Below are 113,530 nucleotides of genomic sequence, written 5' to 3'. Positions count from 1 at the left end.
GCACGCGGCCGGCCGCGGCGTCGAGCAGCAGGGAGAGCTGGGCCAGGGCGGAATGGGCCGCCTCGGTGAAGCCGCCGCCGAGGCCGGGGAGCGGCGAGGCCCCCTCCGCGCCCAGGCTGACCGCCCCGTCGGTGCCGGCGGCCAGGGCGCGGCCGGGGCCGAGCGCCGCCAGGGCGTGCGGCCCGGGCCCGACCGGCAGGCGGGCCAGCACGGTGCCGGTGTCGAGCCCGAGCAGCGCCACCTCGGCGGTCGCCCCGGCCTCGCCATCCTGGCCGACCCAGAGCCTCTGCGTGGCGGCGTCCAGCGCCAGCCTCGCCGGCCGGCCCCCCACCGGGATGTGCCGCGCCACGACCCAGCGCAGGGTGTCGATCTCCACCACCTCCCCGAGGGACGGGACGCTGGCGAAGATCCGGTTGCCCGCCGCATCCGCCGCCCAGCCCCCAGCCTCGCCCCCGAGCGCCAGGGCCGCCAGCAGCCGCGTGCGGCTGGTGCCGCCGACAGGGTCGAGCACCTGCACGGCGCCGTTGTCGCCGAGATAGGCGAGGTGCCAGGCATTGAAGTTCACCTCGGCGCGGCGGCCGAGGCGGTTCTCCAGCAGGCCGCGCACGCGGTCGCGGCAGGCGATGCCGCCGCCGCCACGCTCGGCCCAGGCGGCGGGCCGGAGCCCGCGCAGCGGCCGGCCATCCTCGTCGGCCAGCTCCAGGCGCAGCAGCAGCGCCTGTCCCGCCTCCAGCGCCTCCCCCGGGGCGGGCCGGAGCTCCAGCCGGGCCACCGCGCCGCCCATGGCGTGGCGGAGGCTGACCACGGGCTGCCCGGCGGCCCCGGACCGGACCGGATCCGTCTGGGCCAGTTCCGCCAGGGTCGGTTCCGCCAGGGTCGGTTCCGCCAGGGTCGGTTCCGCCAGGGTCGGTTCCGCCAGGGCCGGGCCGGCCAGCAGCCCGAGCAGGGCCGCCCAGGGAAGCCGGCCCCGCATCAGCGGCTCACCCGCAGCAGGCCCCAGACGCCGCCGTCGAAGACATCCGGCATCTGGTTGCGGAAGAGGTAATCGCCCGGCACGCCGGCGGGACCGCCCGCCTGCTCCACCACGATGTTGTAGTGCAGCGTCGGCGCCAGCGCGTCGCGCGTGCCGGTCGCCGGCGAGGGCGCGTAGCCCGGCTTGCCGCGGACGCCCTCGATCCGCTGCGACGGCACCGTGCCGGCGGCATAGGGCAGCATCGACCAGTTGTGCCCGTGCAGGGTGAAGACACCCGACCGCTCATGCCCGCCGGGCTGCAGCAGGCGGAAGCGCACCTCCTGCCCGGTCCGGGCGGTGAAGACCGGCGTGTTGGGGTTGCCGCCCACCTGGGCGTTGGACAGGGCATTGGCGTAGTTCAGGCGCCGGGTGATGCCCGGATTCTCGCCGGGCGCATGACCGACGCGCAGCCACATCGGCTCGGTGCGGTAGTTCACCGCGACATTGCCGGCATCGATCGAGTCGCTGAGGCCCTTGCATCCCATCGAGGTGATGCTCTCCGGCACCTCGTCCTCATCCTCCGGCCCCTGCGGCTCGGCGGCACCCACGGGACAGACCGGCCGGCCGCTGGCGCGCAGGTTGAGGTCGTCCTGGAAGATCAGCGCGAAGTCGCGGAACTGCCGACCGCCCGGCACGGTGACCGTGGCGGCCAGGCGCGTCGTGCTGTCCACCACCCAGCTCGACCCCTGCGGCAGCACCACCATGCCGGCGACCAGCCCCTTGCTGCTGTGGCGCAGCTTGTCGGACGGCATCAGGTTCAGCGCGCCGAACTCGACGGGCGTCGCGATGATGTCGTTGGTGGCGGAGAGGGTCAGCAGGCCGGCATACCAGCGGTAGGTCGTGCTGTCCCCCGGCGCCACGGTCTGCTTGACGGGCCGCACCGCATTCGGGCGCGTCCGGTTGAGGCCGAGGTTCAGCCCGTCATTGCGGGTGACGTCGGTGGCCAGAAGCTGCGGGTTGAGGCCGACCTCCATCGAGGGCTTCAGCTGGTTGGCGTTGAAGCGCTCGACGACGAGGGGAAACATGTAGAAGCCCTGGTTGGCCGGGGCCACGACCTGGTCCGCCCAGTCGGCGGGCAGGCGGTTGGTCAGCGTCACCTCGACGCAGTCGCCGGCGGCGGCGCGCAGCAGCAGCGGCTCGACCGGCACGCCGGCCTTCAGCTTGCCGCCGCTGAGATCGCTGTCGAGCACATAGAAGGCGCCGGTCGGATCGGTGATCGGGCCGCGCTGCCCGGCATAGTTGCCGGCCCGGCTGTTGTAGACGATGCCCTGGCTGCCCATCGCCTGGCTGGCGGCGACGGCGGAGACCGCGTAGCGCCGCATCGGCGCGCCGACCGGGCAGACGCCGTTGAAGTTCGGCAGGTTGTTGACCTGGCCGCTGACGCCGAGCTGCACCGTCTCGCCGTTGTTGAGGCGCTGGTTGCGCGGATTGGTCGGCGGCGTGTTGTTCGGCAGCGGCCGCAGGTCGCCGCGCCGGTACTCATAAGCGCGCAGCAGGCCCCAGGCGCCGTGCCAGTAGCCCTCCGCGCTGGCGGAGGCGCTGTAGAGATGGTCGGTGAAGGGACCGATATCGCCCTCGGGCGCGACCACCGGCACATCGAACTCGAAATGCTCCGAGATCGCCTGCAGATGCGCCGCGCGCCAGCCGGAGTTCGGGTCGTTGCTGTTCAGCAGCCAGCGCAGGCCGCTGAAATGGATGGCATGCGGCTCCTCATGCGCGCCGGCCATCATCCGCACCTGCACGCGGTCGCGGCGATAGGCGCGCAGCAGCGGGGTGAAGGGATCGCCGGGCTGCACGTCGGCGGTGAGCGGCGGGATGCTGCCCGGCTGGCTGTTCATGTCCGGCATGGCGCGGACCACGTCCGAGCGGAAGGCATAGGAAGGGTCGCCGGCCCGGCCGCTGGCCTGCCCGCCACGCCCGCCATCGGCGCGCGGGGCATTGGGATCGTAGAGCCGGAGCGCCAGGGGTTCGTTGCGGTAGTTGACGGCGAAGGTGCCGGTGTCCTTGGCGGAGATCGCCTCCGGGCAGGGCGGCGCGCCGCCGCCGGGACAGACGCTGGGCCGCTCCTGGAGATAGGGCAGGCCGAGGCGCTGGCGATGCGGCGGATTGATGACGCGGCGCGGGTCGGCCACCGTGCGGCCCTGCAAGTCCAGACCGCCGTCCTTCTCGTAGGCGCTGACGAAGTCGGCGACCTGCAGAACGAACTCGCGATAGGAATCGGCCGGGTCCGGCGTGATGACATTCGCCATCCAGCTGGTCGGGCCGCCATCCTGGCGCTGCCGCGCGTTCAGCCGCGTGTTGGTCTCCGGATGGCGCCACTCCGTGCCCTGGGGCGCCACCACCAGCGCGGCGTAGAGGCCGTTCTGCTGATGCGTGGAGGGGCCGAAATGGTCGTGCGTGAAGACGGTGCGGAGCGTGTTGTCCTTGCCGGACTGGTTGGTGATCGGATCGGCGAACCAGCGCTGCACCGTGGTCTGCGCGCCGAGCCAGGCATTGTTCGGCCCGGCGCCGAGCACCGGATGCGCGCGCGCCTTCGGGCAGTTGCCGACCTCGTCGGCATCGGCGCAGGCATAGTGGTGCCGGATGGCATGGACCCGTTCGCGCACCTCCGCGGGGGCCATGGTGCCATCCTCGTAGTTCCAGCCGTTGCCGGACCCGTCCGAGCTGGTGACGTCGAACTTCACCAGATGGATGTGCTGGCCCACGATGTCGGTCGGGGTGCGGACCTGGAAATCGTCCAGCTCGTTGACCGAGGGGATCAGGTTGGTGTGGTGCACCTCGATGCATTCATTCGTCGTCGCGCGCATCACCAGCGGCTCCGGCGCGCGGGTGCCGTCGAGCGTGGCCTGCACGTCGTTCCAGAGCGCCAGCAGGCGGCCCTGCGGGAAGTGCCAGCCGGCGCGATTCAGGATCAGCCGCTTCTGCAGGGCGGCCACCTTGTAGACGCGCAGATCCGCGGCACCCGGGGCGGGGCGGCCATCGTCCAGCACGCAGGGATCGGCATAGGGCGCGCCGCGCACGGCGGGGCGGCCATTGGTGACGAAGGCGCGCGGCGTGCCTTCCGGGGTCACGCTGGCATGGGCGCGGCGGGCGTGGAAGGCCATCGCCGCCCGCTCCGGCGCCTCGCCCGCCTCGTTCAGCCAGCGGATCTCGAGCGCCTCGCTGACCTTGTCGAGATCGTGCCGGGTCAGCTGCGCGACCGCCTCGCCGCCGGTCACGATGTGGCGCCGCAGCCCACCATCGTCGATCACGTCCAGCGGCGGGCGCGGCGGGCGGTGCCCCGACTTGCCGGGGACGAAGAAGGGAAAGCCGGCATTGTCCGCCACCTCCGTGCCGGCCGGCAGCACCGCCTGACCGGCCGCGATGTGCACCGGCGCGGGCAACGGCGCCAGCGCCATGGTCGGCAGGGGAATGATCGCCGGGATGGCCGTGCCGGCGGCGACCTCGCCATCCGGCAGGGCGCGGGAGAGCGGCGCGGCGCGGCCCTCGGAATCCAGCTCGGTGCCGGCCTCGAAGACATCGTGCACGCGCCACAGGCCCCACATGCCCTGGGCGAAGTGCGGATAGAGATGGCAGTGGAAGATGCTGTCGCCCACCGTCTGGTTCCGGTTGCCCGAGCCATTGAAGGCGATCTCGTAGGTATAGCCGGAGCCGGGGGCGATCAGCTGGCTGTCGAGATAGGCCGAGCCCGGCTGGTCCGGGTTGTAGAGCCACTGATGCGCATGCAGGTGGAAGATATGCGCCTCCTTGCCGAAGTGCAGGTTGCGCATGACGACGCGGTCGCCGAGGTAGCTGCTGAAGGTATTCGACGGATCGTCGGGATAGAGCGCGCGCGTCGAGCTCGGCGCGGCGGGGTTGCGGCGGTTGTCGGGACCGAGCTGCGCGTTGGCCGGCACATCGACCAGCAGGGCAGGATCGCCGCCGGCCCAGGAGGAGAGGAAGAACTCCTCGTACTTGCATTCCGCGCATTGCGCCGTCGGGCCGACGCCGAACCGGTTGGCCAGGATCTGCGAGCCGGCGCCGGTGATGCCGTAGTTGATGCCGAACGAATCCCGGACGCTGTGCAGCGTGTGGCCCAGCTCGGCCTGCTCGAACTCGGCGAAGGCCTGGATTGACTTCACCTCGTCATGGAAGTTCAGCACGAACTCGCGATAGGGCTCCCGCCGGTCGCGCGTGCCGGAGGAGAGGCCCTCCTCGGTCTGGCCCTGGGCCAGCGTCCTGTTCGGCTCCAGCACGGGATTGGCGGCGTAGGTCCCGGCGGGGAAGCGGCCGCGGCCCGGGCCGGTGATGATGGCGTTGGTGTCGCCGTACACGATCTTGTTGTTCTGCAGCATCGCCAGGATCGGGCGTCCGGCGAGGCGGTGCCCCTGCGGGTAGACGGCGGCATAGTCGATATCCGGGTGGCCGGTGGAGAGCCGGCCGGGCGCGCCCGCCGCGTCGCGCCGCGTCGCCAGCTCCAGCTCCTGCCGGGTGGTCTGGCTGCGATACCATTCGGCGCCTCTCGGCTGCACCGCCACGGCACCGAACATGCCGAGCGCGAAGGCGCCGATATTGCTCTCGCCGCTGACCATCACGGCCGGGTTGTAGAATCCGAAGATACCCTCCCGCGATGCCTGCAGCCGATAGATGGTGGAGCCGCCGGGCGGCACCAGGCTGGAGACGTTGGCGCCGACATTGGCCCCGTCATCCGCCATGCTGCGCATGTAGTTCAGCCCGGCGACATGCAGGCCCGCGGCACGAGTGGCGGGCTGATCCACCGAGACGCCGGGCACGGAAAGCGGCGAGGCGTTCAGGAGGTTCTGGAAATTGATGGTCAGGCAATCGCCGAGATTGACGCGCAGCACCAGCGGACGGGGGCGCTTGTCCTCGCGCAGCATCACCCGGCCGGGGCTGAGGGACTGGCCGCCATCGCGGGCCTGCACGTCGCCCCGCAAGGCATAGATCATGTAGCCGGGATGATGTGCGCCGTAGCGGTTGAACTCGATGGCCTGGTCCAGCGCCACGACATCGGCGGTGATCTCCCGCTCGCAGGCGGCGGTCTGCGCCTGAACGCGGCCTGGCGACCAGGCCAGCAGTCCAAGCCCGGCCGCGAGAAGCCAGCGCGCATGGCCGAGGCCCCATCCCACATGGCAACCCATCCCACCCTCCATCGCAATTCGTTTCGAATAGTTATCTTTATCACCGGACCGTCTCGCCACGCACGCTGATCGCAAAATCGTGAGATTCCTGGGATATCATGCGGCTTGGTGGCCGGCTTCTAGGCCATCGATCCTATTTGCCTCTCGCCCTCATATCAAAAATGTTTCTTTCCCGCATTAGTTAAATTGCTCTTGCGGAACGATATCGTCGGCTTCATGCTGGGGCTGTTGATCGAATTCCGGCATCTTCCTCCCCAATGGGAATCGGTTGGCCGGCATTCCTGAACAGATTCCAGAATCCTGAGTAAAGATCCTGAAATTCCGTCCGACCGGCCCTTCGGCCAGAATAGAGTTTGCCGTCTCATCTATTCATGATGCGGGATTCTCTTCTGGCTCATGGCCGCCCCCGATTTCGAGCCCGGAGATTTGAGACATGCCCGCTCCGACCCCCTGGGGCAGTACCTCGGAACAGCTGGTTGTCGGCATCGACATCAATCCGCCGACCTTCGGCTTCGGCTTCACCCATTCGCGACCGAGCGTGGCGGACAATTCAGGCGAGAACTTCGGCGTCGCCTATCTGCAGACCACGACCGGGCCCAATCCGGTGACGCATGTCCGGCTGCAGGCCTTCGACCATGTGCTCGAGCCGCTGAACGAGATCCTGCCCGGCCCGGTCACGCTGGATGACGGCATCGGCACGATCCTCGGCGCCCCGGTCATCTCCGGCTGGGGCGATGGCTACGCCGTCGCCTGGCAGGAGCAGGCGGCGGGCGGCGGGCCGACGCTGCTGAAGGCCCGGGTCTCCGGTCCCGTGGGATTGCTGGGCGGCGAGTTCACCCTCGCCGCGCCGGCCGGCGCGGCGGCGGATCTCGTTCAGCACAGCCTGGTCCTGTCGCCCTACGCCAAGATCATCGGCGTCGACCCGACCGATCCCGACCGCCCGCTGGAGGCCGTCGGCTTCGCCGCCGCCTGGGTGGAGACCTCGGGCAACGTCTCGCGCATCCGGCTGCAGCGCTACGAGGTGGTCAACGACGCCGCGGGAGAGCCGGCGCATGTCGCCCCCGCCGGACAGGACGGCGAGGCCGGGATCGGCGCCGATCTCGCCCTGGATCTCGGGGAAGGGCGTTCCCCCGCCCTGGCCATGCTGCATGACGGCGAGCTGGCCGTGGCCTGGGTCGGTGAGGACGGGCGGCTGCACGGGCAGCTCCGCGACGCCGGCAATGGCGACGTCATCCCCCCTCCCGGCCTCGACCTCGACGCGGCGCTCGGAGCCTATGTCGTGGCTCCGGGGCAGGCCGTGCGCCTGGCGCCGCTGGGTGCCGGCAACTTCGGCGTCTTCTGGGTGGCGCCGGCCGACGACAACCCGGCCACCACCGATCTCGTCGTCAAGGGTGAGACCTTCCAGTTGCTGGACGGCGCGGCGACCTGGGTCGGGAGCGGGGTGCAGACCATCCTGGACCTGCCGGAAGGCGCCTTCAGCGGCGACTTCAACGTGGCCGGCCTCGGCGAGGCCAATGACGGCGGCGTCGTCACCTTCGGCACCCTCGATGGCCGGGTGATGGCGCAGAGCTTCGACGGCTTCGGTGTGCCGGCCGCCGGCCTGCCCTATGAGATGACGGACGGCGCCGGCGGAACGGGGGGCGGCGCCCACGGCGTGGCCGGTCTCGTCAGCGACCGCGCCGTGCTGGTGACGCAGGACGACTTCGGCGACATCGCCGCCCGGATCGTCGACACGCGGGAGCCCGGCCAGCTGATCTCGGGCGACCGGGTGCGCCTCGACGACAACGGCCAGATCGAGCGGGTGGACGAACGCCCCGACCTGATCGTCGGCACCATCGGCGACGACACCATCATCGCCGATCGCGGCGACACCCGCCGCGGCGAGAGCGATGACGACGTGGTCCATGCCGCGCTCGGCAACGACATCATCTATGGCGGCGGCGGCAACGACATCCTGAAGGGGAACGAGGGCGACGACCTCGCCGCCTATCGCGGCGGCCGGCAGTTCTACTCGATGACGCTGAACGGCGACGGCAGCCTCACCGTCAAGGACATGCGGCTGCAGAACCGGGGCCGCGATCCGGGGCCGGACGGGCAGGACATCGTCGACGGCGTGGAGCGGCTGGCCTTCGGCGCCACCATCGGCACCGCCCTCGGCACGGGGGACCGCCTGAGCCTGGACGGCACCACCACGGTCGGCACCGATCTCTTCGCCCTGGATCTGCCGGGCTCCGGGCCGGCCGGCACACCGATCCCCTGGGGCCTCTTCAGCGACACCTCCTTCACCGTCAACACCTCCGGCGGGGCGGCCGACCTCACCACCGGCGCGCAGACCGCGCCCGTGGCCGTGGCGCTGGAGAACGCCTTCGGCTTCGTCTGGCAGTCGGGCAACGACGTCTATCTCAAGGCCTATGACCCGCTGGGCCAGCCGGACGCCGCCTTCGGCGGAGGCGCCGTGCCGCAGGTGCTGCGCATCAGCCTCGATCCGGACGATGCCGTGACCGAGCAGGTCTCGGGGCTGACCGCCGGCATGGCGGGCGACCTCGGCATCGTCGCGGTGTGGCAGGAGACCGGCGCCGGCGCCTCCGTCATCAAGGGGCGGCACACCGCCTCGGTCAACGGCGTCACCGGCGCCGGCGAGTTCCAGGTGCAGGCCGCGGCCGGCGGCGCCGCGCAGCGCGACGCGGCGGTCAGCGGCTACGAGGTCGTCGACGCCAACAACGCCACGGTCGAGTTCGGCTTCCACGTGGCCTATACCGAAGCGGCCGGCGGCGGCGCGACCGGCCGCCTGCTCCTCAACCGCTTCGTCATCCCCTTCGCCGCCAACGGCAACGAGCAGGCGCCCGTCGCCACGCCGGTCCAGGCCGGCGGCCCGGCCACCTTCGTGATCAGCGAGAACGGCCGCAACGCCAGCCTGGCCTCGCTGCACGACAACGAGCTGGTCGTCACCTATGTCGAGGATGGGCAGATCCGCGTCACCATCCTGACGCCCAGCACGACCGGCGGCGTCACCACCTTCGGGCAGGTCGACGCCCTGCCGCCGCTGGCCGGCATTCCGCAGGGCGGCGTGCCGCAGGTGGCCGGGCTGATCACCAGCTTCGTCGTCGCCTGGACGGATGCCGCCGGCGATGTCCGGGCCAGCGTGGTCTCGGCCAGCGGCGAGAGCTGGGCGGCGGGGCCGGAACTCCTGCTGGCCGATCTCCCGGCCAATGCCACCGGCATCTTCCGCATCACGCCGACGGCGGAGGACGACCTGGGCAGCGGCTTCGCGCTCTTCTACGAGGTGAGCGGCGCGGCCGGTGCCAGCGGCGTCCGTGGCCAGGTCTACACGCATGCCGGCGCGCCGATCGGCGATGTCTTCGACGTGCTCTCCGACGGTGCCACCGGCACGCCCGGAGGCTTCAGCGCCGCCGGCATGGGCGATGGCCGCCTGGTCATTGCCACGTCCGGACAGGCGGTGGACGGGCTGGACAATGATGGCGGCATCGTCGCCCGTGTCTTCGACACCCGCCCCCCGGGCGAGCAGATCATCGGCCCCCGTGACGGCGCCCCGCCCGACCTGCTGGTCGGCACCACCGGCAATGACGTGCTGGACGGCCGCGAGGATGACGACGAGCTGCACGGCGCCGATGGCGACGACCTGGTGATCGGCGGCAGCGAGAACGACCTCCTCTTCGGCGAGGACGGCGACGACACACTGAGCGGCGGCAGCGAGAACGACACGCTGGATGGCGGCGCGGGCAATGATCTCCTGCTCGGCGGCTTCGGCGTCGACATCATCGCCGGCGGGGCGGGCACCGACACCCTGTCCTATCAGGGCGAGTTCGCCGATTTCATCATCGACATGGCCGCGGGTACGACGCGCAGCAACCGCGACCCTGCGACCGGCACCACCACCGGCTTCGCTGTCGAGGACACCTTCACCGGCATCGAGAACGTCACGGGCGGCGAGGCGAACGACCAGATCACCGGCGACGCCCTGGCCAATATCCTTGCTGGCGGCGGCGGCAATGACACGCTCAACGGCGGCGGCGGCAACGACACCCTCGATGGCGGCGCCGGCAACGACACGCTGGCCGGCGGCGAGGCCGACGACTCGCTGGCGGGCGACGGCGGCAACGACACCATCGACGGCGGCGCCGGCACGAATGACGAGATCCGCTTCGCCGGGACCCGGTCCAGCTACAATGTCACCTTCAACCGGCAGACCGGCGTCTTCACCGTCACGCACCTGCAGGGCGGGGAGGACGGCACCGACACCATCCGCGGCGTCGAGTGGTTCGCCTTCCAGGATCAGCGGATCTCGGCCACCCAGCTCGGCAACAACCCCAACCCCCCGCCGCCGGTCGGCGGCCAGGCGATCCGCGGCACCAACCAGGCCGATGTCCTGGTCGGCACGGCCGGGAATGACGACATCCAGGGCTTCGGCGGCAACGACACGTTGCGCGGCCTGGGCGGCAACGATCTGCTCGATGGCGGCGCGGGGGCGGACCTGCTGGACGGCGGCGCCGGGGACGACCAGCTCTTCGGCGGCGCCGGTGCCGACACGCTGATCGGCGCCGGCGGCATCGACCGGCTGGAGGGCGGCAATGGCGCGGACCTGCTGCAGGGCGGCGCGGGCAGCGACACGCTGCTCGGCGAGGCCGGCGCCGACACGCTCGACGGCGGCGCGGGGGCCGATCTGCTGGATGGCGGCGCCGGCGCCGACAGCATGATCGGCGGCGAGGGCAACGATACCTATGTGGTCGATGCGGCGGGCGATACCGTCACCGAGCAGGCCAATGGCGGCACCGACACCGTGCGCGCCTCGCTCAGCTACAGTCTCACCGCGCAGGTGGAGAACCTGGAGCTGATCGGCGAGGGGCTGAACCTCGACGGCACCGGCAACAACCTGGCCAACCGCATCACCGGCACCAGCGGCGACAACACCCTGCGCGGCGGCGCCGGCGATGACACGCTGATCGGCGGCGCCGGGGCCGACATGCTAATCGGCGGCACCGGCGCCGATCGCATGGAGGGTGGCCTGGGCGACGACATCTACGTGGTGGACAATGTGCTGGACCAGGTGGTGGAAGCCCTCAGCCAGGGGACCGACACCGTGCGGGTGCAGGTGACCACGAGCGGGACCCTCTTCACCCTCGCCAACACGCTGGAGAACCTGACCCTGTTGGGCACCGTCGCCCTGAACGGCACCGGCAACGCGGAGGCGAACGTCCTGATCGGCAATGCCGGCGCCAATTCCCTCCTGGGCCTGGGCGGCGACGACCGGCTGGAGGGCGGCGGCGGCAATGACACGCTGGATGGCGGCAACGGCGCCGATACCCTTCTCGGCGGCGGCGGCGCCGATACGCTGATCGGCGGCGCCGGGGCCGATGTGCTGATCGGCGGCGCGGGGAGCGACACGCTGACCGGCGGCGCCGGCGCCGACATCTTCCGCTACACCGCCCTCACCGACAGCCGCCCCGGCGCCGCCGCGCGCGACCATATCCAGGACCTCCAGGCGATCGACCGGATCGACCTCTCCGCGATCGACGCCACGGCGGACACCATCGACGGCGGGGACGGCGCCTTCGTGCTGCTCGCGGGCGGGACCTTCCTGGGCGGCGGGCGCGGTTCCATCCTCTACGCCCAGAACACCGGCCTGCTGAGCATCGATTCCGGGGATGGCGGGGCGGCGGACATGGTCATCCATCTCGCCACCAACCCGACCTTCAACCTGGTCAGCAATATCCTGATCGCCTGAATCCTGATCGACTGACGGGGGCGGGGCGACCTCACCGGCCGCCCCCAACCGTCGCGACAATCGCCCGGACGGTTTTTCATTGTGAAGCGATGCGTCTGAGATATCCTTCCTTTCAGAATCGTAGTGATCACGGCACGCCGCATGCCCGCGCCCGCCTTTCCCGCCCTGAAGAAGGCCCGCCCTCCCGGGGCGAAGCGGATGCCGACCGCGCGGCCCCTCCCGGACAGCGCATCCTGCCTCCTCTGCGGCGCCGCGCTGGCCCCCCTGGCGCTTCTGCTCCCCCCTCCCGCCTGGCCCGCCGCCCTGGGCTTCGGCGGCCTGCTGCTGGGCCTGGCCTGGATGGATCTGCGGCATGGCCTGGTGCATGCCGCCCTCGTCCTGCCCCTGCTGCTGCTGGGCCTCCTCGTCGCGTCGGGCGGGGGGAGCGCCACCCTCGCCGCGGCCCTGGCCGGGGCCGGGCTCGGCTACCTGGCCTTCCGCGCGCTTGAGGCCGCCTATCGCCGCCTGCGCGGGCAGGACGGGCTGGGGCGGGGCGATGCCTGGGTGCTCGGCGCGGCCGGCACCTGGACCGGGCCCGGCGGCCTGCCCCTGCTGGTGACGCTGGCCGCGGCCCTGGCCCTCCTCTGCGTCGTGCTGCGCGACCGCGGCCTCGCCGCCGGCGCCTCCTTCCGCTTCGTGCCGGCCCTGGCCGTGGCGGCCTGGCTGGTCTGGATCCTCGACGGGGGCCACCCGGCATGGATCCTGTCCTGAGCGACCCGCCGGCCGAGGAAGCCCGGCTGGTGGCGCATCTCGCCGAGGGTGGCCTGCTGGCCCCGGCCGCGCTGCGGCGCGCCGAGGAGGCGCGGCAGGCGGCGGGCGAGGCGCTGATCCCCGCCCTGCTGGCGCTTGGCCTGCTGGGCGAGGAGCCGCTGGCGGCGGCGGCGGCGGCGGCGCTCGGCCTGCCCCTGCTGCCGCGTGCCGCTCTGCCGCCGGACCCGCCCCTGGCCGAACGTCTGCCCCTGCGCTTCCTGCGCCGGATGCGGGCCTATCCGGTCCGGCTGGAGGAGGATGGCGCGCTGCTGCTCGCCATGGCCGATCCGCTGGACCCCTATGCGGTGCAGGCGGCCGCCCTGGCCACCGGCCGGACGGTGCGGCGGGCGGTCGCCGCGCCCTCCGTCATCCTGGCCGGCCTGGCCCAGCTTGAGGCGGCGGCGGCGCCGCCCGAGGTGGCGCTGGCCGAGACGCGGCCCGGCGCACCCGAGGACGCCACCCGCCTGCGCGACCAGGCCAGCGAGGCGCCGGTGATCCGGCATGTCAACGCGCTGCTGCAGCAGGCGGTGGAGAGCGGCGCCTCCGACATCCACCTCGAATCGACGGAGAGCGGCCTGCGCGCGCGGCTGCGCGTCGACGGCGTGCTGCGCGAGGCGGGCCTGATCGCGTCCGGTCTGGGCACCGGCGTGCTGTCGCGCATCAAGATCATGGCGCGGCTCGACGTGGCCGAGCGCCGCCTGCCGCAGGACGGGCGCATGCGTGTCGCCGTGCGCGGGCGCGATGTCGACCTCCGGGTCTCCATCATTCCGGCGCTCGAGGGCGAGGGCGCGGTGCTGCGCATCCTGGACCGCGGCGCCGTGGCCCTCGACTTCGCCGCCCTGGGCTTCACGGCCGGGGAGATCGCCGCCCTGCACGCCATGCTGGCGCAGACCAGCCGCATGGTGCTGGTGACCGGCCCGACCGGCAGCGGCAAGACCACGACGCTCTACGCCGCGCTGAACGCCGTCGACCGGCAGCGGCTGAAGGTCTGCACCATCGAGGACCCCGTGGAATACCGCCTGGAGGGCGTCAGCCAGGTCCAGGTGCGGCCGCAGATCGGGCTGACCTTTCCCCAGGCCCTGCGCGCCATGCTCCGGCACGACCCGGATGTCATGCTGGTGGGCGAGATCCGCGACCCGGAAACCGCCCAGGTGGCGGTGCAGGCGGCGCTGACCGGGCATCTCGTCCTGGCCACCCTGCACACCAACGATGCGCCCTCGGCGGTGACGCGGCTGATGGACCTGGGCGTGCCGGACTATCTCATCGCCTCGGTGCTGCACGGTGCCCTGGCGCAGCGGCTGGTGCGGACCCTCTGCGCCGACTGCCGCGAGGCCTTCACGCCGGCGCCGGACCTCTCCGCGCGGCTCGGCCTGGCCCGCCTGGCCGCCGGCGCCCCGATCCGGCTGCACCGGCCGCGTGGCTGCGGGCATTGCGGCGGCAGCGGCTATCGCGGCCGCACCACCATCCTGCAGATCATGCTCGTCGACGAGGCGGTGCGCGCCCTGGTGCTGCGCCGCGCCGATGCCGGCGCCCTGGCCGCCGCCGCCATGCAGGCCGGCATGCCGAGCCTGCGCGAGACCGGGCTGCGCAAGGCCCTGGCCGGCGAGACCTCGGTCGAGGAAGTGCTGCGCGTGGCGGGCGGGGATTGAAGGCCATGCCGCCCAGCTTCGACTATGTCGCCATCGCCGCCGACGGCCGCACCCTGCGGGGCCGGCTCGAGGCGGCGGACCGGCGCGCCGCCGCCCGCCGGCTGCAGGAAGGCGGCCACCTGCCGATGGAGCTGCGGCCGGCCGGCGAGGGCCAGGCGGCCGCGCGGCCTGCCGCCGGGGCGGGGCTGCGCCCGCGCGAGCAGGCGCGGCTGGCCCGCGGCCTCGGCCTGCTGCTCGCCGCCGGCCTGCCGATCGACATGGCGCTGGAGGCGCTGGCGGGCTCGGAGGGCTCGGCCCGGCCGCGCCGCCTGCTGCGCGGCCTGTTGCAGGCGGTGCGCGCCGGCACGCCCCTGTCCGCCGCGATGGCGGCGCAGCCCGGCGGCTTTCCTGGCTGGCAGGTCGCCGCCGTGGCCACCGCCGAGGGCACCGGGCAGTTGCCGTCGGTGCTGGAGCGGCTCGCCGCCGAGACGCTGCGTCTGGAGCGCGTGGCCGAGAGGCTGCGCGCCGGCATGGCCTATCCCATGGTGGTGCTGGCGCTCTCCCTGGCGGTGATCGCGGTGCTGGTCGCCGTGGTGCTGCCGGCCCTGGAGCCCCTGTTCTCGGCCGCCGGCGGGCGCCTGCCGGCCTCCACCCGCGCCATGCTGGCCGTGGCGGAATGGCTGCGGGCCTGGGGAGCGCTGCTGCTGGCGGGGCTGCTGGCCGCCGGCCTGCTGCTGCGCCGCGGCCTGGGCGGCGCCGCGCGGCACCGGAGCCATCTCCGGCTGCTGCGCCTCCCGCTGCTCGGCCCCCTGCTCTGGCGCAGCGCCACGGCGCGCTTCGCCCGGCTGCTCGCCACCCTGCTCGGTGCCGGCGTTCCCTTGCCCCAGGCCATGGGGCATGCCGCCGCCGCCTCCGGCAATGCCGCCATCGCCGCCGGGCTGCGCCGCGCCGCCGATCGGCTGTCCGGCGGCGCGCGGCTGGCGGCCGCCCTGGCGGCCGAGGCCGCGCTGCCGCCGCTGGCCACCACGCTGATCGGCATCGGCGAGGAGGGCGGCCGGCTGCGGGAGATGCTGGAGGAGGTCGCGATCATCCATGAGGAGGAGGCCGAGCGTGCCACCGAACGCCTTCTGGTCCTGCTGGTGCCGGGCGTGACCCTGCTGCTGGGCGGGCTGGTCGCCGCCATCGTGCTCACCACGCTGAACGCCATCCTGGGCGCCAATGCCGCCGTCATGGGGGGGATGTGAGGCCCCGCGCCCGGCCCGCCCTGGCCCTGCTGTCCCTGGCCTTGCTGTCCCCGCTGGCGGCCTGCGGCGAGCCCGAGCTGCGCGGCCAGGCCGCCTTCGACCAGGCCATGCTCAGGCTGCAGGCGGCCGGGCAGCGGCCCCTGCCCTACCAGCCCGTCGCGGCGCCCGGCTTCATCGCGCCGCCTTCCGCCGCCACCACGCGCCGCCCGACGGTGATCGACCCCGCGGCCGAGCCGCGCGGCCTGCAGCGCGCCGCGCCCTCGGGCCTCGCCCCCGCGGGAACCGGCATGGTGACGCTGAACTTCGTCGAGGCCGGGCTGCCGCAGGTGGTGCAGACGGTGCTGGGCGATCTGCTGGGCGCCGACTACACCATCGACCCCCGTGTCAGCGGCAGCGTGACGCTGCAGACCCAGCGACCGGTGCCGGAGGAGGCCGCGCTCTCGCTGCTGGAATCGGCGCTGGAGGCGAATGGCGCCGCCCTGCTGCGCGGCGCCGGCGGCTACCGCGTCGTGCCGCTCGACAGCGCGCTGCAATCCGGCCCTCCGGTGACGCTGCGGATGCCGGGGGTGCGCGCCGGGCCCGGCTTCGCCATCCTGGCCCTGCCGCTGACCCATGCCCGCGCCGCCGACCTCCAGCGCGTGCTGCAGCCGCTGGCGCCGCGCGGCGGCTCCGTCACCGCGGACGAGACGCGCAACATCCTGCTGCTTGCCGGCACGGGTCCGCAGCTCGCCACCCTGGCGGAGGCGGCGCAGAGCTTCGACGTCGGCTGGATCCGCAACCAGTCGCTCGCCCTGCTGCCGCTCGATTCCGCGCCCGCCGCGCTGGTGGCGCAGGAGCTGAACACCCTCTTCGCCAGCGAGGGCGGCGGGCGCGAGGGGCTGCGCGTGGTGCCCGTGGCGCGGCTGAACGCGGTGCTGGTCATGGCGACGCAGCCGCAGCAGCTCGAGCGCGTGCGCCGCTGGGTGCGCTCGCTCGACGCCGCCGGCATGGGCAACGCGCCGCAGCTTTTCGTGCATCCGGTCCAGTATGTCCGCGCCAGCGAGCTGGCGGCGACGCTGCGGCAGTTGCTGCAGGGCGGCGGCGGGCGCGGCGAGGCCGGCGCGCTGCTGGCACCGGGGCAGACCGCCGCCCAGGCCCTGGCGGGCGGCGTCGCGCCGATCACCGACGCGCCACTGGGCAGTCCGGGCGGTCCGGGCGGGCCCCAGGGAGGAGGCCAGGGGGGAAGCCAGGGGGCGGGGAGCGTCGCGGCGCCCGGGGCTGCCGGGAGCCCCCCCGCCGGGAACGTTGCCGGGCGGCGGGCCGGGGGCCGGCCTGCCCGCCTTCCCGCCCGGAGGGGGCGGCGGCGGCGATCTGGGCGGCCTCCCCGCCGCCCCGGTCCGCATCGTCGCCGACGAGGCGCAGAACGCGCTGATCGTCTATGCCAGCCAGACCGACTGGCGCCTGGTGGAGCGCGCCGTCATGGCGCTCGACCGCCCCCCGAGCCAGGTGGCGATCGATGCGGTGATCGCCGAGGTGACGCTGAACCAGGGGCTGGAATACGGCCTCTCCTGGTTCTTCCGAACCGGCCGCTTCAGCTTCGCCTTGGCGCAGACCGCGACCGGCGTGATCGCCCAGAGCTTCCCCGGCTTCAACCTGCTCTATTCCGGCGGCGCCGATGCCGGGGCGGTGCTGGAGGCGCTGGCCAGCGTCACCGAGGTGCGGGTGATCTCCTCGCCGCAGGTGATGGTGCTGTCGAACCAGACCGCGCGGCTGCGCGTGGGCGATTCGGTGCCGATCGTCACCCAGCAGGCCACCGGCGGCGGCGTCACCGACACGCGGATCGTCAACTCGGTCTCGCTGCGCGACACCGGCGTCTCCCTCGATGTCACGCCGCGGGTGAATTCCGCCGGCGGCGTGCTGCTCGATGTCGACCAGGATGTCTCGGACGCGGTGGCCACCACCACCAGCGGCATCGACAGCCCGACCATCCAGCAGCGGCGGCTGCGCACCGTCGTCTCCGTGCCCTCGGGCGAGACCGTGGCGCTGGGCGGGCTGATCCGCGAGGCCGACAGCAGCTCGCGCTCCGGCCTGCCCTACCTGCTCGACATCCCGATCATCCGCGACCTGACCGGCACCCGCAGCCGCGACCGGCGCCGGACGGAGCTGCTGGTGCTGCTGACGCCGCGCGTGGTGCAGAGCGCGGAGGAGCTGCGCCGCGCCACGGAGGAGCTGCGGCTGCGCATGCTGAACATGGCACCGCGCGAGCCGCCCCTGCGCCAGACCCGCGGCCATGCCCTGCCCCGGCCCTAGCCGCCCGGGCTCGGCGCTGGTCCTCGCGCTCTGGATGGCGCTGCTCATCGGCACCGCCGGCAGCGCCGCGCTGCTGCTGGCCGGCGCGGGGGCCGGGGCGGCGCGTGGCGAGGCCGACCTCGCCCGCGCCCGCGCCGCCGCCGAGGGCGGCCTCTGGTCCGCCGCGCACCGCCTCGCCGCCACGCCGCCCGCGGCCCGCCCGCCGGGCGAGACCTACGACCTCGCCCTGGGCGGCGCGGCGGTGAGGGTGCGGCTGGCCGACGAGGATGGGCGGATCGACCTCAATACCGTCGCCGAACCGCTGCTGGCGGCGCTCTTCGGCGAGGCCGGCCTGGCCGAGCCCCAGGCCCGCCAGGCCGCCGCGCGGCTGCTCGCCTGGCGCGAGCGGAGCAGCGATCCCGGCGGCGGGCGGCGGCGGCTGCGCAGCCTGGGCGAAGCCTTGCCCGCCGCCGGCCTGCCGTTGGCGCTCGTGGAACGGCTGCGCGGCGCGGCGACCGTGCACAGCGGGCTGAGCCGCCCGGCCGAGGAGGCCGCCCCGCCCGCCGCCCTGGCCGTCCTGCGGCGTGATGCCGCCGCCCTCGCCCTGCCCGTCCTGATGCCCGGCCGCTACCGCACGCCGCAGCCGGGCGGGACGCAGGGGGGGCGGCGGCGCATCTGGCGGATCGAGGCGGAGGGGCGGTTCGGCGCCACCACGGCGCGCATGGCCATGGTGCTGGCGGTGGCTCCCGCGGCGGGCATGCCGGGCCAGGTGCTGGAATGGCTGCCCGTGGCCGCCGCGTCCGGTCCCTGAGGGACGACGGACGAGGCAGGCTTCCAGAACGCGAGCAATCCGGGCAGGCTGGGCCTTTCGCCCCCTCCGGCCGGGTATCCGCGGGCCGGACCAGAAAGAGGACATCCCGCCCATGCTGATCGCCGCGGACCCGCTTCGGGATTTCCTCGCCGAGGCCCTGGCCGCCGCCGGCAGCGGGGTCGAGGAAGCGGCGATCGTCGCCGATCATCTGGTGGAAGCGGCGCTGCGCGGCCATGACAGCCACGGGCCGGGCATGTTGCCGGCCTATCTGCGCAGCCGCGCCGCCGGCCGACTCCTTCCCGACCGCCATGCCGAGCGGATGGGTGGCCACGGCGCGCTCGCCGCCTTCGACGGCGGCATGGGCTATGGCCAGGTGGTGGCGCGCGAGGTCACGGATTGGGCCATCGGCGCCGCCCGCCAGCACGGCCTCGCCCTGGCCACGCTGCGCAATGTGCATCACATCGCCCGCGTCGGGCAGTATGGCGAGCAGGCGGCGGCGGCCGGCATGATCGGGCTGTTCTTCGTCAATGGCCTGTCCGGCGTGCCGCGCGTGGCGCCCTTCGACGGCGCCGATGCCCGCACCTCGACCAACCCGATCTGTATCGCCGTACCCCAGGGGAAGACGCCGGTGGTGCTGGATTTCGCCACCAGCCGCATCGCCCTGGGGAAGGTGCGCGTCGCCTACAACGCCGGCAAGCCGGTGCCGGAGGGCGCGTTGATCGACGCCCACGGCCAGCCGACGCGCGATCCGGGCGTCATCTATGGCAAGGGGGGCGGCGCCATGCTGCCCTTCGGCGAGCACAAGGGCTCCGGCTTGGCGCTGATCTGCGAACTGCTGGGCGGCGTCCTGTCCGGGGGCCCCACCGCGCCAGGGACCGATGCCGCCGACCCGGCCATCATCAATGGCATGACCGCCATTCTGATCGAGCCCGGGCACCTGATCGACCCCGCCGTGTTCGACCAGGACGTGGTGGCGCTGCTGGACTACATACGCGCCTCACCCGCCGCCGATCCGTCGCATCCGGTGATGCTGGCCGGTGAGCCGGAACGCCGCAGCCGCGCGCGGCGCCTGGCGGAGGGCGTGCCGATCGATCCGGCGAGCTGGGCCGAGATCTGCCGGGCGGCGGAGAGTGTCGGCGTCATTCCGCCGCCGGGGTGAGGGCCTCCCGCGCGCCTTCCCGCTCCAGCAGCGCCCGCTTGCGCGGCGCCCCCCAGCGGTAGCCGGACAGGCCGCCATCACCGCGCACCACCCGGTGGCAGGGAATGGCCACCGCCAGGGCGTTGCCGGCGCAGGCGCGGGCCACGGCGCGGGCGGCGCCGGGCGCACCGATGCGCGCCGCCACCTCGGCATAGCTCTCGGTGCGGCCGGCCGGGATCTGCCGCAGGGCCTGCCAGACCCGCTGCTGGAAGGTGGTGCCGCGCAGGTCGAGCGGCAGGTCGTGCCCCAGGCCCGGCGCCTCGATCAGCGCCACCACCTGCGCGACCAGCGCGCCGAAGCCGGCCTCGCCCTCGCGCAGGGCGGCGCGCGGGAAGCGGCGGCCGAGATCCTCGCGCAGCGCCTCGGGCGCATCGCCCAGCAGGATGGCGCAGACGCCCCGGTCGCTGGCCGCGACCAGCAGGGCGCCGAGCGAACAGCGGGTCGTGGCGAAGCGGATCTCCGCCCCCGCCCCGCCGTCGCGGAAGGCGGCGGGCGTCATGCCCAGGGCGCCGTCCGCCGCGGCGTAGAAGTGCCCGCTGGAGCCGAAACCGGCGCCATAGAGCGCTCCGGTGACGCTCTCGCCCCCGGCCAGCTCGCGCCGCAGCCGCTCGGCCCGGCGCCCGGCGGCATAGCCGCGCGGCGTCAAGCCGGTGACGGACCGGAACAGGCGATGGAAATGATAGGGGCTCAGGCCGGCGGCGGCGGCCAGCTCCGCGAGGGGCGGCGCCGCCTCGGCCGCGTCGATCCGCCGGCAGCTCTCCGCGACGAGCCGGGCCTGGCGCTCCCGCAGCCCGGCCTCGTCCGGGCGGCAGCGCAGGCAGGGGCGGAAGCCGGCGGCGCGGGCGGCGGCGCCGTCCGGATGGAAGGCGACATTCTCCCGCCGTGGCCGGCGCGCCGGGCAGCTCGGGCGGCAATAGACGCCGGTGCTGCGAACGGCGAAGACGAAGCCGCCATCGGCCGCCGGGTCGCGGCGCAGCACGGCCTCCCAGCGCTCCTCCTCGGCTCGCTCTCCGGCCGGGAATACGGGGCTGATGGTCTGCGCGATCATGGTGCGGCCTCCTCCTGACACTGACGGATCTAGGCCTTGGGCCAGGATCGCGCACTCCGCGGCTTGCGGGCAAATCCAAAAGCCCGGAACCCCGCCCGGCCCCGGTGAGTCAGCAAATTCAAGGGGGTTTCAGCCGCCGCCCCATGCTGTATTGATGGGCGGCGATCCGCCCCGGCGGACCCCCCCTTCCAAGCGGAGACCCTTCATGAGCGAGACCTTGCAGTCCGGCACCGCCCCCTCGACGACGCCGAAGCTGCAGCCAGGCGTCGTCACCGGTCAGGACTACCTGACGCTGCTGGCCGCCTGCCGCGAGGGTGGCTACGCCCTTCCCGCCGTGAACGTGGTCGGCACCAACAGCATCAACGCGGTGCTGGAAGCGGCGGCGAAGAACAAGTCCGACGTCATCATCCAGCTCTCCAATGGCGGCGCCCGCTTCTTCGCCGGCGAGGGCTGCCCGGACGCGGCCGCGGCGCGCGTGCTCGGCGCCGTCTCCGCCGCCCAGCACGTCCATGCCGTGGCCAAGGCCTATGGCATCTGCGTCGTGCTGCACACCGACCATGCCGACCGCTCGCTGCTGCCCTGGGTCAACGCCATGATCGACCATGGCGAGGAGCACATGAAGCGGACCGGCCGGCCGCTCTTCTCCTCGCACATGATCGATCTCTCGGCCGAACCGCTCGACGTCAATATCGAGGAATGCGCCAAGGTGCTGAAGCGCATGGCGCCGCTCGGCATGAGCCTGGAGATCGAGCTCGGCGTCACCGGCGGCGAGGAGGACGGCATCGGGCACGATGTCGAGGAGAGCGCCGAGAACGCGCATCTCTACACCCAGCCCGAGGATGTGCTGAAGGCCTGGGAGATCCTGTCGCCCATCGGCCATGTCACCGTCGCCGCCTCCTTCGGCAATGTCCATGGCGTCTATGCGCCGGGCAACGTCAAGCTGCGGCCGGAGATCCTGAAGGCCTCGCAGGCGGCGGTGTCGGAGAAGTTCGGCGGCGGCGACAAGCCGATGGCGCTGGTCTTCCACGGCGGCTCCGGCTCGGAGAAGGACAAGATCACCGAGGCGGTCTCCTATGGCGTGTTCAAGATGAACATCGACACCGACACGCAGTTCGCCTTCGCCGAGCCGGTGGGGGCCTATGTCGAGGCCAATGCCGTCGCCTTCAAGCATCAGATCGACCCCTCGAACGGCAAGCCGACCAAGAAGCTCTACGATCCGCGCAAGTGGCTGCGCGCCGGCGAGAAGGGCATCGTCAAGCGGCTGGACGAGGCTTTCGCCGATCTCGGCTCCGCGGGCCGCAGCCTGGCCGGCTGACGCGCGGGAGGGGGGCCGCGGCCCCCCCTTTTCTTTCCTGTCCCGGCCATGCCTTGATGCGCGCATGCGCGCGCCGCCGGCGCGACCGCCGGATCGGGGAATGCCGTGGCAGGCTTCAACTGGGACGATTTGCGCTTCCTCCTGGCGCTTGACCGGACGGGCACCCTGCTGGGCGCGGCCCGGCTGCTCGGCGTCAGCCACAGCACCGTGGCGCGTCGTCTGGCCGCCGCCGAGGAGGCCCTGCAGACCCGCCTCTTCCACCGACGCGGCCAGATGCTGTTGCGCAGCGAGGCGGCGGAGGAGGTGCTGGCCCATGCCGGGCGCATCGAGGAGGAGATCGCCGGCCTCGCCCGATCGGCCACCGGCGCCGATGCGCGGCTGGAGGGCGAGGTGCGCGTCACCGCCCCGCTCGCCCTGCTGACGGATTTCCTCGTCCCGCACCTGCCGGCCTTTCAGCGCGCACATCCAGGCATCCGCATCACGCTGTTCGGCGACCTCTCGCTGGAATCGCTGGTGCATGGGGAGATCGATCTCGGCCTGCGCATCAGCCGCCCCGTCTCGGACCGGCTGGACATCCGCCGCCTCGCCGAGTGCCGCTTCGCGCTCTACGCCGCGCCGGAGCTGGCCGAACAGGCCTGCAAGGCGGCGGAGCGGGGCATGCTGGCCGAGCTGCCGCACCTGCAGACCACCGGCCAGGAAGTCACCATGCCGGAAGCCCAGTGGATGACTGCCCTGTTTCCGGGCCGCCCGCCGGTGATGAGCGCGGCCACCATGCCCTTGCTGCTGGCCGCCGCGCGGGCGGGCCTCGGCATCACCGCCCTGCCCTGCTTCCTGGGCGACCATGAGCCCGGCCTGCGGCGCATCCCGGTGCGGCACGAGGGGCCTTGCGAGAAGCTCTATCTGGTGACGAAGCGCGAGCAGCGGGGCATCGCGCGGGTCCGGGCGCTGGTCGGCTTCATCGACCGCATGGCGCGGTCCGAGCGGGCGCGCTTCGACGGCGCGCCGCGGCCGGATGATCAGGCCATCGAGTTCTGGCGGTAGAAGGGCTGGTGCGTCCCGGGGTCGAAGTAGCCCTCGTAGAACTGCCTCACATGCGGCAGCAGGGCCTTCGACAGGCCGCGCCGCTCCACCTCATCCGTCGTCAGCGCCTTCGACAGATCCTCGTGCAGGGCCTTCAGCGCCGCGTCCTGGTCAACACGGGTGAACCGGCCGTCCTGGTAGAGCACCTCGCCCGCCACCATGGTGGCGCGCACCCCGCCCATCTTGGCCCGCTGCAGCACGGCATCCAGCACGGGCGTCGCCTCGTCCAGGAAGGGCCAGGCGACCTGCTGCCAGTCCAGCATCACCAGATCGGCCGCCTTGCCGACCTCCAGAGTGCCGATGCGGCCCTCGAAGGCGGTGGTGCGGGCGCCGCCGGCCGTCGCCATGCGCAGAACCTGCTGCATGGTCGGCACCTCGTCGCCGACGCCCGGTGTGCGATGCGCGCGCAGCACCATGCGCATCTCCTGCAGCATGTCGCGGTCGTCGTTGATGCCCGCCTCGTCGGTGCCGATGGCGGTGGTGACGCCGCGCGCCTCCAGTCGGTTCAGCGGCGCGATGCCGCTGCGCAGGCGGAAGTTGGAGGAGCAGTTGTGGCAGACGCAGGCGCCGACCTCGGCCAGCCGGTCGATATCCTTCTCGCTCAGCCAGACGCCGTGGCCGAGCGTCAGGTTCTTCGTCACCAGGCCGAAGCGGTCGATATACTCCACCGCCGTGCAGCCGCCGCGCCGTGCCGCGTACTCCTTCTGGAAGGCGGTCTCCAGGAGGTGCATGTGCATCGGCACGTCCTCGCCGGCGCTGACCTCGGCGAGCTTCGTCAGCGCCGTGTCGGAGCACCAATGAAGATTGGCGGGCGCCAGCTGCACCCGGACGCGCTCCTTCCCCTCGTGCCGCGCCCGCAGGTGGCGGAACAGGTCGAAGTTGTCGTCGAGGCTCATGCGGAAGCGCGCGAAATGCCGCGCCATCGGACCCTGCAGCGCCTCCGGCAGGCTGGCGACGAAGTCCTGGTCCGCCTGATAGACGAGGCGGTTCTGATCACGCAGCGCGAAGCAGTAGGAGACCCGCATGCCGATCTCCTCGTAGGCGCCGATCACCGCGTTGGAGGCGGCCTCCACGTCGTTCAGCGTGCCGGGGATCCAGCCATGGATGTGCTGCACCGTGGTGACGCCGGAGGCCAGCATCTCGAAGGCGGAGTAGAGGGTGTCCAGCCGCAGATTGACGTTGCGGCAGAGCAGCCGGGTGATGAACCACAACTCGAGCGGCATGTCGGGGCTGCCGAGCTGCACCGGGGTGAGGCCGACGTGGTGATGGCCGTTGACGAAGCCCGGCAGCACCACCTCCTGCCCGCTGCCCAGCACGGTCATGTCCGGATAGCGGGCGCGGAGGTCATCCCAGGCGCCGATCGCGGTGACGATGCCGTCCTCCTGGATCAGCGCCGCGTCGTCGAACTGCTCGTGCGTGTGGCGGTCGAGCGTCCGGGTGATCAGGTGGCGGGCGCGCACCATCGTCGCGGTCATGGCGATTCTTCCTTGTCTCAGGCGATGTCGGTTCGGGGACAATGTCGGTTCGGGCGGCGTGATCAGGCCGGCGCCAGGGCTTCCTGCTCGGCAAAGGCGCGGTCCACCTCGTCGCGCAGCAGGCCGGTCAGCTCCTGGCGCAGCGCCTCGGCCTCGCGCGAGAAGGGGTCGCGCGGGCGGGGCAGGTTGATCGGAACGACGGCCTTGATGCGGCCCGGCCGGGCGGTGAAGACGACGACCCGGTCGGCCAGGGCCACGGCCTCATCGATGCCGTGCGTGACGAACAGCACGGAGGCGCCGGAGCTGCGCCAGACGTCGAGCAGGAAATCCTGCATCTTGGCGCGTGTCTGCACATCAAGCGCGGCGAAGGGCTCGTCCATCAGGAGCACGCGCGGCCGCATGGTCAGCGCACGGGCGACGGCGACGCGCTGCCGCATGCCGCCCGACAACTCGTCCGGCCGCTTCTCCATCGCGTCCGAGAGGCCGACGCGCGCCAGCGCCTCGCGCGCCGCCGCCCGCCGCGCCTCCGCCCCCTCGCCGCGCAGCGAGAGGCCGAAGGTCACGTTCTGCCAGACCGTCAGCCAGGGAAACAGCGAGGTCTGCTGGAAGATCAGGCTGCGGTCCGGCGAGGGTCCGGTGACCGGCGCACCGAAGGCGTCCAGGGTGCCGGAGGTGTGCTCCTCCAGCCCGGCGACCAGATAGAGCAGCGAGGACTTGCCGCAACCCGAGGGGCCGAGCAGGACGACGAACTCTCCCGGCTTCACCGCGAGGTCGATGTTGCGCAATGCCTCATGCGCGCGGATCGTGCCGGCGTTCCAGGTCTTGCCCAGGTTGCGGCACAGGACGGAATTCTCCTCAGACACCGGCGATTACCTTCGTCTCGGGCACCCAGTAGAGGATGCGGGCCTGGAGCTTGCGCAGAAGCCAGTCGAAGCCGAAGCCGAGCAGGCCGATCAACGCGATGGTGAAGAAGACAAGCGAGGGGTTGAAGGTATTGCGCGCCAGCATGATCACCTGCCCCAGCCCGTAGCCGACGCCGGTCGCCTCCGCCACCAGCACCACCATCCAGGCGCCGAACAGGTTGAGCCGCAGCACGACGAGGAGGCCAGGCAGGATCGCCGGAACCACGACGCGGGTATAGATCTGCCGCTTCGTCGCCCCCATGGTGCGCGCGACGTTGATGAAGTTGCGGTCCACGGCGTCGATCTGCGCGATGGTCGAGATGGTCATGGTGAAGAACAGCGCGATGAACACCATGAACACCGCCGGCCCGTTGCCGATGCCGAAGAGGAAGATGGCGACCGGCAGCCAGGCGATGGGCGAGACCGGTGCCAGCAGTGTCACCGTCGGCAGCACCAGCCGCTCCGCCCAGCGGGAGTAGCGGATGCCGACACCGACCAGGATGCTGGCCGCGCCCGCCAGCAGCAGGCCGGCGAAGACGCGCGCGGTGGAGGAGAGGATGGTGATGCCGACCGCCTCCCAGGGGGTCGGGCCGCCGCCGCCGGTGCCGATCTGCCAGCGCTGCGCCGTGTTGAAGTTGCGCGCCTGCTCGACGAAGTTGCCCATGAAGACGTGCGGCGGCGGCAGCAGCTTGGGGTCTGCCCAGCCGATCAGCCAGAGGAACTCCCAGAGCAGGGCGAAGCTCCCGACCGAGAGGAGCGACCAGCCGAGCCGCACGCCCCAGGCGCGCAGCGCCGCGCGGCGCTCGAGGGAGAGGGTCGGCACCGGCACCGCCGCGGCCCGGGCCAGCTGCGCGGTCATGCCGCCGACTTCCACTTCAGGCTCTCATAGAGCGGCTTGTTCTCGGCGATCACCTGCTCCAGCAGCGTCCAGTCCAGGATGGCGGGGTCGGGCTTCTTCTTGGCGTAGCCCATCTCGATCAGGCTCTGCACGCGGCCGAGGATGAACGCCGCCTGGCTTCGCGCATCGACCACGCTGGGCTGCTTGGTCGAGGCCATGCGGGCATTCTCCATCGAGGTCTTGTAGTAGGTGCCAACCAGCTTCGGCAGCACCGCCTCCGGGTCCTTCTCGAACATCGCCTGCGCCTGCATCATCGCCTTGATGACGGCCTTGACGCCCTGCGGGTTGTTCTGAATGACCTCGGTGCGGGCGGCGAGCACGCAATCGGTATAGCCGCGGCCATAGAGATCGGTGCCGTCGGACAGCTTCACCGCGCCCTTCACGTCGTTCAGCAGCGCCGTTCCATAGGGCTCGATGGTGGCGATCCAGTCGAGCGCGCCGGCACGGAAGGCCTCGGCCGCCTCGGGCGTCGAGCCCATGTAGCGCACCGTGACGTCCTTGAGCGCGACGCCCTTCGACTTCAGCCAGTCATAGGGCAGCACCTCCAGCGTATCGAGCTGGAAGGTGCCGAGTGTCTTGCCCTTCAGCTTCTCGGCGCTGTCGAGGCCCGGCTGCGCCACCAGCACGCATCCCTCGACGCCGCCGCCGCCGACGATCCTGACCGGCGCGCCGCCGTCGATAAGCGACAGCGCGCTGGTATAGGGGAGGACACCGATGTTCGACTGACCCATGCCCAGGAAAGTGACCTGCTCGGCGAAGGTCGGCGCGTTCACGAAGTCAAGCTGCACGCCATCCTGCTTCGAGAACTGCATGGCATGCGCCAGGAACAGGTTCAGGTTGCAGAACCCCGTGCCACGGCTCGAGATCATGCTCTTGCCCTGCGCGAGGGCCTGCTGCCCCGGGCCGAGGGCCATGGTCAGGCTCGTGGCCGCGGCGGCTTTCAGGAAGCCGCGCCGAGCCAGGCGCGGCCTGTGGAGGGAGGTGGTGCAGCCCCAGCGATCGCACATCGGCGAGAACCTCCTGTCGGATTGGGTGTGGAGGCCATCCTATCCGGGAGCCTTGCCCCTCCGCAGACCCATTTTTGTGCAATGCCGAGGCACCTCGTTCATATCCGAACAGAAGGCGGGCTATTTGCCTGCGAATCGATCATAAGCAGCCTTGCTCCTCCTCTTGTTCCGCCATTCAAGTTCACTATATGTTCTTTGCGCCGGAGCCGGTGAGGCGGCGCCTGACCCCGCCTGACAGGGTGTTCCCCCCTCGCCGCCCCGGATGACCCATGTCGGAGTATTTCCCTGATCTCGCCTCGCGCGCGCTCTGGTATGCCCGCCGCGCCACCTTTCTCGACCTTCTCCAGCAGGCGCTAGACCCTCTGCCGGACGAGGGTCTGGAGCGGACGGTGATCCGCGACTGGGCGCTCTGGGCCCGGCTCGGCCGGCAGACCGCCGATGTGACCACCAGCGTGCCCTATAGTGGCTCGGAGGTCCTGGCGGTCCTGATGCGGCTGGGCCGCGAGACCGGCTTCGGTCCCGGCCAGCCGATCCTGGCCGAGGCCCGGCTCCGCTACCGGCCCGGCGAGGCGGAGCTCACCGCCGAGGGCCGGGCCACCGCCGAGGCCCTGGCGGCCAGGCTCGCGGCCCATCTGTCGGGCGCGGCGTCTCCCCCCGGCCGGACGGGGCGGGGGCGACGCGTCCGCCAGCCCTCGCGCCGCAGCCTGGCATTGCGGGCGGCCATGTCCGGTCCCGGCTGACGGGAGGGCCGCGACGCTCTCCGCAAAGGCTGGCCCTTTGCGGCACCGTGCGGCACACTGGGCGAGGATGAGGTTTCAGAACCGGAGGGACCGGATGATCCTTCGACGGCCCGGCTTGCGTGCCCTTGCCCTCCTGGCGCTGGTCGGGCTCGGTGCCTGCGCCGGCGCGGGCGGCCGGGATATGGCCTCCTCGGTGCCGACGGATGAGGAGTATCGCCGCATCGGCGCGGACTACGCCGATGCGATCCTCTTCGGCATGGAGCGGACCCGCCTTCTGCGGGAGGGCCGCCTGCCCCACGCCGCGGCGGGGTGGCCCGACTAGGGGACCAGCCCGCGGTCAGGCCACCACGCCGGGGATGTCGAAGAAGTCCCGGAGCCCGTCCTGGTCCGTATCCCGCTGCAGGACATCCAGCACCCCATTGCGGTCCGCATCCTCGAGCGCCGTCAGGGCATGGGGGCGGACATTGGTGATGAGGAAGACCAGGTCGTTGTAGTCGTAGTTGGCGCCGCCAGGATAATCCTGCACGCCGATATAGCTGCCGGCGATGACCTGCCCGTCCCCGTCCCGCGCCTGGAAGAAGCGGATCAGATGGCCCTGATCCGCGCCCACCAGCGGGCTCAGGGCCGGGTCGAGCCGGTTGGCCTGCGGGTCCGACCAGGAGGCATAGGTCGGGCGCCCGTCCACCGTCACATGCAGGCCGAAGGGCGCGGCCGGGCTGAAGCTGGCGCGGGCCACCGAGGCGCCGGCCCCCGCCCCCGCGACCAGCGAATCCGGCAGCAGCGTCTGGCCCTGCTGGTCGTCATTGGCCAGCAGGTTCGTGGTCTGGCCGGAGGAGAGGGTGTGGGTGCCGAGCCGCGCCACGGCGCCCTGGTTCAGCATGGCGGCGAGCTGGACGACCTCCACCGGCCTGCCGCCATCGAGCCGCTCCAGGTAGGGCATCAGCACCTCGTCGCCGATCGTCTCGACCCAGCCGCCGCCCGCCAGCGCCGCCTGCGCCACGTTGGTGTCGTAGCCGAAGGCCTCGACGATCTGCGCGACATTCGGCTCGGAATTGTTCTCGGAGAACTCCTGTGCCAGCCCGCTGAGGGCGATGACCTTCTGGCCCTGGGTGAAGTCGGTCGAATGGATCGTCAGGCTGGATTCGTAGAGCTGGGCGCCCGCCGCCGTCCCGGCATGGGTGCCGGTGAAGCGCAGCGTCAGGCTGACGCTGGCGCCCGGCGCGAGCGTCGCCGGCGCGGTGCCGATGAGCTGGAAGCCGTTGGGATCGTCCAGGGTCACGCCGGAGATACCGAGCGCCGCCGAGCCGTCGTTGCGCAGCGTCAGCACGGCCTCGTCGCGGAAGGCCTGGCTGGCATTGGCCGGATTGTCGATGCGGGAGAAGACCAGGCGCTCATCCGCCGCGGCATCATCGAGCCCGGCGACGACGAGCTGCTGCCCGAAGCCCACCGGCGTGATGCCCTCGATGACGGTCATGTTGTCGTTGTAGTCGTAGTTGATGCCCGTGTAGTCCATGACGCCGAGATAGACGTTCGGGATGACATCCCCGTCCTGATCGACCGCCTGGAAGATCCGGTGCGTGTAGCCGCGCGGGATGCCGGAGGTGCCGGCGGGTGGCGTGCCGCCGCCCGCCGGGTTGAGCCGGGGGTCGGTGGAGAGGCTGTCGATCGACATGCCGAAGACGTCGTTGCCGGCCCAGGCATCCGGGATGTCGGCGGCGGTGAAGCTGCGGCTCGAGAAGCCGCCATTGCCGAGCAGCGGCAGCAGCGTCTGGTTGTCGTTCCCGTCATGGGTCCAGAGCGTGCTCTGCTGGAACTTGTTGCCGGGATTATGGATGGCGAAGCTGGCGCCGCCGTTGCCGTGATAGGCCGCGATATGCGTGGCCGTCGCCGCGGTATAGCCATCGGCGATGCGCCAGTAGGGCGAGAGCACCTCGGTGGCATCGGCGGAACGGTAGAGATCGAAGTCGTTCAGCACCGAGTTCTCGCCGCCGCCGCGCGTGCTCAGCCCCTCAATGACATTGCCGAAGCCGAAGACCTTCCAGACCTCGTTGACATTCGGCTCCTGCCCGCCCTCGTCACGCGCCTGCCAGAAGCCGGCGAGCTGCACCGTCGCCTGCGGCGCCGCGGGATCATTGGTGTTGATCCGGAGATGGCCCTCGAAGGTGGTCGAGGTGAGATCGACATTGCTGGTCGGCGGCATATAGAGCGCCCGGTTGAACAGCACCGTGACATCGACCGACTGGCCGGCCGCCAGGGACAGGTTGCTGAGCGCGGCCGGATTGGCCAGGCTGAAGGGGCCGTCCAGCGTCGCGCCGCTGATCGCCAGCGGCCCCTCGCCGGAATTGGTGACCCGCACCACGCCGCTGGACTTGAAGGCACGGTCGACCAGATCGGGCCGCTGGGCGTTGGGATCCTCCAGATAGCTGAACTGAAGCCGGTCGTCGAAGAAGGTGGCGTCGAGGGCCTGCACGGCGATCCGGCCGGCACCGGCCGGCGCCGGGCGCAGGTCGAGATAGTCCAGCGCATTCGCGCCCGGCGCGTCGGAGACGACGCGGAGATGGTAGGACTGGCCCGCCGTCAAGGAGAGGCCCGTGCTGACCTCGCCTGCCGTGCCGCTTCCGGGGAAGGCCAGATCGGCCAGCAGCGTGTCGTTCAGGTAGAGGGTCAGGCCCTGCCCGTTCGGCGCGCCGGCATTGGCGGCGAGGTCGAGCAGATAGGCGCCGCTCGCGGACGGGGTGAAGTAGAAGTCGACCGTCCGGGCATTGACGATGCGCGTCGCATGCGTCGCCGTCTGCTCCAGCTCGATCCGCGTCTCGCCCGAGATGGCGGCATAGTCCGGCTGGAAGGCGGGCTGCGCCGGGCTCGTCGCCACCCGCAGCTGGTCGACATTCGGGCCGACGGCGTTCGGCGCGGTCAGGCGGATCGTGTTGTCGCCCTGCTGCAGCTCGACGGTCGTGGTCTGGAACCGCCATTCGCTCTCGGCGGCATTGCTGAAGCCCGGGAAGCTGAGCGCGCCGAGCGGCGCCTCGTTCACCGCCAGGGCCAGCGGGCGGTCGCCCTTGCCGGCGGCCAGGGCATAGCGGACACCGATCTCGTAGATCCCGGCCTGCGGCGCCTCCACCGTCCAGGTGATCGACTGGTCGGCGGTGCCGTCGTAATCGACGAAGGCGCCCGACTGGTTGCGGTTCTCGGTGACGACCCTGGCACCGACCAGCGCCGCCGCCTCCGCCTCCAGGAAGACGTAGGGCTCCTGCGGCTGCGGCGGCGCGGCGGGCGCCAGCACCTCGATCTGGTCGATGTTCGGGCCCGTGTTGGCGGTCGCGCGGAAGCTGACGGTGTTGGTCCCGGAGACCAGGTTGGCGGGCACCTCCAGGATCTGCCACGTGGCCCAGGCGGCGTCGCCGCTCTGGCCTGCGGGCGGGCCGAAGCCGCGCACTCCGGTGCTGACGCCGTTCACCAGCACGTCCAGCGGCCGGTCCGTCGCTCCGCCATTGCCGTAGCGGACGCGGATCAGCCCACTGCCTGCCTGCGCCGCCGGCACGGCGAAGGTGAAGGTGACGAAATCCCCGGCGAGGGCGCCGAAATCGGCATAGCCGCCCGGGACGCCATCGGTGTTGACGGTGTTCCCGTCGAGGCCGAAGGCGCCCGGCCGCAGGCCATTGACCAGCCCGCTTCCGCTCTCGGGATTGGCCGCCGTGCGGATCTGGATCTGCGCGCCGGCACCGGAGGAGAGGCCGACCGCCGTGCCGTCGCCGGGCGTGTTGTCCTCGGCCTGGATGGTGACCAGGGAGACAAGCTGCGCGGGCTGCTGGGGCGGGGTGTAGAGCGTGCTGGCCGTCGCCCGGTTGCCGGCACCGTCGGTCACCTCCAGCTGGGCGGTGACCGCCGTGCCGGCAGCGACCGCCAGGCTGAACCGTCCCTGCGCGTCGGGCGTGACGCTCCGCGCGGCGCCGCCGCCGAGGCTGACGGTGAAGCCGACGAGATCGGCATCGGCGCCGCCGATCTGGAACAGGACCGACGCGGGATTGCCGCCATCGACCACGCTGAGCGTCAGGTCGCCGCCCTCGTCGGCGGTGACGTCGGAGACGACGGCACCCGGCACCGGGCTGAGCAGGACGAGCTGGCTGGCCCCGGTGCCGCGGTTCAGCGTCATCAGGTAGAGCTGCCCGGTCGCGGGGTCCTCGACGATGTCGAGCGGATCGATGTAGTCGTCGATCACCGAGCCGTCGGGCCGGCGCAGCACGTCGTCGCCGATGACGGCGCCCCCGGCGTCGAGGCGGACCATACGGACATTGTCGCCGATCGAGAACTGGGCGACGAGGATGGCGCCCTTGAGGCTCTCGCCGAAGACATTGCTGCGGTACTCGATGGCGCCGTTGGGCGACTGGTTGTAGCCGAGGTCGTAGGTGCCGGCGAGGTCGTAGGCCGGATCGGGCAGCACGCCCACGTCATAGCCATCCGTGCCGGGCGTCCCGTCCTTCTCGGCGACGACCTCGTTCGGATCCTCCCCGGCGGTGGGATTGCCGCCGTTCAGGATGTACTGGTCCCGCAGCACGTTCGGATGGCCGTAGTACTTCCCTTCCGAGATCGTGAAGAGATAGTCCTTCTGCTTCGGCCCGTAGTCGATCACTTGGTCGCCGGGCTGGGTCGGATCCTCCGGCGTGTGCGGCCCGACCGCGCTGCCGTTCGTCGGCGCGTAGAGATGGCCGTTGCTGTGCCAGACGAGATCGTAGGCGTTGCGGACGCCGCTGGCGTAGATGCTCAGCACCGCATCCGCCGCGTAGGGGTTGTAGAAGCCGGGATAGGTTCCGTCGGCATTGAAGCTGGAGGGCGGGTTGCTGGTCGTCGGGTCCGTCACCGGCTCGGTGCGGACGTCGAAGCCGCCGGCGGGGGCGTCGCGGCTGGGGTCGATCTCCAGCACGGCGGCGTTGAGCAGGCGCTCGGGCCGGTTGCCCCAGGCATTGTCGGCGCTGCCGCCGGAGGAATTGGAGCCCTGGGTAACATAGAGCAGGTGGGCCGGCTCGCCCGCCTGCCCGGCATCGGGATTGGCGCGGAAGGCCAGGCTGTTGGTGACATGGTCGCCGCCGGAGCGCGGCAGGCCGGTGATATAGGCCTCCGCCGTCGCGCCGCTGAAGGAGCCGCCGGCACCGAGCTCGATCTTGCTGATCCTGCCGGAGAACTCCGGCGTGCTGAAGGCCTTGTTCTCGCGCGGGATCGGGTAGTTGTCCGACACCCAGATGACATCGGGGTTCGTCGGGTCGAAGACCATGCCGATGATGCCGCGCCGCCCCGCCGCGCCCTGGTCGAAGTGGCCGAGCGACAGCGTCTCCTGCGAGGCCTTGTCGAGGCTGCCATCGCCCAGCACCGACCAGCGGTGGATCTCGCCGGTGATGGTGGCGACGTAGAGCTTGCCGTCCGGCCCGAAGGTGATGGAGGTGAAGCCCGCCGCGCCGTCGATGAAGCCGTTGAGCAGCACCTGGGTGTTGAAGCCGACCTCGCGCGCCACGTTGACCGGCGTGGCGCCGGTGACGAAGCTGGTGGTGAGATCCTGCATCTGCCGCAGCGGCGCCGCGCCATCGGTGATGCTGCCGAGATCCAGGACATCCCTCACCATCAGCGTGTAGCCGGTGAAGGGCTTGAGGTCCTGGAGCGGGCGCAGCGTCAGCGAATCCGCCCCGCCGCTGATCTGGACATCCAGCGGCACCTCCAGGCCGGTCAGCGTCTCGACCAGGGTAACGCCGTCCGTGCGGGTCACGTTCGGTCCGCGGTGGCCAGGCGCCTGCAGGTTGACGCCGACGACGAAGCTGGAGAGCGGATTGATGCCGATCGGCAGGGCGCCGCCGGCGCCGATGGAGATCGGCACCTGCTCGTTCAGGTAGGCGGCGACGGGACCAACGAAGTACGAGTAGTCGCGATCGGCGCTGCGCCCGTCACTCGGCGTCAGGTCCGGCACGCGCTCGATCTCGAGATACTGCAGCTCGGTGTTGGTGCCACCGATGGAATCGATGGTGAGGCGGCCATCGGTCACCTGGACGATGCCGGTCTGCAGCGTCGAGCGGAAGCCGCCGCCGTCCTGCGCGCCATTGCCGCCGGGATTGGCGGGAACCCAGCTGCGGCCGAAGGCGAGCCCCTCGACATTGACGGCGTAGGTGCTGTCGAAGGGGCCGCCGCTGTCGCCGATGGACAGGCTGAGCTGATAGGTGCCGTTCTCCAGCGCGATCTCCCAGGCCCGCGCGCCCGCGGCGCCGGCCGCCGGCTGTTCCATCTGCGCCAGGGTCTTCTGCAGCGCGGTGGCGCCGGGCACGGTGTTGCGGTAGCTCAGCGCGCCCGTCGGCAGCGCGGCGGCGATGGTGCCGTTGGCGGTGCCGTCCGCGACGCTCGCCTCCGTCACCCAGCCATAGCTGAAGCCGCCGCCCCGGCTGCCGAAGGCTGCGCCGGTGTCGGCCTCGTAGCCGGCCGGCGTGGCATAGCCGGCCGGCAGGCCGCCCGCGCCCGCCGCCGGCTCGAAGTTGACGCGGACGACCTCGCCGAAGACCTGCGGCAGGCCGGGCCCGCCGGGCTCGTCCTGAAGCTGGAGCGTCACCTGGTCGATGTTCGGACCCGAGTTGGCGCCCGCCGGAATGCTGAGGCGCAGCACATGGTCGCCCGCCCCCAGCGTGACCGGAAGCGTGACCTCGCCCCAGGCATTCCAGCCGGTCGCGCCGGTGCCGCTGCCGGCCGTGCCGGCGGGCGGAAAGTTCACCGTGATCGCGTTGCCGCCATCGACGGCGAGCAGCAGCGGCCGGTTGCCGGCGCCGCCATTGCCGTAGCGGAAGGTGACATCGTAGACGCCGGTCTGCGCCACACTGACGGCGACGCTGATGGCATCTCCCGCATTGCCACCGAAATCCATATAGGCGCCGCCGGCGGCGCCGGCGCGGACATTACCGCCGGAATCGGGATGCGCCGCGTCCACCGCGCGGGTGAAATCGGCGCTCGCCGGGGAGCCGGTGTCCTGCACGGTGACGCGCGACGTGTCCTCCGCCTGGATGACGATGGCGGCCGCCGGATCGACCGCCGCGGCAATCTGCAGGCCGGCGGTGGCCGAGGCGACGTTGCCGACCTGATCGGTGACATAGACCGTGGCGGTCACGGCCCCGGGGGACAGATGGCTGGCGTCGAAGACGAAGTCGCCATCCGCATCCGGCCGGCCGGTGATGTCGGTGCGGGTGACGCCGCCATCGAAGCTGATCGCCAGAGCGACGATATCGGCATCGACGCCGCTGATGGTGAAGTTGACCGAGGCCAGGGCAGCCCCGGAGAGCGGCGCGTCCGGCGCGTCGAGGAAGAGGTTGCCATCGGCGTCGGCGCTGCTGTCGGCCGGGATCGGTCCGGTGCCGGCGGGGGTCAGCTCGATCCGATCGACATTCGGCCCGGTGGAGGCGCCCGCCGGAATGGCGAGGGTGACGGTATTGGTCCCCGCCGCCAGCGTCACGGTGCGGGTCAGGAAGCCCCAGACGTTGAAACCCTGCTGCGCCGCCGCGCCACCCGCCGGGCCGGTGTCGGGGAAGGCCACGACACCAGGGCCGCCGGCATTCACCCCGATGTCAAGGCTGCGGGGCCCCGAGCCGAAGATCTGCGACGCATAGCGGATGTTGAGATCGTATGATCCGGCCTCCGCCACATCCAGGTTGAAGCTGACCCGGTCGCCCGGCGTGTCGCCGAAGTCGAGATAGCCGGTGCCGGTGAAGCCCGGGCGCAGCGTGCCGCCACCCGGCACCGGTGAGGTTTCCGGGTGGGCGGCATCGCGGATGAGGGTGTCGTTGGTGTTGGCGTCCTGATCCAGGACCGTCAGATCGCCGCTTTCCACCTGGATGGAGAGTCGCGTGCTTCGCGAGGGAAGGGAGAATGTCGCCATGGGTTGTATCCGCCCGCCGGTGCACGGCCCAAAAGATTCAATTTCGATACAAGCTGAAGTTTTGTAAGCGGCCCGCACAAGAGACAATCTCTTTCCGCGACTTGAACTTGGTGTGACCAATCTTATTGAGACACGTTGCGTTGCGGGATACGCCTTGGTGCGCGAGAATTTCGACGACTCCCTGCATCGGCGCAGTGACCGGGGTCACATCGCGAAAAGGGCCGGATCCCTGCGGACCCGGCCCTTCCTCTCCCGATATGTCAGGACGATCAGACGCGCCGCATGTTCCACATGATGGCGAAGCCGGGAACACGGCCCTGGAGGTTCTTGTTGATCGCCGTCATCGACTTGTAGGCGCCGACCGGGATGTAGGGCAGCTCATCCATCGCCACGCGCTGCATCTCCTCGCCGATCCGCTTCTGCGCCGGGAGGTCGGTCGCGAGGAACCACTCGTCGCGGAGCTGCTCCAGGCGCGGCATGTCCGGCCAGCCGACCCAGGCGGCGGCACCGTTGCCGCGCAGCGGGAAATGCGCCGAGGGATCGGCGAAGTCGAAGGAGGAGAAGGAGGTGAGCAGCATGCTCCAGCCGCCCTTGTCCACCGGCTCGCGCGAGGTGCGGCGCTGCACCACCGTGCCCCAGTCGCCGAGTGCGATGTCGGCATTGAACTCGAGGCGCCGCACCAGATCCGCCGCCACCTGGGTCATGGCCGACGGCGCCAGGATGTCGGTGGGCCCGATCAGCCGCATGGGCTGGTTGCCGTAGCCGGCCTCGCGCAGCAGCGCCTTGGCGCGGTCGAGGCTGCGCTCGCCCTTCAGCGGCTCCAGCGCCACCTCGCTCGCCATCGGCGTGCCGGGCGTGAAGACGCCCACATTGTCGAAGTAGAGCGACGGCTCGGGCCCGACCACGGCGCTCATGAAATCGGACTGGCTGATGGCGGGCAGCAGCGCCTGGCGGATCTTCTTGTCGTTGAACGGCGCGTGCAGGTGGTTGAAGCGCAGCACACCGACCAGCGGCAGCGGGTCGATCGCCTCGATCGAGATCTGCCGGTTGCGTGCCAGCAGCATCTGGATCTCCGGCGGCGGCTGCTCGAACCAGTCGATCTCGCCGGTCTGCAGCGCCGCCGCGGCGGTCGAGGCATCGGTGATGATGTGCCATTCGACGCGGTCGAAATGCGGCACCTTCGGCCCGGCCGTCAGGCTCGGCTGACCGTCCGGCGTCGGGCTGTACTCGGCGTTGCGCTCATAGACGACGAGGCTGCCCGAGTTGAACTCGTCCGCCTTGAAGCGGAACGGGCCGCAGCCCGTGGTGTCGCGGATCTGGGTGAAGGCGTCGGTCTGCGCCAGCCGGGCGGGGACGATGAAGGGCGGGCTGTTGCTCACCTGCGCCAGTGCCGCCTTCAGCATCGGGAAGCGCTGCTTCAGGCGGAAGCGGAAGCGGCGGTCATCCACGACCACCATCTCCTCGACGAACATGGCGAGCTTCTGCCCCATCGGGCTGCGCTTCATCCAGCGCTGCAGGCTCGGCACCGCATCCTGCGCGCGCACCTTCTCGCCGTCATGGAAGCGGGGCCCGTCGCGGAGCGTGACGGTGACGCTGCGGCCCTCATCCTCCTCGACCATCCCTTCCGCCAGCTGTGGCCGGGGGGTGAAGCTGCTGTCCATGCCGTAGAGCGTGTCATGGATCATGTAGGCATGGTTGCGGGTGATGTTCGCCGTCGTCCAGACCGGATCAAGGCTGGTCAGGTTGGCCTGCGGCACGAGCTTCAGCAGGCGCTGCCGGGCCGGCTGGGCGATCGCGAAGCGGCCGGGCGCGGCGGCCACGCCGGCGGCGCCGGCGGCCGCCAGAAGAGTGCGGCGACTGAGCATATCCATCTCCGTTCAGGATCGACCGGCATGGAACAGGAGCGGGGCGGCCTCCGCAACCCCGCTCAGGCCAGCGGCAGCCCGGCCAGGGCCAGCAGCGGCGGCAGGGCCAGCAACCGCGGCGCATAGGGCATCAACAGGACCAGAAGGCCGGCGGCCAGGGTCAGCAGGCCACACCAGAGCACGCTGCCGATACCCCAGCCTGCCGCCAGGACGCAGGGCGGCAGGGACAGGCCGAGCAGCAGCCAACCCGCCCAGCGCAGGCCGGCCGAGCGGCCCGCCGCCAAGCGGCGGCCGAAGAGGTCGCGCTGGTGGCGGTCCATGGCCAGGCAGAGGCCGGCGAAGCCGGCATAGGCCAGGGCGAAGCTCAGCGGAATCATTCCGCCGGCCTCGCCGCCGGCTTCGCCGCGCCCCGCGCCGCCCGGGGCAGCGGCGCCTTCCGCCGCGCCAGATAGACTGCGCCTCCGAGCATCAGGGCGCCCAGCGCGGCCACGGTCAGCTCCACCGCCGCGACCGTGGCCGGCCCCCGCGTCAGGCTGGCGCCCAGATGGCTCGGCACCGTCAGCGCGCTGGCCACCGGCAGCAGGAGGCCGAGCGCCCCGGCCAGGCTGAGCTGCTCGATCCAGCCGCGCAGACCGGGGCGGCAGAGAGCGTGCAGCAGGCAGAGGCCCCAGAGGATGAAGAACCCGTCCGTTTCCCAGCCTGAGCGTCCCGGCATTTCCGCCGGCAGCAGGCGGTTGAGCCAGAAGAAGCCGGCCATGGCCACCGGCAGCCCCGCCAGGGTGGCGAGGTTCAGCACCTCCACCAGCCGCAGGCCGGGGCCGACGCGGCCCGCCTTGCGGTGCTCCTGCCGCTCCTTGACGGCCCAGAGCAGCACGCCGGTGCCAACCATGGCGGTGCCGGCTAGGCCGGAGAGGAAGAACAGCCAGCGCAGCGCCCCCTCGGCGAAGCGCCCGACATGCAGGCTGTAGAAGGCTCCATGCGTCAGGGCCGTGCCGCTGTCGCGGTCATCCCGATCCAGCAACGCGCCGCTCACGCCATGGAAGACCAGGCTCTGGCGGCTGGCGGCCAGGCGGTCGTCATCGCCGCGATTGATGTCGATGCGCGCTTCCGCATCACCCGGGTTGCGGATGGTGACCCGCGCGACGCGCCCTCCCTCCCAGAGCCGCGCCGCCTCGGCCAGGATGGGGTCGATCGCCACCAGCGGCGCGGCCTGGCCGGAGCGGCGGACCGGCGGCTGGCTGCCGAAGACCTCGGCGGTGAAGGTGCGGGGATCGTCGCGATAGGCGGCCTGCACGCCCCAGGGCATGTAGAGCAGCATCAGCGTGATCAGCCCGGTATAGGTGATCATCAGGTGGTAGGGCAGCGCCAGCACGGCGGTCACGGCATGCGCGTCGAGCCAGGAGCGCTGGCCCTTGCGCGGGCGGAAGGTGAAGAAGTCCGAGAAGATGCGCCGGTGCGTGATGATGCCGCTGACGATGGCGACCAGCATGAACATGGAGCAGAGGCCGACGATCCAGCGCGCCCAGATCGGCGACATGTAGTGCAGGTCGAAATGCAGCCGGAAGAAGAAGTCGCCGCCGCGGGTCTCGCGCGCCTTCAGGGCCTCGCCGCTGACAGGGTCGAGCAGGGCGGTGCGGAAGCCCCGGCCGCTGGCCGTGGGGTCGCGCCAGAAGGCGGAGGCCAGGGACAGGCGGGGATTGGGCAGCGTCAACGTCAGGTCATTGCCGCCGCTCATCCGCAGGGCGGCGTCCAGCACGGGCTGCAGCGAGGCCACTTCGGCCTGCGGCCGATGCAACTCCGGCCGCGCCCAGAACGAGATCTCGGGGCGGAAGTAGCTGGCGGTTCCGGTCAAGAAGATCAGGAACAGCACCCAGCCGACCAGCAGGCCGGACCAGGTGTGCAACCAGGCCATGGATTGCCGGAAGCCGGTCTTCATGGCGCCACCCAGCCTTGCGCCAGGAAGGCGATGCCGGCCAGCAGCGCCGCGGGCAGCAGGATGCCGAGCCAGGCCCGCAGCGCGTCACGCGCCGCGAAGACCCAGACCACGGCGCCGCAATAGACAGCGAAGCTGGCCAGCATTCCGGTCAGCACCGCATCGGCCCGCTGCATCGGCAGGGCGAGGGCCGCCGCCGTGGCGGCGAGCGCGGCCAGCGCATAGCCGCCGCCGATGGCGGCGACCACGCGCAGCAGGATACCGAGCTTCCTGCGCCATTCGGCGGCGGGCGGCGCGGCGCGGCGCGCCGCCGTGCTGCCGGATGCGGCCATCAGAAGCGGTAGCGCAGCGAGCCGGTGACGGTGCGGCCGTAGCCATACCAGCACCAGGCATAGGACAGGCAGCTCGCCACGTAGCGCGTATCCGCGACGTTCTGGATGTTGACCGCGAGCTGCATGCCGTTCAGGTCGCGGCTGACCTGGCCGAGATCATAGCGCAGCGCGGCGTCGAAGAGGGTCGCGGAATCCACCTTGAAGGTGTTCGCCGGATCGCCCCAGGAGGAGCCGAGGTAGCGCACGCCGCCCGCCACGCCGAGCCCGCCGAAGCGGCCCTCCGGCGCGGTATAGTCCAGCCAGGCCGAGGCATTGTGGCGCGGGATGCCGGTCGGCACCTTGCCCTCCTGCCGCACCGTGCCGCCGCTCGCCCGCCCCTCGATGCCGTAGTCGATGCCGACGCTGTTGTTGCTCTTGGTGTATTCCATGTCGAGATAGGAATAGGCGGCGGTCAGGCTCAGGCCCTGCGCCAGCGTCGCCTTGGCCTCCAGCTCGAAGCCCCGCGTGCGCACCTCGCCGTTCTGCACGCTGAACTGCGGATTGACCGGATCGGTGCTCAGCACGTTCTCCCGCAGCAGGTCGAAGGCGGCGACGGCGATCGAGAGATTGGTGCCCGGCGGCTGGTAGCGCAGGCCGATCTCGTACTGCCGCCCCGTGGTCGGGTCGAAGGGGTTCAGGTTGCGGTCGGTGCCGGTCTGCGGCTCGAAGCTCTCGGAGTAGCTCACATAGGGCGCGAGGCCGTTCTCGAAGAGATAGACGGCGCCGGCGCGGCCGGTGAAGGCGCTGTCGGTCTGCCGCGAGGTACCGGTCAGGGCGAAGCTGCCGGCGCGCCGGTTCTCCGTCGTGCTGTCCGACCAGTCGATGCGGCCGCCGGCCATCAGCACCAGCTGGCCGATCCGCACCTGATCCTGCAGATAGACGCCGAGCTGGTTCTGCCGCTGGCTGCTGTAGGTGGCGAAGCCGGGCCAGCGGGTGTTCTGGTTGGCATAGACCGGATTGAACAGGCTCTGCCGCAGGACGCCGTTCGGGGTGCGGCCGTTATAGACGTTCGAGCCGGTATAGACGTCGTTGAGCACGCGGAAGTAGTCGAGCCCGGCCAGCAGGGTGTGCCGCGCCGGTCCGGTGTCGAACTTGGCCTGCACCTGGTTGTCCAGGTTGAAGACATCGAGGTCGGCATCCGTGCCGAAGACCGAGCGGATCAGCTGCGTCATGTCGCTGCTGATCGCCGATCCGTAGAGGCTGCGATACTCGCCCTGCGTGTGCATGTAACGGAAGTTCTGCCGCACCGTCAGGGTGTCGTTGAAGCGGTGCTCGGCGAGATAGCCGATCTGGTAGTGCTCGCGGTTGCTGCGCTCGAAGTCCCAGTCACCGTCATAGAAGCGCGTGGCGATGCGGCCGTTCGGATTGGGCAGCGCCGAGCCCCAGCCCGGCACGCCGCCATAGGAGCCGGATTCCGGGTCGCGCTGGTAGTGGCCGAGGACGGTGATGGTGGTGTTGCTGGTCGGCCGCCAGGTCAGCGAGGGCGAGAAGAAGTAGCGCCGCTCGCGCACCTCATCGAGTTCGCCGTTGCCCTCGGCGTAGGAGCCGATGAAGCGGCCGAGCCATTCGCCGTTCTCGTCCAGCTTGCCGCCGTAGTCGCCGGCGACGCGCCAGTGCTCGCGCGTGCCGGCCTGCAGCAGCACCTCGCGGATGCGCTCCTCGGTCGGGCGCTTGCTGACGGCGTTGATGATGCCGCCCGGCGGCGTGGTGCCGTAGAGCACCGAGGCCGGGCCGCGCAGCACCTCCAGCCGCTCCAGCCGATAGGCGTCGAGGCTCGGATTGGCGTCGCGGCCGCCGGCGAGGCGCATGCCGTCGAGATACTGGCTCGGCGAGTAGCCGCGGATGGTCATCTGATCGAGGCGCACCGCGGCCGAGCCGCGCGTCTCGGTGACGGCGCCGACCGAGTAGCGCATGATCTGGTTGATGTTCTGCGCGTCGCGCGCGCGGATCTCGTCCGCGGTGATGACCGAGATGGATTGCGGCGTCTCGATCAGCGGCGTGTCGGTCTTGGTCGCGGTCGCGCTGACGCCAGCGACGAAGCCCTGCACCGGGCTGTATCCGCGTTCCACGCCGGCCTGCACGTTCACCTCGGGCAGCTGCACGGCATTGGGCGCCGGCGCGGCGGGAGATTGCGCGGAAGCCGTGAGCGGGCCGCCTGCCAGGCCGGTGGCCAGGGCGAGGAGGGAGACGCTTCGTCGGAGAGAGGCTGCGCGACCGCAGGTCATGATGGAGGGCGTGCCTTGATCTGATATTGAGAGTCGCTCGCATATACAGGACGCAAGCATCTCTCAAGGCCGCCTGGCGACGAAAGGTGCGAATTTGTCGCATTCCGAAACACAGCGTGGCGTCACGGGCACAGTTGGCCCGCTGTCACGCGCGGAAGGCTGCCGCCCTTGTGGTAGCGGGCGGTGTCAGGAATAGGCGCGGGCGGTGCGCGGGCGGATCACGCAGGGCCGGCCGGGCTCATACCCGGCGCCGCCCTCGACCTCGATCTCGATCGTCAGCCCCGCCAGATCGACCTCCAGGTGGCGCCGCCCGCCGGCGGGCCGGCTGGCGCGGATGACGGCATTCCTCCCACCCTCCCCTGGCCCCTCCCCGGCGCACCGCACCTCCCACTCATGCGGCCGCACGAAGGCCAGGGCCGCGCCCTCGCGCCGCGGCGCGACCGCCAGGGCCGCGCCCGGCAACGTGCCCAGGCCAGGGTCCTCGAAGCGCAGCGTGCCGCCCTGGAAGCGGGCCGGCAGGCGGGCGGCATGGCCGAGGAAGCCGGCAACGAAGGCATTGGCCGGCCGCTCCAGCAACACATCGGGCGGGTCGAACTGCGACACCTCCCCGGCCTGCATGACGGCCACCTTGTCGGCCAGCTCCATGGCCTCGTCCTGGTCGTGGGTGACGAAGACGATGGTGATGCCGAGCTGCGCGTGCAGCTCGCGCAGCCAGCGGCGCAACCCCTTGCGCACCTCGGCATCGAGCGCGCCGAAGGGCTCGTCGAGCAGCAGCAGCGGCGGCTCGATGGCCAGGGCGCGGGCCAGCGCCACGCGCTGCCGCTGCCCGCCCGAGATCTGGTCGGGATAGCGCCGCTCCAGCTCCGGGATCTGCACCATCTCCAGCAGGCGCCGCACCCGGCGGCCGATCTCCGCCTCCGGCGGGCGGGCGCGGCGCGGCCGGACGCGCAGGCCGAAGGCGACGTTCTCGAACACCGTCATGTGGCGGAACAGCGCGTAGTTCTGGAACACGAAGCCGATGCCGCGCTCGCGCGCCGGCACCTCCGCCATGTCCCGCCCCTCGATCCGCACCGTGCCCGAATCGGCGAAGTCGAGGCCGGCCAGGATGCGCAGCAGGGTGGTCTTGCCGGAGCCGGAGGGGCCGAGGAGGGCCACGAAGGCCCGCGCCGCGATGGAGAGAGACACGTCCCGGAGCGCCTGCGCCTCGCCGAACCGGCGCGACAGGCCGAGGATCTCGACACTCATGCGGGCGGTCGGCGGAGGCGGGCCAGGTCGCCGGAACGCTCGAGCAGCGCCTTGGCCGCCAGGGTCACGAGCGCCAGCAGGGCCAGCAGCCCGGCCACGGCGAAGGCCCCCACGAACTGGTACTCGTTGTAGAGGATCTCGATATGCAGCGGCATGGTGTTGGTCTCCCCGCGGATATGCCCCGATACCACGGACACCGCGCCGAACTCCCCCATGGCGCGGGCGTTGCAGAGCAGGACGCCGGAGAGCAGGGCCCAGCGGATGTCGGGCAGGGTGACACGCCGGAAGGTCTGCCAGCCCGAGGCGCCGAGCGTCGCCGCCGCCTCCTCCGCCGAGCGCCCCTGCTCCTGCATCAGCGGCACCAGGGTGCGCGCCACGAAGGGGAAGGTGACGAAGATCGTCGCCAGCACCAGCCCCGGCAGGGCGAAGACGATCTGGATGTCGCGCTCCTGCAGCCAGGGGCCGAGCCAGCCCTGCGCGCCGAAGAGCAGCACCCAGACCAGCCCCGAGATCACCGGCGAGACGGAGAAGGGCAGCTCGATCAGCGCCAGCAGCAGGGCACGGCCGGGGAAGTCGAACTTGGCGATGCACCAGGCGGCCGCCAGCCCGCCCAGGGTGTTGACCGGCACGGAGATCGCCGCGATCAGCAGCGTCAGGCGGATCGCGGCGAGGGCGTCGGGGTCGGTGATCGCGGCGACCACCGGCGTCCAGCCGCGGCGCAGCGCCTCCGTCGCCACGGCGAGCAGCGGCAGCAGCAGCAGCAGGCCGAGCACCAGCACGGCCAGCAGGATGGCCAGGCGGCGGACCCAGGGTGCCTCGGCCGCCACCTCGACACGGGGCTCGCCGCCGCGCCGCCTCATGCCGGCCGCCAGAAGCGGCTGGCCAGGTTGAGCACCAGCAGCAGAAGGAAGGACAGGAACAGCATGGCCAGGCCCACCGCCGCCGCGCCGGCGTAATCGAACTGCTCGAGCCGCACCACGATGAGCAGGGGCGCGATCTCGCTGACCATCGGCATGTTGCCGGCGATGAAGATGACGCTGCCATACTCCCCGATCGCCCGCGCCGCGGCCATGGTGAAGCCCGCCAGGAGCGCCGGGGCCAGGGCCGGCAGGATGACGCGCCGAAAGGTCTGCCCGCGGCCGGCGCCGAGGGTCGCCGCCGCCTCCTCCGCCTCGCGCGGCAGGTCGCGCAGCACCGGCTCCACGGTGCGGACCACGAAGGGGAGCCCGACGAAGGCCATGGCCAGCATCACGCCGAGCGGAGTGTAGGCGACCTTCACGCCCAGCGCCGCCAGCGGCGCGCCGAGCCAGCCGTTCGGCGCGTAGAGCGCCGTCAGCGCCAGGCCGGCGACGGCGGTCGGCAGGGCGAAGGGCAGGTCCACCATGCCATCCAGCAGGCGGCGGCCCGGAAAGCGGTAGCGCACCAGAACCCAGGCCGCCAGCAGGCCGATCGGCAGGTTCAGCGCCGCCGCCGCCAGCGCCGCCAGGAAGGAGAGCCGCAGCGCCGCCCAGACACGCGGCTCCGCCAGCGAGGCCCAGATCCCCGCCGGGCCCAGCTCCAGGGGCCGCAGCACCAGCGCCAGGAGCGGGATCAGCACGATCGTCGAGAGCCAGGCGAGGGTCAGGCCGAGACTGAGTCCGAAGCCGGGCAACACCCGGCGCCGCAGGCCGGAGGCGCCCCCGCCCCTCATCGTCCTGGTCGGTAGAGGCGGTCGAACAGGCCGCCATCCTCGAAGTGGTCCGCCTGGGCCTTGCGCCAGCCGCCGAAGAGCGGGTCGTCGATGGTGATCATCTCCAGCTGCGGGAAGCGGTCGCCGGCGGCGGCCAGGGCGGCGGGGTCGCGGGGGCGATAGAAATGCTGCGCCGCCAGGCTCTGGGCCTCGGGCTCGTAGAGCCCCTTCAGGAAGGCCTCGGCCGCGGCGCGGGTACCGCGCCGGTCCACGTTCCGGTCCACCACCGCGACCGGCGGCTCGGCCAGGATGGAGAAGCCGGGATAGACGATGTCGAACTGCCCGCGGCCGAATTCGGCGAAGGCCAGATGCGCCTCGTTCTCCCAGGCCAGCAGCACATCGCCCTGGCCGCGCTGCACGAAGGTCGTGGTGGAGCCCCGCGCGCCGGTATCGAGCACCGGCACGTTGCGGAACAGGGCGGCGATATAGGTCTCGGCCGCCTGGGGCGAGCCGCCCGGCTGGCGCTGCGCCCAGGCCCAGCCGGCCAGGTAGTTCCAGCGCGCCCCGCCCGAGGTCTTGGGATTGGGGGTGATGACGGCGACGCCCGGCTTCGCCAGATCGCCCCAGTCGCGCAGCCCCTTCGGATTGCCCTTCCGCACCAGGAAGACGATGGTGCTCGTATAGGGGGCGCTGTTCTGCGGCAGGCGGCTCTGCCAGTTGGCGTCGATCAGCCCGCGCTCGGCGATGGCGTCGATGTCATAGGCCAGCGCCAGGGTCACGACATCGGCCTGCAGCCCGTCGATCACCGAGCGGGCCTGCCGGCCCGAGCCGCCGTGCGAGGTGCTGGCGCGGATGGTCTGTCCCGTCCTGCGCTTCCAGTCCTCGACGAAGAGCGCGTTGTAGGCGCGGTAGAATTCGCGTGTCGGGTCATAGGAGACATTGAGCAGCTGCGTCGCGCCCTGGGCGCGCGCGCCGCCGGCCAGGGCCGTGCCGAGCGCCAGGCCGGCTCCGGCGACGCTGCGGCGGGAGACGGGAAATCCCTGCATGATGCTTCTCCTCCGGCGACGGCGGACCAGGCCCAGGGCGGGACCCTGGCCGCACAGGATAACAGAGACAGCACCCGAAGCTGCAAGCGCCTGTCGGAGCTTTGTCCCAAGCGGGGCGTCCGGACTGAATTCCGCTTCCCTGAAGCGCCAATTCCCCGCCTGCGGCTGTATCTTGACGTTTTCAGAACGCTATTCGCGCGTCAACACAATTCAATGTGGTGAATTTGACGGCAGGCCCTATGGCGCGGGGGCGGCGTGCCGCAGGAAAGCGGCCAGTTCCCGATAGCTCTCCCGCCGCGGGTCCGTGCGCCGCCAGACCAGGCCGATGCTGCGCCCCACCCGAGCATCGGCCAGCGGCCGCATGGCGATCAGCCCGCCCAGGTCGGCGCCCTCCTGCACCGCCAGTTTCGGCAGCAGGGAGAAGCCCTCCCCGGCCGCGATCATGTGGCGCAGCATCTCCAGGCTGCTGGCGAAGCGCTCCTCCCCGTCCGCGCGCGGCAGGCCGCAGAGGGAGAGCGCCTGGTCCCGCAGGCAATGCCCCTCCTCCAGCAGCAGCAGGCCACCGCCCTCGAGATCGGCGAGCGTCACCTCCGGGCGGGACTGCAGGGGATGGCCCTGGGGACAGGCCAGCAGGAAGGGCTCGAAGAACAGCGCCTCGCTGGCCAGGCCGGCGGAGGCCACCGGCAGGGCCACCAGGGCGGCGTCCAGCTCCCCCTGTTCCAGCGCCCGCACCAGGGCGGCGGTGCGCCCTTCCTGCAGCCGCAGCACCAGTTGCGGAAAGCGGTCGCGCACGGCGCGCAGCACCATCGGCAGGTAGTAGGGGCCGAGGGTGGCGATAGCGCCCAGGCGCAGCGGCCCCGCCAGGGGGGAGGCCTGCTCCTGCGCCAGGTCGAGCAGGCGCCGCGCCTCGCGCATCACCGCGCGCGCCTGGGCCAGCAGCACCGCCCCCTGCGGCGTGACGCCGACGCGGCGGGCCTGCCGCTCGAAGAGCGTGACGCCCAGCATGGCTTCCAGCTTGCGGATCTGTTCGCTGAGGGTAGGCTGACTGACGCCGCAACGATCGGCGGCCTGGCCGAAGTGACGCAGTTCCTCGACGACCACGGCGTATTCCAGGTCGCGCAGGGACAGGCCGGCCAGGGTCTGTGCTGCCATGATCACCCCTTTCGATAGGTTAGGCCTATCGCAACAGAATAGAGGATCGATTTAACCGATCAAGCGGCGACTGGTAGAAGATCCTCACCCCTGCCGAGAGGAAATTCCGGAATGTCCGAAAACCGTAAGCCTCCCACCCTGACCACCACCGCCGGCGCCCCCGTCGCCGACAACCAGAACAGCCTCTCCGCCGGCCCGCGCGGCCCGCTGCTCCTGCAGGACTACCAGCTGATCGAGAAGCTGGCGCACCAGAACCGCGAGCGCATCCCCGAGCGGGTGGTGCATGCCAAGGGCTCCGGCGCCTATGGCACCCTGACCATCACCGGCGACATCAGCCGCTACACCCGCGCCAAGGCGCTGCAGCCCGGCGCGCGGACCGAGGCGCTGCTGCGCTTCTCCACTGTCGCCGGCGAGCGCGGCGCGGCGGACGCCGAGCGCGACGTGCGCGGCTTCGCCCTGAAGTTCTACACCGAGGACGGCAACTGGGACCTGGTGGGCAACAACACCCCGGTCTTCTTCGTCCGCGATCCGCTGAAGTTCCCCGACTTCATCCGCACGCAGAAGCGCCACCCGGCGACCAACCTGCGCTCGCCCACCGCGATGTGGGACTTCTGGTCACTCTCGCCGGAGAGCCTGCACCAAGTCACGATCCTGTTCAGCGACCGCGGCCTGCCGCAGAGCTACCGGCACGTGAACGGCTATGGCAGCCACACCTACTCGCTCTGGAACGATGCCGGCGAGCGCCACTGGGTGAAGTTCCATTTCAAGACCCAGCAGGGCATCCGGACCTGGACCAACCGGGAGGCCAACGAGGTTATCGCCGAGGACCGCGAGAGCGCCCAGCGCGATCTCTACGAGGCCATCGAGCGCGGCGACTTCCCGCGCTGGACGGTGCAGGTGCAGATCATGCCGGAGCTGGACGCCGAGAAGACGCCCTACAATCCCTTCGACGTGACCAAGGTCTGGCCGCATGCCGACTATCCGCCGATCGACATCGGCGTGCTGGAGCTGAACCGCAACGCCAGGCACTATTTCGCGGAGATCGAGCAGTCCTCCTTCTCGCCCTCCAACATCGTGCCCGGCATCGGCTTTTCGCCGGACAAGATGCTGCAGGGCCGCATCTTCGCCTATGCCGACGCGCACCGCTACCGCGTCGGCACGCATTACGAGGCGCTGCCGGTCAACAAGCCGAAGGCGCAGGTCAACAGCTACCATGCCGATGGCGCCATGCGCTTCGACGCGCCGGTGGGCACGGACCACTACTACGAGCCCAACTCCTTCGACGGCCCGGTGCAGGACCCCGGCGTGAAGGAGCCGCCGCTGCGGATCTCGGGCGACGCCGACCACTACGACCACCGCGCCGGCAATGACGACTACACCCAGGCCGGCAACCTGTTCCGGCTGATGACCGCCGAGCAGAAGCGGCAGCTCTTCGAGAACATCGCCGGCGCGATGCAGGGCGTGCCCCGCTTCATCATCGACCGCCAGCTCGAGCATTTCCGCCGGGCGGACCCCGCCTATGCCGCCGGTGTCGAGGAGGCCATCAAGCGGGTCCATACCGCCCCGGCCTCGGCGCCGACCACCGCGGCCGACGTCGCCGCCGGATAAGGCTCCGGCCATCAGGAGGCCGGGCGCCGCGCCCGGCCTCCCCCTTCCCTCCCCGAGAGACTTCTCCGATGTCCGCCGTCCTCGACACCGCGCCGCCCCCGCTGGCGCGCCCGCGCCCGGCCGCCCTGCTGGCCGGGACGCGACAGAGCCCCCTCGCCCTGGCCCAGACCCGGCTCGTCCTGGAGGCGCTGGCGGCGGCCGGCGGCGCGGAGCCTGCCCTGGCCGTCCCGCTCGGCACCACCGGCGACCGTGAGGCCCGCCGCCTGGCGGATCTCGGTGGCAAGGGCCTCTTCGCCAAGGAGATCCACGAGGCGCTGCTCGACCGGCGGATCGACTTCGCCGTGCACAGCCTGAAGGACCTGGAGACCGAGCTGCCGCCCGGCATCGCCATCGCCGCCGTGCTGCCGCGCGCCGATGCGCGCGACGCGCTGGTGCTGGCCCCCTCCTGCCCGCCCGAGGAACACCGCCTGCCGCTGCCTTTCCTGCCCGTCGGCGCCCGCATCGGCACCGCCTCGGCGCGCCGCGCGGCGCAGCTGCGCGCCCTGCGCCCCGACCTGCGCTTCGGGCTGCTGCGCGGCAATGTGCAGACGCGGCTGGCGCGGCTGGAACAGGGCGACTTCGCCGCCGCGCCCCTGGCGCTGGCCGGCCTGGACCGGCTGCGCCTGCGGCACCGCGCCAGCCTGGTGCTCGAGCCGGAGGTGATGCTGCCCGCCGCCGGCCAGGGCATCGTGGCCATCACCGCGCGGGTCGGCGACCATGCCACCCGGCTGCGGCTGGCCGCCATCGACGATGCCGCGGCGCGGCTCGCGATGACCGCGGAACGGGCCCTGCTGACCGGGCTCGAGGGCTCCTGCCGCACGCCGATCGGCGCCCATGCCCGCCTGCTGCCGGGCGGCAGGCTGCGGCTGGACGGGCTGGTGGCGCGGGAGGATGGTGGCTTCCTGCTGCGCCGCCATATCGAAGGCGCGCCGGCCGAGGCCGCCCGCATGGGCGCCGCCCTGGCCGCCGAGCTGCGGCGCCTGAGCCCGGGAGACCTTCTCGCATGACCCGCCAGCCCCCCGGCGGCGCCTCCTTCTCCGCCCCCGGCATCGGCGTGCTGCTGGTCAATCTCGGCACGCCCGATTCCACGGGCTACCGGGACATGCGCCGCTACCTGTCCGAGTTCCTGTCGGACCGGAGGGTGATCGAGAACAACCCCCTCCTCTGGCAGCCCTTGCTGCAGGGGGTCATCCTGACCACCCGCCCCTTCCGCAGCGGCGCCGCCTACCGCCGCATCTGGAACACGGCGCGCGACGAATCCCCCCTGCGCACCCATACCCGTGCCCAGGCGGCCCTGCTGCAATCGGCGCTACTGCGGGATTGCGGGCAGGCGCCCGTCATCGACTGGGCCATGCGCTACGGCCGCCCCTCCATCGCCGAGCGGCTGTCGGCGCTGCGGGACCTGGGCTGCGACCGCATCCTGGTCGTGCCGCTCTATCCGCAGTACAGCGCCACCACGACGGCGACGGTGAACGACGACGTCTTCCGCGCCCTGATGCGGATGCGGCACCAGCCGGCGCTGCGCATCGCCCCCTCCTTCCCCGACCACCCGCTCTACATCGCGGCGCTGGCGGAGAGCCTGCGCGGGACCCTGGCCGGCCTGCCGCGGCAGCCGGAGCGCATCCTCGCCTCCTTCCACGGCCTGCCGGAACGCTACGTCGCCGCCGGCGACCCCTATCGCGCCGAATGCGAACGAACCATGGCGGCGCTGCGCGCGGCGCTCGGCCTCTCCGAGGCGGAGATGCCGCTCACCTTCCAGTCGCGCTTCGGGCGCGAACCGTGGCTGCAACCCTATACCGCCGAGACGGTGGTCGGCATGGCAAGGCAGGGGCTGCGTCACCTCGCCGTCATCACGCCCGGCTTCCTGTCCGACTGCATCGAGACGCTGGACGAGATCGGCCATGAGCTGCGCGACGAGTTCCTCGCCGCCGGCGGCGAAAGCCTGACGCTGATCCCCTGCCTGAATGACGGGCCGGGCGCCATCCGCCTGCTCGCGGCCATCGTCGCGCGGGAGACCTCCGGCTGGGGAGAAGTCCAGCCCCGCTGAGGGCGGCCTCCGGCGGAATTCATCCCGCCGGGCTTGCCGGGCGGCCGGACCGGGCGCAATTCTCCATCATGGAGTTCCATGCCCTCTACCGCCACGGCTTCGCCCGGGTGGCCGCCTGCACCACCCGCTGCCACCTGGCCGATCCGGCCCGCAATGCCGAGGCCATCCTGGCGGCGGCGCGGCGCTGCGATGCCGAGGGCGTGGCGCTCGCCGTCTTTCCCGAGCTGAGCCTGTCGGGCTACGCCATCGACGACCTGCTGCTGCAGGACACGCTGCTCGACGCGGTGGAGGCGGCGGTCGCGGAGCTGCTGGCGGCGACGGCGGCGATGCGCCCGCTGCTGCTGGTGGGCGCGCCGCTGCGCCATCGGGGCCGGCTGTACAATTGCGCCCTGGCCCTGCAGCGCGGCCGCCTGCTGGGTGTGGTGCCGAAGGTGCATCTGCCGAACTACCGCGAGTTCTACGAGCGCCGCCACTTCGCCGCCGGCGAGGGCACCGAGGGCGGGCACATCCGGCTCGCCGGGCAGGAAGCGCCCTTCGGCCCCGACCAGATCTTCCGCGCCGACGACCTGCCGGACCTCGCCATCCATGCCGAGATCTGCGAGGACGTCTGGGTGCCGGTGCCGCCCTCCAGCCAGGCGGCCCTGGCCGGCGCGCTGGTGCTCGCCAACCTCTCGGCCAGCAACATCACCGTGGGCAAGGCCGACACCCGCCGGCTGCTGGCGCAGGCGCAGTCGGCGCGCTGTCTCGCCGCCTATCTCTACGCCGCCGCCGGGGCGGGGGAATCCACCACCGACCTCGCCTGGGACGGGCAGGTCTCGATCTTCGAGAATGGCGCCATCCTGGCCGAGAGCGACCGCTTCCCCGAGGCCGACCAGATCGTCACCGCCGACATCGACCTCGACCTGCTGCGCCAGGAGCGCGCCCGCCAGGGCAGCTTCGACGACAACCGCCGCCGCCTGGCTCCCGCCTTCCGCGAGATCGGCTTCCGCCTCGACCCGCCCACCGGCGACATCGGCTTCCGCCGCGCGCTGGAGCGCTTCCCCTTCGTGCCCGCCAATCCGGAGCGGCTGCACCAGGACTGCTACGAGGCCTACAACATCCAGGTCTCCGGCCTGGTGCAGCGGCTGCGCGCCACAGGCAACGGCAAGCTCGTCATCGGCGTCTCCGGCGGGCTCGATTCGACCCAGGCGCTGATCGTCGCCGCGCGGGCCATGGACCTGATGCAGCGGCCGCGCACGGAGATCATCGGTTATACCCTGCCTGGTTTCGGCACCTCGGCCGGTACCAAGACCAACGCGCACCGGTTGATGGCGGCGCTCGGCATCGATGCCCGCGAGCTCGACATCCGCCCGGCGGCGCGGCAGATGCTGAGCGACCTCGGCCATCCCTTCGCCGCCGGCGAGCCGGTCTATGACGTCACCTTCGAGAACGTCCAGGCCGGGCTGCGCACCGACTACCTGTTCCGCGCCGCCAACCACGCCGGCGGCATGGTGCTCGGCACCGGCGATCTCTCCGAGCTGGCGCTCGGCTGGTGCACCTATGGCGTCGGCGACCAGATGTCGCACTACAATGTCAATGCCGGCGTGCCGAAGACGCTGATCCAGCACCTGATCCGCTGGGTGGCCGCCTCGGGGCAGTTCGAGGCGGAGGTGAACGAGACGCTGCTCTCGGTGCTGGACACCGAGATCTCGCCCGAGCTGATCCCGGCCGATGCCGAGACCCAGGCGCTGCAGAGCACCGAGGCCAGGATCGGCCCCTATGCGCTGCAGGACTTCAACCTGTTCTACACGCTGCGCTACGGGTTCCGCCCTTCCAAGATCGCCTTCCTGGCGTTGCAGGCCTGGGGCGATGCCGCCGCCGGCCGCTGGCCGCCCGGCTTTCCCGAGGCGCGGCGGCAGCATTACGACCTGCCGACCATCCGCCGCTGGTTGGAGGTCTTCCTGCAACGCTTCTTCGGCTTCAGCCAGTTCAAGCGCTCGGCCATGCCGAACGGGCCGAAGGTGGTGGCCGGCGGCTCGCTTTCGCCGCGCGGCGACTGGCGCGCGCCCTCCGACGGCAATGCCCGCGCCTGGCTGGAGGAGCTGCGCCGCAACGTGCCCGGCGACTGACACCGGCGACTGACACCGGCGGCTGGACACCGGCGGCTGACCGGCGCGCCGCCCTGCATCCCTCGCGCTCCTGGCTCATTCTTCACTCCGGGACAACGGGAGAAGGACGCCATGAGCAAGAAACCAGGTCTGCGCCAGGGCCCGCTCTCGGAGCGGTGCCTGCATCTCTGCATCGACATGCAGCGCCTCTTCGGACTGGGCTCGCCCTGGCACACGCCCTGGATGGAAAGGGTCCTGCCGGTGGTCGAGCGGCTGGTGGCGGCACATCCGGACCGCACGGTCTTCACCCGCTTCATCCCGGCCCGGCGCCCGGGCGAGGGGCACGGCACCTGGAAGCGCTATTACGAGAGCTGGTCGGAGATGACGCTGGAGGCACTGCCGCCTGGCCAGACCGAGTTGCTGCCCGAGCTGGCGCGCTTCGCACCGCCGGCGCGGGTGCTGGACAAGACCGTCTACTCGCCCTGGCTGGATGGCGCGCTCGACCGGCTGCTGCAGGAGCGCGAGGCGGACACGCTGATCATCAGCGGCGCCGAGACGGATGTCTGCGTGCTGGCGGCCGTGCTCGGCGCGGTCGATCGCGGCTACCGGGTGGTGGTGCCGATGGACGCCATCTGCTCCTCCTCCGACCGCACGCATGACGCGCTGCTGACCCTCTACAACGAGCGCTACGGCCAGCAGATCGAGACGGCAGACAGCGAGGAGATCCTGCGCGCCTGGGCCTGAGGGACGGGCGGCCTCACGCCTCCGGCGCGCCGCCGGGGGGATGGCGGGGGGGCGGGCTGGGCGCGAGGCGGTTGCGGGTCTCGCGCAGCGCGCGGTCCGCATAGCTGCCGCGCACCGCCTCCCGGCCCCCGGCCTCGTAGAGATCCAGCACCAGGGCGCTGTGGATCAGGCCGAGATGGCTGAAGGCCTGCGGGAAGTTGCCGAGGAACTCGCCCGCCTCGCCGATTTCCTCGGCATAGAGGCCGACATCGTTGGCCATCGCTACCAGGGCGGCGAAGCGCTCCCGCGCCTCCCGCTCGCGGCCGAGCGCCAGCAGCGCGTCGACCAGCCAGAAGGCGCAAAGGAGGAAGGTTCCCTCGTGCCCCGGCAGCCCGTCCTCGGTCTTGTAGCGATAGACCAGCGGGCCGTGCCCCAGCCGCGCGATCACGGCATCGACGGTGCGCTCCAGCACCGCGTCATCCAGCGGGAAGCCGAGCATCGGCGCCAGCAGCAGCGCCGCGTCCACGTCCTCGCCGCCCATGACCTGCGTGAGATGGCCGCGCACCGGATGCACGCCCTCGCGCCGGATCGCCTCCTCGATCGCCTGCCGCTCGTGCAGCCAGTGCTCGCGCGCTCCTAAGCAGCGGATGGCGCGGTCCAGTGCCACCCAGTTCATCAGCGCGGCATGGACGTAGTGCTGTTCCGGCTGGCGCGGCTCCCACAGCCCCGCATCCGGCTCGCGCCACTCCCGGGCCACGAGGTCGGCCAGGGCGATGGCGGTGTCGCGCAGCGGGCCTTCCACCGCGCCGCCGATGCTGTGGTGGAAATGGATCAGGTCCAGCACCTGGCCATAGACGTCGAGCTGGTGCTGCTCCGCCGCCTCGTTGCCGTTGCGCACCGGGCGGCTGCCGCGATAGCCCTCGAAATGCGCCACCTCCTCCTCTGCCATCCCCCGGCTGCCGGTGATGTCGAAGAGCGGCGGCAGGCGCCCGTTCTCGCCGCGGCAAAGGCCGAGGACGAAGTCGAGGAAGGCCTGCGCCTCCCGCACCTGGCCGTGCTTCTTCAGGGCATAGAAGGCCAGGCAGGAATCGCGCAGCCAGCAGAAGCGGTAGTCCCAGTTGCGAATGCCGCCGACCTCCTCCGGCAGCGAGGTGGTGGCGGCGGCCACCATGGCGCCGGTCGGGGTGTAGGTCAGGCCCTTCAGCACCAGGGCACTGCGCTCCACCATCTCGCGCCAGGGGCCGGCATAGGTGGCGCCGCGCGACCACTCGCCCCAGCGCCGGGCCGCCTCATCCAGCAGGGCCTGGAAGCCGGGCAGCTCCTGCGCCGCGCTGGCGGCATCGCCCAACAGGAAGTGGCGCGCCGCCCCGGCGGCCAGGGTGAAGCGCGCCAGGGCGGCCTCGCCGGCCGGGGAAAACTCCACATCCGTCGCCAGGGAAGGACCCTCCGCCATATCGACCAGGCCGGGCGTCAGGCGCAGCGCCGGGAAGGCCGTGGCGAAGCCCGCCAGGGGCTGATGGCGCGCCACCATCACGACCTCGCCGACGAGGCCCTCGACGCGGCGCAGCAGCCGGTCCGGTCCCTGCCCGGAGGGCGGGCCGGCGACCAGGGCATCGGTCAGCAGCACCTCGCCCCGCGCCGTCCGGAAGCGGGTCTCCAGGATCATGGTGCCGGGGCGGTAGGCGCGCGTGACCGTGCAGGCCTCGGCCGGCCGGACCTGGAAGAAGCCGCCGCGGCGGCGGTCGAGCAGGCGCGAGAAGACCGGCTCGGCATCGAAGCGCGGCAGCGCCGCCCAGTCGATCGAGCCATCGCGCGCGACCAGCGCGCTGCCATGGCCGTCGCCTAGGAAGGCGTAATCCGCAATCGGCCGGTAGTCGCGCCCCGCCGGCTCGGCCTCGCCCTCCAGCGCCGGCAAAGCCAGCGGCTCGGAAGGCCGCATCAGCCGCGCCTCCGGCCCAGCGCGAGACCGACGCCGCAGGCCAGGGCCAGGGCCGCGCCGCCGGCGAGCGCCCGCGCCGCCCCGCCCGAGAGCCGCAGCGCCCGGTCCGTGGCCTCGGCGGCATAGGGGCCGTCCAGCCGGTCGAAGACGGCGCGCGGCTCGAAGAGATTCCCCGCCGCCTGGGCCGGGCGCGGCGGCGCGGCCGGATCCATCTGCCCGGAGGGCGCGGCGCGGGCCAGGTAGCGGTCGGCGAGGCCCGGCATCAGGGGCCCGAGCAGCGCCATCAGCCCCGCGCCGCCGAGCCAGTGCTCACGGCCGCCATGGATCAGCGCCGCCTCGATGGCGCGGGCCGCCGCCTCGGGCGTCACCGCGCGGCCCATCGGACGGGGGCGGTGCGGCAGGCGCGCCCGGGCCCAGGCGAATTGCGGGGTGTTGACCGCCGGCAGGTGCACCTCGGTCACGCTGATCCGGCTGCCTTCCTGCCGCAGCTCGGCGCGGAGCGAATCCGTGAAGCCCTGGATGGCATGCTTGGCGCCGCTATAGGCGCCCTGCAGCGGAATGCCGTGATAGGCCAGCGCCGAGCCGACCTGGAGGATGCGGCCGGGCCGGTTCCGCCCCCGCATCCGCCGCAGGGCCGCCATGGTGCCGTGGACATAGCCCAGGTAGCAGACCTCGGTGACGCGGCGGAACTCCTCCGGGCTGACGTCATGGATCGGGGCGTAGAGCGTGACCATGGCGTTGTTGATCCAGGCGTCGATCGGGCCGAGCACGCGCTCGGCCTCGCCCGCCGCCACCTCGACCGCCGCGGCATCGGCCACGTCGCAGGGCAGCGGCAGGGCCTCGGCGCCCAGGGCCCGGACCTCGCGGGCCAGCGCCTCCAGGGGCTCGGCGCCGCGCGCGATCAGGCCGATATGCCAGCCGGCCCGCGCCAGGCGCAGCACCGTGGCCCGGCCCACCCCGGCCGAAGCCCCCGTGACCACCGCCACCCGGTCCCTGTTGCGCATGCCGGCTCCTTCCTCGAATGCCAGGGAAGAAGAGGCGGCCGGCCGGAAAGTTGCCGTTTTGTCATACGGTGCCGCTCTCGCTCCCCGCCTCGGCTTGCCGCATTGTGGAACCGGGGAGATGCCCGACGCGGACAAGGACCCGACGCGGACAAGGAAAGGTCATGCACGCCCGACGCTACAAGGGTCCGATCATCGACGCCCACCATCACCTGTGGGACCTGTCGATGCGCCGCCATCCCTGGATCTCGGGCCGGCATGTCGGCGTGCTGGGCGACGTCAGCCATCTGCAGCAGGACTACCTGATCGACGACCTGCTGGCGGACATGGCGGGCCAGGGCGTCGTCGGCTCGGTGCATGTCGAGGCGCTGTGGGACCGGATCCACGATCCCTCGGAGGAGACGCTCTGGCTGGAGGGGCTGGCGCGCCCGGCGGGAATCGCCGGACGCTATGTCGGCTATGTGCCGCTCGCGGCCGGCGGCGCGGCCGAGATGCTGGAGCGCCAGCTCGCCGCCTCCCCCCGCCTCGCCGGCCTGCGCGAGACCATCCGCTGGCATCCCGATCCGGCGCGGAGCTGGACCCTGCGCGGCCTGACGGAGCACGCCGCCTGGCGCCAGGGGCTCGCGCTGCTGCGCGCGCACGGCCTGGTCATGGAGCTGCTCATGAACCCCTACCAGGCCGAGGAGGTGGCGGCGCTGGCGGCGGCCCTGCCGGACCAGGTCTTCATCGTCGACCACTGCGCCTCGCCGCTCGACCGCGACGCGGCGGGGCTGGAGCGCTGGCGCCGCGGGCTGGCGATCTTGGCGGCGCGGCCCAATGTCGCCATCAAGCTCTCGCACCCGAGCGCCTACAGCGAGGGCACGGAGACGGAGGCGCTGGCGGCCGTGGTACTGCCCTGCCTCGAGGCCTTCGGACCCGGGCGGGCGATGTTCGGCAGCGATTATCCCATGGCCCGCCGCAGCATGTCCTACGCCGCCATCTGCGACGGCCTGCGGGAGATCCTGGCCCCCTTCAGCCCGTCGGAGCAGCGCGCCGTCTTTCACGACAACGCGGCGCGCTACTACCGCTTCCCACCCACGGAACCGCCGCGCCTCAGCCCGCCAGATGGCCCGTGGACGGTGGCCCGGGCGGCCGGGACCCGGCGGAGGCGGGAGCGGTCGGGGGAGAGGCCAGCGGATCCGCCGCCAGGGTGATCGGCCGGCCATGGGGTGTCGCCGCGGCCGCCCGTGCCCAGGCCTGGCGGCGCGCCTCCAGCGCCTCCGGCGCGACGATCCCCTTCTCCGCCAGCAAGGCCTCCAGCGCATCCAGCCACTGCGCGTAGTAGGAGCCGCCGCCGGAGGCGATGCGGCGGCCGAGCGCCTCCGCCCATTCGCCCCAGCCGAAGCATCCCGCCTCGTGCAGGGCCACGGCCATGGCGAAGGCCTGGGCTTCCCAGGGCTCGGCGAAGACCGGACCCTCCGCGTCGCGCGGCAGGCTCAGCGCCTCGGCCGTCGCATCGTCACACCGGCTCAAGATAGGACTCCCAGGCATCCAAGATGACGGTGACGGCCGGATCGGCGCCCTCGCCCCAGAGCTCGCCGGCGGTGAAGCGGACGGCGTAGAGCCATTGCGGCGCCTCGTCGCCGCCCAGCGCCAGCGTGTCCGGAAAGACGAAGACACCCTGCACCCGCTCGATGACGCCCCGCCGCCCGCGCGCGTAGCGTGGCAGGCGGGTGTGGCCGCTGGTCTGGAAGTTGCGCGCCCGCACGGCCTCCCCCTCGGCGAAGCGCGCCGGCGCCCCCGCCGGGCGGGAATAGGGCGAGCCGCGCGCCAGCATCGGCGCGACCTCGGCGGCGGCGAGCGGCTTCAGCGGCCTGCCGGGCCCGTATGCCTTGCCGTCGCGCAGTTCGGCCTCGGTCACCAGCCCCTTCTGCAGCAGCAGCTTCTCCAGACCCTTGATCCAGATCTCGTAGTAGCTGGAGGTCAGGTACTCGCCCGGCGGCAGGGTCTCCCGCGCATGCCGCGCGGCATCGATGCTCCATTGCCCGAGCGCCCCGGCCGCGAGCGTCACCGCCAGGGCGCGCTTCTCCCAGCCGGCATGGAAGCGGACCTCCTCCGGCTCCGGCCGCACCGGGCCGAAGCCCTGCATGCCGCCCAGGTCCTGCGCGCCGTTCATGCCGCCGGCTCGCGCGCCAGGGCGGTGCCGATCATGGAATCGCGGCTGACGAGATCGGCCAGCCGCGATTCCTCCCAGCCCTCGGTGCCGGCGGGCCGGCGGGGGATGACGAGGTAGCGCGTCTCGGCCGTGGAATCCCAGACGCGGATGCGCGTCGTCTCCGGCAGGGTGACGCCGAAATCGGCCAGCACGCCCCGCGGATCGAGCACGGCGCGGGAGCGGTAGGCGGGCGACTTGTACCAGGCGGGCGGCAGGCCCAGCACCGGCCAGGGGTAGCAGGAGCACAGGGTGCAGACGACCATGTTGTGCTCCGCCTCGGTGTTCTCCACCGCCACCATGTGCTCGCCCTGGCGTCCGGTATAGCCGAGGGAATGGATGGCGGCCGAGGCGTCGCGCCGCAGCCAGTCGCGGAAGTCGGGATCGGCCCAGGCCTTCGCCACGACGCGGGCGCCGTTGCGCGGGCCGATGCGCGTCTCGTAGGTCTCGATCAGCGCGTCCAGCGCGGCCGGATCGGCGTAGCCCTTCTCGACCAGCAGGGATTCCAGCGCGCGCACGCGCAGCGCCATCCCCGAGAGCTCGCTACCCTCGTCATGATGGTCATGGTCATGGTGGTGATGGTGATCGGGCCCGCTCATCGCCGCTCTCCCTGCCTGGGGACACGACACCATTCCGCCGGGCGCCGAAGGGGTCAAGACCGGAGGGGGCGGGGCCGGAAATGTCAGGGGCGGCGGAGCACCCGGAGGCCTCCGCCGCGCGCCGTCAGCCGGCCTCGCCGAGGCGGCTCTTGAGATCCTTGGCCGGCTTGAACTTCACGGTGCGGCTGGCGGCGATCTCCACCACCTCGCCGGTGGCCGGGTTGCGGCCCTGGCGGGCGGCGCGCTCGCTCACCGCGAAGGAGCCGAACCCGGCCAGGCGAACCTCGCGCCCGGCCCCGAGGGTGTCGCCCAGGGTCGACAGCACGGCCTTCAGCACCGCATCGGCCTGGGTCTTGGGCAGGCCCGTGGCGGCGGCGGCGGAATCGATCAGATCCTGGCGGCTCAGCGGGCGGGTATCTTCGGTCAAGGCGTCACTCCGACTTGGTGGTAATGCCCGAGGAGAGACACAACCGCCCGTGGCCGGTCAAGCGCGCGCCCGGCCCGGAAGGCCCGCGAAGCCCCGCCTTCCACAGGTTTTTTGGCGGGACGGCCCGAAAATGACGCTCCTGTCATCCCCGGGCGGGCCGGGACCCGCAGCGGCGGGCTGGGCGGCGCGGCGGGCCCGGCCTAGAAGACGGGGAGAGACAGGGAGACAGAGAATGCCGGTTCACCCCCTTCATCGTCGCCAGGGCTCCGCCCGCTGATGCGGATCCTCGTCGCCGGCCGCACCGGCCAGCTCGCCCTGGCGCTCTCCCGCCGCCTGCCGCGGGACGGGCACCAGGTCACCGCCCTGGAGGCGCCCGAGCTGGACCTGACGGACGCGGCCTCGATCGCCCGCGCCGTGGCCGACACGGCGCCGGAGGTCGTCATCAACGCCGCCGCCTACACGGCGGTGGACCGCGCCGAGGACGAGCGCGACCTGGCCTATGCCATCAACGCGACCGGCGCGGCCCTGCTGGCCGAGGCCGCGGCCCGGCGCGGCCTGCCCTTCGTGCATGTCTCCACCGACTATGTCTTCGACGGGCTGAAGGGCAGCCCCTATGTCGAGACCGACGCCGCCAGCCCGGCCGGTGTCTATGGCGCCTCCAAGCGCGCCGGGGAGGAGGCCGTGCTGGCCGCCAATCCCCGCTCCGCCATCCTGCGCACCGCCTGGGTCTGCAGCGCCGACGGCAACAACTTCCTCAAGACCATGCTGCGCCTCGGCGCCGAGCGGGAGACGCTCAGCGTCGTCGCCGACCAGCACGGCGCGCCCACCTTCGCCGCCGACCTGGCGGAGGCCATCGCCCGGATGCTGCCGCGCCTGGCCGCCGCCGGGGCCGGCGACGAGGCCTTCGGCCTGTTCCACCTGACCGGCGCGCCCTGGACCACCTGGCACGGTTTCGCCGCCGAGATCTTCGCCCAGGCGGCGGAACGCGGCGCCAGGGTGCCGGCGCTGAAGGCCATCACCACCGCCGAGTATCCGACCAAGGCGCGGCGCCCGGCCGATGGCCGGCTGGATTGCGGGCGGATCGGCCGGGTGCACGGCATCGAGCCGGCGGACTGGCGCCGCTCGCTGGCCGCCGCGCTGGAGGTGCTGCTGCCCCGCTGAGGCGGGAGGGCCGATTGTGCTTGACGGCGCCGGCGCGGCTTTGCCACCCTGCGCCGCGTCCGCCGAAGCCAGGCAGGAGAGCGCGGCAGGCCCTCGTCAGAGGCGCCATGCCGCCGCCGACGGAGCAACCCCCCAGGAAACTCTCAGGCACCCGGACTGCAGGGCGAGGACGATCTGGAGAGAGGCGGACCGGGCATGGCCCCGGCACCGCCCGCCGAAGGGGATATCCCGGCGCGCCGGGTTAAGCTCTCAGGCACCGTGACAGATGGGGGCAGACGGGCGCGGCCGAGGACCGCACCGCGCTGCCGCGCCATCCTCACGGAGACGGCTCGACCCATGAGCAAGATCGCCATCATCGGCGCCGGGATCACCGGCGTGACCACCGCCTATGCCCTGCTGCAACGCGGCCACCAGGTGGTGCTGCTCGACCGGCACCGCTATGCCGCGATGGAGACCTCCTTCGCCAATGGCGGCCAGCTCTCGGCCAGCAATGCCGAGGTCTGGAACAGCTGGGCGACGGTGCTGAAGGGCATGAAGTGGATGCTGCGGCAGGATGCGCCGCTGCTGCTGAACCCCCGCCCCGGCTGGCACAAGTACAGCTGGATGGGCGAGTTCCTGGGACAGATCCGCCACTACCGCGCCCATACGATCGAGACCACGCGCCTGGCCATCGCGGCGCGCAGGCACCTTTTCGACATCGCCGCGCTGGAGGGCATCGACTTCGACCTGGAGCGGCGCGGCATCCTGCACATCTACCGCGACCGGCCGGGCTTCGAGGCGGCGCAGCGCACCAACGCGCTGCTGACCGAGGGCGGGCTCGACCGCCGCGCCGTGACGCCGGAGGAGATGCGCGCCATCGAGCCGGCGCTGCAGGGCACCTATTACGGCGGATTCTTCACGCCCTCGGATTCCACCGGCGACATCCACAAGTTCACCCGCGGCCTGGCCGAGGCCTGCCAGCGCCATGGCGCCCGCTTCGTCGCCGAGGCCGAGGTCAGCCGCATCACCCACACCGCGCGCGGCATCGAGATCGCCTGGGACAAGGCCGGGCGGGGCGTGCCGGGCGGCGTGGAGGTGGTGGACCGCCTCGTGGTCTGCGCCGGCATCGCCAGCCGCCGCTTCGCCGCGCTGCTGGGCGACCGCGTCAACGTCTATCCGGTGAAGGGCTATTCCATCACCGTGCACCTGGACGATGCGCGGAGCCAGGACGCCGCGCCCCAGGTCAGCCTGCTGGACGACGCCACCAAGATCGTCACCAGCCGGCTGGGCCGCGACCGCTTCCGCGTCGCCGGCACGGCCGAGTTCAACGGCGAGAACCGCGACATCCGCGCCGACCGCGTCCGGCCCCTGGTCGATTGGGTGCGCGACCTCTTCCCCGAGGTCAGCACGGCGCGCAGCGTCCCCTGGGCGGGGCTGCGCCCGATGACGCCGGGCATGATGCCGCGCATCGGCCGCGGCAGTCGTCCGGGCGTCTTCTACAACACCGGCCATGGCCATCTCGGCTGGACCCTCTCCGCCGCGACGGCGCAGATGGTGGCCGAGGCGATCGGCGAGGAGGCGCGGCGCAACATCGCCGCCTGAGGCGGCCGGGCCGCGTCTCGCGGGATTGTGAGGCACGCCGGACTCCTCCGCGACTCCTGAGGCGAATCAATCGCTTGACGCATCTCGTGACCGTCCCGCTAGCCTGCGGCGCATGAGCCTTCCTGTCCTCGCGGCGGCGCCCGACCCCACCACGCCGCTCTACTACGCGCATGGCTATGCGCTGCATCTCCTCTGCGCCTGCGGCCAGGAGGCCTGGCCGACGGTGGAGGAGATCGCGCTCTCGCGGCGTTTCGCCCGCGACACCCGCTTGGCCGACCTGCCGCGCCGCCTGCCCTGCGCGGATTGCGGCGCGACGCCGGAGCTTCGGGCGGTCCTGCCGGCCCCTCGGGCGGGGCGGGGCGGGCGCTAGCACCGGCGGCGGCTTCACGCCCGGCGCCCTTCGGCGCACTCTGCCGCCTCGCGGGGAAGGAGCACGGCGATGCGGGGCATGGTGGTGGCGGCGCAGCCGGAAGCGGTGGAGGCCGGGGTCGAGGTGCTGCGGCGCGGCGGCAACGCCGTGGATGCCGCGATCGCCTGCGCCTTCAGCCAGGGCGTCGTCGATCCGCAGATGTGCGGCATCGGCGGCTTCGGCGCCATGCAGCTCTGCCTGCCGCGCCAGGGCGTGCACACGGTGCTGGAATTCTTCTGCCGCGCTCCGCTCGCCGCCACGCCCACGATGTGGACGGAGAAGTTCATCGGCCAGTCGCGCGACGGCTTCGTCTTCCTGCTCTCCGACCAGGGCAACGATCTCGGCCACGGCGCCATCGGAACGCCGGGCAATGTCGCGGGCTATTGCGAGGCGCTGTCGCGCTTCGGGACGATGCCGCTGGCCGAGGTGATGGCGCCGGCCATCGCCCAGGCGCATCGCGGCGTGCTGGTGCGGCCCTACATGCACTACTACTGGACCATCGACCACGGCGGCGACGGCCAGGTGAATGTCGAGGACAAGCTGCGCTTCAGCACGGAGGGGCGGCAGGTCTATTTTCGGCCGGACGGGCGGCTGAAGCGCCCCGGCGAGACGCTGCGCAACCCCGGGATGGCGCGCACGCTGGAGCGCATCGCCGCCGGCGGCGCGGAAGAGTTCTATCGCGGCGCCCTGGCGCGCGAGATGGTCTCGGACATCCAGGCGGGCGGCGGGCTGATCACCCTGGAGGATCTGGCCGCCTATCGCGTGCGGGAGAAGGCGCCCGTCTGGGGTCGTTACCGCGGCCTGCGCATCGCCTCCAACCCGCCGCCCGCCGGCGGCGCCTCGCTGATCGAGCTGCTGCAGATCCTCGGGCATTTCGAGCTCGGCGCGCTCGGCCATGGCAGCACGGAGCACCTGCGCATCCTCGCCGAGGCGATGAAGTGGATGACCATCGACAGGGACGCCCATATGGGCGACCCCGACTTCGTCGACGTGCCGCTCGGCCGGCTGCTCTCGCCGGAGCACGCCGCCCTGCTCGCCGGCCGCATCCGCGCCGGCGAGGTGGCGCATGTCGAGCGCGCCGGGGAGCCCCTGGACCCGCCGGACACCACCGTGGTTTGCGTCGTCGATGCCGAGGGCAACGCCGTCTCGCTGACGCACACGCTGGGCATCCCCTCGGGCGTCATCACGCCGGGGCTGGGCTTCATGTACAATGGCTGCATGAGCGGCTTCGACCCGCGCCCCGGCCGCGCCGCCTCCATCGCGCCGGGCAAGAGCCGCGGCAGCGCCATGGCGCCGACGATCCTCTTCGAGGGCGAGGCCCCGGTCATGGTGCTGGCCGCGCCGGGCGGCACCTACATCGTCCCGGCCCTGGCCCAGGCGATCATGAACGTGGTGGATTTCGGCATGGGCATGGCCGAGGCCGTGGCGGCGCCGCGCATCGTCGCGCTGTCCGACACCATCGACCTCTGCAATCGCATCCCGCACGGCACCGAGGCGGCGTTGCGGGCCATGGGCTATCCCACGGCGCGCTCCTACCAGAGCCACGCCTTCGGCGCGCCGCATGGCCTGCTGCTGCGCGACGGCCGCTGGGAAGGCGGCGCCGACCCGCAGCGGGACGGGATGGCGATGGCGGCCTGAGCCGGACGGAAGCGCCGCCTCAGCCGCGGCGCGGCCCATCCTGGGCCGGATCGGTGCTCACCCAGTAGGTGCCCTCGAACGGCACGGCCGAGAAGCGGCGGTTGATCTCCTCCAGCGTCGCGGCGGGATCGAGATCGGCGAAGAGGTCCGGCCGCCCCCAGCGGGCCACCGCCTCGGCGGCGACCATGCCGATCGGGCTGCCGGTGAAGAAGTTCCACAGCCCGTGCAGCCGCCCGTCGCGCACCGCGCCGAGGCTGCGCCATTCCGCCTCGCGCGTCAGCCGGGCCAGGCTCTCCCGCGCCACGGCCGCCGGCACGCCGCTGCCCAGGGCCAGGGCGCCGTCCCGGCCATCGCCGGACAGCGCCAGGCCGGTGCCGATCACCAGATCCGGCCGCATCGCCAGCACCTGCTCCAGCCCGGTCAGGCCGCCATCCGCCAGCCCGGCCTGGCCCTCGGTCGCGTTGCGCAGCCCGGCGGGCGCCAGGTACTCGCCGCCGCCCGAGGCGCCGGCCACCCAGCAGCAGGGCCAGCGGCCGGGGAAGGCGGTCAGCAGGGCCAGGGGCCCCGGCGGGCGGCCGGCAACGCGCTCGCGGAGACGGGCCAGCCGCGCCTCGTGCAGGGCGACGAACTCCGCCGCGGCCTCGCGCCGGTCCAGCACCTCGCCCAGCAGGCGGATGCTGGGGCCGACATTCTCCAGCGGCCTGCGGAAGACATCGATGAACAGCACCGGGATGCCGGCGGCCTCCAGCAGCGCCAGCTCCTGCGCCGAATCGTCGCGCCGCCTCTGCCACGCGCCGAGGATGACGAGATCCGGCCGCAGCGAGAGCACGCGCTCCAGCGAGAAGGCCTGCCCCACCCCGCCCGTCACCTCCGGCACCGCGGCCAGCGCCGGGAAGCGGCGCATCCAGGCCTCGTGGCTCCGCGGGTCGGCCTGGCGCAGATCACCGCCCATGCCGGCCAGCAGCGAGACCGGATCGGGGTGCAGAAGCCCCATGGCCAGGAGCTGGAAGCTCTCGCCCAGCAGGATGGCCCGTGGCGGCGCCTTCAGCGTCACGGTCCTCCCCGCCATGTCGGTGACGCGCCGCGGCCAGGCGGGCTGCGCCGCGGCGCGGATCGCCGGCAGCACCAACGGCGTGGCCAGGAGCGAAAGGAAGCCGGCGCGGGTGAGGCGCACGGATCAGCCCAGCCCGTTCCTGACGAAGCGGCCACCGCGCAGGATGGCGCGCAACGCCGCCTCCCGCTGCAGCAGCGCCGGGTCGCGGTAGGGATCGCCCTCGACCACCAGCAGGTCGGCATGGGCGCCGGGGGCGATGACGCCGATCTCCCCCTCCATTCGCAACAGCCGCGCCGCGACGGTGGTGGCCGAGGCGATGATCTCGGCCGCCGGAAGCACCCGGGCGCGGATCTCGAACTCCATCGACTGGTGCCGGTGCAGCCCGCCCAGCAGGTCGGTGCCGAAGGCCATGGGCAGGCCGGCGCGGCGCATGATGTCGAGCGATTCGAGGCCCGAGCGCCGCACCGTCTCGATCTTGGCGACCGATTCCGGCTTCAGCCCCATGGCCGCGCCCTCCATCGCCAGGGCCTCGTAGGTGACCAGCGTCGGCACCGCGATCGCCCCGGCCGCCGCCGCCTGCGCCGCCGTCTCGGCGGTGATCAGGTTGCAGTGCTCCAGGGAATGGACCCCGCATTCCACCGCCCGGCGGATCGCCGCGTCGGTGTAGAGATGCGCCGAGACATAGGTTCCGAAGTTCTCCGCCTCCTCGACCACCGCGCGGATCTCCTCGCGCGAGAAGCCGAGGGCGTGGATCGGGTCGCTCGGCGAGGCGACGCCGCCATTGGCCATGATCTTGATGAAGCGGGCCCCCGCCTTCAGCTCCTCGCGCGCGGCGCGACGCACGGCGTCCACGCCGTCGCAGAGGCGGCCGAGCGCGCCGACCCGCTCGGAGAAGATGCCGGGCCGGTCGTCGAAGGGGCTACGCAGGTCGGAATGCCCGCCGGTCTGGCTCAGCGCCTTGCCGCAGACGACGAGGCGCGGGCCCTCCACCAGCCCCTCCTCGACCGCGATGGCCAGGCCGGCATCGGCGCCACCCACGTCGCGCACCGTGGTGAAGCCGCGCATCAGCATGCCGCGCATCACCGCCCCGGCGCGGAAGGCCGCCAGCGAGGAGGGCTGCATGGCATTGGCGCCCAGATCGACCATGGCGGCGATGACGTGGACATGCGCGTCGATCAGGCCGGGCATCAGCGTGAGGCCATCGAGGTCCAGGCGCGTCGCCGAGGCGCTGTGGATCGGGCGGTCCGACACCTCGCGCACCCGGCCGCCCTCGACCAGCACGGAGAAGCCGTCCAGCAGCCGGTCCCGCGCCGGGTCCAGCAGGCGTCCGCCGGTGAAGAGGAAGGATTCCATCGCGCTGCTCCATGCTCGCCGGCGTGGCCGGCGGCCCGCCTCTTGCTTCCTCCTCTAGGCACTTCAGCAGGGAGCGTGAAGATGGCTTTGTCACGTCGCGGACTCATGGCCGCCGGGGCCAGCGGATTGATCGGCGGCGGGTTGGGCCTGCCCATCCCGGGCGCAGTCCGCGCCGCGCATGCCCAGGCGCCGGGCACGGGTGGCGGCACCATCCGCTACGGCATCTCGATGGCCGACATCCCGCAGACCACCGGCCAGCCGGACCGCGGCGCCGGCGCCTACCAGTTCACCGGTCACACGATCTACGATCCGCTGGTGGCCTGGGAGATGGATGTCGCCGAGCGCCCCGGCAAGCTGGTGCCCGGCCTCGCCACCTCCTGGGAGACCGATCCCGCCGACCGGACGAAGTGGATCTTCCGGCTGCGCCCGGGCGTCACCTTCCATGACGGCAGCGCCTTCGACGCCGATGCGGTGATCTGGAACTTCGAGAAGGTGATGAACAGCCAGGCGCCGCACTTCGACAACCGCCAGGCGGCGCAGGTGCGGCCGCGCCTGCCCTCCGTCGCGGCGTGGCGGAAGCTGGACGCCATGACGGTCGAGGTCACCACCAAGGCGGTGGACAGCCTCTTCCCCTACCAGCTGCTGTGGTTCCTGATCTCCTCCCCCGCGCAGTACGAGAAGCTCGGGCGGAGCTGGGAGAAATTCGCCTTCGAGCCCTCCGGCACCGGCCCCTTCCGGCTGGCGAGGCTGGTGCCCCGCGCCAGCGCCGAGCTGGTGCGGCATGACGGATACTGGAACCCGGCCCGCCGGGCCAGGGCGGAGCGCATCATCCTGCTCTGCGCGCCGGATGCCGTCTCGCGCACCAACGCGCTGATCGGCGGGCAGTTCGACATGATCGAGACCCCCGCGCCCGACATGGTGCCGCAGCTGCGCGCCTCCGGCTCGCGCATCGTCGAGAACGTCACGCCGCATGTCTGGAACTACCATCTCTCGCTGCTGGAGGGCTCGCCCTGGCGCGACATCCGCCTTCGCAAGGCGGCCAACCTCGCCATCAACCGCGAGGAGGTGGTGGCGCTGATGAACGGCCTGGCCAAGCCGGCGGTGGGCGTGGTGGACCCCTCCTCCCCCTGGTTCGGCAAGCCGGGATTCGAGGTGAAGTACGACCCCGACGCCGCGCGCAAGCTAGTGGCCGAGGCCGGCTACGGCCCCCGCAACCCGCTGAGGACAAAGTTCCTGGTGGCGACCGGCGGCTCGGGGCAGATGCTCTCCATGCCGATCAACGAATACTGCCAGCAGTCGCTGCGCGAGGTCGGGCTGGAGATCGAGCTGGTGCCGGTGGAGCTGGAGGTGCTCTACACCTGCTGGCGCCAGGGCGCCGCGGGGGAGCTGGCGAAGCGCAACGCCGTCACCGCCAACAATGTCGCCTATGTCACCTCCGACCCGCTCTACGCGCTGATCCGCTTCTTCCATTCGAAGCAGGTCGCGCCGACGGGGGTGAACTGGAGCCACTTCAGCGACGCGGAGGTGGACCGGCTGATCGACCAGGCGGTGACCAGCTTCGACACCGCCGAGCAGGACCGGCTGATGGCCGAGGTGCACCAGCGCGTGGTGGACGAGGCGTTGCTGGTCTTCGTCGTGCACGACACCAACCCGCACGCGATGACCCGCAAGGTCGCCGGCTACACCCAGGCCCAGCACTGGTTCCAGGACCTGACGACGCTGGCCTGAGGCGCCGCCGGGAGGGCCGCGCCCCTCCCGGCCCCGCCGCTCACAGCGGTGGGCGCCGCTCCATCCAGCCCGCCGCCTGCTCATAGGCCTGGGCAACGCGCAGCAGCATCGCCTCGTCATGGTTGCGCCCGACGAGCTGCACCGAGAGGGGCAGGCCATTGGCCGCGAAGCCGGCCGGCACGGCGAGGGCCGGATGACCCGTCGCGTTGAACGGGCCGGTCAGGGGATGCTGCCGGCGGAACGGGCCCTCATCCACCGCATCGACCCGCGGCGCGGCCGCGGCGATGTCGGGGCAGAGGATGGCGTCGCAGCCGGCGAGCACGGCATCGACCTCCGCCGCGATCATCCGCCGCAGCCGCTGCGCCTGCACGTAATGCGGCCCGGTCACGAAGGCGCCGACCATCAGCCGCTCCCGCGTCACGCGGCCATAATCCTGCGGCCGCTCGCGCAGGTCCCGCTGGTGGATGGCGAAGCCCTCGGCCAGCAGGATGACCTGCAGGCAGGCATCCATCACCCGCCGCGGCGGCAGCCTCACCTCGACGATCTCGGCGCCGAGCAGGGCGAGCAGCTCGGCGGCGGCGGATAGCGCCGCCGAGGTCTCGGCATCCAGCAGCGCCTCCTCGTTGAAGCGCGGGGCGATGCCGATGCGCAGGCCGGCGACACCGGCCCGCAGCTCGCGCAGATAGTCGCCGGGCGGCACCGGGGCCGAGGCCGGGTCGCGCGGATCGTGCCCGGCCAGCACCTGCATGGCCAGGGCGCAGTCCTCCACCGTCCGGGTCAGCGGGCCGGTATGGTCCATGCCGAAGCTCAGTGGCACGACGCCGTGGCGGCTGAGCCGGCCATAGGTCGGCTTCAGGCCGACCACGCCGCAATAGGCGGCGGGCAGGCGGATCGACCCGCCGGTGTCGCTGCCCATGGCCAGCCCCACCATGCCCGAGGCGACGGCCACGCCGGAGCCGGAGCTGGACCCGCCGGCGAAGTGCTCGACATTCCAGGGGTTGCGCGCGTTCGGCCAGGGCAGTTCGTCGGTCGGGCCGCCGCGGGCGAACTCATGCGTGGACAGCTTGCCGAGCAGGACCATGCCGGCCGCCTCGAGCCGCTCGGTCGCGTCGCTGTCGGCCTCGGCCACATGGCCGAGGCGCAGCCGGGAATGCGCCGTGGTGGGCAGGCCGGCGGCGTCGTAGATGTCCTTCAGCGCGAAGGGGACGCCGTGCAGCGGCCCGCGCCGGCGGCCGGCACGGATCTCGGCCTCGGCGCGGCGGGCGGCGGCCAGGGCGCGGTCCGCGGCCAGGGTGACGAAGGCATGCAGCCTGCCGTCGAGCGCGGCGATGCGCGCCAGCGCCGCCTCGGTCAGGGCGGTCGGGGATTCACCGGCGGCGATGCGCGCCGAGGCCTCGGCGAGGCCCGGGACCGGCGGCGGAAGGGCGGCGCTCACGACCGCCCCGCCGCCCGCCCGGCGCCCGGCGCCGCCGGCGTGAAGACGGCCGCCGGCTCGGCCGCGTAGGGGTAGGGCTCGTCCAGCACCGAGGCCAGCTCGGCATAGGCCAGATAGGCTTCGTACATGGCCGGCTCACGTTCGGGCGGGACGCTGATCCCGGCCCGCGCGAGGCAGGCCCTGAACTCGGCACGCAGATCCTGAGGCATCGTTCGTTCTCTCCAGTCGGGCGCCGCGGCGATCAGCCCATGCGGATCGGCGTCAGGTCCTGGAACCAGGACTGCGCCTGCACGAAGCCCTGCACCCTGGGGCTGATCGCCCGGGGATTGAGGTCGTGCGCGGCGAAGAGGAACAGCGCCTCGTCGACGATCTTCTCATGGACCCTGGCCAGCAGCGCGTCCTGCTTCGCCGCGTCGAAGGTGTTGTAGACCTCGGTGAACAGGGCATCGAAGGCGGGATCGTTGAACCAGCCCCAGTTGACGCCGCGCGGCGCGTGCAGATCCGATTTCAGCAGGCGGATGAAGGCGCTGTAGGGGTCGAAGGCGGCGTAGGAGAAGTTGATGCCGGTGCAGCCGCGCACATTGGGGCCCTTGGCGCCGCCCTGCCAGATGGTGATCAGCGTGTTCCAGTCGAAGACCTCGAAGCTGATGTCGAAATAGGCCTCCTTCAGCGCCTGCTGGATGTACTCGTTCATGGGCAGCGGCTGCATCTGGCCGGAGCCCGAGGAGGAGATGCCGATCCGGGTGCGCAGCGGGTTGGCGGCGCTGAAGCCGGCCTCGCCCATCAGCTTGCGCGCCTGCGGGAGGTCATGGACCAGCTTGAAGGACGGGTTGCCGGCCCAGGGGTTGCCCGGCGGCACCAGCCCGTTGCCCTCGATCATCAGCCCGCCCAGCAGTTCCTTCAGCTCCGCGCGGTTCAGCGCCAGGTTGGCCGCCTTGCGCACGCGGATGTCGCGCCACGGCGAGCCCTCGACCATCGAGAGGTGCCAGGTCCAGTTGTGCGGATAGGCATTGGTGATGATCCGGAAGTTGGCCGCCCTGAGGCTGTCCAGCGCATCCGGCGGCGGCGCCTCGATGAAGTCGACCTGTCCGGAGCGCAGCGCGGCGACGCGGGTATTGGCCTCGGGCAGCGGCAGCAGGGTCAGCCGCGCCGACTTCGCCACGCGCGCCTTGTCCCAGTACTCGTCGAAGCGGGCCAGCTCCGCCCGCTCACGCACGCTGAAGCTGGTGAGCTTCCACGGGCCGGTGCCCACCGCCTTCAGCAGGTAGTTGTCCCAGTTGCTGCCGGCCGCCTCCCAGGCGCCCTTGTGCACCACGCCGAGCCAGGTCAGCGCGTAGGGGATGGTGCTGTCGGGGATCGAGGTCTCCAGCCAGAAGCGGCCATCCTCCCCGGCGCCCCAGCGCGCGAGCGTCGGGAAGCGGGGCGTCACCTGGGCGGAGGCGCGGGCGTCGAACCAGGGCGCGTCGCGCTTGAAGGCGCGGTCGAAGGTGAAGATCAGATCCTCGACCGTCAGCACATGGCCGTCATGGAACGGCACGCCCTGCCGCAGGGTGAAGAGCCAGCGCTTCGGGTCGCCGGGATCGACGGCCCATTCCGTCGCGAGGCCGGGCTTCAGCGTGGCCGCCTTGTCGGACTGCGAGAGATCCCACATCACGAGCTGGTCGTAGAGGGTGATGCCCATGAAGCGCTGCCCCTCGCCGCCCTGGTCGGGGCAGCCGTTGGAGAGCGGCACGGCCGAGGCCGTCATGCCGACGCGCAGATGGCCGCCCGGCGCCTGGGCCAGGGCCGGGTCCCAGCCGATGGCGGCGGGACCTATCCAGGCCGGCAGGGCGGCGGCGGCAGCGGCGGCGGAAGCGCGGAACAGGCCGCGGCGGTCGAGGGAGAAGGTCATGTCCGGCTCCGGGAGGCGGGGTTCAGGAACGCACGTCCATGGCCGAGCGAAGCCCGTCGCTGACCAGGTTGAAGCAGATGCTGGTGGCGAAGATGCAGAGGCCCGGCAGCATGGCGATCAGCGGCTGGCTGTAGATCGCGGTCCGCAGCGTGTTCAGCATCAGCCCCCATTCGGCCTCCGGCGGGCGGGTGCCGAGGCCGAGGAAGGAGAGGCCCGAGGCCAGGATCATCGAGACGCTGATCAGGCTCGTGGCATAGACGAAGATCGGGCCCAGGACGTTGGGCAGGACATGCACCCGCACCACCGTCAGCGCGCCGGCGCCGCTGGCCCGCGCCGATTCCACGTAGTCGAGGTTGCGCACGGCGGTGGTGGTGGTCTCGGAGACGCGGATGATCTGCGGGATGAAGACCAGCGTCAGCGACAGCATGGCGTTGGAGATGCCCGGCCCCAGCGCGCCGCTGATGGCGACGGCCAGCAGCACCGAGGGGAAGGCGTAGAACACGTCGGTCGTGCGCATGATCAGCATGTTCACCCAGCCCCCGGCGAAGCCCGCGACGATGCCGAGCAGGCCGCCGATGCCGAAGGCGATGATCACCGGGGTGATGCCGAGGAACCAGGAGAGCCGGCCGCCATAGAGCAGGCGTGTCAGCATGTCGCGGCCCAGCTCGTCGGTGCCGAGGGGGTAGCGCCCGTCCTGGAACCAGACCGGCTTCAGGCGGCGGATCATGCTGGTCTGGTAGGGGTCGTGCGGCGCGATCCAGGGGGCGAGCAGGATCGCCGCCAGCATCAGCAGCAGGATGGCGCCGCAGACCAGCGTCACCGGATCGCGCGAGAGGCGCTTCATCACCCCGGCCCAGTAGCCCTTGCTGCGGGCCGGCGCGGCGGGCGTTGCGAGAAGGGTGGGGTTGTTGGCCACGGCGCTGTTCATGTGCGGCGGATCCGGGGATCGAGCGCGGTCTGCAGCAGATCGACCGCGAGGTTGAGCACCACGAAGAAGAGGGCGAGCACCAGGATCGTGCCCTGCAGCACGGGGATGTCGCGCTGGAAGATGGCGCTGTTCAGCAGGAAGCCGGTGCCGGGCCAGGAGAAGACGGTCTCGACCAGGATGGAGCCGCCCATCAGGTAGCCGAGCTGGAGGCCCATGATGGCCAGCACGCTGGGCGCCGCGTTCTTCACCACGTGGCGCACGACGCCGCCCCGGCGCAGCCCCTTGCCGCGCAGCGTGGTGATGAAGTCCTGGTTCAGGATCTCGACCACCGTGCCACGCACGGCGCGGGTGACGATGCCCATCGGGATGACGCTCAGCGTCAGCGCCGGCAGCACCAGGAACTGGATGTGCTGCCAGTCCCAGGCCCAGGAGGCCGAACCGCCCGGCCCCGCCCCCATCGCCGGCAGCGCGTTCAGTATGACGCTGAACACCACCACCATGACCATGCCGAGCCAGTAGTGCGGCACCGAGACGCCGGCCGAGGCGAAGGCCACCGCCAGCTTGTCCACCCAGGTGCCGCGGAAGGCGGCGGCGAGCGTGCCGAAGGCGGTGCCGGCGAGGAAGCCGATGCCGGCCGCGGCCAGCGCCAGCATCAGCGTGTTGCCGACGGCGGCGTAGAGATCCTCCGAGACGCTGCGGCCGGTGGCCAGCGAGCGGCCGAGATCGCCCTGCAGCACATGCCAGAGCCAGAGCACGAACTGCACCGGCAGCGGCTTGTCGAGCCCGTATTCGCGGCGGATCTGCTCGACCACGGCGGCCGGGGCGTCGGCGGGGACGATGGCGTTGACCGGGTCGCCCGGCGCGATATGCACCAACAGGAAGCAGACCAGGCTGACCGAGAGGGCAATCGGCACCGCGTAGAGCAGGCGGCGGAGCAGGTAGAAGAACATGGCCTTCTCCTCAGGCGGCGGCGTGCAGGGCGAGGTCGGGCACCCGCACGCAGCGGGCGGCGCGGCCGGGCTCGGGGCTGCGCCGGGACGGCACCGCGGCCAGGCATTCCTCGGCGGCGAAGGCGCAGCGCGGCGCGAAGGCGCAGCCCTGCGGCAACCGCTCCAGGTTGGGCGGCGCGCCGGGGATGGTGGTCAGCCGCTGGCCGCGCAGCCCGGCATGCACCGTGGCGCCGAGCAGCCCCTGGGCATAGGGATGCAGCGGCCCGCGCATCAGCGCCTCGGTCGGCCCCTCCTCGATGAAGCGGCCGGCATACATGACGGCGATGCGGTCGGCGATCTCGCCCGCCACGCCGAGGTCGTGGGTGACGAAGATCACCCCCATGCCCAGCTCCTGCTGCAGCTGGCGCAGCAGCAGCAGGATCTGGATCTGCACCGTGGCGTCGAGCGCGGTGGTCGGCTCGTCGGCCAGCAGCAGCTTCGGCCGGCAGGAGAGCGCGATGGCGATCATGGCGCGCTGCCTGAGCCCGCCCGAGAGCTCGTGCGGATAGGCGGCGAGGCGGCGCTTGGCCGAGGGGATCTGCACCAGTTCCAGCAGTTCCAGCGCCCGTGCCTCGGCGGCCGCCCGGCCGACGCCCTCGTGCCGGATCACGGTCTCGGTGATCTGCCGGCCGATGGTGAAGACCGGGTCGAGCGCCGTCATCGGCTCCTGGAAGATCATGGCGACGCTGCTGCCGCGCAGATCGGCCATCGCCGCCTCGGAGGCGCCGATCACATCCCGTCCGGCGACCCTCAGCGTGCCCTTCAGCACGGTGCGGCGCGGCGGGTTCAGGCGCATCAGCGCGCGCAGCGTCACCGACTTGCCGGAACCGCTCTCGCCCAGGATGCACAGGCTCTCGCCCTGGGCCAGGTCGAAGTCGACGCCGTTGACGGCATGCACCGTGGCATCGCGTGAGACGAAGCGGACCTCGAGGTCGCGCACATGGACGAGCGGTGCGGGGGACGCGCTCATGCCGCCGCCTCCAGGGCGGGCGCGCGCGAGTGGCCGCTGCCGGGGACCAGCATCAGGCAGGCCGCCTCCTGGCCGGAGGGCGCCGGGCTGAGCGCCGGCACGCGGCCGGCGCAGAGGTCCTCGGCATATGCGCAGCGGGTGCGGAAGCGGCAGCCGGAGGGCGGGTTGATCGGGTTCGGCGGGTCGCCCGAGAGCGGTGGCTCGGTGCGGCGGCGGCCGGGGATCATCGAGGGCCGGCTGGCCAGCAGCGCGGCGGTGTAGGGATGCGCCGGCGTGTCGTAGATCGCGTCCACGGCGCCGATCTCGGCGACCTGCCCGAGATACATGACCAGCAGCCGGTCCGACATGTACTGCACGACGTTGAGGTCGTGGCTGATGAAGAGATAGGTCAGGCCGAACTGCGCCTTGAGGTCGGTCAGCAGGTTCAGCACCTGCGCCTCGACCGACTTGTCGAGCGCCGAGACGGGCTCGTCGAGGATGATCAGCCGTGGCCGCAGCGCCAGGGCGCGGGCGATGTTCACCCGCTGCCGCTGCCCGCCCGAGAGCTCGTGCGGATAGCGGCGGGCGAAGTTGGCCGGATCGAGCCCGACGGCGGCGAGCAGCTCGCCCGCGCGCGCCAGCGCGTCGCGTCCGGCCAGGCCGTGCACCTTCGGCGCGAAGGCGATGCTCTCCTCGATGGTCAGGCGCGGGTTCAGCGAGGCGTAGCTGTCCTGGAACACCATCTGCACCTGGCGGCGGTATTCCTTCAGCGTCATGCCGCCGGGCCCGACCGTCTGGCCGTCGAAGATCACCTCGCCCGCCGTGGGCCGCATCAGCGCCATGATGAGGCGGGAGGTGGTGGACTTGCCGCAGCCCGATTCTCCCACGATGCCGAGCGTCTCGCCCTTGCGGAGGGAGAAGCTGACGCCGTCCACCGCCTGGACGACGCCGGCACTGCGGCCGAAGAATCCCGATGAGAGGGGGAAATGCTTGGTCAATCCCCGCACCGTCAGCAGCGGCTGGGCGGGGCCGCCGAGATCGGGCATGGGATGCAGGATGGACGGGGTCGTCAGCGGACAGGCCCTCCGGGGCTGCTGGAAGGAGACGGCAATCACCAAGCAGGTTTCGTGCCAGCAGAGGCCATGCCGCCGGAGGAGGACCGCGCCCGGCCGCCCTCGGCTTGCGGCCGGGCAGGACCGGCCATAGCCTGGACCGCCCGCAACGGAGAGACGCCCATGCCTGTCGGATTCCGCATCCTGCCACGCCGTCGCAAAGCGGAATCCCGCTGGATCGAGGCCTTCCGCCCGCTGCCCGTCGCCAATGTCAGCGACGTCATGGCGCGGATGACGGCGGGCGGCCCGCGCCTCCGTCCGATGCATCGCGCCGGTGCCACCGTGCTGGCCGGGCCGGCGCTCACCGTGCGCACGCGGCCGGGCGACAATCTGATGATCCACAAGGCGATCGGCCTGGCGGAGCCGGGTGATGTCATCGTCGTCGATGGCGGCGGCGACCTGACCAACGCGCTGATCGGCGAGCTGATGCTGGGCCAGATGATCTTCCGCAAGCTCGGCGGCATCGTCATCAACGGCGCCATCCGCGACAGCGCCGCCATCGCCGGGCAGGACTTCCCGGTCTATGCCGCCGGCGTCACCCATCGCGGCCCCTACAAGGACGGGCCGGGCGAGATCAACGTGCCGGTCGCGCTGGACGGCATGGTGATCGAGCCGGGCGACCTGATCCTCGGCGATGCCGACGGCCTGCTCTGCGTGCCCTATGCCGAGCTGGAGACGGTGCAGGCGGCGGCGGCGGCCAAGCAGGCGGCCGAGGCGAAGCAGATCGCCGAGATCGAGGCCGGCACCAACGACACGGGCTGGGTGGACGCGGCGCTGCGCCGCCTCGGCTGCGAGGGGCTGGACTGATCACGGCGGCCGGCCCCTCCCGCCGCGCGGCCTGAGGCGGAGCGGCGGCGATGCGCTGGCGCTGGCTGCGCCGGGGCCTGTCGGCCCTGCTGCTGCTGCTGTTGCTCGGCGCCGCCTGGCGCGGCACCGACTGGTATCGCGTGCGCGATCTCGTGCTGTCGGAGGAGCCGCCGCGCCGGGCCGCGCGCCTGGCCCTGCCCGCGCGGGACAGCAGCCTTTCCGTCGACCTGCGCGTGTCCTTCGATCTGCTCCGCCAGGCGGTGGAGCAGCGGCTTCCCGCCTCCTTCAGCCATGCCGGCGAAGGGGAGGACACGCGCTACGACTTCACCCTCCGCCGCACCACGCCGGTCGCCTTCTCCGAGGCCGGCGGGCGGCTGCGCGCCAGCTTCGGCGTCGATGCGCGAGGCACGGCGGGGCTGCGCGGCTGGCTCGCCGACACTGTCGGGCTGGGGCGGAAGAACTTCCAGGCCGCCGCCAGGGTGCAGGCGGATCTCGGCCTGCGCCTGGACCAGGGCTGGTGCCCGCATGTCGCCATGGACATCGCCTATGACTGGACCGAGGCGCCGCGGCTGGAGGTGATCGGCGGTGTCTGGATGGGGGTCGAGGGGCAGTTGCGCACCGCCGTCGATGCCGCCCTGCGCGAGCTTCCCGCGCAGCTGCACGGGCTGATCCCCTGCGAGCGGGTCCGCGCCGAGGTGGCGCAGCTCTGGCGGCGCCAGGAGATTCCGCTGCAGCTGCCCGCCGCGCCGCCGCTTTTCGTGCAGATCGAGCCGGTCTCCCTCGGCACGCCCGGTCTCGTCATCGCGGCGGACCATCTGCGGCTGCCGCTGTCGCTCCGTGCCCGCACCGCCGTCACCGACACGGCGCAGAAGGCCGCCCCCGCCCCGCCGTTGCCGCCGCTGCGCGACCTGCCGCCGGAGGCGAGCCGCCTGCGCCTCGCCATCCCCGTGCGCGCCGGCTACGATATGGTGCGCGACTGGATGATGCGGGAGTTCGGCGGGCGCGATTACCCGCTGGATGTCGCCGGATGGACCGTCCGGCTGCAGATCCGCGACATCTTCCTCTACCCCAGCGATCCCGGGCTGGCGCTGGCCGTCCGCTTCTCGGCCAGGACGCCCGGCGGCTGGCTCGACACCTCGGGCCGGGTGATCTTCTGGGCCCGCCCGGTGCTGGAGCAGGGCGGCACGCGGCTGCGCCTGACCGAGCTGCGCTTCGCCCGCGAGCTGGACAACCTCGTCTGGTCCATCGCCAGCGCCGCCTTCGAGGAGCGGATCCGCGCCCGGCTGAGCGAACTGGCGGTCTACGACTTCGCGCCGCTGATGGCCGAGGGTCTGGCCCGGCTGCGCCGGAGCCTGGACGATCCGGCGCTGACCGCCGGCCTGCGCCTGGAGGTCGCGAGGCCCCGGCTGCGGCTGGAGCGAATCGTGGCGGAGGAGGACGCCCTGGCGGTGCTGGGGGCGGCGGAGGCGGAGGTGGCGGCGGAGCTGGCCATCCTGCCGGAGGGGGGCTAGGCCGGCCCGCCGGACCGCGGCGGGAGGCCGGACACCGCCCTGGAATGTTCTGTTTTCAAGGCTCTTCCTCCGGCCGGCTGGCAAGGTTCACAGGGACGCCGCCGCCCGGCCCGCTTGCCCCTACCCACCGGCCGGGCCTAATCACACGCCCCTGCCCCGCCGCCGCAGGAGGATCCATGCGCAACGACCCGATGTCCCTCGCCACCCTGTCGGCCGAGGTCGAAGCCAGGAGCCCCGCCTTCGCCGCCATGGCCGACCGGATCTGGGGCCATGCCGAGCTGCGCTTCCAAGAGCACCGCTCGATCGAGGAGCAGATCGCCCTGCTGGAGGCGGAGGGCTTCCGCGTCACCCGCAATCTCGGCGGCATCCCGACCGCCTTCATGGCCGAGGCCGGCTCCGGCGGCCCGGTCCTGGGCTTTCTCGGCGAGTTCGACGCCCTGGCCGGGCTGAGCCAGGAGGCCGGCATCGCCGAGCAGAAGACGGTGACGCCCGGCGCCACAGGCCATGGCTGCGGCCACAACCTGCTCGGCGCCGGGGCCATGCTGGCCGCCGTCGCGGCGCGCGATGCCCTGGCGGCGCAGGGCCTGCCGGGCACGGTGCGCTACTACGGCTGCCCCGGCGAGGAGGGCGGCTCGGGCAAGACCTTCATGGCCCGCGCCGGCGCCTTCGACGACCTCGACGCCGCCGTCTCCTGGCATCCGGGCGTGGTCAGCAGCGTCATGTCCTCCCGCTCGCTGGCCAACTTCCAGGTCTACTTCCGCTTCCACGGCCGCGCCTCGCACGCCGCCGGCTCGCCCTGGCTGGGCCGCTCGGCGCTCGATGCCGTGGAGATCATGAATGTCGGCGTGAACTATCTGCGCGAGCACATGCCGCTCGACTGCCGCGTGCACTACGCCATCACCAACAGCGGCGGCAATTCGCCCAATGTGGTGCAGGCCGAGGCGGAGGTGCTCTACCTGATCCGCGGGCCGCGCGTGAAGGAGGCGCAGGCGCTGTTCGAGCGGGTGAAGGCCTGCGCCGAGGGCGCCGCCATCATGACGGGCACCCGCATGAGCCTGGAGATCGACAAGGCCTGCTCCGACACCATCCCCAACACGGCGCTGGAGATGCGGATGTTCGAGAATCTCGCCGCCCTCGGCGCCCCCGCCTTCGACGAGGCCGACCTCGCCTATGCCCGCGACATCCGCCGCACGCTGAGCGAGGAGGACATCGCCGACAGCATCGGCGCCGTCGGCGCGCCGGAGGCGGTGGGCGGACAGCCGCTGCACCAGGGCGTGCTGCATTTCGACGGCCAGTCGCGGCCCGGAAACGGCTCGACCGATGTCGGCGACGTCAGCCAGATCGTGCCGACGGTCCAGTGCTGGGGCGCCACCTGGGCGGTCGGCACGCCCTTCCACACCTGGCAGGCCGTGGCCCAGGGCAAGAGCCCGCATGCGCACAAGGGCATGGTGCAGGCGGCCAAGGCCATGGCGGCGACGGCGCTCGACGCCTTCCGCGACCCGGAGCTGCTGGCCCGCGCCAAGGCCGAGCTGCGCGAGCGCACCGGCGGCAGGCCCTATGCCTGCCCGATCCCGGCCGAGGTGCTGCCGCCGCCGCTGCGCGCGCCGCGGGCGTGACGGCCTGACCTATCCCGCCTTGGCCTATCCCGCATCGGCCTATCCCGCATCGGCCTATCCCGCATCGGCCTATCCCGCGCAGGCCGCGAGATAGATCCGGGCCAGGGCCTCGATCCCCGCCTGGTCCTCCGGCGTGAAGCGGGCGGGGCGCGGGCTGTCGAGGTCGATCACGCCCAGCACGGCGCCGTCCCGCAGCAGCGGCACCACCAGCTCGGAGCGCGAGGCCGCGTCGCAGGCGATGTGGCCGGGAAAAGCGTGCACATCCTCGACCAGCACGCTCTCCCGCCGCAGCACGGCGGCGCCGCAGACGCCGCGCCCGACCGGGATGCGGACGCAGGCGGGCTTGCCCTGGAAGGGGCCAAGCACCAGCATCCCGTCCCGCATGAGGTAGAAGCCGGCCCAGTTGAGGTCGGGCAGGCTGTGGAACAGCAGGGCGGACATGTTGGCGGCATTGGCCACCGGGTCCCGCTCGCCCCGCAACAGGGCCTCCAGCTGCACCGCCAGCTCGCGGTAGAGCCCGGGCTTGTCGGTGCTGGTCAGGGTCGCGGCCTCGAACATGTCTGTCGCCTCCTCGTTTCCGGCTGATGCGGCGGCCGCGATATAGGCGGCCCGCCCGCCGCGGCCAATGTTCCCCGCTCAGCCGGGGCGGAGGCCGGACAGCTCGCCCAGCCGCCCCGCGGCCACGCGGTTGCTCTCCGCCTCGATGGCCCGGTAGTGACGGATCACCGTCTCGCCCGCCGGTGTCAGCCGCGCGCCGCCGCCCCGGGCGCCGCCCGTCGCGGTCTCCACCACCGGCCGGCCAACGGCCTGGTTCAGCGCCTCCACCAGCTCCCAGGCGCGGCGATAGGACATGCGCAGGGCGCGCCCGGCCCCCGAGATCGAGCCGTTGCGGCCGATCTCTTCCAGCAGACGCACCTTGCCCGGGCCGATCCGCCTGCCGCCGCCCAGATCCAGGCGGATGCTCAGGCGCGGCGCTTCCTCGGCGCCGTCGGCGGCGGCAGGGCGGAGACGGGGCATGGCGGCAACTCCATCACGCCCTCGCGGCGGGCGCAATCGTAGCTCTCCGCCGTCTCGGCCACGCTGCCGAAGCCGTGCCGGCGCAACAGCTCCTGCCCCTCCGGCGAGAGAATGAAGAAGGAGAGCCACGCCGCCTCGGGCCGGCCGGAGAGCAGGGCCAGCGCGAAGTCGGTGGTGGCGGCGAGATCGGCCGGCAGGTCCAGCACCCTGGCGCCCGGGCAGGCGGCCAGCGTGACGGCGGCACCGCAGCGCAGGCCGAGGACCAGATCGAAGCGGCCGGTGCGCAGGCCCCGACCCAGGCCGCGCCCGGTGCCGGCGAGATGCGGCAGCGGCAGCGCCCGCGCCTCGGTCGCCGCCCGGGCGCCGGGTGCGAGCAACTCCGCCCGGTCCAGGACGCCGCCGGCCAGGGCGGCGCCATCGGCGGCGACGGCGAGACCGAGCCGCAGCCCCGGGTCCAGCAGCAGATCCAGCGCGGGGCGCGGCCGGTCCAGCAGGCCGGGCCGCAGATAGAGGCAGGGCAGGCCGCGGGCGAAGACCACGGCGGGCGCCGTCGATCCCGGCCGCGTCGCCGCCCGCGCCCGGGCCAGGCCGGCCACGGCGATGAGATCCGGTGCCGGGTAGATGTCGAGGCGATGGCGCATATCCTGCGGCGGGGTCGAAACGACCCGCGCCGGCGCGCGATGCGTCGTGGTGAAGGCCCCGGCGATCTCGCCCAGGACGGTCTCCAGCCCCTCCTGCGCCAGCAGCGTAACCTCGTTCCCCATGCGGGCGCCCTCACTCCGATGCCGGGCCGCCTGCCTCCGGGGTGGTGGCGCTGAAGGCGACGGACTTGACCAGCGCCCAGACGGGCATCCCCGGCACAAGCGCGAGTCTTACGATAGCATCTCTCGTTATGCGGGAAAGTATCCGCGTGTCACCGACCTTCAGTCGCAGCATGATTTCCGCCGGGCGAGGGCTCTCGATGGCCTCGATCTCCGCCGGAAGGATGTTCTGCACGGAGAGGCCGGCCGGCCTTTGCGTGGCGATCGAGACGTCCCGCGCCCGCATGCGGAGCCGCAGGGCGGAACCGGGCGCGGCGGCCAGCAGCGACACCAGCAGCGTGCCCCCGGCGAAGGACAGGCGGCTCAGCCCCCGGTCCGGCAGGTGCTCCAGCACCGTGCAGGCCAGCACCGCCCCGGCATCGCGGCGCAGGGCGAGCAACGGCAGGTCGGTCCGGAGGGAAAGCGCCTCCGGCGTGTCCTCGGCCAGGACGCGGCCGGCCTGCATCAGCACCATGCGGTCCGCCAGGTGGTCCACCTCCTCCAGCGCGTGGGTGACGTAGAGGAGGGGGATGCGCAGCCGCTGCCGCAGGCGGGCGAGGAAGGGGAGCAACTCCGCCTTGCGGCCGGCGTCCAGCGCCGCCATCGGCTCGTCCATCAGCAGCAGCCGGGGCCGCGCCAGCAGGGCCCGGCCCAGCGCCACCCGTTGCCGCTCGCCGCCCGAGAGCGCCGCGGGGCGGCGGCCCAGCAGGGGCTCGATGCCGAGCAGGGCCACCACCTCCCCGAAGCCCGGCTCCTCCCCCTCCGCCTCGCGCGGCGCCCGGCGCTGGCCGTAGCGCAGGTTGCCCTCCACCGAGAGATGCGGGAACAGCCGGGCATCCTGGAACACCACGCCGCAGCGCCGCTTCTCCGGCGGCAGCACCCGGCGCGCGGCGCTGTCGAGCAGCACCGTCGCGCCCAGCCGGATGCGGCCGGCATCGGGGCGCAGCAGGCCGGCGACGGCGGCCAGCACGGTCGACTTGCCGCAGCCCGAGGGGCCGAACAGCGCCGTCACCCGGCCGGCGGGCGCGGTGAAGGCGGCGTCCAGCGCGAAGCCCGCGCTCCCCCCGCCGTCTGGAAAACGATGCCGCAGGGCCACCTCCAGCGGCGGGCGGAGCGGGTCCGGGCCGTGCGGCATCAGCGCGGGCCCTGGCCCAGCAGCACCCGCATGCGGCGCCCCAGCATCTCGGCCAGCAGCAGCCCGGCCACCGCCAGCACCAGGGAGAAGCCGGCCAGGCGGGCGGCCGTCGCCTCGCCCCCCGGCGTCTGGGTGGCGGCATAGATGGCCAGCGGCAGGGTCTGGGTCTCGCCGGGAATGTTCGAGGCGAAGGTGATGACGGCCCCGAACTCACCGAGCCCGGCGGCGAAGGCGGTCACGGCGCCGGAGAGGATGCCCGGCAGGGCGAGCGGCAGGGTGACGGTCAGGAAGCGGTCCAGCGGGCCGGCGCCAAGGCTGCGGGCCGCCGCCTCCAGGCCGGGATCGACGGCATCGAGGCTGAGCCGCACGGCCCGCACGATGAGCGGGAAGGACATCACCGCCGTGGCCAGGGAGGCGCCGGCGGTGGTGAAGACCAGCCGTAGGCCGAACCAGTCGTTCAGCAGCGCGCCCACCGGCCCGCGCACGCCGAAGGTGACGAGCAGCAGCCAGCCCACCACGACCGGCGGCATGACCAGCGGCAGGTGCACCAGGGCATCCAGCAGCGCCCGGCCCGGGAAGCGGCCGCGCGCGAGCAGCCAGGCCGCCAGCACCGCCGGCGGCAGGCCGAAGGCCACCGAGCGCAGCGCCACGGCCAGGCTGAGGCGGACCGCCTGCCACTCCTCCGGGCTCAACCCCAGCGCCCCGCCCTCCATGCGCCCTCCATCCCCCTGGCCTAGGGCGCGCGCAGGCCGAAGCCGAAGCGGCGCCAGGTGTCGGCGGCCCGCGGACCGGACAGGAAGTCCAGCAGGGCGCGGGCCTCGGCATTCCCCTCGGCGCGGCGGGTCAGCGCGAAGGGGTAGGTCACCGGCGGATGGCTGCCCGCCGGGAAGGTGCCGACCACCTTGACGGCCGGCGCGGCGGCCGCGTCCGTGGCATAGACGATGCCGAGCGGCGCCTCGCCGCGCTCGACCAGCAGCAGGGCGGAGCGGACATTGTCGGCGCGGGCCAGGCGCGGCGAGACCGTCTCCCACTGCCCCATCCAGCGCAGCGCCGCCTCGGCGTACCTGCCGGCCGGAACATGGGCGGGATCGCCGGTCGCGATGCGGCCGGCGGGCCCGGCCATGGCCAGCAGGTCGCTCTCCCGCTCCAGGGTGACAGCGGCCTGCGGCGAGGCGGCAGGCGCGATCAGCACCAGCGTATTGGCCAGCGGGCTGGTGCGGCTGGCGTCGAGGATCAGGCCGCGCTGCTGCACGTAATCCATCCAGGGCTCGTCGGCCGAGAGGAAGAGATCGGCCGGCGCGCCCTGCTCGATCTGCCGCGCCAGGGCGGAGGAGGCGGCGAAGGACAGGCGTGGCGCCGGGTGGCCCTGGGCGCGCCACTGCTCGGCCAGGGCGCGCAGCGCATCGGTCAGGCTGGCGGCGGCGAAGACGGTGGGGCCTTCCTGGGCCCGGGCCACCGGCGCGGCGGCGAGGCCGGCCAGCAGCAGCAGGGTCGCGAGGCTTCCACGGAGGACGGAACGGCGCGTCATGGCGGGGCTCCCATCGTTGTTCCCGATTGAATATATCGTGGGGCGCCGGCTGCCAATCTCCACCTTCGCCTCAGCCCCTCACACGCCGGCCTCTCCCCCGGGCGGCCGCAGCCGGCGGGGCCGCCGGGTGGCGGGGGCCTCCGCCAGGCCGGCCTCGCTCATGGTGGCCAGGTCGAAGTAGTCGCGCGTGCCGGCATAGCCCTGGCCGCCCATCCGCCCCACCAGGTCCAGCACGGCGGGATCGACGTGGAAGCGCGCATCCACCGCGTCGGCGCGGATATGCGCCTGCACCACCGTGCCCAGCACCACCTCGCGCGAGCCGCCGAGATCCAGGAAGGAATGCAGCCGGCACTCCAGCGCCGCCGGGGCGAGCGCGATGCGCGGGCTGGCCACCGCGACGCCCGGCCGGGTCTCCAGCCCCGCGCGGGCCAGCTCGTCGACCTCCGGCCCGAAGGGCACGGCGGTGACGTTCATCGCCTCCATCAGCGCGTCCGACACCAGGTTGACGGTGAAGACGCCGGTCTCGTGGATGTTGCGGCCGGTGTCCTTGGGGGTGCCGTCGGGGCGGAACTCGATGCCGAGGGCGACCACCGGCGGATCGGCCGACAGGCAGTTGAAGAAGCTGAACGGCGCCGCATTGGCCCGTCCCGTGCCATCCACCGTCGTCACCCAGGCGATCGGCCGCGGCATCACCGTGCCGATCAGCAGCTTGTAGCGCTCGCGCGGGCCGAGGGCGGTGAAGTCGAAGGCGGCGGTCTCCATCGGCGGGCGGTCTCCGGAAGGTCGGTTCGGGGGCCGGATTGCTCCGGCGCGGCGGCTCCCATAGGCTGCGGCGGCGGTCCGGTCGATGCCGCGACGCGAAGCGAGGGGGGAAAAGTGCCATGACCGCCGATCTGCTGCTGAGGAATGTGCGCCCGATGGGCGGCGCGGCCACGGATGTCCTGCTGCGCGACGGCCGCATCGCCCGCATCGCGCCGGATCAGCGGGTGGAGAGCGGCGGGATGGAGAACGTGGTCGTGGAGGACGGCGGCGGCGCCATTCTCCTGCCCGGCCTGGTCGAGGCCCACACCCATCTGGACAAGACGCTCTGGGGCATGGGCTGGGTGCCGAACAGCGCCGGCCCCTCGCTGCAGGACAAGATCGACAACGAGCGGGAGAAGCGCCGGGCCCTCGGCATCGATCCGGCGCGGCAATCGGCCCGGCAGGTGGTGCAGTCGGTGGCCAAGGGCACCACGGCGATCCGCAGCCATGTCGATGTGGATACGGTGGTCGGCCTCGCCGGCGTGGAAGGGGTGCTGGCGACGCGCGAGCGCCTGGGCGGGATCTGCGCCATCGAGCTGGTGGCCTTCCCGCAATCCGGCCTGCTGGTGCGCCCCGGCACGCTGGCGCTGATGGAGGAGGCCATGCGCCTCGGCTGCGAGGTGGTGGGCGGCCTCGACCCCTGCGGCATCGACCGCGACCCGAAGGGGCATCTCGACGCCGTCTTCGAGCTGGCGCAGCGCTTCGGCCGGCCGGTCGACATCCATCTGCACGAGGCCGGCCTGCTCGGCGCCTTCAGCATGGAGCTGATCTTCGAGCGGGTGCGGGCGCTCGGGATGCGGGGACAGGCGACGATCAGCCACGCCTTCTGCCTCGGCGACCCGGACACCGCCCTGGTCGAGCGCCTACTGGCCGAGATCGCCGCGCTCGACATCGCCATCATGACCACCGGCAGCGCCAGCCGCCCGGTGCCCGCCGTGGCGCGGCTGGCCGCGCTCGGCATCCGCACCTGCGCCGGCTCCGACGGCATCCGCGACTGCTGGAACCCCTATGGCGATGGCGACATGCTGGAGCGCGCCATGCTGATCGGCCTGCGCAACAACTTCCGCCGGGACGAGGAGATCGCCCTCGCCCTCGATGTCTGCACCCGCGGCGGCGCCTCGGTGATGCGGCTGCCGGATTACGGGCTGGCGGAGGGCTGCGTGGCCGATCTCGTTCTCGTCGCGGGGGAGAGCCTGGCCGAGGCGGTGGTCGCGCATCGCGAGCGGAAGCTGGTGCTGCGGCGGGGCCAGGTGGTGGCGCGGGACGGCAGGGCCCTGGTCACGGTTCCCTGAGGCGGGCCCTTGTCCCCGCCCTCCCCGACGCGGCTCCATTGTTGGCGAGGGGGGATTGGCCCTAGAGTCACCCCGCCATCCGCGCGGATGGCCTGGAATGGCTGGTTGCGGGGGGCTGGCAGAAAACCGCCCCGGAGGGCGGAAGGCCGGGAAGGCCATGCTGCATCCGGATCGCTACTGACACGTTTCAGCCTCATCGACAGCCGTAAACGCGATAACCCTGGAGAACGGGATGCCAGCCAAGAAGACCGGTGAAGCCAAGGCCACCACCAAGCCGAAGGCCACCACCAAGCCCAAGGATGGCAGCAAGCCGAATGCCCTGCAGAAGCCGCTGACCCCCTCGGCCGAGCTCGCCGCCATCGTGGGCGACGGCCAGATCGCCCGCGGCGAGGTGGTCAGCAAGGTCTGGGACTACATCAAGTCGAACAACCTGCAGAATCCCGAGAACAAGCGGGAGATCCTGGCGGATGCGAAGCTGGAGAAGGTCTTCGGCAAGCCCAAGGCGACCATGTTCGAGATGAACAAGTTCCTGGCCGCTCACCTGAAATAGCCTCCTCCCGGGAGGAGGCGCCGGGGACGCGCGAGGCGTCCCCGCATGTTCCCCGTCATCCCGTGACGAGCTTGCAACCACCGTCGGCGATGGGCCGGAAGGCCTGATCCGCCGGTGTGGTGCCTACCAGCTTCAACAGGTCCCACGGGCCGCTGCTCTCCTCCGGCTTCTTGGCCTCGAAGAGGTAGGCCGGGTGGATCTTGCGCCCGTCGGCCCGAATCAGGCCCCGGCCGAAGCAGTCGTCATCCGTCGGCATGGCTTTCATCGCGGCACAGACCGCGCGCCCATCCGCCTTGGCGCGTGCCACGCCCATCTCGGCCACCACCTTCAGGTAGTGCAGTGTGGCCGAATAGGCCGAGGCATGGTCCATGTTCGGATAGTTGCCATTGGCCAGGCGCGGCCTGACCCGCTGGGTGAAGGCCCGCGTGCGGTCATTCAGATCCCAGTAGAAGGTCTCGGTCAACGTCAGCCCCTGCGCGACATTCAGGCCGAGGGCCTTGACGTCCTGGATGAAGGCGACCAGCGCGGCAATGCGGATGCCCTGGCGGTTCAGGCCGAATTCCGCCGCCTGCTTGACGCAGTTCAGCATGTCGGTGCCGGCATTGGCGAGGGCGAGGACGTCGGCCCTGCGCGCCCGCGCCTGGATCAGGTAGGAGGAGAAGTCCGTATTGCCCGGGAAGGGATGCAGGGCGGCGCCGACGACCTCGCCACCCTCCGCCTCGATCATCCGCGTGGCATCGGCCTGCATGGTCTTGCCGAAGGAATAGTCGGCCACCAGGAAGAACCAGCGTTTGCCGCCGGCCCGCACCAGGGAGCGGGCGGTCGAATTGGCATTGCACCATGTGTCGTAAGGCCAGTGAATGGTGTTGGGGCTGCACTGGCGGCCGGTCAGCTCGGAACTGGCGGCGCCGGTGTTGAGGTGCAGCTTGTTGCGCTCCGTCACCAGGCCGTTCACCGCCAGGGCGATGGCCGATTGCCCTGCATCCATCACCACGTCGACATCCCCCTGGTCGAACCACTGCCGGACGATGTTGAGGCCGACATCGGGGCGGTGCTGGTGATCCGCAAGCAGCACCTCGACCTTGATGCCGCGCTCGGCGGCACCGAAGTCGAGCACCGCCTGCTCAGCGCAAATGGCGCCATTCTGGCCCGTGATGTCCTTGTAGGCGCCGGACAGATCAGTCAGCACGCCGATGCGCAGGGTGTCGCCCTTCTGCGCCCGCGCGGGCCGCTGCATGCCGGGCGCGAGGAGTGTGGCCGCGCCAGTGCCCAGCAAGGCGCGACGGCCCAGCCCCGAAGATACCAGCCCCGAAGATACCTGCATCTTGAATCCCTCCCTGATATCGCAATTTCATTGAATGAAATTGCATTTCAGGAATGATGGCAGTTTCTCGAACGGGATGGAATGTGATTCACGCCCCGACGCCGCTCAGGCCAGGGCGGCGTCGAACCCATCCGGCACCACGCCGCGCGGCGCGGCGGCGGCATAGGGGCCTCGTGCCAGGAACCGGCCGGAGCCGGGGCGCGCCAGCACCTCCCCCTCGCGCACCGCCACCTCGCCGCGCCGGATCGTCACCACCGGCCAGCCCTTCACCGCCATCCCCTCCCAGGGGGTGTAGTCGATGGCGTGGTGCAGTTCGGCATTGCGGATGGTGCGCTCGGCATCGGGGTCCCAGAGCGCCAGGTCGGCATCGGCGCCCGGCATCAGGCTGCCCTTGCGTCCCTCCAGCCCGAAGAGCCGCGCGGCGTTGGCGGAGGAGAGACGGACGAAGGCCGGCAGGTCGATCCGCCCTTTCGACACGCCTTCGGAGAACAGCACCGGCAGCCGCGTCTCGATTCCCGGTACGCCGTTCGGGATGGCGTTGAAGGCCGGCGTGCCATCGGGGCGGGAGGCCGCCTCCCCCGTGCCATAGGCGCTGCTCCCCGCCACGCGCTTCTGCGTGGCGAAGGAGAAGCCGCAATGGTCGGAGCTGACGACGTCCAGCGTGCCGTCCTGGATGCGTGCCCAGACCCGCTCGCGTTCCGCCGCCTCGCGCAGCGCCGGGGAGCAGACCGCCTTGGCGCCGGCGAAGTCCGGCCCGACCAGATCCTCGTGCGAGAGCGTCAGGTACTGCGGGCAGGTCTCGCCCCAGACCTTCACGCCGCGCGCCCGGGCCCGGGCGATCTCGGCCGCCGCCGCCTCGCAGGAGACATGGAAGACCTGGATCGGCTGGTCCACCAGCTCGGCCAGCGCGATGGCGCGGTGCGTCGCCTCCCGCTCCACCACCGGCGGGCGCGACCAGGCGTGCTGCAGCGGATCCGTCAGCCCGGCCTTCAGCAGGGCCTGGATGCGCCAGCCAATGGCATCGAAATTCTCGCAGTGCACGGTGACGAAGGCCCCGAGCCGCTTCGCCGTGGCCAGCACCTCCAGGTACTGCGCATCGGTCAGGCGCAGCGGGTCATAGGTCAGGAAGACCTTCAGGCTGCGGATGCCGCGGGCGACCAGCGCCGGCACCTCGCGCGCCATGACCTCGGGCGTCGGGTCGGTGACGATCTGGTGGAAGGAGTAGTCGGCGCGGGAGGCGCGGGCACGCGCCTCGTAGCCGGGCGCGCTGGCGGCCAGGCTGTGACCCTTCCATTGCGGCAGGAAGCAGAGGAAGGACGTGGTGCCGCCGGCCAGCGCGGCGGCCGAGCCGCTGTCGAAGCTCTCCTCCTGCGCCGAGCCGTCCTGGCCCATCTCCTCCAGGTGGCAATGCGAATCCAGCCCGCCGGGGGTGACGATCAGGCCGCGCGCGTCGATCTCCTCGGCGCCGCGGCCGAGCCCCCGGCCAAGCGCCGCGATGCGCCCCTCGCGGATGCCGAGATCCGCCTCGAACACTTCCGCCGCGCTGGCCAGGGTGCCGCCACGGATCACCAGGTCGAAGTCATGCGCCGCCATCGGTCGCTCCTTTTCCGTCTCTGTCCCCGGGATCAGTCGCGCAGCGCACCGAACAGGCGGCCCCAGCCCTCGACGCGGGCGGGATCGACGCCGGCGAGGGCCAGGCTCTTCCAGACCACCGTCGCGATGGTGTCATAGACCGGCAGGCCCAGCTCCGCTTCCATCGCCTCGACCAGCGGCGCGGCGCGCAGATTGGTGCAGACCACGGCCAGGGCGTCCGCCCCCTCCCCGGCCACCGCCCGCGCCAGCTCGCGCAGCCGCCCGGCCCCCACCTCGGAGAAGGCGAAGTTCTCGCTGAGACCGAGATGCCGCTCGGCGGCGCAGGGAAAGCCGAGCGCCGCGTAATTGGCCAGGATGCGGGACTGCACGTCGTCGGTATAGGGCGTCACCAGGCCCAGGCGCTTCACGCCGGTCCGGTGCAGGATCTCGTTCAGCGCCAGCATCGAGGTGGTGGCGGGAATGCCGGTGGCCTCGGTGATACGGCGGCAGAGGCGCTCATCCGCCTCGAAGCCCAACCAGCCGGAGGAGGTGCCGTTCCAGGCGATGACATCCACCCGGGCATGGCCCAGCAGCTCGGCGGCGCGCAGGATCTCGCTGTCGTCGAACTGCGCCAGGGCGCCGGGCGAGAGGCCGATCTCGGTGACGCGGAAGCGGGCGAAATGCGCCGAGACCTCGGGCAGGCCCGCGACCATGGCCTGGGTCACCGGCTCCAGCACGGTGTTGGAGGAGGGCGTCAGCATGCCCAGCAGCACGCGCCGGGGGGTCTCGGTCTTGGCCATGATCGTCTCCATCGGCGGTCGGGGCGGCGGAAAGCCAGCAAGCAGCATGCCAGCCAGGGCTGCGGGCGCAATCCACCCCGGCCGCCGATTTGACGCCGCCCCGCCGGGCCGCAACTCTGTGCCCGGCCGATGGGACGGCCGCGGGGAGAGGATGGGGCGGGATTTCGACACGGTGGTGCTGGGCGGCGGCATGATGGGCGCCGCCATCGGCTACGGCCTGGCGCGGCTCGGGCAGCGTTGCGCCATCCTGGACGAAGGCGACACGGCCTTCCGCGCCAGCCGCGGCAATTTCGCGCTCGTCTGGGTGCAGAGCAAGGGGCTGGGCCTGCCCGCCTATTCCGACTGGACGCGGCGCTCCGCCGCGCTCTGGCCCGGCTTGGCCGCCGCGCTGCGGGAGGAAACCGGCGTCGAGTGCGGCCTGTCCCAGCCCGGCGGCTTCACCCTGCTGCTCTCCGAGGCCGAAGCCGCCCGCCGCGTGGATTTCATGACCCGTCTGCAGGCCCAGCCGGGCTTCCATCCCTTCCTCTGGGAGATCTGGGACCGTGCCCGGCTGCGCCAGGTCTTTCCCGGCATCGGGCCCGAGGTGATCGGCGCCTGCCACACACCGCTCGACGGGCATGTGAACGCGCTCCGCAGCTTCCGCGCCCTGCACACCGCCTTCGCGCAGCGGGGCGGGGCCTACCGGCCGGAGCATCCGGTCGAGCGGCTGGCGGCGCTGCCGGGGGGTGGCTTCCGTATCGCCACCCCGCACGGGGCCTTCTCCGCCGGGCGGGTCGTGCTGGCCGCCGGCAATGCCAATGCCCGGCTGGCGCCGATGCTGGGCCTGCGCGCGCCCGTGCGGCCGCAACGCGGCCAGGTGATGGTGACGGAGAAGGCCGCGCCCTTCCTCACCCACCCCGTCGTCAACCTGCGGCAGACCGACGAGGGCGGCATCATGATCGGCGACAGCGCCGAGGAGGTGGGCTTCGACACCGGCCAGGGCCTGGGCGTCATGGCGCTGATGGCGCGCCGCGCCACCCGCATGTTTCCCGACCTCGCCCGGCTCAACATCGTCCGCGCCTGGTCGGCCCTGCGGGTCATGACGCCGGATGGCTTCCCGATCTACGAGGAATCGGAGAGCGTCCCCGGCGCCTTCCTCTGCAACTGCCACAGCGGCGTCACCCTGGCCGCCGCGCATGCCCTGGCGCTGGCGCCCATGCTGGCGGAGGGCCGGCTGGAGGCCGCGACCCTCGGCCCCTTCACCGCCCGGAGGTTCGATGTTCCAGCGACTGCCTGAGGCGCGCCGCCCCGCCCTGCCCTTCCTGCTGGATGGCGCGCCGGCGGAAGGGCGCGAGGGCGACAGCGTCGCCGCCGCCCTGCTGGCGCTGGGCCAGGATGCCTGCCGCGAGAGCGCGGTTTCCGGCCAGCCGCGCGGCGGCTACTGCATGATGGGCGTCTGCTTCGACTGCCTGATGGTGATCGACGGCATTGGCAACCGCCAGGCCTGCCTGACACCGCTGCGCGCCGGCATGGTGGTGGAGACGCAGCGCGGCCGACGGGAGCCGGCGCGGTGAGCGCCCCGCCCCCAGGCGAAGCCGCCCCGCGCGACGCCTATGACATCGTCGTCGTCGGCGCCGGCCCGGCGGGACTGTCCGCCGCCGCCGTGGCCGCCGGGCAGGGCGCCTCGGTGCTGCTGCTGGACGAGGGGATGGGACCGGGCGGGCAGATCTATCGCGGCATCGCCAACCCCGCCCTGCCGGACCGCCGCATCCTCGGCGCCGATTACTGGAAGGGCGAGGCGCTGCTCCGCGCCTTCACCGCCAGCGGCGCCGCCTATCATCCCTGCGCCGCCGTCTGGCATCTGGATGCGGCGCGGCGGGTGGGCTTCTCGCGGGAGGGCAGGGCACATCTGGTGCGGGCCGGGCAGGTGGTGCTGGCGACCGGGGCGCTGGAACGTCCCTTCCCCGTCGCCGGCTGGACGCTGCCGGGCGTGCTGAGCGCCGGCGCGGCGCAGACGCTGCTGAAGGCGCAGGGCCTGGCCGCCACGGGCCGCGTCGTGCTGGCCGGCTGCGGCCCGCTGCTCTGGCTGCTGGCCAGCCAGCTCGTCGCCGCCGGGCGGCCCCCGGCCCTGCTGCTCGACACCACGCCGGCGGGCAACTGGCGCCACGCCCTGCCCCACCTGCCGGGCTTCCTGGCCTCGCCCTATGCCCGCAAGGGGCTGGCGCTGATGGCCCGGGTGCGGCGCGCCGTGCCGGTCATCGGCGGCGTCACCGATCTGGCCATCGAGGGCGAGGCGCGGGCCGGGCGCGTGACCTATCGGCGGGGCGGCGCGGCCCCGGCCGGCCTGCCGGTGGACCATGTGCTGCTGCACCAGGGCGTGACGCCCAACCTCAACCTGGCCGCCGCCGCCGGCTGCGCGCTGGACTGGGAACCGGTCCAGGCCTGCTTCCAGCCGCGCACCGATGCCTGGGGCCTGACCACCCGGCCGGGGATCTGGCTGGCGGGCGACGGGGCGGGCATCGCCGGGGCCGAGGCCGCCGCGGCGCGCGGCAGCCTGGCCGGCCTCGCCGCCGTCGCGGCACTCGGCCGGATCGATGCCGCCACACGCGACCGGCTGGCCGCCGCCCCCCGCGCCGCCCTGGCGCGCCATCGGCGCGGCCGCGCCTTCCTCGACCGGCTCTACCGCCCCGCCGGCCACTTCCGCCGCGCCGCCGACGCGGCGCTGGCCTGCCGCTGCGAGGAGGTGACCGGCGCCACCCTGCGCGCGGCGGCGGAGCGGCTTCAGGTGCCGGGCCCCAACCAGATGAAGGCCTTCCTGCGCTGCGGCATGGGGCCTTGCCAGGGGCGGCTCTGCGGCCTGACCGTCACCGAGACCATCGCCGCCGCGCGGCGGCTCTCCCCGGCCGAGATCGGCTACTACAACCTGCGCTCGCCGGTGAAGCCGCTGACCCTCGGCGAGCTCGCCAGCCTGCCGCATGACGAGGCCGATCTGCGCGCGACGGGAGGGGCGTGAGGGCCAGCCCCGCCTGACCCCGCCCCCGCTTGACCAAGCCTGCCCGATCTGCCCCGATCCCCGCCCATGACCGACCGCAACCCCCTGCTCGCCCCCTGGACCACGCCCTTCGGCCTGCCGCCCTTCGACCGCATCCTGCCGGAGCACTTCCCGCCCGCCTTCGAGGCGGCCATGGCGGAGCATCTGGAGGAGATCGCCGCCATCGGGGCCGACCCGGCGGAACCGGACTTCGCCAATACGATCGAGGCGCTGCAGCGCAGCGGCCGGGCGCTGGCGAGGGTGGGCAATGTCTTCGGCAATCTCGTGGTCAGCCAGGGCGGCGAGGCGCTGGAGGCGCTGGACCGCGCGCTCTCCCCCCGCCTCGCCCGGCATGGCATGACCGTCTCGCTCGACCCGGCGGTGTTCCGCCGCGTGGACCGGCTCTGGCGGCGGCGCGACAGGCTGGCGCTGGAGGAGGACCAGCGCCGGCTGCTGGAGCGGGCGCATCTCGGCTTCCTGCGCGCCGGCGCGGCGCTGGACGAGGCCGCCAAGGCGCGGCTGACCGCCATCTCCACCCGCCTGGCCGAGCTGCACACCGCCTTCGGCCAGAATGTGCTGCATGACGAGAAGAGCTGGTCGCTGCCGCTCGGGGAGGCCGATCTGGAGGGCCTGCCGGACTTCCTCCGCGCCGGCGCGGCCGAGGCGGCGGCTGAGCGCGGCCTGCCGGGCCATGTCATCACCCTCGGGCGCGCCCTGATCGAGCCCTTCCTGACCTTCTCGCCCCGGCGCGACCTGCGCCGCGCCGCCTATCGGGCCTGGATCGCCCGCGGCACGCATCCCGGCCCGCAGGACAACCGCGCGCTGATCCCCGAGATCCTGGCGTTGCGGGCCGAGCGGGCCAGGCTGCTGGGTGCCGCGGACTTCGCCACCTTCCGCCTGTCGGATTCCATGGCCGGCACGCCCGAGGCGGCCGAGGCGCTGCTGGCCGAGGTCTGGGAGCCGGCGAAGGCCAGGGCGGCGCGCGAGCGGGAGAAGCTGCTCGCCCTCGCCCGCGCCGAGGGGCTGGAGGGCCCGCTGGAAGCCTGGGACTGGCGCTACTACGCCGAACGCGTGCGGCGCGCCGAGTACGATTTCGACGCCGCCGCGCTGAAGCCCTATCTCGTGCTGGAGAATATCCAGCAGGCGGCCTTCGACACCGCCTCGCGCCTGTTCGGCCTGGAGTTCCTGCCGCGCCCCGATCTGCCCCTCTACCATCCGGATGTGCGGGCCTATGAGGTGCGCGACGCGGAGGGGCATGTCGGGATCTTCCTGGCCGACCCCTTCGCGCGGCCGGACAAGCGCTCGGGCGCCTGGATGAGCAGCTACCGCGACCAGGAAGCCATGCCGGGCGAGGCGGCGGTGTCCGCCATCGTCGTCAACAACAACAATTTCGCCCGCGCCGAGCCCTGCCTGCTCAGCTTCGACGATGCCGAGACCCTGTTCCACGAGTTCGGCCACGCGCTGCACGGCCTGCTCAGCCGCGTGCGCTATCCGGCGCAGTCCGGCACCTCGGTGCGGCGCGACTTCGTCGAGCTGCCCTCGCAGATCTACGAGCACTGGTTCGCCCTGCCGGAGACGCTGCGCCGCTACGCCCGCCACCACCAGACCGGCGCCGCCGTGCCCGAGGCCGTGATCGGGCGGCTGCTGGCGGCGCGCGACTTCAACCAGGGCTTCGCCACGGTGGAGTATGCCGCCGCCGCGCTGATCGACCTGGCGCTGCACCGCCATCCCGACCCGGGGGCCCTCGACATCGAGCGCTTCGAGCGGGACTTCCTCGACGGCATCGGCATGCCGCGCGACATCGGCATCCGGCACCGGCCGGCGCATTTCCAGCACCTCTTCGCCGGCGGCGGCTACGCGGCGAGCTACTACGCCTATCTCTGGTCCGAGGTGCTGGACGCCGATGGCTACGCCGCCTTCGAGGAAGCCGGCGACCCGTTCGATCCGGCGCTGGCCGCTCGGCTGCGGACGCTTCTCGGCGCCGGCGACACACGCGACCCGATGGCGCTCTACGAGGCCTTCCGGGGCCGCCGGCCCACGACCGCCGCCCTGCTGCGCAGCCGTGGCCTGGCCGCCGGGTGAACCTCAGAGCATCGGCCGGCCGCCCGTCACCGGAATGATGGCGCCGGTGATGTAGCTGCCCTCGTCGGAGGCCAGCAGCACATAGGCGCCGGCCAGCTCCGCCGGCTGGCCGGCCCGCCCGATCGGCGTGTTGCCGCCGAAGCTCTCCACCTTCTCCGGCGGCATGGTGGAGGGGATCAGCGGCGTCCAGATCGGGCCCGGCGCCACGCCGTTCACCCGGATGCCCTTCTCCGCCACGAGCTGCGCGAGCCCGGCCGTGAAGTTGGCGATGGCGCCCTTCGTGGTGGCATAGGCCAGCAGGTTGGGCGAGGGATCGTCGGCGTTGATCGAGGTGGTGTTGATGATCGAGGCGCCGGGCTTCATCCGCGGGATCGCCGCCTTGCAGAGGTGGAACTGGCTGTGGATGTTGACCCGGAAGGTCAGCTCCCATTCCTCGGCGGTGATGTCGCCGATCTCCGCGAAGGTGGCCTGGTGCGCCGCGTTGTTGACCAGGATGTCGAGCCGGCCGAAGGCCTCGAAGGCCCGGTCCACCAGGGCCTGGCAATGGCTCTCGTGCTGGATGTCGCCCGGCACCAGAACGGCGCGGCGCCCGGCCTTCTCGACCCAGCGCGCGGTCTCCCGCGCATCCTCCTCCTCGTCGAGATAGGAGATCAGCACATCCGCCCCCTCGCGGGCGAAGGCGATGGCCACCGCCCGGCCGATGCCGGAATCGCCGCCGGTGATCAGCGCCGCCCGGCCGGCGAGGCGGCCGCTGCCGCGATAGCTGTCCTCGCCATGGTCGGGGCGCGGCGTCATGGCGTCCGTGCGGCCCGGCATCGCCTGCTGCTGCCGCGGCTGCGGCGGCCTCGGATAATCCTTCTGCGTGTCGCCGGTCATCTCCGGTCCCTCCTCTGTCCGTCCGGGTAATGCGGGAGGTGCGCGGAAGGCTTCACGCGGGCATGGCGAAGTCGACCGGCCGGGGCCCCGCGCGGCGCCGCCGGGCGGAGGCGCACCCGATCACCGGCATCAGGCGGTGGCCTCGAAGAGCTCGCGCCCGATCAGCATGCGGCGGATCTCGCTGGTGCCGGCGCCGATCTCGTAGAGCTTGGCGTCGCGCAGCAGCCGCCCGGCCGGATAGTCGTTGATGTAGCCGTTGCCGCCCAGGCACTGGATGGTCTCCAGCGCCATCCAGGTGGCACGCTCGGCGGCATGCAGGATGGCGCTGGCGGCATCCCGCCGCGTCACCCGCCCGGCGTCGCAGGCGCGCGCCACGGCATAGACATGCGCCCGGGTGACGCTGAGCGCGGTGTAAATGTCGGCGAGCTTGCCCTGCATCAGCTGGAAGGTGCCGATCGGCTGGCCGAACTGGCGCCGCTCGTGCAGGTAGGGCAGGGCGAGGTCCAGGCAGGCCTGCATGATGCCGAGCGGCCCGGCGGCGAGCACGGCGCGCTCGTAATCCAGCCCGCTCATCAGCACGGCGACGCCGCCGCCCTCGGCGCCCAGCACATTCTCCGCCGGCACCGCGCAATCCTGGAAGATCAGCTCGCAGGTGTTGGAGCCGCGCATGCCGAGCTTGTCGAGCTTCGGCCCGGTGGAGAAGCCGGCGAAGCCCTTCTCCACCAGGAAGGCGGTGATGCCGCGCGCCCCGGCGGCCGGGTCGGTCTTGGCATAGACCACCAGCACATCGGCATCCGGTCCGTTGGTGATCCACATCTTGCCGCCGTTCAGGCGGTAGTGCCCGCCATGCCGCTCCGCCCGCAGCCGCATCGAGACCACGTCGCTGCCGGCGCCGGCTTCGCTCATCGCCAGGGCGCCGACATGCTCGCCCGTGATCAGTCGCGGCAGATGGCGCGCCTTCTGCGCCGGCGAGCCGTTGCGGCGGATCTGGTTGACGCAGAGGTTGGAATGGGCGCCATAGGACAGCGCGACGGAGGCGGAGGCGCGGCTGATCTCCTCCATCGCCACCACATGGTCGAGATAGCCCATGCCGGCCCCGCCATGCTCCTCCTCAGCGGTGATGCCGAGCAGGCCGAGCGCGCCGAGCTTCCTCCAGAGATCGGGCGGGAAGGCGTTGTCGCGGTCGATCGCGGCGGCGCGCGGGGCGATCTCGGCGGCGGCGAAGGCGGCGACCTGGGCGCGCAGGGCCTCGGTGGTCTCGCCCAGGCCGTGATCCAGCCCGGTGACGTCAAGACGGGCAGCGGTGGACATGCCGGCTCCTCCCTCATCGGGGCCTTCGCCGGCCCTCTGTTCAACGAACGTATGTTCGTTTATTTCCAAGGGCAAGGGAATACGGGGACATCCGGCCTTGGCACGCATCGCGGGTTCGCACGGCCCCACCACCGCCGCCGCCATCCGCCGCGCCGGCCTGGCGCTGATCCACCGCCACGGCTACGAGGCGACGAGCCTGCGCCAGCTCGCCGCCGCCGTCGGCCTGCGCCCCGCCTCCCTCTACAACCACTTCCCCACCAAGCAGGCCCTGCTCTTCAGCCTGATCCACGACCACATGATCGACCTGCTGGCCGGCACGGAGACGGCGCTGGAAGCGGCCGGGCGCGGCCCGCTGGCGCGGCTGCGCGCCTTCCTGGCGCATCACCTGCGCTACCATCTCGATCGCAAGGCCGAGGTCTTCATCGCCAATTTCGAGCTGCGCGCCCTGGCGCCCGGGAACCACGCCGCCGTCATCGGCCTGCGCCGCCGCTATGAGGGGCTGCTGATCGGGCTGCTGGAGGAGGAGGCCGCGGCCGGGCGCGTCACCCTGCCGGATGCGCCGGTCACCGCCTATGCCGTCCTGGCCATGCTGACCGGCGCCTGCACCTGGTACAAGCCCGAGGGCCGGCTCGACCCGGAGGCGATCATCGCCCTCCACACCGACCTGGTGCTGCGCGGCCTCGCGGCGGCGGCGCCCCCCCTTGCCAGGGCCGCCTCCGGGCCGGAATAACACCTCCGGTGACCCGCTTCCGCTTCCTGCACGCCGCCGACCTGCATCTCGACAGCCCGCTGCGCGGCCTCGACGCCGATGCCTCCGCCCCGGCCCGGCGCATCCGCGAGGCCAGCCGCGCCGCGCTGGACAATCTGGTCGGGCTGGCGCTGCGCGAGCGCGTCGACCTGCTGCTGGTGGCGGGCGACCTCTATGACGGCGACTGGCAGGACTACCGGACCGGCCAGGCCCTGGTCGCCGCCTTCGCCCGGCTGACGCGGGCCGGCATCCGCGTCGTCGCCATCCGCGGCAACCACGATGCCGAGAGCGTGCTGACCCGCAGCCTGCGCCTGCCCGAGGGCGCCACCCTGCTCTCGCACCGCCGGCCGGAAAGCCTGGAGCTGCCGGAGCTCGGCCTTGCCGTGCACGGCCAGAGCTTTGCCCAGCGCGCGGTGGTCGAGAACCTGGCGCTCGCCTATCCGCCGCCGCTCGCCGGGCGCTTCAACATCGGCCTGCTGCACAGCTCCGCCGCCGGCCACGCGGCGCACGAGACCTATGCCCCCTGCGCCATCGCCCAGCTCGCCGGCCATGGCTACGACTACTGGGCGCTCGGCCATGTGCATGAGCGCGCCGTGCTGCACGAGGCGCCCTGGATCGTCTTTCCGGGCAATCTCCAGGGCCGGCACATCAACGAGCCGGGCGCCAAGGGCGCCAGCCTGGTAACGGTGCGGGAGGGGCGCGTCGCCGCCGTGGAGCACCATGCGCTGGACGTGGTGCGCTGGCAGCGGCTGACGCTGGACCTGAGCGGGGCCGCCGACCTCGCCGCCGTGCAGGACCGCGCGCGCGACGCCATCGGCGCGGCGGTGGAGGCGGCGGAGGGCCGGCTGCTGGCCCTGCGGCTGGAGCTTGGCGGCACCACGGCGGCGCATTCCGCCCTGGCGCGCGACCCGGAGGCGCTGCGCGCCCATCTGCGCTCCGCGGGGCTGGAGGCGGCCGAGGCGGACAGCTTCTGGATCGAGGCGGTGCGCCTCGCGACCCGCGCGCCCGGTGCCGCCCCGGCGGCGGGCGACGATGCGCCGGCCCGGCTGCTCGGCGCCGTGCGGGACATCGCCGCCGCGCCGCGGACCGCGCCGGAGCTGGCCTCGGCCCTGCAGGACTACGCGACGCAGATGCTGGCCCGCGCGCCCGGCCTGCGCGAAGCCCTGCCCGCCGGCCATCCCGCCCTGCTGCTGGCCGAGGGGGAGCTTCCCCCCGAGCTGCTGCGCCAGGCACGCGACCTGCTGCTCGCCCGCCTGACCGAGGAGGAGGGGGCATGCGGCTGACCGCGCTTTCCCTGCACCACTACGGCAGCTTCCGCGACACGGTCCTGGCGCTGGATCCGGCGCCCGGCCGGGTCAATCTGATCCTGGCGCCGAACGGCGCCGGCAAGTCGGTGCTGCGGAGCGCGCTGGGCGACCTCCTCTTCGGCATCGGCGCGCAGACCCCGATGGGCTTCCGGCACGGCTACGGCGGCATGCAGCTGCGGGCCGAGGGCGCCGGCCCGGATGGCGCGGCCTTCGTGCTGGAGCGCCGCAAGGGCCGTGGCAACACCCTGGCCGGGGCGGACGGCCAGCCCCTGCCGCCGGCCCTGGCGCAACGGCTTCTCGGCACGGCCGACCGGGCCTTGCTCGAACGGCTCTTCGCCCTGGACACCGAGCGGCTGCGCGCCGGCGGCCAGGCGCTCCTGGCCAGCGGGGGCGACCTCGCCGAGGCGCTGCTGCAGGCCGCCGGCGGGCTGCGCCGGGCGCGCGATCTGCGCCAGGCGCTGGAAGGCGAGCGCGACCGCTGCGCGCCGCTGCGCCGGTCCGCGCAGCGCCCCTTCCACCAGGCCGCGGACCGGCTGAAGGACAGCCGCCGCCAGTTGCAGGACAGCCTGATCCGCCCCGCCGCCTGGCGCGAGCGTGAGGCGGTGCTGGACGCCGCCCGCCAGGCCCTGGCCGAGGCCCGCGCGGCCGAGCGCGCGGCGGCGCAGCGGCTGCATGTGCTGGAGCGGCAGCGCCGTATCCGGCCGCTGCTGGCGCGGCACGCCGAGAGCCTGGCCTGGCTGGCCGCGCATCCGGAGGCGCCGCTGCTGCCCGAGGATCTGTCGGCCCGGCTCGCCGCCGCGCGGGACGCGGCACGGCGGGCCGAGGCGGCGCTGCACCTCGCCGAGACGCAGCAGCGCGAGGTGCTGGCGGAGCTGGAAGGGCTCTCGCCGGACCAGGCGGTGCTGGAACAGGCCGCCGCCATCGAGGCGTTGCAGGCCGGTTCCGGCGTCGCCGCCCGCGCCCGCTGCGACCTGCCGGGACTGGAGCACCAGCTGGCGGAGTGCCGCGCCGCGCTGCTCGCCGAGTGTCGCGCCCTTGGACTGCCCGAGGCGACGGCCGAGGCCGCCACGCCGCTGCCCGCCCTGTCCCTGCTGGCCGAAGCCCGGCGCCTGGCCGAGCTGCACGGCACGCTGACCGAGGCGCTGGCCCGCGCGGCAGCGCTGACCGCCATCCGCGAGGCGGCACTGCGGGAGGAGGCGGCCGTGGCGGCGCAGCCCGTGCCCGCCCTGCCGGAGGGGCTCGAGCCCCTGCTGGAGATGCTGGGCGCCGAGGGCGACCCGGACCGCCGCCTGGCCGCCGCCGCGCGACAGGCGGAGGAGGCACGGGCCAGGCTGGCGGTCCAGCTCGCCCTGCTGCCGGCGCCGCTGCGCGACCCCGGACGGCTGCGCGACCTTCCCCTGCCGGAGCCCGGGGCGTTGCGCCGGCTGGCGCTGGCGCATCAGGCGGCGCGCGAGCGGGCCGGCCACGCCGGGGCGGAGGCCGGACGGATCGCCGCCGCGCTGCGGACCGCGCGGCAGGACCGCGCCGCGCTGGATCGCCAGGGCGGCCTGCCGGACGCCGAGGCCCTGGCCCGCCTGCGGGCCCGGCGCGAGGCGGGCTGGCGGCTCATCTATCGCCGCCACTTCGCCGGAGAGGCGCCGGAGACGGCCGAGGAGCACGCCTTCTGCCACGGTGAGCCGCTGCCGCTCGCCTATGCCCGCGCGGTCGCGGAGGCCGACCGGCTGGCCGACCGCCGGCTCGAGGAAGCGGAGCGCCTCGCCCGCGCCGCGGCGCTGGATGCCGCCATCGCCGATCTGCGGAGGGCGCTGGAGGAGGCGGAGGAGACGGCCGGACAGGCCGCCAGGGCCGAGGAGGAGGCCGCCGCCGCCTGGGCCGCGGTGGTCCTGCCGCTCGGCCTCGACGGCATGGCCGGTGACAGCGAGGTGGAGGCTTTCCTGGCCCGGCGCGAGACGGCCCTCGCCGCCGCCCTGGCGCTGGAGGAAGCGGAGGCGGCGTGGCGGGAGATCCAGGCGGGGCAGCAGGCCGCCGCGCGACGCCTCGCCACGGCGCTGGCCCTGCCAGGCGAGGCCGAGGCCGGGCTGCGCGCCCTGCTCGACCGGGCGGAGGCCCTGCGGCGCGATGCCCGGCAGGCCGCCGCCCGCCATGCCGCGATCGCGGCGCGCCGCGATCGCGCCGCCGAGGCCCTCGCCGAGGCGCGCCGGGCCGAGGCCGAGGCCGGCGCGCGCCTGGCGCTGTGGCGTGAGGACTGGCGGCAGGCCCTCGGCGGCCTCGGGCGCGACCCCGCCGAGCCGCCAGGCCAGGCGCTGGAGGCGCTGCGCCGGATGGAGGCGCTGCCGGCCCTGCTGCGGCAGCGCGCCACGCTGGAGCAGCGCCTGGCCGACCTGCGGCACGACCTGGACAGCTTCGCCGCCGGGGCCGCCGGCCTCACCCCCTCCGGCGAGGACGGCACCGACGCCTTCGTCCGGGCCGAGCGGCTCGGCCAGCGGCTGCGCGAGGCGCGCGACCTCGCCGCCCGCCGCGCCGCCCTGCGGGGCCAGGCGGAGACGGCCGCCCGGAACCGCGCCGCCTGCCGCGAGGCGCTGCAGCGGGCCGACATGGCGTTGCAGGGCGTCGTGGCGGCCGCGGGGACGGAGGATGCCAGGGCGGCGGAGGAGCGCATCGCCCTGGCGGAGCAGCGCCGGCGGCAGGAGGCGGCGCGTGACGAGGCCCTGCGCGACCTGCTGGAGGCGGGGGACGGGCTGAGCCTGGCGGCGCTGGGCGAGGAGGCCCGGGGCTTCGGCGCGCTGCCGCTGGAGGAGGCCCTGGCCGAGGCGCGCGCGGCGCAGGAGGCGCAGGCCGGCGCCATCGCCGCCGCCGCCCACCGCGCCGCGCAGCTCGAGGCGGAGCAGGCCACGCTGGTCGGCGACGACACCCCGGCCCGGGCGCTGCAGGAGCAGCAGGCGGCCCTCGCCCAGCTCGGCCGCATCCTGGAGGACGCGCTGCTGATGCAGGCGGCCTCGGGCCTGCTGGACGCCGCCATGGGCCGCCTGCGCGAGAGCGGGGACGACCGGCTGCTGCGGCGGATCGGCGCCGCCTTCGCCCTGCTGACCGAAGGCGCCTACCCCGTCCTGGCCTCCCGCGAGGATGCGCGCGGCGTGGCGCATCTGGTGCTCCGGCACCGGGACCATCCGGCGGAGGAGGTGTCGGTCGAGGGCCTCTCGGAAGGCACGCGGGACCAGCTCTTCCTGGCGCTCCGGCTGGTGGCGATCGAGGACCATGCCGCCGCCGCGCCGCCGCTGCCCTTCCTCGGGGACGACATCCTGCAGAGCTTCGACGATCGCCGCGCCGGCGCCGCCTTCCGCGCGTTGCTGGCGCTCAGCCGCCACACCCAGGTGATCCTGCTGAGCCACCACGAGCATCTGGCCGAGGTGGCGGCCGGGGCGCTGCCGGAGGGCGCGCTGAACCTGCTGCGCCTGCTGCCCGAGGCGGTGCCGGGATAGGGGCGTCCAACGGCCGTTGGACGGGGCGCCGGCTCCATGACCCGGCTCAGCGGAAGGGCGGCTCGTCGAAGGCGCGCAGCTTGCGGGAATGCAGCGCCGTGAGCTGCTCGCGCAGGATGCCCAGCGTCTCGATGCCGATGCGCAGATGCTCGCTCACGGCGCGCTGGTAGAAGGCGGTGGCCGCGCCGGGCAGCTTGATCTCGCCGTGCAGCGGCTTGTCCGAGACGCAGAGCAGCGTGCCATAGGGCACGCGCAGCCGGTAGCCCTGCGCCGCCAGCGTGCCGCTCTCCATGTCCACGGCGATGGCGCGGGAGAGGTTGATGCGCAGCCGCTCCTGCGACCAGCGCAGTTCCCAGTTGCGGTCGTCGTAGCTGACCACCGTGCCGGTGCGCAGCCGGCGCTTCAGCGCCTCGCCCGCCGCGCCGGTGACGCGCGCGGCGGCGTCCTGCAGGGCGAGCTGCACCTCGGCCAGGGCGGGCACCGGAATCTCCGGCGGCAGCAGCTCGTCGAGGATCTTGTCGCGCCGCAGGTAGCCGTGGGCCAGCACGTAGTCGCCGATCTCCTGGCTGGGCCGCAGGCCGCCGCAATGGCCGATCATCAGCCAGCAATGCGGCCGTAGCACCGCGAGATGGTCGGTGATGGTCTTCGCGTTGGAGGGGCCGACGCCGATATTGACGATGCTGATCCCCTCCCCCTCGGCGCGCAGCAGGTGGTAGGCCGGCATCTGGAAGCGCTGCCAGGGGCTGGCGGCGACCAGCGCGGCCGCCTCGCCGGGCGCCATGCCGCGCCGCACCGTGCCGCCGCCGGGCAGCACGAGCCGGTCGTGCGGGCTCGCCGGATCGGCCAGTTCGGCCAGGCCCCAGGCGACGAACTGCTCGACATAGCGCTGGTAGTTGGTCAGCAGGATCCAGGGCTGCACGGCGCGCCAGTCGGTGCCGGTGTAGTGCACCAGCCGGCGCAGCGAGTAGTCGACCCGCGCGGCGTCGAACAGCGCCAGCGGCCGCGGCGCGCCGGGCCGATGGCGCCAGAGCCCGTCCGCCACCTCGTCGCCCACGGCGGAGAGGCGGGGCACCGGGAAGGGCCGCGCCAGCTCGGCGGCCCCCACCCGGCCGCGCGCCAGCTCGTCGCCGCCTTCCAGGACGTAAGGGTAGGGGATTTCCTGGCTGCTCGGCCCGACCTCCACCGTGGCGCCGTACTCCGCCATCAGGGGTCCAAGCTGCTGCAGCAGGTAGTCGTGGAAGCCCGCCGGCTGGGTGACGGTGGTGGCATAGACGCCGGGTTGCTGCAGCTTCCCCCAGGCGCGCCGGGTGCGTGGCGGCGGGCGGTCGGAGGTCCAGGCGAGGCGCAGCGCGGGATAGCGGAAGGCCTCGCGCTCGGCGCGGCTGGGCGGGGCGCCGCCGCTGATGAAGCGGTCCAGCGCGGTGCGCTCCGCCTCCACCGCCGCATCGTAGAGGCTGGTCAGCCGGGCGACGGCGGCCTCGGGACTGTCGCAGGGCTGGTGTGTGCTGAGGGCCATGCAGGCGATATAGAATGGCCGCGCCGGGCCGGTAAGCCGGGGCGGCATGATCCCTCCGTGACGCCAGCGGCAGGGCGCCTCCCCTTCCCGGCCACCGGACTGTGATCGGACGCACAGCCTGGCCGGCCGCCTTCTGCTCCGCTGCGGCGCGGCCGCCCAGCCCCGGGAGGCCGACCCAGGGGAAGGCGGGGATGGGGACCAGGCTCGGCACGATTGGCGCTTCCGGCCCGCCCGGACCCGAGCCGGCAAGGCGGGCGGCCGAGCTGCGGCCCCGCTATCACGGCCTCACCATCCTGGCCGGCTGGGATGCCGGGCTGCGGAGCTACTGGCTGGAGGTGACGCGGGTGCCGCCGCCCGAGCATGCGGAGGATCGGCTGGTCTTCCGGGCCGGCCAGGCCGAACGGGAGATCCCCGATCTCGCCGCCCTGGCGGCCATGCTGTCCCCCTATGCGGAGACCGACGAGCCGGCGCTGCGCCGCCTGCTGGAGGAGACGGCGGGGACGAGCCTTCCCGCCGGCGCCCCGGCGGCCGCTTGGCGGCCGGCGGAGGGGACACAGCCCGCCGGATGACCGCGGCGGGCGGGCTCAGGACCCGGCGGCGATGCGCCGGCAATGCTCCAGCGCCGCCTGCACGAGCTTGTCGCCGGCCTCCGGCGTGCGGAAGGCGGAATGGGCGGAGAGGGTGACGTTCTCCAGCGTGGTCAGCACATGGCCGGCGGGCAACGGCTCGATGTCGAAGACGTCGAGCGCGGCATGGGCCAGGGCGCCGGAGCGCAGCGCCGCGACCATCGCCGCCTCGTCCACCACCGCGCCGCGCGCCGTGTTGACCAGCACCGCGCCGGGCCGCAGCCGGGCCAGGCGCTCGGCGGAGAGGAAGCCGCGCGTCTCGTCATTCAGCAGCAGATGCACGGAAAGCACATGGCTCTCGGCCAGCAGCCGGTCGAGCCCGACGAACTCGACGCCCTCGGCGCTTTTGGGCGTCCGGTTCCAGGCGAGCACCGTCATGCCGGCGCCACGACAGAGCCGCGCCATCTCGGCGGCGATGCCGCCGAAGCCGAGCAGGCCGACGGTCTTGCCGGTCAGCTCCAGGCCGTCGGTGCGCAGCCAGCGCCCGGCGCGCATGCCCCGGTCCATGCCGGCGATGCCCTTGGCGGCGGTCCACATCAGCGTGAAGGCCATCTCGGCCACGGCGGTGTCGCCATAGCCCTTGATGATGTGCACCGCGATGCCGCACTCGGCCTCCAGCGCCTCGGGGTTCATGTAGGAGCGCGCGCCGGTGCCGAGGAAGACGACATGCCGCAGGCCCGGCACCTGCCGCGCGATGTCGGTCGGCAGGGCGGTGTGGTCGATGATGGCGATCTCGTGGCCGGCCAGCACGCCCGGCAGCGCGTCCGGCGTGATGTCCGGCTGCAGGTTGATCGTCACCTCCGGATCGGCGTCCCGGCGCAGGCGGCGGAAGACCGCGCCCAGCGCCTCACCGGCATCGACGAAACAGGCGCGCATGGGACTCTCCTCGGAGGTGGCGGGCCGCGGGGCCCGAGGGCATAGAGGAGGCCCCCTGACCGCGCAATGATCCGCCCGCCTCAGGCCTGGGGACGGTTCCGCAGGGCCTCGGCCTGGGCGTAGAACTTCTTCTCCCAGTCCTTGTGGTTGTCGGCGCCCTCGCGGATGAAGGGCGTGAAGATGGCGAGGTTGAGCAGGGCCCAGTTGACCAGCCGCGCCGGGAAGCCGAGCGGCTTGACGAAATCGACGAACAGCACGACGCGGACCTTGTCGGTGTGGTTCCAGGCCTCGTGCTCATAGGCGTCGTCGAAGATCAGCGCCTTGCCTTCCTGCCAGTGGCAGACCTGCTTGTCGACACGGATGGCGAGCTGACCCTCCTCCGCCTGCGGCACGATCAGGCCGAGATGCAGCCGCAGCACGCCGTTGTAGGGGCCGCGATGCGCCGGCAGGTGCTTGCCCGGCTCGAAGATGGAGAACATCGCCGTCTGCAGGCCGGGGATCTTCCGCACGATCCGCCAGGTCTCGGGACAGGTCCTGGTGTTGCGCTCGGAGGTGACGCCGTAACCGGTCAGGAAGAAGGTCTTCCAGCGGTTGTCGGTGCTGATCGTCTTCACGTCCGTCGCGATGTCGTGGAAATTCGGCAGATCCTCCCGCCGCTCCAGCACCTTCTCCAGCTCCTTCCGGATCAGCGGCCATTCGCGCTCGATCTCGGCCGCCCAGGGGAAGGTCGCGTTGTCGTAGACGGGCGGGTTGCCGACCTTGGAATGGCGCAGGTTCAGCCGCTCCGCCCAGGCGACGATGCCCATGAACATCCGCGTGAGGGCGCTGGGCCGCTCCATGGGCGCCATGCCCGCGGTGCCGAAGGTCTGGGCGGGCTCGCCGGGCCGGGCGGTCTGGGTCGGGGAGTGCTGCACTGATGTCATCCTCTGATCTTGCCGGACGGCGCTGCGGCCGCCCGGCTGGCCGCCGGGGTTCTTGCCCTTGCCCTCGGGCCGGGTCCGGCGGAAGCCATCGCCGGCGGCGCCTCGGGTGTCACGGATTATTAATAGGCGCTCTCATCTGACTGTAAATTGCGCGGTGCGGACCGGTTGCGGAGTCGGCTGGGCTAGCCAGGGCTAAAATTGTCGATAATCTTGTCGATCAAGCTCCCGGCCCCCGCCGGGGGGACGTGGAAACCCTCTATGCCGGACACCGTCAGCGCCAGGGCCGAGGCCGCCCCGACCCCCCGCCTGCTCGCCAGGACCCTGGAGGAGGACATCGTCCTCGGCCGCCTGCACCCGCGCGAAAGGCTGGTGGAGGAGGAGCTGATCCAGCGCTTCGGCGCCACCCGCCACGTCATCCGGCTGGCCCTGACGGAGCTGGAGCGCATCGGGCTGGTCGAGCGCATCCCGCATCGCGGCGCCCTGGTGCGGAGCTACGCGCCGCAGGATGTGCGGCAGCTCTACAACCTGCGGGAGCTGCTGGAATGCGAGGCGGCGCGGCTGATCCCCCGCCCCCTGCCCGCCGCCGACCTCGCCGCCATCGAGACCCTGCAGCGGGAGCACGATCGCGCCGCCGGCGCGGCCGATCTGGCCGCCCTGTTCCGGGCCAACCAGGCCTTCCACCGCCGCATCAACGACTGTTGCGGCAATGCCTTCCTGGCGACGGCGATCGAGGCGGCCGCGCAGCGCGCCCATGGCATCCGCTTCCTCGCCTCGATCTCGCCCGAGGCGCGGGAGGCCGCGCGGCGGGAGCACCACGCCATGATCGCGGCGCTGCGCGCCGGCGATGGCGAGACCCTCATCGCCCTCACCCGCGCGCATCTCCAGCCCTCGCAGGCCGCCTATCTCCGCGCCTATGGCAGCGGTCCCTGAGCCGGCGCCCTTCCCCTCCACCCGGCGCTCCCTGGCGCCCAACCCCGCGAAGTCCAGCATCATGAGCGACGACACCCCGCACGGCCTGTCCCGTGGCCTCACCAACTATGGCGACCGCGATTTCGCCCGCTACCTCCGCCTCTCGATGGCCCGCGCCATGGGCTATTCGACCGATCTGCTGAGGAAGCCCGTGGTCGGCATCGCCAGCACCTACAGCGAGTTCAACAACTGCCACCGCGGCGTGCCCGAGCTTGTGACGGCGGTGAAGCGCGGCGTGCTGGCGGCGGGCGGCCTGCCGCTGGAATTCCCCACCATCTCGCTCGGCGAGGTCTTCCTCAACCCGACCAGCCTGTTCTTCCGCAACCTGATGGCGATGGACACCGAGGAGATGATCCGCGGCCAGCCGATGGATGCCGTCGTGCTGGTCGGCGGCTGCGACAAGACGGTGCCCGCCCAGCTCATGGGCGCGCTCTCCGCCGGCCTGCCGACGGTGCAGGTGGTGACCGGCCCGATGATGACCAGCCGCTGGCGGGGCGAGCGACTCGGGGCCTGCACCGATTGCCGCCGCTTCTGGGCCAAGTACCGCGCCGGCGAGATCGACGACGCCACCATCGAGGAGGTGGAGGGCAATCTCGCCACCACCGCCGGCACCTGCGCGGTGATGGGCACGGCCAGCACCATGGCCTCGCTGGCCGAGGCGCTGGGCATCATCCTGCCCGGCACCGCCGCCATCCCGGCCGTGCATGCCGACCGCATCCGCGCCGCCGAGGCCTCGGGCGCCGCCGCCCTGGCGCTGGCCCGCGCCGGCACCACCATCCGCGACATCATCACCCCGAAATCGGTGGAGAACGCGCTGCGCGTGCTGCTGGCCATCGGCGGCTCGACCAATGCCATCATCCACCTGACCGCCATCGCCGGCCGCGCCGGCATCCCCGTGGACCTGCACCGGCTCAACGAGCTGTCCGACACCACCCCCGTCCTGGTGGACCTGAAGCCGACCGGTCCCTTCTACATGGAGGACCTGCACGCGGCGGGCGGCATCGGCGCCGTGCTGCGCGAGCTGAAGCCGCTGCTGCACCTCGACTGCCTGACCGTCAGCGGCGAGACGCTGGGCCAGCGGCTGGAGGGCGGCCCGGGCCATGTGGACCATGCCGTGGTGCGCCCCCTGGCCGAGCCGCTGCAGCCGCAGGGCGGGCTGGTGGCCCTGTTCGGCTCGCTGGCGCCGCGCGGCGCCATCCTGAAGCGCGCCGCCGCCGACCCGAAGCTGTTCGAGACCGAGGCGCGGGCGGTGGTCTTCAGCTCGCTGGAGGACCTGGCGGCGCGGATCGACGATCCCGACCTCGACGTGCGCCCGGACGATGCGCTGGTGCTGCAGAACGCCGGCCCGCTCAGCCCCTCCGGCATGCCCGAGGCCGGCTACCTGCCGATCCCGCAGAAGCTGGCGCGCGCCGGGGTGAAGGACATGCTGCGCATTTCCGACGCGCGGATGAGCGGCACCGCCTATGGCACCATCGTGCTCCACGTGACGCCGGACGCCGCGTCCGGCGGGCCGCTCGGCCTGGTGCGGGACGGGGACCGCATCCGTGTCTCGGTGCGGGAGCGGCGCCTCGATCTGATGGTCGAGGCGGCCGAGCTGGAGCGGCGCCGGGCCGAGACGCCGCCCGTCACCGCCCAGGCCAAGCGCGGCTACGCCAGCCTCTACCGGCGCGAGGTGCTGCTGGCCGATCAGGGCTGCGACTTCGATTTCCTGCTGGAGAACCCGCAGGGCGCCGCCCGCGGCGGTTGAGCGGCCGGGGGGCGCTTTGACACCGGGGGGGCGGCCGGCCCAGAAAGGCCGGCCCGCCGGCCTGCCCTCGGCCCGGCGCGAGATGCCAGCACAGGCCGGAGCCGCATGAACGACCAACCCACCCCGGCGGCGAATCCGCCGGCGCCCCCCGCCGGCACCGCGCCGAAGCGGCAGCTCCGCATCGTCCTGGCCGGGGCGCTGCTGACGATGATCCTGGCGGCGCTCGACCAGAACATCGTCAACACCGCCCTGCCGCGCATGGTGGGGGAGCTGGGCGGCATGGCGCATCTCTCCTGGGTGGTCACCGCCTTCATGCTGACCTCGACCACCACCACGCCGCTCTACGGCAAGCTCTCCGACACCTTCGGCCGCCGCACCCTCTTCTTCCTGGCCATCCTGATCTTCCTGGGCGGCTCGCTGCTCTGCGGCGTGGCGCAGTCCATGGGCCAGCTCATCGCCTTCCGCGCCATCCAGGGCATCGGCGCGGGCGGGCTGCTGACCCTCTCCCAGGCCGCCATCGGCGATGTCGTCTCGCCGCGCGAGCGGCCGCGCTACCAGGGTCTCTTCACCGGCACCTTCGCCCTGGCCAGCGTCGCCGGGCCGCTGCTCGGCGGCATCATCACATCGGCCCTGTCCTGGCGGTGGGTGTTCTACGTCAACCTGCCGATCGGCCTGCTGGCCCTGGTGATGATCGGCCTCGGCCTGCCGCGCTCCACGACGCCGCCGAACCGGCGGCCAGTGGACATCCCCGGGGCGGCCCTGCTGGCGGGCGCCACCACCGCCCTGCTGCTGCTGCTGGCCTGGGGCGGCAGCGAGTTCCCCTGGGCGTCCTGGCCCGCCCTCGGCATGGCGGCGCTGTCCGTGACCCTCTATGCCCTCTTCGCCTGGCGCGAGCTGCGGGCGCCGGAGCCGCTGATCCGCCTGCCGCTGTTCCGCAACCCGGTCTTCGCCCGCGGCGTGGTGGTCGGCGGCATGATGACCTTCGCCATGCTCGGTTCCACCGTCTTCCTGCCGCTCTACTTCCAGCTGGTGCTCGGCATGGACCCCGCCCATGCCGGCGCGATGATGCTGCCGCAGGTGGTCGGCATGGTGCTCAGCTCGGTCGTCGGCGGCCGCATCGTCTCGAAGCTCGGGCGCAACAAGCTGTTCCTGCTCGCCGGGCTGGGGCTAGAGGCCCTGGCACTGGCCAGCCTGGCGCTCTTCGCCTGGTTCGCCGCCCCGCCCATGGTCTTCCTGGTCTCGATGGGGCTGCTCGGCCTCGGCATGGGCATGGGCATGCCCAACCTGACGACCGCCGTGCAGAACGCCGTGGCGCACCGGGAGCTGGGTGCCGCGACCGGCGCCATGACCTTCCTGCGCTCGCTTGGCGGCGCGCTCGGTGTCGCCGCCTCCGGGACCATCATGACCTCGCGGCTGCAGAACGCCTTCGCCGGGCTCGATCCGGCCGAGGTGGCCCAGGTCACGGCGCATGGCGTGGAGGCACTGGCGCGCTTCACGCCGGCCCAGCAGGCCGCCATGGCCGATGCCTATCGCGCCGCGCTGACCGGTTGCTTCCTGCTCAGCGGCGCCGTCATGACGGCCGCCTTCCTGCTGGTGCTCGGCCTGCCGGAGGTGACGCTGCGCGACCGCATCGGCGACGAGGCCGGACCGCCTCCGCGCTGAAGGCTCCTCTGCGGGGACTCCGGCCCGGCATATGCCCTTTGTGCAGGCGCGAAGGCCCGGCCTAGACTGGGCCCCGGCGCGCCGCGGCCGGAGAGCGCGAGACCGGTCCGCCACGACACTTCCTCCGCGAGCAGGGATGCATGGCCCAGATTCTACCCGTTCCGACCTTCGACTGCGTGATCTTCGGTGCCACCGGAGACCTGACCATGCGCAAGCTGCTGCCGGCGCTGTTCCATCGCTTCCGCGACCGGCAGTTCGACGAGGCCTGCCGCATCCTCGCCGCGGCGCGGACCGAGCTGGAGGAGGACGCCTACCGCCGGCAGGCCGAGGCGGCGCTGCGGCGCCATGTCGCGGTGGAGACGGTGGAGCAGGAGGAGGAGCTGCGCCGTTTCCTCGCCCTGCTGCGCTATCTGCGCATCGACGGCGCCGGCGAGGCGGGCTGGGACCGCCTCGCCGCCCTGCTGGCCGAGCGGCCGGAGCATGTACGGCCCTTCTACCTGGCCACCTCGCCCGAGCTCTATGGTCCGATCTGCCGCAACCTGGCCGAGCATGGGCTGATCTCGCCCCAGGCCCGGGTCGTGCTCGAGAAGCCGATCGGGCATGACCTCGCCTCCGCCCGCGCCATCAACGACGCGGTCGGCGCCGTGGTGCCGGAGGCGCAGCTCTTCCGCATCGACCACTACCTCGGCAAGGAGACGGTGCAGAACCTGCTGGCGCTGCGCTTCGCCAACACGATCTTCGAACGGCTGTGGAATGCCGACGTCATCGACCATGTGCAGATCACCGTGGCGGAGACGGTCGGTGTCGAGGGGCGCGGCGGCTATTACGACCGCTCGGGCGCGCTGCGCGACATGCTGCAGAACCACATGCTGCAGCTGCTGTGCCTGCTGGCCATGGAGAGCCCGGTCTCGCTCGACGCCGACGCGGTGCGCGACGAGAAGCTGAAGGTGCTGCGCGCGCTGCGCCCGATCACGCCGCTGGAGGCGCCGGGCTTCGCGGTCCGCGGCCAGTACACGGCCGGCGCCGTCGGTGGGCAACCGGTGCCGGGCTATCTGCA

At 72.5% G+C, this 113,530-nt stretch carries 88 protein-coding genes, 1 pseudogene and 2 riboswitches (2 of these 91 only partly in view); of the genes and pseudogenes, 40 read left to right on the top strand and 49 right to left on the bottom strand.

Going from position 1 to position 113,530, the window contains the following annotated elements; all coding sequences use genetic code 11:
- Together ACF3NH_RS19365 and ACF3NH_RS19360 are read right to left on the bottom strand one after the other, a co-directional pair.
- On the bottom strand, positions 1-973 hold the 5' portion of the coding sequence (locus ACF3NH_RS19365) for a YncE family protein (RefSeq protein WP_422925201.1). It extends 962 nt beyond the left edge of the window; 973 of the gene's 1,935 nt are visible here — the first part of the coding sequence; its start codon is at positions 971-973; its stop codon lies beyond the left edge, outside the window.
- A complete protein-coding gene (locus ACF3NH_RS19360; protein ID WP_422925199.1) occupies positions 973-6,150 on the bottom strand; it encodes a hypothetical protein in 5,178 nt (1,725 codons plus the stop codon). Before ACF3NH_RS19360 ends, ACF3NH_RS19365 begins: the two co-directional genes overlap by 1 nt.
- A gap of 433 nt (positions 6,151-6,583) precedes the next feature.
- Between ACF3NH_RS19360 and ACF3NH_RS19355 the strand changes: the two genes are divergently transcribed.
- The 4 genes from ACF3NH_RS19355 to ACF3NH_RS19340 all read left to right on the top strand — a co-directional run bounded on the left by ACF3NH_RS19355 (position 6,584) and on the right by ACF3NH_RS19340 (position 15,554).
- Positions 6,584-11,893, top strand: coding sequence for a calcium-binding protein (locus ACF3NH_RS19355; protein WP_422925197.1), 5,310 nt, complete (start codon positions 6,584-6,586; stop codon positions 11,891-11,893).
- Between the two features lie 141 nt (positions 11,894-12,034).
- Positions 12,035-12,643, top strand: a complete 609-nt coding sequence (locus ACF3NH_RS19350) for a prepilin peptidase (RefSeq protein ID WP_422925195.1) — start codon at positions 12,035-12,037, stop codon at positions 12,641-12,643.
- Positions 12,628-14,331 carry a GspE/PulE family protein gene (locus ACF3NH_RS19345; RefSeq protein WP_422925193.1) on the top strand — a complete coding sequence of 568 codons (1,704 nt, stop codon included), beginning with the start codon at positions 12,628-12,630 and terminating at the stop codon, positions 14,329-14,331. The genes ACF3NH_RS19350 and ACF3NH_RS19345 overlap by 16 nt, the downstream gene beginning before the upstream one ends.
- A 5-nt stretch (positions 14,332-14,336) precedes the next feature.
- Positions 14,337-15,554, top strand: coding sequence for a type II secretion system F family protein (locus tag ACF3NH_RS19340; protein ID WP_422925191.1), 1,218 nt, complete (start codon positions 14,337-14,339; stop codon positions 15,552-15,554).
- A gap of 145 nt (positions 15,555-15,699) precedes the next feature.
- On the opposite strand, the gene ACF3NH_RS19335 is transcribed toward ACF3NH_RS19340, so the two are convergent.
- Positions 15,700-15,843: a hypothetical protein gene (locus tag ACF3NH_RS19335; protein ID WP_422925189.1), complete on the bottom strand. Its 144-nt coding sequence runs from the start codon at positions 15,841-15,843 to the stop codon at positions 15,700-15,702.
- Between ACF3NH_RS19335 and ACF3NH_RS19330 the strand changes: the two are divergent.
- The 4 genes and pseudogenes from ACF3NH_RS19330 to ACF3NH_RS19315 form a co-directional block, all read left to right on the top strand.
- Positions 15,842-16,480 (top strand): annotated as a pseudogene (locus ACF3NH_RS19330) (secretin N-terminal domain-containing protein); the annotation flags it as partial. The gene ACF3NH_RS19335 and the pseudogene ACF3NH_RS19330 overlap by 2 nt on opposite strands.
- Before the next feature lie 358 nt (positions 16,481-16,838).
- The gene (locus ACF3NH_RS19325; protein WP_422925186.1) at positions 16,839-17,843 is read left to right on the top strand and encodes a type II secretion system protein GspD; all 1,005 of its coding nucleotides are present in this window, start codon (positions 16,839-16,841) and stop codon (positions 17,841-17,843) included.
- Entirely contained in the window at positions 17,824-18,633 is an 810-nt protein-coding gene (locus ACF3NH_RS19320; protein WP_422925184.1) for a hypothetical protein, read from the top strand. Before ACF3NH_RS19325 ends, ACF3NH_RS19320 begins: the two co-directional genes overlap by 20 nt.
- A gap of 112 nt (positions 18,634-18,745) precedes the next feature.
- Positions 18,746-19,792, top strand: coding sequence for a malate/lactate/ureidoglycolate dehydrogenase (locus ACF3NH_RS19315; protein ID WP_422925182.1), 1,047 nt, complete (start codon positions 18,746-18,748; stop codon positions 19,790-19,792).
- On the opposite strand, the gene ada is transcribed toward ACF3NH_RS19315, so the two are convergent.
- Positions 19,773-20,879, bottom strand: a complete 1,107-nt coding sequence (gene ada, locus ACF3NH_RS19310; protein WP_198366616.1) for a bifunctional DNA-binding transcriptional regulator/O6-methylguanine-DNA methyltransferase Ada — start codon at positions 20,877-20,879, stop codon at positions 19,773-19,775. The genes ACF3NH_RS19315 and ada overlap by 20 nt on opposite strands.
- Before the next feature lie 205 nt (positions 20,880-21,084).
- On the opposite strand from ada, the gene fbaA reads away from it, so the two are divergent.
- A complete protein-coding gene (gene fbaA, locus ACF3NH_RS19305) occupies positions 21,085-22,194 on the top strand; it encodes a class II fructose-bisphosphate aldolase (protein ID WP_422925180.1) in 1,110 nt (369 codons plus the stop codon).
- 105 nt (positions 22,195-22,299) lie between these two features.
- Positions 22,300-23,235 (top strand): LysR family transcriptional regulator, encoded by a 936-nt coding sequence (locus tag ACF3NH_RS19300; protein WP_422925178.1) that lies wholly within the window; start codon positions 22,300-22,302, stop codon positions 23,233-23,235.
- On the opposite strand, the gene ACF3NH_RS19295 is transcribed toward ACF3NH_RS19300, so the two are convergent.
- The 4 genes from ACF3NH_RS19295 to ACF3NH_RS19280 form a co-directional block, all read right to left on the bottom strand.
- Entirely contained in the window at positions 23,211-24,749 is a 1,539-nt protein-coding gene (locus tag ACF3NH_RS19295; RefSeq protein ID WP_422925176.1) for an amidohydrolase family protein, read from the bottom strand. The genes ACF3NH_RS19300 and ACF3NH_RS19295 overlap by 25 nt on opposite strands.
- A gap of 62 nt (positions 24,750-24,811) precedes the next feature.
- Positions 24,812-25,612: an ABC transporter ATP-binding protein gene (locus ACF3NH_RS19290; RefSeq protein ID WP_370591992.1), complete on the bottom strand. Its 801-nt coding sequence runs from the start codon at positions 25,610-25,612 to the stop codon at positions 24,812-24,814.
- Entirely contained in the window at positions 25,605-26,510 is a 906-nt protein-coding gene (locus tag ACF3NH_RS19285) for an ABC transporter permease (protein WP_198366612.1), read from the bottom strand. Before ACF3NH_RS19285 ends, ACF3NH_RS19290 begins: the two co-directional genes overlap by 8 nt.
- On the bottom strand, positions 26,507-27,556 hold the full coding sequence (locus ACF3NH_RS19280; protein WP_198366611.1) for an ABC transporter substrate-binding protein: 1,050 nt from the start codon (positions 27,554-27,556) through the stop codon (positions 26,507-26,509). The genes ACF3NH_RS19285 and ACF3NH_RS19280 overlap by 4 nt, the downstream gene beginning before the upstream one ends.
- 269 nt (positions 27,557-27,825) lie before the next feature.
- Between ACF3NH_RS19280 and ACF3NH_RS19275 the strand changes: the two genes are divergently transcribed.
- A complete protein-coding gene (locus ACF3NH_RS19275; protein ID WP_198366610.1) occupies positions 27,826-28,296 on the top strand; it encodes a hypothetical protein in 471 nt (156 codons plus the stop codon).
- Between the two features lie 94 nt (positions 28,297-28,390).
- On the top strand, positions 28,391-28,618 hold the full coding sequence (locus ACF3NH_RS19270) for a hypothetical protein (RefSeq protein ID WP_198366609.1): 228 nt from the start codon (positions 28,391-28,393) through the stop codon (positions 28,616-28,618).
- Between the two features lie 15 nt (positions 28,619-28,633).
- Here the strand turns inward: ACF3NH_RS19270 and ACF3NH_RS19265 are convergent, their stop codons facing one another.
- The 11 genes from ACF3NH_RS19265 to ACF3NH_RS19215 form a co-directional block, all read right to left on the bottom strand.
- Entirely contained in the window at positions 28,634-36,193 is a 7,560-nt protein-coding gene (locus ACF3NH_RS19265) for a carbohydrate-binding protein (RefSeq protein WP_422925172.1), read from the bottom strand.
- Positions 36,194-36,462: 269 nt separating this feature from the next.
- Complete coding sequence (locus tag ACF3NH_RS19260; protein WP_422925170.1) at positions 36,463-38,058, bottom strand: ABC transporter substrate-binding protein; 1,596 nt, start codon at positions 38,056-38,058, stop codon at positions 36,463-36,465.
- A 62-nt stretch (positions 38,059-38,120) separates the two neighbouring features.
- Positions 38,121-38,435: a DUF3325 domain-containing protein gene (locus ACF3NH_RS19255; RefSeq protein ID WP_198366606.1), complete on the bottom strand. Its 315-nt coding sequence runs from the start codon at positions 38,433-38,435 to the stop codon at positions 38,121-38,123.
- A complete protein-coding gene (locus tag ACF3NH_RS19250) occupies positions 38,432-39,994 on the bottom strand; it encodes a PepSY-associated TM helix domain-containing protein (protein ID WP_422925168.1) in 1,563 nt (520 codons plus the stop codon). The genes ACF3NH_RS19255 and ACF3NH_RS19250 overlap by 4 nt, the downstream gene beginning before the upstream one ends.
- Positions 39,991-40,323 (bottom strand): DUF3649 domain-containing protein, encoded by a 333-nt coding sequence (locus ACF3NH_RS19245; RefSeq protein ID WP_198366912.1) that lies wholly within the window; start codon positions 40,321-40,323, stop codon positions 39,991-39,993. The genes ACF3NH_RS19250 and ACF3NH_RS19245 overlap by 4 nt, the downstream gene beginning before the upstream one ends.
- Complete coding sequence (locus ACF3NH_RS19240; RefSeq protein ID WP_422925165.1) at positions 40,323-42,587, bottom strand: TonB-dependent siderophore receptor; 2,265 nt, start codon at positions 42,585-42,587, stop codon at positions 40,323-40,325. The genes ACF3NH_RS19245 and ACF3NH_RS19240 overlap by 1 nt, the downstream gene beginning before the upstream one ends.
- A 186-nt stretch (positions 42,588-42,773) precedes the next feature.
- The gene (locus ACF3NH_RS19235; RefSeq protein ID WP_422925163.1) at positions 42,774-43,832 is read right to left on the bottom strand and encodes a sulfate/molybdate ABC transporter ATP-binding protein; all 1,059 of its coding nucleotides are present in this window, start codon (positions 43,830-43,832) and stop codon (positions 42,774-42,776) included.
- Positions 43,829-44,692, bottom strand: coding sequence for a sulfate ABC transporter permease subunit CysW (gene cysW / locus ACF3NH_RS19230; RefSeq protein ID WP_422925161.1), 864 nt, complete (start codon positions 44,690-44,692; stop codon positions 43,829-43,831). The genes ACF3NH_RS19235 and cysW overlap by 4 nt, the downstream gene beginning before the upstream one ends.
- On the bottom strand, positions 44,689-45,522 hold the full coding sequence (gene cysT / locus ACF3NH_RS19225; RefSeq protein ID WP_198366908.1) for a sulfate ABC transporter permease subunit CysT: 834 nt from the start codon (positions 45,520-45,522) through the stop codon (positions 44,689-44,691). The genes cysW and cysT overlap by 4 nt, the downstream gene beginning before the upstream one ends.
- Entirely contained in the window at positions 45,519-46,547 is a 1,029-nt protein-coding gene (locus ACF3NH_RS19220) for a sulfate ABC transporter substrate-binding protein (RefSeq protein WP_422925159.1), read from the bottom strand. The genes cysT and ACF3NH_RS19220 overlap by 4 nt, the downstream gene beginning before the upstream one ends.
- 237 nt (positions 46,548-46,784) lie before the next feature.
- Positions 46,785-47,699 carry a LysR substrate-binding domain-containing protein gene (locus ACF3NH_RS19215; protein WP_198366906.1) on the bottom strand — a complete coding sequence of 305 codons (915 nt, stop codon included), beginning with the start codon at positions 47,697-47,699 and terminating at the stop codon, positions 46,785-46,787.
- A 111-nt stretch (positions 47,700-47,810) separates the two neighbouring features.
- On the opposite strand from ACF3NH_RS19215, the gene ACF3NH_RS19210 reads away from it, so the two are divergent.
- The 5 genes from ACF3NH_RS19210 to ACF3NH_RS19190 all read left to right on the top strand — a co-directional run bounded on the left by ACF3NH_RS19210 (position 47,811) and on the right by ACF3NH_RS19190 (position 54,224).
- Positions 47,811-49,307, top strand: coding sequence for a catalase (locus tag ACF3NH_RS19210; protein ID WP_422925156.1), 1,497 nt, complete (start codon positions 47,811-47,813; stop codon positions 49,305-49,307).
- A gap of 68 nt (positions 49,308-49,375) precedes the next feature.
- Positions 49,376-50,353, top strand: a complete 978-nt coding sequence (hemC, locus tag ACF3NH_RS19205) for a hydroxymethylbilane synthase (protein WP_422925154.1) — start codon at positions 49,376-49,378, stop codon at positions 50,351-50,353.
- Positions 50,350-51,393, top strand: coding sequence for a ferrochelatase (hemH, locus tag ACF3NH_RS19200; RefSeq protein WP_422925152.1), 1,044 nt, complete (start codon positions 50,350-50,352; stop codon positions 51,391-51,393). The genes hemC and hemH overlap by 4 nt, the downstream gene beginning before the upstream one ends.
- A gap of 68 nt (positions 51,394-51,461) precedes the next feature.
- A complete protein-coding gene (locus ACF3NH_RS19195) occupies positions 51,462-53,501 on the top strand; it encodes an NAD(+) synthase (protein ID WP_198366902.1) in 2,040 nt (679 codons plus the stop codon).
- Between the two features lie 111 nt (positions 53,502-53,612).
- Entirely contained in the window at positions 53,613-54,224 is a 612-nt protein-coding gene (locus ACF3NH_RS19190; RefSeq protein WP_232477166.1) for a cysteine hydrolase family protein, read from the top strand.
- Between the two features lie 13 nt (positions 54,225-54,237).
- On the opposite strand, the gene ACF3NH_RS19185 is transcribed toward ACF3NH_RS19190, so the two are convergent.
- Both ACF3NH_RS19185 and ACF3NH_RS19180 read right to left on the bottom strand, forming a co-directional pair.
- A complete protein-coding gene (locus tag ACF3NH_RS19185; RefSeq protein WP_422925149.1) occupies positions 54,238-56,142 on the bottom strand; it encodes a glycoside hydrolase family 15 protein in 1,905 nt (634 codons plus the stop codon).
- Positions 56,142-57,146, bottom strand: coding sequence for an SDR family oxidoreductase (locus ACF3NH_RS19180; protein ID WP_422925147.1), 1,005 nt, complete (start codon positions 57,144-57,146; stop codon positions 56,142-56,144). The genes ACF3NH_RS19185 and ACF3NH_RS19180 overlap by 1 nt, the downstream gene beginning before the upstream one ends.
- A gap of 161 nt (positions 57,147-57,307) precedes the next feature.
- On the opposite strand from ACF3NH_RS19180, the gene ACF3NH_RS19175 reads away from it, so the two are divergent.
- Positions 57,308-58,336, top strand: coding sequence for an amidohydrolase family protein (locus tag ACF3NH_RS19175; protein WP_422925145.1), 1,029 nt, complete (start codon positions 57,308-57,310; stop codon positions 58,334-58,336).
- On the opposite strand, the gene ACF3NH_RS19170 is transcribed toward ACF3NH_RS19175, so the two are convergent.
- The 4 genes from ACF3NH_RS19170 to ACF3NH_RS19155 form a co-directional block, all read right to left on the bottom strand.
- The gene (locus tag ACF3NH_RS19170) at positions 58,236-58,655 is read right to left on the bottom strand and encodes a nitrile hydratase accessory protein (protein ID WP_422925143.1); all 420 of its coding nucleotides are present in this window, start codon (positions 58,653-58,655) and stop codon (positions 58,236-58,238) included. The genes ACF3NH_RS19175 and ACF3NH_RS19170 overlap by 101 nt on opposite strands.
- Positions 58,642-59,298, bottom strand: a complete 657-nt coding sequence (nthB, locus tag ACF3NH_RS19165; RefSeq protein ID WP_422925141.1) for a nitrile hydratase subunit beta — start codon at positions 59,296-59,298, stop codon at positions 58,642-58,644. Before nthB ends, ACF3NH_RS19170 begins: the two co-directional genes overlap by 14 nt.
- A complete protein-coding gene (gene nthA / locus ACF3NH_RS19160; RefSeq protein ID WP_422925139.1) occupies positions 59,295-59,933 on the bottom strand; it encodes a nitrile hydratase subunit alpha in 639 nt (212 codons plus the stop codon). The genes nthB and nthA overlap by 4 nt, the downstream gene beginning before the upstream one ends.
- A gap of 124 nt (positions 59,934-60,057) precedes the next feature.
- Entirely contained in the window at positions 60,058-60,360 is a 303-nt protein-coding gene (locus ACF3NH_RS19155) for an HU family DNA-binding protein (protein ID WP_232477164.1), read from the bottom strand.
- Positions 60,361-60,636: 276 nt separating this feature from the next.
- Between ACF3NH_RS19155 and rfbD the strand changes: the two genes are divergently transcribed.
- The 4 genes from rfbD (at position 60,637) to ggt (ending at position 65,149) form a co-directional block, all read left to right on the top strand.
- On the top strand, positions 60,637-61,521 hold the full coding sequence (rfbD, locus tag ACF3NH_RS19150; protein WP_422925137.1) for a dTDP-4-dehydrorhamnose reductase: 885 nt from the start codon (positions 60,637-60,639) through the stop codon (positions 61,519-61,521).
- A 63-nt stretch (positions 61,522-61,584) separates the two neighbouring features.
- A riboswitch (glycine riboswitch) is annotated at positions 61,585-61,690 on the top strand.
- A gap of 3 nt (positions 61,691-61,693) precedes the next feature.
- Positions 61,694-61,788: riboswitch (glycine riboswitch) on the top strand.
- A gap of 69 nt (positions 61,789-61,857) precedes the next feature.
- Positions 61,858-63,102: a D-amino acid dehydrogenase gene (locus ACF3NH_RS19145; RefSeq protein ID WP_198366894.1), complete on the top strand. Its 1,245-nt coding sequence runs from the start codon at positions 61,858-61,860 to the stop codon at positions 63,100-63,102.
- 112 nt (positions 63,103-63,214) lie between these two features.
- Entirely contained in the window at positions 63,215-63,472 is a 258-nt protein-coding gene (locus ACF3NH_RS19140; RefSeq protein WP_422925134.1) for a hypothetical protein, read from the top strand.
- A gap of 69 nt (positions 63,473-63,541) precedes the next feature.
- Positions 63,542-65,149: a gamma-glutamyltransferase gene (gene ggt / locus ACF3NH_RS19135; RefSeq protein ID WP_422925132.1), complete on the top strand. Its 1,608-nt coding sequence runs from the start codon at positions 63,542-63,544 to the stop codon at positions 65,147-65,149.
- A gap of 19 nt (positions 65,150-65,168) precedes the next feature.
- On the opposite strand, the gene ACF3NH_RS19130 is transcribed toward ggt, so the two are convergent.
- Positions 65,169-66,323, bottom strand: coding sequence for an ABC transporter substrate-binding protein (locus tag ACF3NH_RS19130; RefSeq protein WP_422925130.1), 1,155 nt, complete (start codon positions 66,321-66,323; stop codon positions 65,169-65,171).
- A 3-nt stretch (positions 66,324-66,326) separates the two neighbouring features.
- Positions 66,327-67,556 (bottom strand): metal-dependent hydrolase family protein, encoded by a 1,230-nt coding sequence (locus ACF3NH_RS19125; protein WP_198366891.1) that lies wholly within the window; start codon positions 67,554-67,556, stop codon positions 66,327-66,329.
- Between the two features lie 81 nt (positions 67,557-67,637).
- On the opposite strand from ACF3NH_RS19125, the gene ACF3NH_RS19120 reads away from it, so the two are divergent.
- Positions 67,638-69,284 (top strand): ABC transporter substrate-binding protein, encoded by a 1,647-nt coding sequence (locus ACF3NH_RS19120; protein WP_198366890.1) that lies wholly within the window; start codon positions 67,638-67,640, stop codon positions 69,282-69,284.
- Positions 69,285-69,324: 40 nt separating this feature from the next.
- Here the strand turns inward: ACF3NH_RS19120 and ACF3NH_RS19115 are convergent, their stop codons facing one another.
- From ACF3NH_RS19115 to ACF3NH_RS19085, 7 genes are read right to left on the bottom strand one after another with little or no spacing between them, the layout of a single operon-like run.
- A complete protein-coding gene (locus ACF3NH_RS19115) occupies positions 69,325-70,719 on the bottom strand; it encodes an amidase (RefSeq protein WP_198366889.1) in 1,395 nt (464 codons plus the stop codon).
- Positions 70,716-70,928 carry a hypothetical protein gene (locus tag ACF3NH_RS19110; protein WP_198366888.1) on the bottom strand — a complete coding sequence of 71 codons (213 nt, stop codon included), beginning with the start codon at positions 70,926-70,928 and terminating at the stop codon, positions 70,716-70,718. The genes ACF3NH_RS19115 and ACF3NH_RS19110 overlap by 4 nt, the downstream gene beginning before the upstream one ends.
- 32 nt (positions 70,929-70,960) lie before the next feature.
- Entirely contained in the window at positions 70,961-72,610 is a 1,650-nt protein-coding gene (locus ACF3NH_RS19105; protein ID WP_422925125.1) for an ABC transporter substrate-binding protein, read from the bottom strand.
- A 22-nt stretch (positions 72,611-72,632) separates the two neighbouring features.
- Complete coding sequence (locus ACF3NH_RS19100; protein WP_198366886.1) at positions 72,633-73,538, bottom strand: ABC transporter permease; 906 nt, start codon at positions 73,536-73,538, stop codon at positions 72,633-72,635.
- Positions 73,535-74,488, bottom strand: a complete 954-nt coding sequence (locus ACF3NH_RS19095) for an ABC transporter permease (RefSeq protein ID WP_422925122.1) — start codon at positions 74,486-74,488, stop codon at positions 73,535-73,537. The genes ACF3NH_RS19100 and ACF3NH_RS19095 overlap by 4 nt, the downstream gene beginning before the upstream one ends.
- A gap of 10 nt (positions 74,489-74,498) precedes the next feature.
- Positions 74,499-75,497: an ABC transporter ATP-binding protein gene (locus ACF3NH_RS19090; protein WP_198366884.1), complete on the bottom strand. Its 999-nt coding sequence runs from the start codon at positions 75,495-75,497 to the stop codon at positions 74,499-74,501.
- A complete protein-coding gene (locus ACF3NH_RS19085; protein WP_422925120.1) occupies positions 75,494-76,591 on the bottom strand; it encodes an ABC transporter ATP-binding protein in 1,098 nt (365 codons plus the stop codon). The genes ACF3NH_RS19090 and ACF3NH_RS19085 overlap by 4 nt, the downstream gene beginning before the upstream one ends.
- A gap of 120 nt (positions 76,592-76,711) precedes the next feature.
- Here ACF3NH_RS19085 and ACF3NH_RS19080 point away from each other — a divergent pair, with 120 nt between their 5' ends.
- The 3 genes from ACF3NH_RS19080 (at position 76,712) to ACF3NH_RS19070 (ending at position 80,522) form a co-directional block, all read left to right on the top strand.
- On the top strand, positions 76,712-77,395 hold the full coding sequence (locus ACF3NH_RS19080) for an RraA family protein (RefSeq protein ID WP_198366883.1): 684 nt from the start codon (positions 76,712-76,714) through the stop codon (positions 77,393-77,395).
- 50 nt (positions 77,396-77,445) lie between these two features.
- Positions 77,446-78,906, top strand: coding sequence for a DUF4403 family protein (locus tag ACF3NH_RS19075; protein WP_422925118.1), 1,461 nt, complete (start codon positions 77,446-77,448; stop codon positions 78,904-78,906).
- Positions 78,907-79,082: 176 nt separating this feature from the next.
- On the top strand, positions 79,083-80,522 hold the full coding sequence (locus ACF3NH_RS19070; RefSeq protein WP_422925116.1) for a M20 family metallopeptidase: 1,440 nt from the start codon (positions 79,083-79,085) through the stop codon (positions 80,520-80,522).
- A 69-nt stretch (positions 80,523-80,591) separates the two neighbouring features.
- On the opposite strand, the gene ACF3NH_RS19065 is transcribed toward ACF3NH_RS19070, so the two are convergent.
- From ACF3NH_RS19065 to ACF3NH_RS19035, 7 genes are all read right to left on the bottom strand, one after another.
- Complete coding sequence (locus ACF3NH_RS19065) at positions 80,592-81,080, bottom strand: GAF domain-containing protein (RefSeq protein ID WP_422925114.1); 489 nt, start codon at positions 81,078-81,080, stop codon at positions 80,592-80,594.
- A gap of 78 nt (positions 81,081-81,158) precedes the next feature.
- Complete coding sequence (locus ACF3NH_RS19060; protein WP_422925112.1) at positions 81,159-81,539, bottom strand: winged helix-turn-helix domain-containing protein; 381 nt, start codon at positions 81,537-81,539, stop codon at positions 81,159-81,161.
- The gene (locus ACF3NH_RS19055; protein ID WP_422925110.1) at positions 81,485-82,303 is read right to left on the bottom strand and encodes a substrate-binding domain-containing protein; all 819 of its coding nucleotides are present in this window, start codon (positions 82,301-82,303) and stop codon (positions 81,485-81,487) included. Before ACF3NH_RS19055 ends, ACF3NH_RS19060 begins: the two co-directional genes overlap by 55 nt.
- A gap of 10 nt (positions 82,304-82,313) precedes the next feature.
- A complete protein-coding gene (modC, locus tag ACF3NH_RS19050) occupies positions 82,314-83,474 on the bottom strand; it encodes a molybdenum ABC transporter ATP-binding protein (protein ID WP_422925108.1) in 1,161 nt (386 codons plus the stop codon).
- A complete protein-coding gene (modB, locus tag ACF3NH_RS19045; protein ID WP_198366876.1) occupies positions 83,474-84,187 on the bottom strand; it encodes a molybdate ABC transporter permease subunit in 714 nt (237 codons plus the stop codon). Before modB ends, modC begins: the two co-directional genes overlap by 1 nt.
- Before the next feature lie 20 nt (positions 84,188-84,207).
- Positions 84,208-85,002: a molybdate ABC transporter substrate-binding protein gene (gene modA, locus ACF3NH_RS19040; RefSeq protein ID WP_422925105.1), complete on the bottom strand. Its 795-nt coding sequence runs from the start codon at positions 85,000-85,002 to the stop codon at positions 84,208-84,210.
- A gap of 78 nt (positions 85,003-85,080) precedes the next feature.
- Positions 85,081-85,764 carry a flavin reductase family protein gene (locus ACF3NH_RS19035; protein ID WP_422925103.1) on the bottom strand — a complete coding sequence of 228 codons (684 nt, stop codon included), beginning with the start codon at positions 85,762-85,764 and terminating at the stop codon, positions 85,081-85,083.
- A gap of 119 nt (positions 85,765-85,883) precedes the next feature.
- Here ACF3NH_RS19035 and ACF3NH_RS19030 point away from each other — a divergent pair, with 119 nt between their 5' ends.
- Together ACF3NH_RS19030 and ACF3NH_RS19025 are read left to right on the top strand one after the other, a co-directional pair.
- Positions 85,884-87,095, top strand: a complete 1,212-nt coding sequence (locus ACF3NH_RS19030; protein WP_198366873.1) for an amidohydrolase family protein — start codon at positions 85,884-85,886, stop codon at positions 87,093-87,095.
- Positions 87,096-87,327: 232 nt separating this feature from the next.
- Positions 87,328-87,645: an SWIB/MDM2 domain-containing protein gene (locus tag ACF3NH_RS19025; protein ID WP_198366872.1), complete on the top strand. Its 318-nt coding sequence runs from the start codon at positions 87,328-87,330 to the stop codon at positions 87,643-87,645.
- Between the two features lie 55 nt (positions 87,646-87,700).
- Here the strand turns inward: ACF3NH_RS19025 and ACF3NH_RS19020 are convergent, their stop codons facing one another.
- The 3 genes from ACF3NH_RS19020 to ACF3NH_RS19010 all read right to left on the bottom strand — a co-directional run bounded on the left by ACF3NH_RS19020 (position 87,701) and on the right by ACF3NH_RS19010 (position 91,341).
- Positions 87,701-88,969: an ABC transporter substrate-binding protein gene (locus ACF3NH_RS19020; protein WP_198366871.1), complete on the bottom strand. Its 1,269-nt coding sequence runs from the start codon at positions 88,967-88,969 to the stop codon at positions 87,701-87,703.
- A gap of 105 nt (positions 88,970-89,074) precedes the next feature.
- Entirely contained in the window at positions 89,075-90,562 is a 1,488-nt protein-coding gene (gene hydA / locus ACF3NH_RS19015) for a dihydropyrimidinase (protein WP_422925100.1), read from the bottom strand.
- A 32-nt stretch (positions 90,563-90,594) separates the two neighbouring features.
- Positions 90,595-91,341 (bottom strand): maleate cis-trans isomerase family protein, encoded by a 747-nt coding sequence (locus tag ACF3NH_RS19010; protein WP_422925098.1) that lies wholly within the window; start codon positions 91,339-91,341, stop codon positions 90,595-90,597.
- A gap of 151 nt (positions 91,342-91,492) precedes the next feature.
- On the opposite strand from ACF3NH_RS19010, the gene ACF3NH_RS19005 reads away from it, so the two are divergent.
- From ACF3NH_RS19005 to ACF3NH_RS18990, 4 genes are all read left to right on the top strand, one after another.
- Positions 91,493-92,617 (top strand): NAD(P)/FAD-dependent oxidoreductase, encoded by a 1,125-nt coding sequence (locus ACF3NH_RS19005; protein ID WP_422925096.1) that lies wholly within the window; start codon positions 91,493-91,495, stop codon positions 92,615-92,617.
- A complete protein-coding gene (locus ACF3NH_RS19000; RefSeq protein WP_422925094.1) occupies positions 92,598-92,894 on the top strand; it encodes a (2Fe-2S)-binding protein in 297 nt (98 codons plus the stop codon). Before ACF3NH_RS19005 ends, ACF3NH_RS19000 begins: the two co-directional genes overlap by 20 nt.
- Positions 92,891-94,333, top strand: a complete 1,443-nt coding sequence (locus ACF3NH_RS18995; RefSeq protein WP_422925092.1) for an FAD/NAD(P)-dependent oxidoreductase — start codon at positions 92,891-92,893, stop codon at positions 94,331-94,333. Before ACF3NH_RS19000 ends, ACF3NH_RS18995 begins: the two co-directional genes overlap by 4 nt.
- 66 nt (positions 94,334-94,399) lie before the next feature.
- Complete coding sequence (locus ACF3NH_RS18990; RefSeq protein ID WP_422925090.1) at positions 94,400-96,433, top strand: M3 family metallopeptidase; 2,034 nt, start codon at positions 94,400-94,402, stop codon at positions 96,431-96,433.
- 3 nt (positions 96,434-96,436) lie between these two features.
- On the opposite strand, the gene ACF3NH_RS18985 is transcribed toward ACF3NH_RS18990, so the two are convergent.
- Together ACF3NH_RS18985 and ACF3NH_RS18980 are read right to left on the bottom strand one after the other, a co-directional pair.
- Positions 96,437-97,309: an SDR family oxidoreductase gene (locus ACF3NH_RS18985; RefSeq protein ID WP_198366864.1), complete on the bottom strand. Its 873-nt coding sequence runs from the start codon at positions 97,307-97,309 to the stop codon at positions 96,437-96,439.
- A 129-nt stretch (positions 97,310-97,438) separates the two neighbouring features.
- On the bottom strand, positions 97,439-98,620 hold the full coding sequence (locus tag ACF3NH_RS18980) for an isovaleryl-CoA dehydrogenase (RefSeq protein ID WP_422925088.1): 1,182 nt from the start codon (positions 98,618-98,620) through the stop codon (positions 97,439-97,441).
- 97 nt (positions 98,621-98,717) lie between these two features.
- Between ACF3NH_RS18980 and ACF3NH_RS18975 the strand changes: the two genes are divergently transcribed.
- Genes ACF3NH_RS18975 through ACF3NH_RS18965 form a run of 3 tightly spaced genes read left to right on the top strand, consistent with a single transcriptional unit; the run spans position 98,718 to position 104,154 of the window.
- Positions 98,718-99,350: a TetR/AcrR family transcriptional regulator gene (locus ACF3NH_RS18975; RefSeq protein ID WP_422925086.1), complete on the top strand. Its 633-nt coding sequence runs from the start codon at positions 98,718-98,720 to the stop codon at positions 99,348-99,350.
- A gap of 8 nt (positions 99,351-99,358) precedes the next feature.
- Positions 99,359-100,651, top strand: coding sequence for a metallophosphoesterase family protein (locus ACF3NH_RS18970; protein ID WP_422925084.1), 1,293 nt, complete (start codon positions 99,359-99,361; stop codon positions 100,649-100,651).
- Positions 100,642-104,154 carry an AAA family ATPase gene (locus ACF3NH_RS18965; RefSeq protein WP_422925082.1) on the top strand — a complete coding sequence of 1,171 codons (3,513 nt, stop codon included), beginning with the start codon at positions 100,642-100,644 and terminating at the stop codon, positions 104,152-104,154. The genes ACF3NH_RS18970 and ACF3NH_RS18965 overlap by 10 nt, the downstream gene beginning before the upstream one ends.
- Positions 104,155-104,200: 46 nt before the next feature.
- On the opposite strand, the gene ACF3NH_RS18960 is transcribed toward ACF3NH_RS18965, so the two are convergent.
- Complete coding sequence (locus ACF3NH_RS18960) at positions 104,201-105,718, bottom strand: AMP nucleosidase (protein WP_422925080.1); 1,518 nt, start codon at positions 105,716-105,718, stop codon at positions 104,201-104,203.
- Positions 105,719-105,861: 143 nt separating this feature from the next.
- Between ACF3NH_RS18960 and ACF3NH_RS18955 the strand changes: the two genes are divergently transcribed.
- Positions 105,862-106,239 carry a hypothetical protein gene (locus tag ACF3NH_RS18955; RefSeq protein ID WP_422925078.1) on the top strand — a complete coding sequence of 126 codons (378 nt, stop codon included), beginning with the start codon at positions 105,862-105,864 and terminating at the stop codon, positions 106,237-106,239.
- Between the two features lie 15 nt (positions 106,240-106,254).
- On the opposite strand, the gene ACF3NH_RS18950 is transcribed toward ACF3NH_RS18955, so the two are convergent.
- A complete protein-coding gene (locus ACF3NH_RS18950) occupies positions 106,255-107,172 on the bottom strand; it encodes an NAD(P)-dependent oxidoreductase (protein ID WP_422925076.1) in 918 nt (305 codons plus the stop codon).
- 80 nt (positions 107,173-107,252) lie between these two features.
- Positions 107,253-108,086: an ornithine lipid ester-linked acyl 2-hydroxylase OlsC gene (gene olsC / locus ACF3NH_RS18945; protein WP_370592011.1), complete on the bottom strand. Its 834-nt coding sequence runs from the start codon at positions 108,084-108,086 to the stop codon at positions 107,253-107,255.
- Between the two features lie 267 nt (positions 108,087-108,353).
- On the opposite strand from olsC, the gene ACF3NH_RS18940 reads away from it, so the two are divergent.
- The 4 genes from ACF3NH_RS18940 to zwf form a co-directional block, all read left to right on the top strand.
- Entirely contained in the window at positions 108,354-109,025 is a 672-nt protein-coding gene (locus tag ACF3NH_RS18940; protein ID WP_422925074.1) for a GntR family transcriptional regulator, read from the top strand.
- 61 nt (positions 109,026-109,086) lie between these two features.
- Positions 109,087-110,811: a dihydroxy-acid dehydratase gene (locus ACF3NH_RS18935; protein ID WP_198366855.1), complete on the top strand. Its 1,725-nt coding sequence runs from the start codon at positions 109,087-109,089 to the stop codon at positions 110,809-110,811.
- A gap of 105 nt (positions 110,812-110,916) precedes the next feature.
- Positions 110,917-112,473 (top strand): MDR family MFS transporter, encoded by a 1,557-nt coding sequence (locus ACF3NH_RS18930; RefSeq protein WP_198366854.1) that lies wholly within the window; start codon positions 110,917-110,919, stop codon positions 112,471-112,473.
- Between the two features lie 140 nt (positions 112,474-112,613).
- Positions 112,614-113,530, top strand: the 5' portion of a protein-coding gene (gene zwf, locus ACF3NH_RS18925) for a glucose-6-phosphate dehydrogenase (protein ID WP_198366853.1). 556 nt of this gene lie beyond the right edge of the window; 917 of the gene's 1,473 nt are visible here — the first part of the coding sequence; its start codon is at positions 112,614-112,616; its stop codon lies beyond the right edge, outside the window.

Source organism: Pseudoroseomonas sp. WGS1072, from assembly GCF_049340465.1.
Taxonomy (GTDB): Bacteria; Pseudomonadota; Alphaproteobacteria; order Acetobacterales; family Acetobacteraceae; genus Pseudoroseomonas.
This window is presented reverse-complemented; position numbering and strand designations above follow the sequence as displayed.

What these genes read in the sequence shown, in the direction of transcription:
- ACF3NH_RS19355 (WP_422925197.1), top strand. Translation starts at nt 6,584, where the DNA reads ATGCCCGCTCCGACCCCCTGGGGCAGTACCTCGGAACAGCTGGTTGTC.
- ACF3NH_RS19210 (WP_422925156.1), top strand. Translation starts at nt 47,811, where the DNA reads ATGTCCGAAAACCGTAAGCCTCCCACCCTGACCACCACCGCCGGCGCC.
- ACF3NH_RS18960 (WP_422925080.1), bottom strand. Translation starts at nt 105,718, where the DNA reads ATGCCGCCCCGGCTTACCGGCCCGGCGCGGCCATTCTATATCGCCTGC.
- ACF3NH_RS19065 (WP_422925114.1), bottom strand. Translation starts at nt 81,080, where the DNA reads ATGTTCGAGGCCGCGACCCTGACCAGCACCGACAAGCCCGGGCTCTAC.
- ACF3NH_RS18985 (WP_198366864.1), bottom strand. Translation starts at nt 97,309, where the DNA reads ATGACCGGCGACACGCAGAAGGATTATCCGAGGCCGCCGCAGCCGCGG.
- ACF3NH_RS19005 (WP_422925096.1), top strand. Translation starts at nt 91,493, where the DNA reads ATGGGGCGGGATTTCGACACGGTGGTGCTGGGCGGCGGCATGATGGGC.
- rfbD (WP_422925137.1), top strand. Translation starts at nt 60,637, where the DNA reads ATGCGGATCCTCGTCGCCGGCCGCACCGGCCAGCTCGCCCTGGCGCTC.
- ACF3NH_RS19020 (WP_198366871.1), bottom strand. Translation starts at nt 88,969, where the DNA reads ATGCAGGTATCTTCGGGGCTGGTATCTTCGGGGCTGGGCCGTCGCGCC.
- ACF3NH_RS18930 (WP_198366854.1), top strand. Translation starts at nt 110,917, where the DNA reads ATGAACGACCAACCCACCCCGGCGGCGAATCCGCCGGCGCCCCCCGCC.
- ACF3NH_RS19120 (WP_198366890.1), top strand. Translation starts at nt 67,638, where the DNA reads ATGGCTTTGTCACGTCGCGGACTCATGGCCGCCGGGGCCAGCGGATTG.
- ACF3NH_RS18955 (WP_422925078.1), top strand. Translation starts at nt 105,862, where the DNA reads ATGGGGACCAGGCTCGGCACGATTGGCGCTTCCGGCCCGCCCGGACCC.
- ACF3NH_RS19110 (WP_198366888.1), bottom strand. Translation starts at nt 70,928, where the DNA reads ATGCCTCAGGATCTGCGTGCCGAGTTCAGGGCCTGCCTCGCGCGGGCC.
- ACF3NH_RS18950 (WP_422925076.1), bottom strand. Translation starts at nt 107,172, where the DNA reads ATGCGCGCCTGTTTCGTCGATGCCGGTGAGGCGCTGGGCGCGGTCTTC.
- ACF3NH_RS19285 (WP_198366612.1), bottom strand. Translation starts at nt 26,510, where the DNA reads ATGACCGCGCAGCTGGCCCGGGCCGCGGCGGTGCCGGTGCCGACCCTC.
- ACF3NH_RS19350 (WP_422925195.1), top strand. Translation starts at nt 12,035, where the DNA reads ATGCCCGCGCCCGCCTTTCCCGCCCTGAAGAAGGCCCGCCCTCCCGGG.
- ACF3NH_RS19035 (WP_422925103.1), bottom strand. Translation starts at nt 85,764, where the DNA reads ATGGAGACCGCCGCCTTCGACTTCACCGCCCTCGGCCCGCGCGAGCGC.
- ACF3NH_RS19245 (WP_198366912.1), bottom strand. Translation starts at nt 40,323, where the DNA reads ATGGCCGCATCCGGCAGCACGGCGGCGCGCCGCGCCGCGCCGCCCGCC.
- ACF3NH_RS19345 (WP_422925193.1), top strand. Translation starts at nt 12,628, where the DNA reads ATGGATCCTGTCCTGAGCGACCCGCCGGCCGAGGAAGCCCGGCTGGTG.
- ggt (WP_422925132.1), top strand. Translation starts at nt 63,542, where the DNA reads ATGCGGGGCATGGTGGTGGCGGCGCAGCCGGAAGCGGTGGAGGCCGGG.
- ACF3NH_RS19075 (WP_422925118.1), top strand. Translation starts at nt 77,446, where the DNA reads ATGCGCTGGCGCTGGCTGCGCCGGGGCCTGTCGGCCCTGCTGCTGCTG.
- ACF3NH_RS19270 (WP_198366609.1), top strand. Translation starts at nt 28,391, where the DNA reads ATGATCCTTCGACGGCCCGGCTTGCGTGCCCTTGCCCTCCTGGCGCTG.
- ACF3NH_RS19240 (WP_422925165.1), bottom strand. Translation starts at nt 42,587, where the DNA reads ATGACCTGCGGTCGCGCAGCCTCTCTCCGACGAAGCGTCTCCCTCCTC.
- ada (WP_198366616.1), bottom strand. Translation starts at nt 20,879, where the DNA reads ATGATCGCGCAGACCATCAGCCCCGTATTCCCGGCCGGAGAGCGAGCC.
- ACF3NH_RS19315 (WP_422925182.1), top strand. Translation starts at nt 18,746, where the DNA reads ATGCTGATCGCCGCGGACCCGCTTCGGGATTTCCTCGCCGAGGCCCTG.
- ACF3NH_RS19220 (WP_422925159.1), bottom strand. Translation starts at nt 46,547, where the DNA reads ATGCAGGGATTTCCCGTCTCCCGCCGCAGCGTCGCCGGAGCCGGCCTG.
- ACF3NH_RS19000 (WP_422925094.1), top strand. Translation starts at nt 92,598, where the DNA reads ATGTTCCAGCGACTGCCTGAGGCGCGCCGCCCCGCCCTGCCCTTCCTG.
- ACF3NH_RS19180 (WP_422925147.1), bottom strand. Translation starts at nt 57,146, where the DNA reads ATGCGCAACAGGGACCGGGTGGCGGTGGTCACGGGGGCTTCGGCCGGG.
- ACF3NH_RS19250 (WP_422925168.1), bottom strand. Translation starts at nt 39,994, where the DNA reads ATGAAGACCGGCTTCCGGCAATCCATGGCCTGGTTGCACACCTGGTCC.
- cysW (WP_422925161.1), bottom strand. Translation starts at nt 44,692, where the DNA reads ATGAGGCGGCGCGGCGGCGAGCCCCGTGTCGAGGTGGCGGCCGAGGCA.
- ACF3NH_RS18965 (WP_422925082.1), top strand. Translation starts at nt 100,642, where the DNA reads ATGCGGCTGACCGCGCTTTCCCTGCACCACTACGGCAGCTTCCGCGAC.
- ACF3NH_RS19295 (WP_422925176.1), bottom strand. Translation starts at nt 24,749, where the DNA reads ATGACCGCGACGATGGTGCGCGCCCGCCACCTGATCACCCGGACGCTC.
- ACF3NH_RS19070 (WP_422925116.1), top strand. Translation starts at nt 79,083, where the DNA reads ATGCGCAACGACCCGATGTCCCTCGCCACCCTGTCGGCCGAGGTCGAA.
- nthA (WP_422925139.1), bottom strand. Translation starts at nt 59,933, where the DNA reads ATGAGCGGGCCCGATCACCATCACCACCATGACCATGACCATCATGAC.
- modB (WP_198366876.1), bottom strand. Translation starts at nt 84,187, where the DNA reads ATGGAGGGCGGGGCGCTGGGGTTGAGCCCGGAGGAGTGGCAGGCGGTC.
- ACF3NH_RS19265 (WP_422925172.1), bottom strand. Translation starts at nt 36,193, where the DNA reads ATGGCGACATTCTCCCTTCCCTCGCGAAGCACGCGACTCTCCATCCAG.
- ACF3NH_RS18935 (WP_198366855.1), top strand. Translation starts at nt 109,087, where the DNA reads ATGAGCGACGACACCCCGCACGGCCTGTCCCGTGGCCTCACCAACTAT.
- ACF3NH_RS19010 (WP_422925098.1), bottom strand. Translation starts at nt 91,341, where the DNA reads ATGGCCAAGACCGAGACCCCCCGGCGCGTGCTGCTGGGCATGCTGACG.
- fbaA (WP_422925180.1), top strand. Translation starts at nt 21,085, where the DNA reads ATGAGCGAGACCTTGCAGTCCGGCACCGCCCCCTCGACGACGCCGAAG.
- ACF3NH_RS19060 (WP_422925112.1), bottom strand. Translation starts at nt 81,539, where the DNA reads ATGCCCCGTCTCCGCCCTGCCGCCGCCGACGGCGCCGAGGAAGCGCCG.
- ACF3NH_RS19255 (WP_198366606.1), bottom strand. Translation starts at nt 38,435, where the DNA reads ATGATTCCGCTGAGCTTCGCCCTGGCCTATGCCGGCTTCGCCGGCCTC.
- hemC (WP_422925154.1), top strand. Translation starts at nt 49,376, where the DNA reads ATGTCCGCCGTCCTCGACACCGCGCCGCCCCCGCTGGCGCGCCCGCGC.
- ACF3NH_RS19125 (WP_198366891.1), bottom strand. Translation starts at nt 67,556, where the DNA reads ATGGAATCCTTCCTCTTCACCGGCGGACGCCTGCTGGACCCGGCGCGG.
- ACF3NH_RS19320 (WP_422925184.1), top strand. Translation starts at nt 17,824, where the DNA reads ATGCCCTGCCCCGGCCCTAGCCGCCCGGGCTCGGCGCTGGTCCTCGCG.
- ACF3NH_RS19090 (WP_198366884.1), bottom strand. Translation starts at nt 75,497, where the DNA reads ATGAGCGCGTCCCCCGCACCGCTCGTCCATGTGCGCGACCTCGAGGTC.
- ACF3NH_RS19140 (WP_422925134.1), top strand. Translation starts at nt 63,215, where the DNA reads ATGAGCCTTCCTGTCCTCGCGGCGGCGCCCGACCCCACCACGCCGCTC.
- ACF3NH_RS18980 (WP_422925088.1), bottom strand. Translation starts at nt 98,620, where the DNA reads ATGTCCACCGCTGCCCGTCTTGACGTCACCGGGCTGGATCACGGCCTG.
- ACF3NH_RS19235 (WP_422925163.1), bottom strand. Translation starts at nt 43,832, where the DNA reads ATGAGTGTCGAGATCCTCGGCCTGTCGCGCCGGTTCGGCGAGGCGCAG.
- modC (WP_422925108.1), bottom strand. Translation starts at nt 83,474, where the DNA reads ATGCCGCACGGCCCGGACCCGCTCCGCCCGCCGCTGGAGGTGGCCCTG.
- ACF3NH_RS19340 (WP_422925191.1), top strand. Translation starts at nt 14,337, where the DNA reads ATGCCGCCCAGCTTCGACTATGTCGCCATCGCCGCCGACGGCCGCACC.
- ACF3NH_RS19360 (WP_422925199.1), bottom strand. Translation starts at nt 6,150, where the DNA reads ATGGGTTGCCATGTGGGATGGGGCCTCGGCCATGCGCGCTGGCTTCTC.
- ACF3NH_RS19025 (WP_198366872.1), top strand. Translation starts at nt 87,328, where the DNA reads ATGCCAGCCAAGAAGACCGGTGAAGCCAAGGCCACCACCAAGCCGAAG.
- ACF3NH_RS19335 (WP_422925189.1), bottom strand. Translation starts at nt 15,843, where the DNA reads ATGCCGGTTCCCGCGGGGGCGAGGCCCGAGGGCGCGGCGCGCTGCAGG.
- ACF3NH_RS19275 (WP_198366610.1), top strand. Translation starts at nt 27,826, where the DNA reads ATGTCGGAGTATTTCCCTGATCTCGCCTCGCGCGCGCTCTGGTATGCC.
- cysT (WP_198366908.1), bottom strand. Translation starts at nt 45,522, where the DNA reads ATGAGGGGCGGGGGCGCCTCCGGCCTGCGGCGCCGGGTGTTGCCCGGC.
- hydA (WP_422925100.1), bottom strand. Translation starts at nt 90,562, where the DNA reads ATGGCGGCGCATGACTTCGACCTGGTGATCCGTGGCGGCACCCTGGCC.
- ACF3NH_RS19030 (WP_198366873.1), top strand. Translation starts at nt 85,884, where the DNA reads ATGACCGCCGATCTGCTGCTGAGGAATGTGCGCCCGATGGGCGGCGCG.
- ACF3NH_RS19195 (WP_198366902.1), top strand. Translation starts at nt 51,462, where the DNA reads ATGGAGTTCCATGCCCTCTACCGCCACGGCTTCGCCCGGGTGGCCGCC.
- ACF3NH_RS19055 (WP_422925110.1), bottom strand. Translation starts at nt 82,303, where the DNA reads ATGGGGAACGAGGTTACGCTGCTGGCGCAGGAGGGGCTGGAGACCGTC.
- ACF3NH_RS19190 (WP_232477166.1), top strand. Translation starts at nt 53,613, where the DNA reads ATGAGCAAGAAACCAGGTCTGCGCCAGGGCCCGCTCTCGGAGCGGTGC.
- ACF3NH_RS19080 (WP_198366883.1), top strand. Translation starts at nt 76,712, where the DNA reads ATGCCTGTCGGATTCCGCATCCTGCCACGCCGTCGCAAAGCGGAATCC.
- ACF3NH_RS19100 (WP_198366886.1), bottom strand. Translation starts at nt 73,538, where the DNA reads ATGAACAGCGCCGTGGCCAACAACCCCACCCTTCTCGCAACGCCCGCC.
- ACF3NH_RS19175 (WP_422925145.1), top strand. Translation starts at nt 57,308, where the DNA reads ATGCACGCCCGACGCTACAAGGGTCCGATCATCGACGCCCACCATCAC.
- hemH (WP_422925152.1), top strand. Translation starts at nt 50,350, where the DNA reads ATGACCCGCCAGCCCCCCGGCGGCGCCTCCTTCTCCGCCCCCGGCATC.
- ACF3NH_RS19105 (WP_422925125.1), bottom strand. Translation starts at nt 72,610, where the DNA reads ATGACCTTCTCCCTCGACCGCCGCGGCCTGTTCCGCGCTTCCGCCGCC.
- ACF3NH_RS18990 (WP_422925090.1), top strand. Translation starts at nt 94,400, where the DNA reads ATGACCGACCGCAACCCCCTGCTCGCCCCCTGGACCACGCCCTTCGGC.
- ACF3NH_RS19215 (WP_198366906.1), bottom strand. Translation starts at nt 47,699, where the DNA reads ATGGCAGCACAGACCCTGGCCGGCCTGTCCCTGCGCGACCTGGAATAC.
- nthB (WP_422925141.1), bottom strand. Translation starts at nt 59,298, where the DNA reads ATGAACGGCGCGCAGGACCTGGGCGGCATGCAGGGCTTCGGCCCGGTG.
- ACF3NH_RS19260 (WP_422925170.1), bottom strand. Translation starts at nt 38,058, where the DNA reads ATGCTCAGTCGCCGCACTCTTCTGGCGGCCGCCGGCGCCGCCGGCGTG.
- ACF3NH_RS19145 (WP_198366894.1), top strand. Translation starts at nt 61,858, where the DNA reads ATGAGCAAGATCGCCATCATCGGCGCCGGGATCACCGGCGTGACCACC.
- ACF3NH_RS19095 (WP_422925122.1), bottom strand. Translation starts at nt 74,488, where the DNA reads ATGTTCTTCTACCTGCTCCGCCGCCTGCTCTACGCGGTGCCGATTGCC.
- ACF3NH_RS19280 (WP_198366611.1), bottom strand. Translation starts at nt 27,556, where the DNA reads ATGTGCGATCGCTGGGGCTGCACCACCTCCCTCCACAGGCCGCGCCTG.
- modA (WP_422925105.1), bottom strand. Translation starts at nt 85,002, where the DNA reads ATGACGCGCCGTTCCGTCCTCCGTGGAAGCCTCGCGACCCTGCTGCTG.
- ACF3NH_RS19185 (WP_422925149.1), bottom strand. Translation starts at nt 56,142, where the DNA reads ATGCGGCCTTCCGAGCCGCTGGCTTTGCCGGCGCTGGAGGGCGAGGCC.
- ACF3NH_RS18940 (WP_422925074.1), top strand. Translation starts at nt 108,354, where the DNA reads ATGCCGGACACCGTCAGCGCCAGGGCCGAGGCCGCCCCGACCCCCCGC.